The 110675-nt window shown below is 60.2% G+C and carries 118 protein-coding genes (2 of these 118 running past the window's edge); 64 read left to right on the top strand and 54 right to left on the bottom strand.

All coding sequences use genetic code 11. The features are described from left to right. From MUM_RS0117110 to MUM_RS0117045, 14 genes are all read left to right on the top strand, one after another. Positions 1 to 1168 carry the 3' portion of an oligosaccharide flippase family protein gene (locus MUM_RS0117110; protein WP_010171927.1) on the top strand. 293 nt of this gene lie to the left of the window's left edge, so 1168 of the gene's 1461 nt are visible here — the last part of the coding sequence; its start codon lies beyond the left edge, outside the window; its stop codon occupies positions 1166 to 1168. Beyond that, entirely contained in the window at positions 1165 to 2316 is a 1152-nt protein-coding gene (locus tag MUM_RS0117105) for a polysaccharide pyruvyl transferase family protein (protein ID WP_029615963.1), read from the top strand. Before MUM_RS0117110 ends, MUM_RS0117105 begins: the two co-directional genes overlap by 4 nt. Before the next feature lie 18 nt (positions 2317 to 2334). Further along, positions 2335 to 3180, top strand: coding sequence for a polysaccharide lyase (locus MUM_RS0117100; RefSeq protein WP_238535543.1), 846 nt, complete (start codon positions 2335 to 2337; stop codon positions 3178 to 3180). Continuing rightward, positions 3181 to 3723, top strand: a complete 543-nt coding sequence (locus MUM_RS0117095; protein ID WP_010171922.1) for an acyltransferase — start codon at positions 3181 to 3183, stop codon at positions 3721 to 3723. 54 nt (positions 3724 to 3777) lie between these two features. Further along, entirely contained in the window at positions 3778 to 4740 is a 963-nt protein-coding gene (locus MUM_RS0117090; RefSeq protein WP_010171920.1) for a glycosyltransferase family 1 protein, read from the top strand. Between the two features lie 35 nt (positions 4741 to 4775). Continuing rightward, entirely contained in the window at positions 4776 to 5231 is a 456-nt protein-coding gene (locus MUM_RS0117085; RefSeq protein ID WP_032881965.1) for a polysaccharide biosynthesis protein, read from the top strand. Beyond that, positions 5232 to 5708 carry a glycosyltransferase gene (locus MUM_RS0117080; RefSeq protein WP_010171917.1) on the top strand — a complete coding sequence of 159 codons (477 nt, stop codon included), beginning with the start codon at positions 5232 to 5234 and terminating at the stop codon, positions 5706 to 5708. Positions 5709 to 5762: 54 nt separating this feature from the next. Continuing rightward, positions 5763 to 7190 carry a mannose-1-phosphate guanylyltransferase/mannose-6-phosphate isomerase gene (locus MUM_RS0117075; RefSeq protein ID WP_029615960.1) on the top strand — a complete coding sequence of 476 codons (1428 nt, stop codon included), beginning with the start codon at positions 5763 to 5765 and terminating at the stop codon, positions 7188 to 7190. A 12-nt stretch (positions 7191 to 7202) separates the two neighbouring features. Further along, positions 7203 to 8546 carry a UDP-glucose dehydrogenase family protein gene (locus tag MUM_RS0117070; RefSeq protein ID WP_010171913.1) on the top strand — a complete coding sequence of 448 codons (1344 nt, stop codon included), beginning with the start codon at positions 7203 to 7205 and terminating at the stop codon, positions 8544 to 8546. Positions 8547 to 8726: 180 nt separating this feature from the next. Beyond that, positions 8727 to 9011, top strand: a complete 285-nt coding sequence (locus tag MUM_RS0117065; protein ID WP_010171911.1) for a hypothetical protein — start codon at positions 8727 to 8729, stop codon at positions 9009 to 9011. 87 nt (positions 9012 to 9098) lie between these two features. Further along, positions 9099 to 10211 (top strand): polysaccharide export protein, encoded by a 1113-nt coding sequence (locus MUM_RS0117060; RefSeq protein ID WP_141629517.1) that lies wholly within the window; start codon positions 9099 to 9101, stop codon positions 10209 to 10211. Between the two features lie 14 nt (positions 10212 to 10225). Beyond that, a complete protein-coding gene (locus MUM_RS0117055; RefSeq protein ID WP_032881964.1) occupies positions 10226 to 10885 on the top strand; it encodes a YjbF family lipoprotein in 660 nt (219 codons plus the stop codon). Beyond that, a complete protein-coding gene (locus MUM_RS0117050) occupies positions 10882 to 11649 on the top strand; it encodes a capsule biosynthesis GfcC family protein (protein ID WP_010171907.1) in 768 nt (255 codons plus the stop codon). The genes MUM_RS0117055 and MUM_RS0117050 overlap by 4 nt, the downstream gene beginning before the upstream one ends. After that, positions 11646 to 13736, top strand: a complete 2091-nt coding sequence (locus MUM_RS0117045) for a YjbH domain-containing protein (RefSeq protein ID WP_029615959.1) — start codon at positions 11646 to 11648, stop codon at positions 13734 to 13736. Before MUM_RS0117050 ends, MUM_RS0117045 begins: the two co-directional genes overlap by 4 nt. Before the next feature lie 282 nt (positions 13737 to 14018). Here MUM_RS0117045 and MUM_RS0117040 read toward each other — a convergent pair whose 3' ends face one another. From MUM_RS0117040 to MUM_RS0117020, 5 genes are all read right to left on the bottom strand, one after another. After that, positions 14019 to 15413, bottom strand: a complete 1395-nt coding sequence (locus MUM_RS0117040; RefSeq protein ID WP_029615958.1) for an undecaprenyl-phosphate glucose phosphotransferase — start codon at positions 15411 to 15413, stop codon at positions 14019 to 14021. Between the two features lie 220 nt (positions 15414 to 15633). Beyond that, positions 15634 to 16323 (bottom strand): winged helix-turn-helix domain-containing protein, encoded by a 690-nt coding sequence (locus tag MUM_RS0117035; protein ID WP_029615957.1) that lies wholly within the window; start codon positions 16321 to 16323, stop codon positions 15634 to 15636. Positions 16324 to 16355: 32 nt separating this feature from the next. Next, positions 16356 to 17111: a hypothetical protein gene (locus MUM_RS0117030; protein ID WP_010171903.1), complete on the bottom strand. Its 756-nt coding sequence runs from the start codon at positions 17109 to 17111 to the stop codon at positions 16356 to 16358. Continuing rightward, on the bottom strand, positions 17104 to 17832 hold the full coding sequence (locus MUM_RS0117025) for a winged helix-turn-helix domain-containing protein (RefSeq protein ID WP_010171902.1): 729 nt from the start codon (positions 17830 to 17832) through the stop codon (positions 17104 to 17106). The genes MUM_RS0117030 and MUM_RS0117025 overlap by 8 nt, the downstream gene beginning before the upstream one ends. Before the next feature lie 291 nt (positions 17833 to 18123). Next, positions 18124 to 18975 carry an AraC family transcriptional regulator gene (locus MUM_RS0117020; RefSeq protein WP_010171901.1) on the bottom strand — a complete coding sequence of 284 codons (852 nt, stop codon included), beginning with the start codon at positions 18973 to 18975 and terminating at the stop codon, positions 18124 to 18126. A gap of 109 nt (positions 18976 to 19084) precedes the next feature. Between MUM_RS0117020 and MUM_RS0117015 the strand changes: the two genes are divergently transcribed. Next, on the top strand, positions 19085 to 19495 hold the full coding sequence (locus MUM_RS0117015) for a hypothetical protein (protein ID WP_010171899.1): 411 nt from the start codon (positions 19085 to 19087) through the stop codon (positions 19493 to 19495). Here the strand turns inward: MUM_RS0117015 and MUM_RS0117010 are convergent. Beyond that, positions 19489 to 20484: a LacI family DNA-binding transcriptional regulator gene (locus tag MUM_RS0117010; RefSeq protein ID WP_010171898.1), complete on the bottom strand. Its 996-nt coding sequence runs from the start codon at positions 20482 to 20484 to the stop codon at positions 19489 to 19491. The two genes, MUM_RS0117015 and MUM_RS0117010, sit on opposite strands and share 7 nt — an antisense overlap. 167 nt (positions 20485 to 20651) lie before the next feature. Here MUM_RS0117010 and MUM_RS0117005 point away from each other — a divergent pair, with 167 nt between their 5' ends. The 6 genes from MUM_RS0117005 to MUM_RS1000000134205 all read left to right on the top strand — a co-directional run bounded on the left by MUM_RS0117005 (position 20652) and on the right by MUM_RS1000000134205 (position 26253). Then, positions 20652 to 21782 carry a Gfo/Idh/MocA family protein gene (locus MUM_RS0117005; RefSeq protein ID WP_010171895.1) on the top strand — a complete coding sequence of 377 codons (1131 nt, stop codon included), beginning with the start codon at positions 20652 to 20654 and terminating at the stop codon, positions 21780 to 21782. Between the two features lie 14 nt (positions 21783 to 21796). Continuing rightward, on the top strand, positions 21797 to 22849 hold the full coding sequence (locus MUM_RS0117000) for a sugar phosphate isomerase/epimerase family protein (RefSeq protein ID WP_010171893.1): 1053 nt from the start codon (positions 21797 to 21799) through the stop codon (positions 22847 to 22849). A gap of 43 nt (positions 22850 to 22892) precedes the next feature. Further along, complete coding sequence (locus MUM_RS0116995) at positions 22893 to 24101, top strand: nucleoside permease (RefSeq protein ID WP_010171891.1); 1209 nt, start codon at positions 22893 to 22895, stop codon at positions 24099 to 24101. A gap of 79 nt (positions 24102 to 24180) precedes the next feature. Then, positions 24181 to 24501 (top strand): hypothetical protein, encoded by a 321-nt coding sequence (locus tag MUM_RS0116990; RefSeq protein WP_010171889.1) that lies wholly within the window; start codon positions 24181 to 24183, stop codon positions 24499 to 24501. Positions 24502 to 24583: 82 nt separating this feature from the next. Further along, positions 24584 to 25492: a glutaminase B gene (gene glsB / locus MUM_RS0116985; RefSeq protein WP_010171887.1), complete on the top strand. Its 909-nt coding sequence runs from the start codon at positions 24584 to 24586 to the stop codon at positions 25490 to 25492. A gap of 200 nt (positions 25493 to 25692) precedes the next feature. Next, complete coding sequence (locus MUM_RS1000000134205; RefSeq protein WP_141629516.1) at positions 25693 to 26253, top strand: hypothetical protein; 561 nt, start codon at positions 25693 to 25695, stop codon at positions 26251 to 26253. Positions 26254 to 26313: 60 nt separating this feature from the next. Here the strand turns inward: MUM_RS1000000134205 and MUM_RS0116980 are convergent, their stop codons facing one another. Then, entirely contained in the window at positions 26314 to 26661 is a 348-nt protein-coding gene (locus MUM_RS0116980) for a DUF6124 family protein (protein ID WP_010171885.1), read from the bottom strand. 367 nt (positions 26662 to 27028) lie between these two features. On the opposite strand from MUM_RS0116980, the gene MUM_RS1000000132840 reads away from it, so the two are divergent. Further along, entirely contained in the window at positions 27029 to 27715 is a 687-nt protein-coding gene (locus MUM_RS1000000132840; protein ID WP_010171883.1) for a M24 family metallopeptidase, read from the top strand. 62 nt (positions 27716 to 27777) lie between these two features. On the opposite strand, the gene MUM_RS0116970 is transcribed toward MUM_RS1000000132840, so the two are convergent. Genes MUM_RS0116970 through MUM_RS0116955 form a run of 4 tightly spaced genes read right to left on the bottom strand, consistent with a single transcriptional unit; the run spans position 27778 to position 31236 of the window. Continuing rightward, a complete protein-coding gene (locus tag MUM_RS0116970) occupies positions 27778 to 29043 on the bottom strand; it encodes an NAD(P)/FAD-dependent oxidoreductase (protein WP_010171881.1) in 1266 nt (421 codons plus the stop codon). Continuing rightward, positions 29040 to 29792, bottom strand: coding sequence for an amino acid ABC transporter ATP-binding protein (locus MUM_RS0116965; protein ID WP_010171879.1), 753 nt, complete (start codon positions 29790 to 29792; stop codon positions 29040 to 29042). The genes MUM_RS0116970 and MUM_RS0116965 overlap by 4 nt, the downstream gene beginning before the upstream one ends. After that, the gene (ehuD, locus tag MUM_RS0116960) at positions 29789 to 30457 is read right to left on the bottom strand and encodes an ectoine/hydroxyectoine ABC transporter permease subunit EhuD (protein ID WP_010171877.1); all 669 of its coding nucleotides are present in this window, start codon (positions 30455 to 30457) and stop codon (positions 29789 to 29791) included. Before ehuD ends, MUM_RS0116965 begins: the two co-directional genes overlap by 4 nt. Further along, on the bottom strand, positions 30454 to 31236 hold the full coding sequence (locus MUM_RS0116955) for an ABC transporter substrate-binding protein (RefSeq protein ID WP_010171875.1): 783 nt from the start codon (positions 31234 to 31236) through the stop codon (positions 30454 to 30456). The genes ehuD and MUM_RS0116955 overlap by 4 nt, the downstream gene beginning before the upstream one ends. A gap of 215 nt (positions 31237 to 31451) precedes the next feature. Here MUM_RS0116955 and MUM_RS0116950 point away from each other — a divergent pair, with 215 nt between their 5' ends. Beyond that, complete coding sequence (locus tag MUM_RS0116950; protein WP_008435411.1) at positions 31452 to 32231, top strand: IclR family transcriptional regulator; 780 nt, start codon at positions 31452 to 31454, stop codon at positions 32229 to 32231. A gap of 208 nt (positions 32232 to 32439) precedes the next feature. On the opposite strand, the gene MUM_RS0116945 is transcribed toward MUM_RS0116950, so the two are convergent. After that, the gene (locus tag MUM_RS0116945) at positions 32440 to 33684 is read right to left on the bottom strand and encodes a saccharopine dehydrogenase family protein (protein WP_003211412.1); all 1245 of its coding nucleotides are present in this window, start codon (positions 33682 to 33684) and stop codon (positions 32440 to 32442) included. A gap of 29 nt (positions 33685 to 33713) precedes the next feature. Beyond that, on the bottom strand, positions 33714 to 34811 hold the full coding sequence (locus MUM_RS0116940; RefSeq protein WP_010171870.1) for a carboxynorspermidine decarboxylase: 1098 nt from the start codon (positions 34809 to 34811) through the stop codon (positions 33714 to 33716). Positions 34812 to 34995: 184 nt separating this feature from the next. Between MUM_RS0116940 and MUM_RS0116935 the strand changes: the two genes are divergently transcribed. The 7 genes from MUM_RS0116935 (at position 34996) to MUM_RS0116905 (ending at position 41415) form a co-directional block, all read left to right on the top strand. Continuing rightward, entirely contained in the window at positions 34996 to 35658 is a 663-nt protein-coding gene (locus MUM_RS0116935; RefSeq protein WP_010171868.1) for a DUF2268 domain-containing putative Zn-dependent protease, read from the top strand. 257 nt (positions 35659 to 35915) lie between these two features. Continuing rightward, positions 35916 to 36920: a LacI family DNA-binding transcriptional regulator gene (locus tag MUM_RS0116930; protein WP_010171866.1), complete on the top strand. Its 1005-nt coding sequence runs from the start codon at positions 35916 to 35918 to the stop codon at positions 36918 to 36920. Beyond that, the gene (locus tag MUM_RS0116925; RefSeq protein ID WP_010171864.1) at positions 36920 to 37924 is read left to right on the top strand and encodes an ABC transporter substrate-binding protein; all 1005 of its coding nucleotides are present in this window, start codon (positions 36920 to 36922) and stop codon (positions 37922 to 37924) included. Before MUM_RS0116930 ends, MUM_RS0116925 begins: the two co-directional genes overlap by 1 nt. Next, positions 37925 to 38746 carry an ABC transporter permease gene (locus MUM_RS0116920; protein WP_010171861.1) on the top strand — a complete coding sequence of 274 codons (822 nt, stop codon included), beginning with the start codon at positions 37925 to 37927 and terminating at the stop codon, positions 38744 to 38746. After that, positions 38743 to 39537, top strand: a complete 795-nt coding sequence (locus tag MUM_RS0116915; protein ID WP_010171859.1) for an ABC transporter permease — start codon at positions 38743 to 38745, stop codon at positions 39535 to 39537. Before MUM_RS0116920 ends, MUM_RS0116915 begins: the two co-directional genes overlap by 4 nt. Further along, a complete protein-coding gene (locus tag MUM_RS0116910) occupies positions 39534 to 40565 on the top strand; it encodes an ABC transporter ATP-binding protein (RefSeq protein WP_010171857.1) in 1032 nt (343 codons plus the stop codon). The genes MUM_RS0116915 and MUM_RS0116910 overlap by 4 nt, the downstream gene beginning before the upstream one ends. A 16-nt stretch (positions 40566 to 40581) precedes the next feature. After that, positions 40582 to 41415: a phosphodiesterase gene (locus tag MUM_RS0116905; RefSeq protein ID WP_010171855.1), complete on the top strand. Its 834-nt coding sequence runs from the start codon at positions 40582 to 40584 to the stop codon at positions 41413 to 41415. Between the two features lie 6 nt (positions 41416 to 41421). Here the strand turns inward: MUM_RS0116905 and MUM_RS0116900 are convergent, their stop codons facing one another. The 4 genes from MUM_RS0116900 to MUM_RS0116890 all read right to left on the bottom strand — a co-directional run bounded on the left by MUM_RS0116900 (position 41422) and on the right by MUM_RS0116890 (position 44759). Next, complete coding sequence (locus MUM_RS0116900; protein ID WP_010171854.1) at positions 41422 to 41886, bottom strand: GNAT family N-acetyltransferase; 465 nt, start codon at positions 41884 to 41886, stop codon at positions 41422 to 41424. Further along, positions 41879 to 42271 carry a GFA family protein gene (locus MUM_RS1000000133300; protein WP_010171851.1) on the bottom strand — a complete coding sequence of 131 codons (393 nt, stop codon included), beginning with the start codon at positions 42269 to 42271 and terminating at the stop codon, positions 41879 to 41881. Before MUM_RS1000000133300 ends, MUM_RS0116900 begins: the two co-directional genes overlap by 8 nt. A gap of 68 nt (positions 42272 to 42339) precedes the next feature. Continuing rightward, on the bottom strand, positions 42340 to 43428 hold the full coding sequence (locus MUM_RS0116895; protein ID WP_010171850.1) for a polyamine ABC transporter substrate-binding protein: 1089 nt from the start codon (positions 43426 to 43428) through the stop codon (positions 42340 to 42342). A 29-nt stretch (positions 43429 to 43457) separates the two neighbouring features. Continuing rightward, positions 43458 to 44759, bottom strand: a complete 1302-nt coding sequence (locus MUM_RS0116890) for an NAD(P)/FAD-dependent oxidoreductase (RefSeq protein WP_010171849.1) — start codon at positions 44757 to 44759, stop codon at positions 43458 to 43460. A 117-nt stretch (positions 44760 to 44876) separates the two neighbouring features. On the opposite strand from MUM_RS0116890, the gene MUM_RS0116885 reads away from it, so the two are divergent. The 6 genes from MUM_RS0116885 to MUM_RS0116855 all read left to right on the top strand — a co-directional run bounded on the left by MUM_RS0116885 (position 44877) and on the right by MUM_RS0116855 (position 53477). Further along, on the top strand, positions 44877 to 45767 hold the full coding sequence (locus MUM_RS0116885; protein WP_010171848.1) for a LysR substrate-binding domain-containing protein: 891 nt from the start codon (positions 44877 to 44879) through the stop codon (positions 45765 to 45767). 21 nt (positions 45768 to 45788) lie between these two features. Next, entirely contained in the window at positions 45789 to 46634 is an 846-nt protein-coding gene (locus MUM_RS0116880; RefSeq protein WP_029615953.1) for a LysR family transcriptional regulator, read from the top strand. Between the two features lie 334 nt (positions 46635 to 46968). Then, positions 46969 to 49257 carry a 5-methyltetrahydropteroyltriglutamate--homocysteine S-methyltransferase gene (gene metE, locus MUM_RS0116870; RefSeq protein WP_010171846.1) on the top strand — a complete coding sequence of 763 codons (2289 nt, stop codon included), beginning with the start codon at positions 46969 to 46971 and terminating at the stop codon, positions 49255 to 49257. Positions 49258 to 49504: 247 nt separating this feature from the next. Beyond that, the gene (locus MUM_RS0116865; protein WP_010171845.1) at positions 49505 to 50002 is read left to right on the top strand and encodes a sigma-70 family RNA polymerase sigma factor; all 498 of its coding nucleotides are present in this window, start codon (positions 49505 to 49507) and stop codon (positions 50000 to 50002) included. Beyond that, complete coding sequence (locus MUM_RS0116860; RefSeq protein WP_010171843.1) at positions 49999 to 50946, top strand: FecR domain-containing protein; 948 nt, start codon at positions 49999 to 50001, stop codon at positions 50944 to 50946. The genes MUM_RS0116865 and MUM_RS0116860 overlap by 4 nt, the downstream gene beginning before the upstream one ends. A gap of 89 nt (positions 50947 to 51035) precedes the next feature. Next, on the top strand, positions 51036 to 53477 hold the full coding sequence (locus MUM_RS0116855; protein WP_010171841.1) for a TonB-dependent receptor: 2442 nt from the start codon (positions 51036 to 51038) through the stop codon (positions 53475 to 53477). A 227-nt stretch (positions 53478 to 53704) separates the two neighbouring features. On the opposite strand, the gene MUM_RS0116850 is transcribed toward MUM_RS0116855, so the two are convergent. Next, positions 53705 to 54763 carry a HoxN/HupN/NixA family nickel/cobalt transporter gene (locus MUM_RS0116850; RefSeq protein WP_010171840.1) on the bottom strand — a complete coding sequence of 353 codons (1059 nt, stop codon included), beginning with the start codon at positions 54761 to 54763 and terminating at the stop codon, positions 53705 to 53707. 112 nt (positions 54764 to 54875) lie between these two features. On the opposite strand from MUM_RS0116850, the gene MUM_RS0116845 reads away from it, so the two are divergent. After that, positions 54876 to 55415, top strand: coding sequence for a DUF924 family protein (locus tag MUM_RS0116845; protein WP_010171838.1), 540 nt, complete (start codon positions 54876 to 54878; stop codon positions 55413 to 55415). Here the strand turns inward: MUM_RS0116845 and MUM_RS0116840 are convergent. After that, a complete protein-coding gene (locus tag MUM_RS0116840) occupies positions 55412 to 56842 on the bottom strand; it encodes a hypothetical protein (RefSeq protein WP_010171836.1) in 1431 nt (476 codons plus the stop codon). The genes MUM_RS0116845 and MUM_RS0116840 overlap by 4 nt on opposite strands. Before the next feature lie 170 nt (positions 56843 to 57012). On the opposite strand from MUM_RS0116840, the gene yfcF reads away from it, so the two are divergent. Both yfcF and MUM_RS0116830 read left to right on the top strand, forming a co-directional pair. Continuing rightward, complete coding sequence (yfcF, locus tag MUM_RS0116835; protein WP_010171834.1) at positions 57013 to 57645, top strand: glutathione transferase; 633 nt, start codon at positions 57013 to 57015, stop codon at positions 57643 to 57645. A gap of 33 nt (positions 57646 to 57678) precedes the next feature. After that, positions 57679 to 58410, top strand: coding sequence for a GntR family transcriptional regulator (locus tag MUM_RS0116830; RefSeq protein WP_010171832.1), 732 nt, complete (start codon positions 57679 to 57681; stop codon positions 58408 to 58410). Between the two features lie 15 nt (positions 58411 to 58425). On the opposite strand, the gene MUM_RS0116825 is transcribed toward MUM_RS0116830, so the two are convergent. Next, positions 58426 to 58689, bottom strand: a complete 264-nt coding sequence (locus MUM_RS0116825; RefSeq protein ID WP_010171830.1) for a hypothetical protein — start codon at positions 58687 to 58689, stop codon at positions 58426 to 58428. A gap of 143 nt (positions 58690 to 58832) precedes the next feature. On the opposite strand from MUM_RS0116825, the gene MUM_RS0116820 reads away from it, so the two are divergent. Continuing rightward, entirely contained in the window at positions 58833 to 59477 is a 645-nt protein-coding gene (locus MUM_RS0116820; protein WP_029615951.1) for a hypothetical protein, read from the top strand. A gap of 29 nt (positions 59478 to 59506) precedes the next feature. Then, positions 59507 to 59848, top strand: coding sequence for a hypothetical protein (locus MUM_RS0116815; RefSeq protein ID WP_010171827.1), 342 nt, complete (start codon positions 59507 to 59509; stop codon positions 59846 to 59848). A 106-nt stretch (positions 59849 to 59954) separates the two neighbouring features. On the opposite strand, the gene MUM_RS0116810 is transcribed toward MUM_RS0116815, so the two are convergent. Both MUM_RS0116810 and MUM_RS0116805 read right to left on the bottom strand, forming a co-directional pair. Continuing rightward, positions 59955 to 60704, bottom strand: coding sequence for a creatininase family protein (locus MUM_RS0116810; protein ID WP_010171826.1), 750 nt, complete (start codon positions 60702 to 60704; stop codon positions 59955 to 59957). 86 nt (positions 60705 to 60790) lie between these two features. Further along, a complete protein-coding gene (locus MUM_RS0116805) occupies positions 60791 to 61504 on the bottom strand; it encodes a murein L,D-transpeptidase catalytic domain family protein (RefSeq protein WP_010171825.1) in 714 nt (237 codons plus the stop codon). 37 nt (positions 61505 to 61541) lie between these two features. Between MUM_RS0116805 and MUM_RS0116800 the strand changes: the two genes are divergently transcribed. Further along, complete coding sequence (locus MUM_RS0116800; RefSeq protein WP_010171824.1) at positions 61542 to 63107, top strand: L,D-transpeptidase family protein; 1566 nt, start codon at positions 61542 to 61544, stop codon at positions 63105 to 63107. Here the strand turns inward: MUM_RS0116800 and MUM_RS0116795 are convergent. Both MUM_RS0116795 and MUM_RS0116790 read right to left on the bottom strand, forming a co-directional pair. Continuing rightward, positions 63104 to 63604, bottom strand: a complete 501-nt coding sequence (locus tag MUM_RS0116795; RefSeq protein ID WP_010171823.1) for an AAA family ATPase — start codon at positions 63602 to 63604, stop codon at positions 63104 to 63106. The two genes, MUM_RS0116800 and MUM_RS0116795, sit on opposite strands and share 4 nt — an antisense overlap. Positions 63605 to 63649: 45 nt before the next feature. Further along, positions 63650 to 64708, bottom strand: coding sequence for an alginate lyase family protein (locus MUM_RS0116790; RefSeq protein WP_010171822.1), 1059 nt, complete (start codon positions 64706 to 64708; stop codon positions 63650 to 63652). A 129-nt stretch (positions 64709 to 64837) separates the two neighbouring features. Between MUM_RS0116790 and dapF the strand changes: the two genes are divergently transcribed. Continuing rightward, a complete protein-coding gene (gene dapF, locus MUM_RS0116785) occupies positions 64838 to 65671 on the top strand; it encodes a diaminopimelate epimerase (RefSeq protein WP_010171821.1) in 834 nt (277 codons plus the stop codon). Here the strand turns inward: dapF and MUM_RS0116780 are convergent. Next, positions 65640 to 66815 carry a PAS domain-containing sensor histidine kinase gene (locus tag MUM_RS0116780; protein WP_010171819.1) on the bottom strand — a complete coding sequence of 392 codons (1176 nt, stop codon included), beginning with the start codon at positions 66813 to 66815 and terminating at the stop codon, positions 65640 to 65642. The two genes, dapF and MUM_RS0116780, sit on opposite strands and share 32 nt — an antisense overlap. Next, positions 66802 to 67620, bottom strand: coding sequence for an alpha/beta fold hydrolase (locus MUM_RS0116775; RefSeq protein WP_010171818.1), 819 nt, complete (start codon positions 67618 to 67620; stop codon positions 66802 to 66804). The genes MUM_RS0116780 and MUM_RS0116775 overlap by 14 nt, the downstream gene beginning before the upstream one ends. Positions 67621 to 67743: 123 nt before the next feature. On the opposite strand from MUM_RS0116775, the gene MUM_RS0116770 reads away from it, so the two are divergent. Further along, a complete protein-coding gene (locus tag MUM_RS0116770; RefSeq protein WP_010171815.1) occupies positions 67744 to 68955 on the top strand; it encodes a TPM domain-containing protein in 1212 nt (403 codons plus the stop codon). Between the two features lie 15 nt (positions 68956 to 68970). Here the strand turns inward: MUM_RS0116770 and MUM_RS0116765 are convergent, their stop codons facing one another. Next, complete coding sequence (locus tag MUM_RS0116765; protein ID WP_010171813.1) at positions 68971 to 69651, bottom strand: class I SAM-dependent methyltransferase; 681 nt, start codon at positions 69649 to 69651, stop codon at positions 68971 to 68973. Positions 69652 to 69770: 119 nt separating this feature from the next. Here MUM_RS0116765 and MUM_RS0116760 point away from each other — a divergent pair, with 119 nt between their 5' ends. Continuing rightward, on the top strand, positions 69771 to 70298 hold the full coding sequence (locus tag MUM_RS0116760; RefSeq protein ID WP_010171811.1) for a GNAT family N-acetyltransferase: 528 nt from the start codon (positions 69771 to 69773) through the stop codon (positions 70296 to 70298). A 3-nt stretch (positions 70299 to 70301) separates the two neighbouring features. Here the strand turns inward: MUM_RS0116760 and MUM_RS0116755 are convergent, their stop codons facing one another. The 3 genes from MUM_RS0116755 to MUM_RS0116745 form a co-directional block, all read right to left on the bottom strand. After that, positions 70302 to 70727 carry a GNAT family N-acetyltransferase gene (locus tag MUM_RS0116755; protein WP_010171808.1) on the bottom strand — a complete coding sequence of 142 codons (426 nt, stop codon included), beginning with the start codon at positions 70725 to 70727 and terminating at the stop codon, positions 70302 to 70304. Then, positions 70724 to 71215, bottom strand: a complete 492-nt coding sequence (locus MUM_RS0116750; RefSeq protein ID WP_010171807.1) for a GNAT family N-acetyltransferase — start codon at positions 71213 to 71215, stop codon at positions 70724 to 70726. Before MUM_RS0116750 ends, MUM_RS0116755 begins: the two co-directional genes overlap by 4 nt. A 219-nt stretch (positions 71216 to 71434) precedes the next feature. After that, complete coding sequence (locus MUM_RS0116745) at positions 71435 to 71728, bottom strand: hypothetical protein (RefSeq protein ID WP_010171805.1); 294 nt, start codon at positions 71726 to 71728, stop codon at positions 71435 to 71437. A 315-nt stretch (positions 71729 to 72043) separates the two neighbouring features. Here MUM_RS0116745 and MUM_RS1000000132835 point away from each other — a divergent pair, with 315 nt between their 5' ends. Next, a complete protein-coding gene (locus tag MUM_RS1000000132835; RefSeq protein WP_010171802.1) occupies positions 72044 to 73513 on the top strand; it encodes an AAA family ATPase in 1470 nt (489 codons plus the stop codon). Positions 73514 to 73522: 9 nt separating this feature from the next. Continuing rightward, complete coding sequence (locus MUM_RS1000000134200; RefSeq protein ID WP_141629515.1) at positions 73523 to 74614, top strand: hypothetical protein; 1092 nt, start codon at positions 73523 to 73525, stop codon at positions 74612 to 74614. A 346-nt stretch (positions 74615 to 74960) separates the two neighbouring features. Here MUM_RS1000000134200 and MUM_RS0116735 read toward each other — a convergent pair whose 3' ends face one another. Next, positions 74961 to 76376, bottom strand: a complete 1416-nt coding sequence (locus MUM_RS0116735) for a purine-cytosine permease family protein (protein WP_010171800.1) — start codon at positions 76374 to 76376, stop codon at positions 74961 to 74963. A gap of 251 nt (positions 76377 to 76627) precedes the next feature. On the opposite strand from MUM_RS0116735, the gene MUM_RS0116730 reads away from it, so the two are divergent. Next, positions 76628 to 77539, top strand: coding sequence for a LysR substrate-binding domain-containing protein (locus MUM_RS0116730; RefSeq protein ID WP_010171799.1), 912 nt, complete (start codon positions 76628 to 76630; stop codon positions 77537 to 77539). Between the two features lie 130 nt (positions 77540 to 77669). Here MUM_RS0116730 and argE read toward each other — a convergent pair whose 3' ends face one another. From argE to MUM_RS0116705, 5 genes are all read right to left on the bottom strand, one after another. Continuing rightward, positions 77670 to 78815, bottom strand: a complete 1146-nt coding sequence (argE, locus tag MUM_RS0116725; protein WP_010171797.1) for an acetylornithine deacetylase — start codon at positions 78813 to 78815, stop codon at positions 77670 to 77672. Continuing rightward, a complete protein-coding gene (locus MUM_RS0116720; RefSeq protein ID WP_010171795.1) occupies positions 78812 to 79489 on the bottom strand; it encodes a DUF1028 domain-containing protein in 678 nt (225 codons plus the stop codon). The genes argE and MUM_RS0116720 overlap by 4 nt, the downstream gene beginning before the upstream one ends. 10 nt (positions 79490 to 79499) lie before the next feature. Next, on the bottom strand, positions 79500 to 79910 hold the full coding sequence (locus tag MUM_RS0116715; RefSeq protein ID WP_010171793.1) for a RidA family protein: 411 nt from the start codon (positions 79908 to 79910) through the stop codon (positions 79500 to 79502). A 24-nt stretch (positions 79911 to 79934) separates the two neighbouring features. After that, complete coding sequence (locus MUM_RS0116710; protein WP_443216239.1) at positions 79935 to 81266, bottom strand: flavin-containing monooxygenase; 1332 nt, start codon at positions 81264 to 81266, stop codon at positions 79935 to 79937. A 163-nt stretch (positions 81267 to 81429) separates the two neighbouring features. Next, positions 81430 to 82323, bottom strand: coding sequence for a hypothetical protein (locus tag MUM_RS0116705; RefSeq protein WP_010171789.1), 894 nt, complete (start codon positions 82321 to 82323; stop codon positions 81430 to 81432). Between the two features lie 167 nt (positions 82324 to 82490). On the opposite strand from MUM_RS0116705, the gene MUM_RS0116700 reads away from it, so the two are divergent. Together MUM_RS0116700 and MUM_RS0116695 are read left to right on the top strand one after the other, a co-directional pair. Beyond that, positions 82491 to 82925 carry a GNAT family N-acetyltransferase gene (locus MUM_RS0116700; RefSeq protein WP_010171787.1) on the top strand — a complete coding sequence of 145 codons (435 nt, stop codon included), beginning with the start codon at positions 82491 to 82493 and terminating at the stop codon, positions 82923 to 82925. Positions 82926 to 82942: 17 nt separating this feature from the next. Continuing rightward, positions 82943 to 83419, top strand: a complete 477-nt coding sequence (locus tag MUM_RS0116695; RefSeq protein ID WP_010171785.1) for a GNAT family N-acetyltransferase — start codon at positions 82943 to 82945, stop codon at positions 83417 to 83419. Positions 83420 to 83587: 168 nt separating this feature from the next. On the opposite strand, the gene MUM_RS0116690 is transcribed toward MUM_RS0116695, so the two are convergent. Continuing rightward, the gene (locus tag MUM_RS0116690; RefSeq protein ID WP_010171783.1) at positions 83588 to 84064 is read right to left on the bottom strand and encodes an HIT family protein; all 477 of its coding nucleotides are present in this window, start codon (positions 84062 to 84064) and stop codon (positions 83588 to 83590) included. Positions 84065 to 84189: 125 nt separating this feature from the next. Between MUM_RS0116690 and MUM_RS0116685 the strand changes: the two genes are divergently transcribed. Next, entirely contained in the window at positions 84190 to 84519 is a 330-nt protein-coding gene (locus MUM_RS0116685; RefSeq protein ID WP_010171782.1) for a DHCW motif cupin fold protein, read from the top strand. A gap of 14 nt (positions 84520 to 84533) precedes the next feature. On the opposite strand, the gene MUM_RS0116680 is transcribed toward MUM_RS0116685, so the two are convergent. Continuing rightward, positions 84534 to 85448, bottom strand: coding sequence for a LysR family transcriptional regulator (locus MUM_RS0116680; protein ID WP_010171780.1), 915 nt, complete (start codon positions 85446 to 85448; stop codon positions 84534 to 84536). 117 nt (positions 85449 to 85565) lie between these two features. Between MUM_RS0116680 and MUM_RS0116675 the strand changes: the two genes are divergently transcribed. After that, a complete protein-coding gene (locus tag MUM_RS0116675) occupies positions 85566 to 86798 on the top strand; it encodes a cation:dicarboxylate symporter family transporter (protein ID WP_010171778.1) in 1233 nt (410 codons plus the stop codon). Positions 86799 to 86866: 68 nt separating this feature from the next. Here MUM_RS0116675 and MUM_RS0116670 read toward each other — a convergent pair whose 3' ends face one another. The 4 genes from MUM_RS0116670 to MUM_RS0116655 form a co-directional block, all read right to left on the bottom strand. Next, positions 86867 to 88477, bottom strand: coding sequence for an argininosuccinate lyase (locus MUM_RS0116670; protein ID WP_010171776.1), 1611 nt, complete (start codon positions 88475 to 88477; stop codon positions 86867 to 86869). Positions 88478 to 88497: 20 nt separating this feature from the next. Beyond that, positions 88498 to 89745, bottom strand: a complete 1248-nt coding sequence (locus tag MUM_RS0116665; RefSeq protein ID WP_010171774.1) for an OprD family porin — start codon at positions 89743 to 89745, stop codon at positions 88498 to 88500. Positions 89746 to 90029: 284 nt separating this feature from the next. Continuing rightward, positions 90030 to 90506 (bottom strand): copper chaperone PCu(A)C, encoded by a 477-nt coding sequence (locus MUM_RS0116660; RefSeq protein WP_010171772.1) that lies wholly within the window; start codon positions 90504 to 90506, stop codon positions 90030 to 90032. Continuing rightward, positions 90506 to 91111, bottom strand: a complete 606-nt coding sequence (locus MUM_RS0116655; protein WP_010171770.1) for an SCO family protein — start codon at positions 91109 to 91111, stop codon at positions 90506 to 90508. The genes MUM_RS0116660 and MUM_RS0116655 overlap by 1 nt, the downstream gene beginning before the upstream one ends. A 265-nt stretch (positions 91112 to 91376) precedes the next feature. Here MUM_RS0116655 and MUM_RS0116650 point away from each other — a divergent pair, with 265 nt between their 5' ends. Both MUM_RS0116650 and MUM_RS0116645 read left to right on the top strand, forming a co-directional pair. Then, the gene (locus MUM_RS0116650) at positions 91377 to 91760 is read left to right on the top strand and encodes a DUF2946 domain-containing protein (RefSeq protein ID WP_010171768.1); all 384 of its coding nucleotides are present in this window, start codon (positions 91377 to 91379) and stop codon (positions 91758 to 91760) included. A 62-nt stretch (positions 91761 to 91822) separates the two neighbouring features. Beyond that, positions 91823 to 92377 carry a putative natural product biosynthesis protein gene (locus MUM_RS0116645; RefSeq protein ID WP_010171766.1) on the top strand — a complete coding sequence of 185 codons (555 nt, stop codon included), beginning with the start codon at positions 91823 to 91825 and terminating at the stop codon, positions 92375 to 92377. Here the strand turns inward: MUM_RS0116645 and MUM_RS0116640 are convergent. Then, on the bottom strand, positions 92352 to 93281 hold the full coding sequence (locus MUM_RS0116640; RefSeq protein WP_010171764.1) for an aromatic alcohol reductase: 930 nt from the start codon (positions 93279 to 93281) through the stop codon (positions 92352 to 92354). The two genes, MUM_RS0116645 and MUM_RS0116640, sit on opposite strands and share 26 nt — an antisense overlap. 90 nt (positions 93282 to 93371) lie before the next feature. Between MUM_RS0116640 and MUM_RS0116635 the strand changes: the two genes are divergently transcribed. Then, the gene (locus MUM_RS0116635) at positions 93372 to 93776 is read left to right on the top strand and encodes a winged helix-turn-helix transcriptional regulator (RefSeq protein ID WP_010171762.1); all 405 of its coding nucleotides are present in this window, start codon (positions 93372 to 93374) and stop codon (positions 93774 to 93776) included. Here the strand turns inward: MUM_RS0116635 and MUM_RS0116630 are convergent, their stop codons facing one another. Beyond that, the gene (locus MUM_RS0116630; protein WP_010171760.1) at positions 93777 to 94703 is read right to left on the bottom strand and encodes a LysR family transcriptional regulator; all 927 of its coding nucleotides are present in this window, start codon (positions 94701 to 94703) and stop codon (positions 93777 to 93779) included. Between the two features lie 149 nt (positions 94704 to 94852). Between MUM_RS0116630 and MUM_RS0116625 the strand changes: the two genes are divergently transcribed. From MUM_RS0116625 to MUM_RS0116610, 4 genes are all read left to right on the top strand, one after another. Next, on the top strand, positions 94853 to 95875 hold the full coding sequence (locus MUM_RS0116625; RefSeq protein WP_010171758.1) for a zinc-dependent alcohol dehydrogenase family protein: 1023 nt from the start codon (positions 94853 to 94855) through the stop codon (positions 95873 to 95875). Positions 95876 to 96031: 156 nt separating this feature from the next. Continuing rightward, on the top strand, positions 96032 to 96937 hold the full coding sequence (locus tag MUM_RS0116620) for a LysR family transcriptional regulator (RefSeq protein ID WP_010171756.1): 906 nt from the start codon (positions 96032 to 96034) through the stop codon (positions 96935 to 96937). A 93-nt stretch (positions 96938 to 97030) separates the two neighbouring features. Further along, the gene (locus MUM_RS0116615; RefSeq protein WP_010171754.1) at positions 97031 to 98047 is read left to right on the top strand and encodes a hypothetical protein; all 1017 of its coding nucleotides are present in this window, start codon (positions 97031 to 97033) and stop codon (positions 98045 to 98047) included. Between the two features lie 126 nt (positions 98048 to 98173). Further along, positions 98174 to 98674 carry a DUF2165 family protein gene (locus MUM_RS0116610; RefSeq protein ID WP_010171752.1) on the top strand — a complete coding sequence of 167 codons (501 nt, stop codon included), beginning with the start codon at positions 98174 to 98176 and terminating at the stop codon, positions 98672 to 98674. 123 nt (positions 98675 to 98797) lie between these two features. Here MUM_RS0116610 and MUM_RS0116605 read toward each other — a convergent pair whose 3' ends face one another. Next, complete coding sequence (locus tag MUM_RS0116605) at positions 98798 to 99451, bottom strand: helix-turn-helix transcriptional regulator (protein ID WP_010171750.1); 654 nt, start codon at positions 99449 to 99451, stop codon at positions 98798 to 98800. A 190-nt stretch (positions 99452 to 99641) separates the two neighbouring features. On the opposite strand from MUM_RS0116605, the gene MUM_RS0116600 reads away from it, so the two are divergent. Continuing rightward, positions 99642 to 100679 carry a PDDEXK nuclease domain-containing protein gene (locus MUM_RS0116600; RefSeq protein WP_010171748.1) on the top strand — a complete coding sequence of 346 codons (1038 nt, stop codon included), beginning with the start codon at positions 99642 to 99644 and terminating at the stop codon, positions 100677 to 100679. Between the two features lie 78 nt (positions 100680 to 100757). Further along, positions 100758 to 101957 carry a lysozyme inhibitor LprI family protein gene (locus MUM_RS0116595; RefSeq protein WP_010171746.1) on the top strand — a complete coding sequence of 400 codons (1200 nt, stop codon included), beginning with the start codon at positions 100758 to 100760 and terminating at the stop codon, positions 101955 to 101957. 4 nt (positions 101958 to 101961) lie between these two features. On the opposite strand, the gene MUM_RS0116590 is transcribed toward MUM_RS0116595, so the two are convergent. The 3 genes from MUM_RS0116590 to MUM_RS0116580 form a co-directional block, all read right to left on the bottom strand. Next, on the bottom strand, positions 101962 to 102282 hold the full coding sequence (locus MUM_RS0116590; RefSeq protein WP_010171744.1) for a hypothetical protein: 321 nt from the start codon (positions 102280 to 102282) through the stop codon (positions 101962 to 101964). A gap of 217 nt (positions 102283 to 102499) precedes the next feature. Next, complete coding sequence (locus MUM_RS0116585; RefSeq protein WP_010171742.1) at positions 102500 to 102976, bottom strand: hemerythrin domain-containing protein; 477 nt, start codon at positions 102974 to 102976, stop codon at positions 102500 to 102502. Positions 102977 to 103166: 190 nt separating this feature from the next. Continuing rightward, positions 103167 to 103346 carry a peptidase gene (locus MUM_RS0116580; protein WP_141629514.1) on the bottom strand — a complete coding sequence of 60 codons (180 nt, stop codon included), beginning with the start codon at positions 103344 to 103346 and terminating at the stop codon, positions 103167 to 103169. Between the two features lie 123 nt (positions 103347 to 103469). On the opposite strand from MUM_RS0116580, the gene MUM_RS0116575 reads away from it, so the two are divergent. After that, positions 103470 to 103691, top strand: a complete 222-nt coding sequence (locus MUM_RS0116575) for a PLD nuclease N-terminal domain-containing protein (protein WP_010171737.1) — start codon at positions 103470 to 103472, stop codon at positions 103689 to 103691. 55 nt (positions 103692 to 103746) lie between these two features. Here MUM_RS0116575 and MUM_RS0116570 read toward each other — a convergent pair whose 3' ends face one another. Then, positions 103747 to 104307, bottom strand: coding sequence for a type 1 glutamine amidotransferase domain-containing protein (locus MUM_RS0116570; protein WP_010171735.1), 561 nt, complete (start codon positions 104305 to 104307; stop codon positions 103747 to 103749). A 202-nt stretch (positions 104308 to 104509) separates the two neighbouring features. On the opposite strand from MUM_RS0116570, the gene MUM_RS0116565 reads away from it, so the two are divergent. Next, on the top strand, positions 104510 to 104734 hold the full coding sequence (locus tag MUM_RS0116565) for a hypothetical protein (RefSeq protein ID WP_010171734.1): 225 nt from the start codon (positions 104510 to 104512) through the stop codon (positions 104732 to 104734). Positions 104735 to 104763: 29 nt separating this feature from the next. Here the strand turns inward: MUM_RS0116565 and MUM_RS0116560 are convergent, their stop codons facing one another. From MUM_RS0116560 to MUM_RS0116545, 4 genes are all read right to left on the bottom strand, one after another. Beyond that, positions 104764 to 105819: an NAD(P)-dependent oxidoreductase gene (locus tag MUM_RS0116560; protein ID WP_010171731.1), complete on the bottom strand. Its 1056-nt coding sequence runs from the start codon at positions 105817 to 105819 to the stop codon at positions 104764 to 104766. Positions 105820 to 105858: 39 nt separating this feature from the next. Then, complete coding sequence (locus MUM_RS0116555) at positions 105859 to 106647, bottom strand: DeoR/GlpR family DNA-binding transcription regulator (protein WP_010171729.1); 789 nt, start codon at positions 106645 to 106647, stop codon at positions 105859 to 105861. A gap of 348 nt (positions 106648 to 106995) precedes the next feature. Beyond that, a complete protein-coding gene (locus MUM_RS0116550; RefSeq protein WP_029615946.1) occupies positions 106996 to 107937 on the bottom strand; it encodes an alpha/beta hydrolase in 942 nt (313 codons plus the stop codon). Positions 107938 to 108035: 98 nt separating this feature from the next. Beyond that, a complete protein-coding gene (locus MUM_RS0116545; RefSeq protein WP_010171725.1) occupies positions 108036 to 108923 on the bottom strand; it encodes a LysR substrate-binding domain-containing protein in 888 nt (295 codons plus the stop codon). Positions 108924 to 109044: 121 nt separating this feature from the next. Here MUM_RS0116545 and MUM_RS0116540 point away from each other — a divergent pair, with 121 nt between their 5' ends. After that, entirely contained in the window at positions 109045 to 109890 is an 846-nt protein-coding gene (locus MUM_RS0116540) for an SDR family NAD(P)-dependent oxidoreductase (protein ID WP_010171723.1), read from the top strand. Here the strand turns inward: MUM_RS0116540 and MUM_RS0116535 are convergent. Next, positions 109877 to 110675 carry the final stretch of an efflux RND transporter permease subunit gene (locus tag MUM_RS0116535; protein ID WP_010171721.1) on the bottom strand. 2261 nt of this gene lie beyond the right edge of the window, so only the last 799 of its 3060 coding nucleotides appear in the window; its start codon lies beyond the right edge, outside the window; it ends in the stop codon at positions 109877 to 109879. The genes MUM_RS0116540 and MUM_RS0116535 overlap by 14 nt on opposite strands.

Genomic DNA, 110675 nt, shown 5'->3' with positions numbered 1-110675 from the left:
CGCGATGATCATCGGGACAGCGCTGTTTTTCCCGGATTTCTTCTCCAGCGTCATCCTGGGGACAGACAGCCTGAACGCGGCGTCGCTGATCGTGTTGTGCACCATCACGCTGATTATTTTGTCGGGCTGGACCCAGGGCTGCCTGACCGGCTGGGGGCAATACCGCTCGATTGCGACGATCAACGGAATCATCGCCATCGTTGCGATCCCGGCCACGTACGGCCTGACCATCCAGTTCAGGCTCAACGGCGCGCTGCTGGGGTTGGCCGGCTCTCAATTGCTGATTGTGTTTTTCAGCGCGCTGGCGTGCTGGAAAATACTGAAGGCGCAGAACACCACGCTGAGTTTCAAGGGCGCGATTGCTGAAAAGCACGCGGTGCTTTCGGTTGGCCTGCCGGTGTTGTTGACCGGGTTGATGGTCGCGCCGATGAACTGGTTCGCGAACAAGTTATTGGCGCAAACCACTAACGGACTTGCCGCCCTCGGCATGTACGCCGCCGCCATGCAATGGAACGCGATCTTTTCCCATGTTTCCGTGGTACTGGGCTCGGTACTGGTGCCGATGCTGGCCGCCGCGCTGGGCGGCAAGAATCGCAAGTTGGACGCCTTGAACTTTCTGTCGGGCTGGTTAGTGGTGTTGGTGATTATCCAGCCGGTGATCATGTTTCCCGAGTTATTGGCGAAGCTCTACGGGAGCAGTTTCCTGGGCCGTGATTTTGAAGTGACGTTGGTGCTGGTGATTCTTGGCTCGCTGCTCAGTGCCTTCAAGTCCGGCATTTCAAGAAAGATGATCGTGATGAACCTCGCCTGGTTCAGCGTCATGAGCAACGTGCTGTGGGGCCTGTTATTCATCGCCGGGGCCTTCTGGCTGCGGGAAGAGGGCGCCGTCGGGATTGCCAAGGCATTCATTGGTTCCCAGTTCATCCACTTCCTGCTCGGCCTGCCTTATTTCGTCTACAAGAAAATACTCCCTTTGGAGTTGCTGGTTTCTCCCAGGATATTGATCTTGTGGACATTGCCTTTTGTCAGTTTTATCTCAAGTGCCTACGTTGAAAGTATGGTCTATCGATTGATGATACTGGCGTTGATATTTATCTACATTCTCGCAACAACGTTCGCTTTGAATACCGTGTTTAACGACCCCGTGGAAAATGGAAGCCCAGCATGAATGTCAGCAAAGTATATATCCGGGGGGCATACGGTCCTGGTAATTTGGGTGATGACGTATTAATGCTCTGCGTTATCAATATTCTGAAAAAACGCTTTAAAGAATCGGATATTGCCGTGGGTGTCGATCATCCGGAGATCGCCCGGAACTTCAACCCGCGTATCAAGTGGCTGCACATCAAGGAGCCGGTCAAGGCCGACCTGGTGGTGTTGGGGGGCGGGGGCCAGTTCTTCTCGTTCATCCCGCCGGCCAAAGCCGCCACCGCCCGTCAGGGCATCGTGGCGAAGCTGCACAAGAGCCTCAAGGCGCAAACCGACCTGAAGTCCACGCTTCTGCGTTTGTATGTAGGCATGCGCGGTGGGGTCGACAGGATCTATTTCCACCGTCGTCTGGCGGCGTTCTGTATCGGCCTGGGCCCGTTTGATGGTGGTGGCAAGTTGCTCGACCGCGCGGTCAGCGTGATCAATCGCTGCGACTACATCTCCGTGCGGGACGGCACCAGCCAGCAGCATTGCAACACCTTCGGCAAGACCGACGTCGAGGTGTACACCGACCCGAGCCTGCTTTCCGAGCTGTGGATCTCCAGCAAAGACCTGGAGATCGGCAGCCTGAAGAAGGGCAAGTACCTGTCCTTTATCCTGCGCGACTGGCCCCACGACGCGAACGGGCAGCAGTTCATCAAGGCGATGGTGCAAGCCGCTGAAGAGCTGGCCAAGCGCGGCGAGCAGGTGCGCCTGGTCTCGCTCTACAAAGAGCGGGACCAGCACCTGATCGACAAGTACCACCGGTTCGAATGGTTGTGCTGGGACGCGGCTGGCGACACCCCGGAAACGTTCATGGCGAAATTGATTGTCGAGTCCGACGTGATCATCAGCGCCCGTGCACACGGCGTGCTGCTGCCAGCTTCCCTCGGGTTTCCCACCATCGCCGTTGCCATCGAGAACAAGCTGAAGAAAGTCCATGAAATGTTGCCTCAAGGCACCCGGTTGGTCAGCACCCCGGACGCTGAGGTGATCATGTCGACCATCAGCGAGTTCAGGCAATCCAAAACGCAGATGGCCGAGCACCTCAAGCAGGAGATCGCGCAGCGGTCGTCCCTGGCACAAAAAGCGGTCGACAACTTTTTGAAGTGGGTCGATGAAAAATAGAGTTGAGGGGCAACCGACGTGAAAAAGACAGCCTCGACGCTACTCACTTTGGCGTTCGCTTTGCAGATGGCTGCGAGCGGCGCATCAGAGACTAACGACCGTTGTGAGCAACCCATCAAAAACATCTATCCGTCACTGCCGGATGTGTCGCAGATGCTCAAAGGTCCGCAGGCGCAGAACAGCATTAAGGGCAGCGCCAATCTGACGAACAAGGCCTATAGCCAGAAGATCAAGGACATCGCCGTGCACTTTCCGGCCGGCTCGTACGACCCGGGTTCGATGGTGCGCCTGGGTTTGCCCTATGGCGGCATTGAGTTCAAGTCGCCGCTCCCGCAACCCGGCCGCGAATGCCTGGTGCTGACCTATGAGTTGAAGTTCGACAAGAATTTCAACTTTGTAAAAGGCGGGAAGCTTCCGGGCCTCTACGGCGGTACAGCCAATACCGGCGGGAAAATACCTAACGGCCATGATGGTTTTTCCACGCGCTACATATGGAAAGAAAAGGGCGCCGGCGCCATTTATGCCTATCTGCCCACCAGTAAAACCTGGGGAACGGCTGTAGGCCTGGGTTCCTGGATCTTTACGGTCGGGCAATGGCATACGTTGGAGCAACTGGTGAAGTTGAATACGCCGGGGGAGGCCGACGGCGTGATCTCCATTTGGTACGACAAAAAACTGGTGCACACCGAAACCGGGCTGACGTTTAGAGACACCCGGGATATCACCATCGATGGTTTGCTGTTTTCGACGTTCTTCGGTGGGAATAACCCGTCGTTCGCCACGCCGGTCAGTACCAATATCCGCTTCCGGAATTTTGTGATGAGTTCGCAGCGCGTGACGGATACAGCAGGGCAGGGTGAGTAGATGAAGAACCTGAAACTGAATATCAAGAAGGCCGCCCTTGCCTTGTTCAACACGCTGCTCAGCCTCGCCTTGTTTTTCAACCTGCGACGTTCACTCCTGCGGGCCACCGGGTGCCAGGTGGGCGCAAACACCACGGTTCACCGCAAGGTGGTTTTCTTCTCGTTCGGCAACTGCGTGATCGGCAAGAACTGCACGATCAATTACGGCTGCTACCTGGATAACCGCGCGGGTATCCGCATTGGCGACAACGTCAATATTTCCCACAACACCCGGATTTATACCCTGGGCCACGACATCGATGACCCGATGAGTTGCCTGGTGGGAAAACCCGTGGTGATCGAAGACGACGCCTGGATCTTTCCCAATGTGATGGTGATGCCCGGCGTCACCATCGGGAAAGGCGCGGTGGTGTATCCCGGCAGTGTGGTGACGCGCAGCGTTGAAGCCTATTCGATCGTGGGCGGCAACCCGGCCAAACCGATTCGCTTTCGAAATAAAAACATTCTGTACCGCGCCGACTTTCCTGTCTGGTTTGCCTTGTAAAGCACCCCCGCGTGCCCACCCTTATTTATGCAGGATTCTTAAGTGAAATCATTAATGATTGCATGGATTGGCTATCAACGACGCGCCGATACCATGAAGCAATATTGGGCGTATGACATTCTGCATCTGCCCAACCGGTTCAAGAAAAAGTCTGCACGGCCACTGGACTATTTGATCAAGTCATTCAAAACCCTCAAGACGCTGTTGGTCGGTTCGCCCGAAGTGCTTTGGGTGCAACTGCCGCCGAGCCCGGTCTTGCATATAGCGCTGGCCTACAAGTGTGTATTTAACCGGCGCCTGAAGATTATTGCCGACGCCCACAACAGCCTGTTGCGCAAACAATGGATCGGCTTCCCGGGAACCGTGGCCCTGCTGAATCGCATTGATGCGGTGGTCGTGCACAACTTCAAAGTCAAAGAAGAATTGGCAAGCCTGGGTGTCAAGGAAGCCAGGCTTTTTATTCTGGAAGACTTGCCGTGCGACTTTCCGGTGCCGCCCGCCAGTGAGCGCGAAACGCCCTATGTGCTGTTTCCCTGTTCGTTTGATATCGATGAGCCGATCGAGGTTGTGATCAACGCCGCCAGGGAAATGCCCGGTGTCGACTTCCTGATCACCGGCAAGCACCAGGGCAAGCTCTCCGAGGAACTCGTGGCGTCACTGCCCGGCAACATCAAGCTGACCGGCTTCCTCAGCAAGGCGACCTTCGAGCAGTTGCTGTGCCACGCGAATGTGGTGCTCGGCCTGACCACCCGCGACAACGTGCAGTTGAGCGTGGCCAACGAAGCGGTCAGTGCCGGCAGGCCAATGGCGCTTTCAAATACCACGGTGCTGCGCTCGTTGTTTTCCGAGGCGGCGGTGTTCGTGGACACGATGGACCCACTGTCCATAAAGGCCGGTGTTTCACAACTCATCGCCCATCAAGAAACCTATAAAGAAAAGTCAGCCTTGCTGAAAGCCAAGCGGATAAGCCGTTGGGAAGGGCAGGCTCAATTGTTGAAAACTGCCGCAGCTATTTAATGATGTTTATTAGTTCTGACAGGAAGGGAACCGTCATGAGTCAATCAAGTGATGTTTTGTTGATTTGTTCTGGAGGTGGGCACTGGGTGCAAATGAGTAAGTTGCTCCCGGCCTTCGACGGTCAAAAAGTTACCATTGCCACCGTCGATATCAGCATTGGCTCGCAGTATCCATTGCATAAATTTGCGCAAGTCCCGGACTTTAACCGCAGTGAGCCCTTGAAGATCATCAAGGGGTTTTGCCAGATCTTCGCGATCGTCTACCGCAGTAAAGCCAAATACGTTATCTCCACCGGTGCCGCTCCCGGTCTGCTGGGGTTGATCGCCGGAAAACTCATGGGCAAAAAGACCCTGTGGATCGACAGCATCGCCAACCCCAAGAAACTCTCTTTGTCTGGCCGTATCGCTGTTTACTTTGTCGATGAGTTGCTGACCCAGTGGCCCACGCTTTCGCAAAACAGCCGGGCCCAATATAAAGGGAGGATTGTATAAATGATTTTTTGCAGCGTTGGCACTCAAGCACCGTTTGAAAGAATGCTCGGCTACTTGAATGAATGGAGCCATGCAAACCCCCAGGTCCCGATTGTGGCGCAGGTCGGCAACAACGAAAACGACCTGGGCCGCATTACAGCGTACAAGACCATTGCCGAGCCGCTCTTTTCCAAGAACTTCAACGCCTCGAAAGTGATTGTTTCCCATGCGGGCATGGGCAATATCATTCGTTCCCTCGAACTGGGCAAACCCATCGTTATCGTCCCGCGCGATAGCCGACGCGGTGAACATATCAATAATCATCAGTTCGACACCGCCGAGAATTTTTCAGACCTGCCGTCTGTGTTTATCGCCCACGATAAAGACGCTTTCTTTTCGGCGATTGATTCGGCCCTTAACTACAGCAGCGCAGAAAGTACATTGGACTTTACCGAAAGAGATCGTTTGATCAGTTATGTAAAGGCGTTCGCCTCTTAAGTTCCGACTGTTTGTCAATACGCTCTTATTGCCTTTAATCATCGAGTAATCGCTATGATCCCAGTTATATTGTCTGGCGGCTCAGGCACGCGCCTGTGGCCGCTTTCAAGAGCACTTAAGCCAAAGCAGTTTATTGCCCTGCACGGTGACTTGAGTTTGTTTCAGGCCACGTTGGAGCGAATCAAGAACCTGTGCATAGAGGGCGAGAACGTCCGCCCTCCAATCATTGTGTGTAACGAAGAACACCGGTTCATCGTGGCCGAACAAAGCCGATCGCTGGACGTGATTCCGCAGAAAATCCTCCTGGAACCCACCGCCCGAAATACCGCCCCGGCGATTGCGGCCGCGACGCTTTCGGCGCTGGCGGACGGGGACGATCCGATCCTGCTGGTGCTGGCGGCAGACCATGTCATCGGCGATACCGACGCCTTCAACGCAGCGTTGACGTCGGCCACGGCGGAAGTCAACAAGGGCAAGATCGTCACCTTCGGCGTGGTGCCCACCAAGCCGGAGACCGGCTACGGCTATATCCGTACTCAAGCGGCTGCGGTCGACGGCGCGGCGCACGTCGAGGCCTTTGTCGAAAAGCCTGACCTTGCGACCGCACAAGGCTACCTGGCCCAGGGTAACTACTTCTGGAACAGCGGCATGTTCATGTTCCGTGCCTCTGTCATGAAGGCTGAGCTGGAGCGCCTGAGCCCGGACATCGTGGTGGCCGCCGAACTGTCCCTCTCCAACGCGGCGCATGACCAGGATTTCACCCGGCTCAACCAGGTGGATTTCGTGAACGCGCCCAACGTGTCGATTGATTACGCGGTGATGGAAAAAACCGATATCGCCTCGGTGGTCATCCTCAACTCCCCGTGGAGTGACCTGGGCGCCTGGGATTCGGTGTGGGAAGCGGGCGCCAAGGATGTCCATCAGAACTGCACCCAGGGTGACGTGTTGCTGCAAGACGTCACCCACAGCTATGTGCACGCCAGCCACCGGCTGGTCACGGTGGCAGGGATCAGCGATGTGGTGGTGGTCGAGACCGCCGACGCGGTCCTCGTGACCACCAAGGACCATGCCCAGGACGTCAAGAAGATCGTCACCGAGCTGACTGAAAAGCACCGGATCGAAAGCGCGAGCCACCGCGAAGTCTATCGGCCGTGGGGCAAGTATGACTCGGTGGACCAGGGCTACCGCTACCAGGTGAAGCGCATCACGGTGAAGCCGGGGCACAAGCTGTCTGTGCAGCTTCACCACCATCGGGCCGAGCACTGGATCGTGGTCTCCGGCACGGCCAATGTGCAGATCGCCGACAAGCAGGTGCTGCTCACCGAGAACCAGTCCACCTACATCCCGATCGGCGTTGTGCACTCCCTCGAAAACCCGGGACGCATCCCGCTGGAGCTGATTGAAGTGCAATCAGGTTCCTACCTCGGCGAAGACGACATCATCCGCTTTGAAGACCGCTATGGCCGCCTCGAGCTTGTTTAAAGGAGTATTGAAATGAATGTAACTGTATTTGGAATCGGCTATGTGGGTCTGGTGCAGGCGGCGGTATTGGCTGACGCGGGGCATGAAGTCTGTTGTGTCGACATCGACGCCACGAAAGTCGAGAACCTCAAGAGCGGCATTATCCCGATCTACGAGCCTGGGTTAAGCGCGCTCGTCCAGAAGAACCATGATGCCGGCCGCCTGCATTTCACCACCGACGCCGCCCAGGGCGTGCGTCATGGCGAGGTGCAGTTCATCGCCGTGGGCACGCCGCCGGATGACGACGGCAGCGCCGACATCAAGTACGTGCTCTCCGTGGCGGCGACCATCGCCCTCAACATGACCGAGCCGAAGATCATCGTGAACAAGTCCACAGTGCCGGTGGGCACGGCGGACAAAGTCCGGGCGAAGGTGTCCGAGGTGCTGAAGTCCCGAGGGCTTGAGGTGGAGTTTCACGTCATCTCGAACCCTGAGTTCCTCAAGGAAGGTTCGGCGGTCGCGGACTGTACACGTCCCGACCGAATCATCATCGGCAGTGACAGCAGCTACGCCGTGGACCGCATGCGGGAGCTGTATGAGCCCTTCAACCGCAACCACGAAAAAATCATCACGATGGACATCCGCAGTGCGGAGCTGACCAAGTACGCAGCCAACTGCCTGTTGGCCACCAAGATTTCGTTCATGAACGAAATGGCCAACTTTGCCGAACGCCTGGGCGCCGACATTGAAGCCGTGCGTAAAGGCATTGGTTCCGACCCGCGGATCGGCTACGACTTTATCTACCCCGGCTGCGGCTATGGCGGCTCGTGCTTCCCGAAAGACGTGCAAGCCCTGGAGCGCACCGCGTCGTCGATCGGCTACCAGGCAACCCTGTTGTCGGCTGTCGAGGAAGTCAACAAGCGGCAGAAGCAGCACCTGTTCGGGCATATCCACCATCACTTCGGTGGGCAACTGGAAGGCAAGACCTTTGCGATCTGGGGCCTGGCCTTCAAGCCCAATACCGATGACATGCGCGAAGCCTCCAGCCGCGTATTGATCGAACAGTTGCGCAGCGTAGGGGCCAGGATTCAGGCGTTCGACCCGGAAGCCATGGCGGAAACCCAGCGCATCTACGGCATGAACGAAGACTTGCTGCTGATGGGCACCAAGGAAGCCGCGTTGCAGGGTGCCGATGCGTTGGTGATCGTGACCGAGTGGCGCGAGTTCAAAGCCCCGGACCTGGACTTTATAAAAGAAAAACTGAGTACACCGGTGATCTTTGATGGCCGGAATATATTTGATCCGCACCGCATGAAAGCCAATGGTTTCGAGTATTACGGTATCGGTCGCGGATTATCAGTGCGGCCAATCATTTGAACCTGACGATTATTAACATTGGTGGTTTGCCGTATCCACAAGTGAGATGATTCCTGAGAGGCTAATTGCATGATCCGGCAGGATCTATATGCAGTTTTCATGGCCTGTTTTATCTCCGTTCCATCACTACTCCCTTATTGCAAAGTTGTATAAGGGGTAAATATCGAGAAGGAGTCTGATATGAAGCAATTACTGTTGGCCGGCTTGCTGGCTTTCACAAGTACTGCGGCACTGGCGGCGGGTGAAGTCGCCGGCGCAGCGGTGAGCGATACGGCCAGCGCAGGCGAGTCCCTGTCGTTGAGCACCCCGGTCGTGGGCGGCGTGACGCTTGGTGAAACCGTGGGGGTCGGCACGGCTGTTGTCGGCGCTGCGGCGGCTGCTTCCAACTCGGGCGGCAGTTCCAATGGTGGTACTTCCGGCACCGGCGGCACAACCGGCACAGGTGGTACCACCGGTACCAACTAATTAACCCGCAATGTGTGTTGTTCAAGATCACTCAGAACTTTCTGGGTGATCTTTTTTAGACTCGCCCTCGACTAGCGTAGTGCCATTATGATTCGTAGGTTACCTGTTCTTTTGCTGGCAAGTATCAGCTTGCACGGCTGCATGTTTTCGCCTGGTCAACACATGGACACCGGTCAAATGTCCAGTGAGGGTTCTCTCGAAAGTACCCGGGTGGAGTTGATTCCCATCACCCCCAAATTGATCGCCATGAATGCCGCCACGCAAGTACGCGAATCGGTGCCCTCGGAATTATTGTCTTATGTTCCGGGTGGCTATCGCGTAGGCGCCAATGACCTGTTGTTTATTACGGTCTGGGATCACCCCGAGTTGACGGCGCCGTCGGGGCCGCAACAGCAGATTGATGCCAACGGGCGCCTGGTTCGCCCGGACGGCACGCTGTTTTATCCGTATATCGGTAACGTCCCGGTGGCCGGTAAAACCATCGAAGAGCTGCGCGCCTATATCTCCGGACGCCTGGCGCAATTTATTGAAAGCCCTCAGGTTGACGTCAGCGTGCTGCGGTTTGCCAGCCAGACGGTGGTGGTGACCGGTGCGGTGGTGAAAGCCGGCCAGCAGCCGATCACCACCACGCCACTGAGCGCCGTGGAGGCCATTGGCGCCGCGGGTGTCGACCCGACGAATGCCGACCTGTCGGGCCTGACCCTGACCCGCGACGGCCGCGAGTACAGGCTCGACCTGGACAGCCTCAATCGCCAGGGCTCGCAACTGCAGGGCATCTACCTCAAGGGCGGCGACCGGTTGTACTTGCCCTATAACGACCAGAAACGCGTGTACCTCATGGGTGAAGTCAATCAGCCCCGGGCGCTGAGTTTCAAGGGCAAGTCGATCAACCTGACCGATGCCCTGGGCACGGCTGGGGGCTTGAACCAGACCACTTCCAATGGCAATGCGGTGTACGTGATTCGCGGCGTGGACAACCTGGAAGCCGAACCGGCCAAGGTGTTCCAGCTCGATGCCCAGTCACCTTCGGCGCTGGTGCTCGCCACGCGCTTTGACTTGCAGCCCCAAGACATCGTGTACGTCGGGCCTGCCGGCGTGACGCGCTGGAACCGCTTGATCAGCCAACTGCTGCCTACCGCCACTGCCATTGGGCTGGGTGCCAGATCGGCCAATGACCTCAGTGAAGTCAACAGCAGATAAGGCGCTATCCCGTGGTGAAAATTTTGCCTAGCTGCGCCTGTCTGTCGATGGCGCTCTTGTTGTGCGGGTGTAACCCGTTGATGAGAGCGTCGTGGTACACCCTCGAAACGTCCGTCACCGGCCCGGCCTCCATCAACGTGACCCGCGCCCAGGTCGACGCGGTGCCGTATCCGCAAATCCTGGTCACCACCGCTGTCAGCGAAGGGGTGATGGCCATGCCCCGTCGTCGGGGCGACCTGGAGTTCTGGGTCGCCTCCGGCAAGCAAGTGCTGATGATGCGCAACGGCCTGGTGGTGCGCACCGTCGGGCTGGGAGTTTCCCTGGACGGCACCCGTTTCAGTGGCGAGTCGCCGTTCAAGCGCGGCCTCCAGCATCTGCCCGATGGCTATGCCAGCACCCGCTGGATCGACCTCTATGACGGCAACCGAATCGGTCTTGCGGTCAACAGCCGTTTCAGCCCCCACGGTATCGAGACCCTCCGCATTCTGGACAAGGATTACGCCTTGCTGCGCATCGACGAACAGGTGGAGGTGCCCACCTTGAATTTCCGCGCCACCAACCGTTACTGGGTCGATCCGCAGGATGGTTTCATCTGGCGCAGCGAGCAGCACCTGACGCCCCGGCTGGTGTTGAAAATCGTGCAGTTGCGCCCTGATCGGGGGGCCGTCCGGTGAAGTGTTCGAACCTTTTATGCCTTGGGCTGCTGTTGATCGGCCCAGGCGTTGGCCAAGCGGCCGTCACCGTCAGCGGTGATGTGCGCAGCCCCGGCCCCTTCGACATCAAGCCCGGTGCGCGCTTGCTGGACGTGATTCGCGAGGCCCAGCCCAATGCCGAAAGCTACTGGTTGGGCGCCGCATGGCTGCACCGGTCGCAGGTAGGCAAGCAGGCCCGTTTGAAGGCGGGCGTGTTGTTCGACCTGAAACTGCTGCAACGAGGGGCTTTGCTGGATAACAAGCACACGCGGGCGGACTTGAGTGCGCGTCTGTACCGGCAGGTCGAGCAGTTGCCCGTCACCGGCCGTCAGGTGGCCGTGCTGGACCCGATCGCCGTGGAGGCGGGGTTCGCCCGCAACGCGTTGCTCGATGAGGGCGACCAGCTTTTTTACCCCGCAAGACCCTCCACCGTTGAGGTACTGGGGGCGGTCGCGCAGCCCTGCAATGTGCCGTACCAGGCGATGAGGGAAATCCGGGATTACGTCCGCGACTGCACCGTGCTCGACGACGCCGAGCGCGATGACCTGTGGCTGATCCAGCCCGACGGCCAGGTACGGCGTGTGGGCGTGGCGGCCTGGAATCGGCAGGAGGGTGTTGTGGCCGCTCCCGGCAGCCGGATCCTGGTGCCGCTGCGCAGCGATGATCTTGAGACGCCGACCCCTGATCTCAACCAACAACTGGCCGAGTTTTTCGCCACTCAACCGTTGGCTGAGGTGAACCCTTGAATTTACGTTTTGCAGCTGTATTGCTTTTGCCCTGTGGGCTGGTTCACGGTGAGCCCCGTTACACCCAAAATGATTTTGGCGGCGTGGGCCTGTTACAGACCCCCACCGCACGCATGGCCCCGGCGGGCGAACTGAGCGCCAACGCCAACCGGACCGATCCTTACTCGCGCTACAGCTTTTCCTTGCAGCCGTTCGACTGGCTGGAGGGCTCGTTTCGCTACACCGCCATCAGCAACCGCAAGTACGGTGCCGAGGCGTTGAGCGGAAGCCAGAGCTTCAAAGACAAAGCCATCGACTTCAAGGCACGGCTCTGGGAAGAAAGCCACTGGGCGCCGCAAGTGGCCTTCGGCGCCCGGGACATCGGCGGTACCGGGTTGTTTTCCAGCGAATACTTCGTCGCCAACAAGCGCTATGCCAACCTGGATTTCAGCCTCGGCATTGCCTGGGGCTACCTGGGCAATCGCGGGGACTTCAGCAACCCGCTGTCGGTGTTCGGCAGCAAGTTCAACGACCGGCCCAAGAGCACCGCAGTCGTCGCCAGGGCAGGGGACGTGAACTCCAACGCCTACTTCAGGGGCCGTCCTTCGTTGTTTGGCGGGATCGCCTATCAAACGCCGTGGGAGCCCTTGAGCCTGAAGCTCGAATACGAGGGCAACGACTACAAGCACGAACCGTTGGACAACCCGATCAAGCAGGACTCGCCGGTCAATATCGGTGTGGTCTACAAGCTGGCCGACAGCGTTGACCTGAGTGCGGCCTGGGAGCGCGGAAACACCGCGATGTTCGGCATCACCCTGCACACCAACTTTGTCAGCCGCAAGGCACCGGTCAAGACCTATGACCCGCCCGCCGAACCGTTGCCCGCACGCATGCCGACCACGCCGCCCGACCAGGTCAACTGGGCCAGTGTCGCCGACCGGCTGCAGCAGAATGCCGGCTACAAGGTGGAGCGCATTGCCCAGCGCGGCTCGGAGTTGATGGTATATGGCGAGCAGCAGCGCTACTTCTACTCAGCCAAGGCCGTCGGGCGCGCCAGCCGTATTCTCGACAACAGCGCCAATCAGGACATCGATTGGTTCACCCTGGTGAACAAGCGTTATGACATGCCCATCGAAGAAACCAGCGTGCCCCGCGACACCTTCCGCGCGGTGGTGAACAACGAGCAGCCGTTGACGGATCTGCACCGTGCCACCGAGGTCAATCCGGCGATTGCCCATCGGGAAACCACGCTTTACACCGGCAAGCAGGCGCCGTTCAGCTACGGCCTGGGCCTGGGTTACAAACAGAACATCGGCGGCCCCAACGGCTTGCTGTATCAGTTCACCGCTGATGCCGACGCTGAGTACCGGTTTACCCGCAACACCTGGTGGAGCGGTTTGCTCAGCGCCAACCTGCTGAACAACTACGACAAGTTCACCTACGACGCACCCAGCGGGTTGCCGCGGGTGCGCACCGACCTGCGCCAGTACATGACGACGTCGGATGTGACGATGCCAAACTTCCAGTTCAACCATGCGGCGCGGCTGGACCGGGACCTGTATGGCATGGTCTACGGTGGTTATCTGGAGTCCATGTACGCCGGGGTGGGCGGCGAAGTGTTGTTTCGGCCGGCGGGCAAGCACTGGTCGGTGGGTGCAGACCTGAACGTCGTGCGCCAGCGTGATTTCAATCAGGGCTTCGGCCTGCGTGATTACCAGACCATCACCGGCCATGTCACCAGCTACACAGAGCTGCCCTATGACACCTTGGCGGCAGTCAGTGTGGGCCGTTATCTGGCGCGGGACTGGGGCACCACCGTCGACATCTCCCGGCAGTTCAAGAACGGCGTGAAATTTGGTGGCTGGGTGACACTGACCACCGCCTCGAAAGAAGAGTACGGCGAGGGCAGCTTCGACAAAGGGATCTACATTTCCGTCCCGTTCGACGAGTTGATGAGCACCTCGACGATGCGTCGGGCCAACGTCGTCTGGGCACCCCTGACCCGCGACGGCGGCGCGCGCCTGAACCGTGCCTACTCGCTGCAGACGATGACCGATGGGCGTGACAGCGAGCTGTTCTACAACAACTTCGAGAAGATCACTGAGTGACGGCGCGGCATTTGCCGACAAGGTTGCTCACTGCCTGGTGCTGAACGCGCCAGGCAGTGAGAAGGCCTTGGCAACACAACGCCAGGTGCAATGCCGGCGAGCAACACTTCCCTGACTTCCCCTCTGTGAACCCTCTACGAATGGCGTGAGCCTGGACGCCCAGGCGTCGCTGTGGGCGTTATCTTTACGGCCGATAGGGGAGAATGGCGGGGAGCGAAGACGACGCCCCTGAGGGCGTCTGGTGCCCCGCGTCGCCGTTGCAGCGACACGGGGAAGGGAGGGTCAATAGATGTCTTTGGACAGCAGGGTAAACGGGGTCTTGAAGAGGATCTTGATGTCGAGCCACAGCGACCAGTTGTTGATATAGCTCAGGTCGATATCGACGCGTTTTTGCATCTTCTCCAGGGTCTCGGTTTCGCCACGGCAGCCGTTGACTTGCGCCAGGCCGGTGATGCCGGGCTTGATGCGATGCCGCGCCATGTAGGCGCGAATCTTGCCCGAGTAGTAGTCATTGTGGGCCACGGCATGGGGGCGCGGACCCACCAGTGCCATATGCCCCTGCAACACGTTGAACAGCTGCGGCAACTCGTCGATGGAGGTGCGCCGGATAAAGCGCCCCACGCCGGTAATGCGCGAGTCGTTGCGGCTTGCCTGGCGCACTTCGTGGTCGTCATGCACGCGCATCGAGCGGAACTTCCAGACCTTGATCACCTCGCCATTCCAGCCGTGACGGTCCTGCTTGAAAATCACCGGGCCAGGGGAGGTGAGTTTGATCAGCAGGGCGAACAGCAGCAGCAACGGGCTGAGCAGCACAATCGCCAACAGCGCCAGGCTCTTGTCCAGCAGCGACTTGCTCAGTGCCGCGGTCGGGCGACTGGTCAGCGGGCTCTCATTGAGGAAGATTGCCGGCAAGCCATCCACCTCGGCCACGCTGTGGTTGAGCAGCAGCATGTTGTTGAGGTCGGGCACCCAGATCACGTCCACGCTGATCTCCAGCAGGTTGAGGTACAGCGCCTCGATATGCGTGGCTTCCTGGAGCGAATGAGTGATGTACAGCCGGCGAATTCCGTGTTGCCTGATCAGTGCGGGAAGGTCCGGCAAATCGCCGAGAATTTGAGGTTGAGCGCTGGTCTGGGGCACGGTACTGGCCGGACCTACGAGGCCAACTAACGGCGAACGTTTTTGCCTGGCAAGAGTGTTGGCCAAGTCGGTTGCAAGTTTTCCGGTGCCAATAATCAGCGATTTCTGACGTTCGTGAAGTTGTCGATGGTAGTGGCGGGAGAGACTGTGAATGGGGATGTAGCAAAGTGCTAGTAGTGGATAGCTGACGGCGGCCCAGAGTAGCAGGGTTTCCAGAGGAAACAGCGAGCTGGCATTACAGGCCATACCGACCACAGTCAATATCCCAAGGGTCAATAACCAGCCTGTAAATAATCGTCCCAGCCCTACAAAAAAATCATCCTTTTTGCTATAGACATCACATAACATGTAGGCCGGGATAGAGGCCAGTATTGTAATGGCTGCCAATATCCGGTAGTGGGCTTCCAATTGTCCGGTCTTGAACAGTACCAGTGAAAACAAAAGTACAACGACCACACTCAAGGCAATAGCCCACTGCCCCCAGAAGGTGAGACCTTTGGGTGTAAGGTTACGATGCATTCTTCTGTTGTTAAGCATACTTCTGCTCCCTGTGGTATCCACTCACGTGCTGGCAGGTTAAAGCGAGGCGTGGTTTTAATGACTATCAAATGGCAGGCGCACGCGTAGGCGTGCGTATTGATAGTAATAAATGGCAGGGAGCAATGGCTGACGACTTATAACGCGGGCATGTTGTTATAAAATGGCAGATAGAAAAGGATTTTAATAGGCAGGGTGAATTGTAATTTTTATGAAATAATTATTGTTCGGCGACGCTGCTGCGACTGCTCAAAGGGCTTTTTATTTTTTGTGTGAGGCAGTAGCCGCGGTTGCGTACCGCTCGGAACAGGCGCTCGCCATCATTGACGCGCTTGAACTTGTCCTGCAGTCGGCTGAGGCACATTTCGAGCCCGCGATAGAGATCGGGTTCGCGCCCGATGTTCCGGATAAGTTCTTCTTTGCTCACCACACGTTCTTCATGGTGCAACATCTTCTTGATCAGTGCCGACTCAATAGTCGTCAAGGAAATACGCAGTCCGCCTTTGACCAGTGCCCGGTCTTGTTGGGTCAATAACCACACATCCGGGGTGCGCAAGGCGGGGGTTGAATTAACAACTTCCGCGGGGGTGTTATTAAGATCGGGGCCGCCGGGTTCTGATTTGAGTACGGCAATTTTCGGGTTTTTGGAAGCGTCGTAAAGTTGTCGGGTTAGTCGGTTATTGGCCTCATAGAGTCTTTTGGCGGCCACATAATTGCTGAGCCATAGATTGAAATTCTGCTCACTGGTCACGGCGTAGGAACTGGCCGAGGACTCCGCTGTTTTCTCAGCGGTTTCGACCAGCGGGCCGCTGTCGACGTCGTAATGTAAAAATGCCACATTGGGCGTGAAATCATGCAGCGCAATTGACGGGTACGTGGATGTAAATGTGTGTTTCTTGAGAGAACTCATGGCATTCACCGATTCCAGGAAAGTACGGGGGTTCATAAACTATCCGCAGGGGAGAAGTAGGGGCCCTGAAAATAGTCAAAAGGCAAGCGTCTGGCGAGAAGTGCGCTGTCGGCATACTCGACGTTGTCGGCGATGAACGAGACCCGGGTGGTGCTCATCAGCCCCAGCATCTGGTCGTAAAGCCGGTCGAACAGGCCTGAGCGCGTGTTCAGACTGAGCCTGAGGGCCGAGTCTGGAAAGGGCATTTTTATATAGTCATAAAGACTCAAGTCGATCAGCAGGTCGGTGTTTTTTGTATGTAATGTGTAATTGTTATAGGCAAGCTTGATAGTGCTGCGGTCTTTCAGGCTATACAGTTGGCGGATCATGTTTCTACGCTCCACCGGGCCGGGGAGAGTATCCAGTGTATTTTCAACGCTGACAATAAGTTGTTGTTTGTGTTTTTCCAGTATGGCCGACGTATTGATGATTTCCTTGAGCAGGTCTTCATTCATCAACAAGGATTGCTCGACCCGGAAAAACTTGTGGAGCCCCGGGCTTTTGTCCACACGCAAACGTTTTCCTTCTCGGGCAAATGAGTTGGGCTTTGTGTGTTGCAGGGCTTCACTGTAGGCGTACTTAAGTTGCTCGGAATAAAAGGGGCGCACATCATCGGGCAAGGTGTCGAGAGCGTGCTCGGCATGAACTCGAATTTCACTGCCCCATAAGGTGCAACTTCGTTCAAGTATCGCCTGGCGCGAAAACTTGAAGTCGGCGGACGCTGCAAGCAATAGATTTCCGCTATTCACGGTTTGGCCGCTCCTTGACGGGTTGGACATGATTCACCGAAGCAAGGCCTCTGCTAAGTTTGTAGCCGTAACCCCGAATACTTTGAATTATATTGCTTCCATAGTGCGATTTTATTTTGCCGCGCAAACGGCTGATCGATTTTTCGAGCGCTCGCGAATCATAAAATCGGGCGTTAAGTCCCATGACAACTGCAATTTCATCGTGGCTGAGCAATCGATTATGAATGAGGGCTTCCAGTACTTTCATTTCGACGAAGGAGACTTCCAGCTTTTTGCCGCCGCCGTAGATGCACATGCGGTCCTGGTCGAGTAGCAAATCAGTATTACTTAGCCAGTATGTCTCGCTGAGAAACGCGGCGAAGAGCGCAAGTTTTTTTTCGGGCGAGCTCTCGACGACCTTTATGCAGTAGTCGGCGCCTGCGAGATAATATTTGGTTTTGCTTAGTGTGGTGGCGAAGGTGACAACCAGAAAAATGGTGCTGCCGGGGTTCTCGGATCTGGTTTTCTTTATGATGTCCAGCGTTTGGGTGCTGGCAGAGGGGGTGTCAATCTCTATGATGATGGCACGGTAATGTCCATGGCTTTCATAGGGACCAATTAGTTGGCCGTAGGAGCGTGTATCGACTTTTAGATTTTTCGGTACAGTACGAACTATAAGCTCGCTGAAGTCCTCGGATTTCGATGGGGTCCGTGCAATAGCGAGGACGTTGGAAAAATGCATCACGTTGCTCCCTTTTCCGGCATGCGAGGCCGTCAATTCAATCGCTGCAGGCGTTTAGATGTTAATCGAATTGAATACGCCAAAACGTGACAAATTTTAACATTCGGCACTTTATTTACGGGGGGTAAGGCGGTTTGCTGGCGGGTGTTGAAAGCGGATTTCTGGACGGGAGTACTCATATGCTAGTGCAAATTTTTTAGTGTGCGATAAGTATTTTAGGCTGGCTTGATTTTTTTGGCTGGAATGATTTAACCGTTCTAGTCCTTAAGCTCTAAAAATGCTTATACCTGACTATTTATAATAATCCAGCAAGGCGATAGCGGGCGTTGTGTGCTCGGATGTGCCCGCGCGGTCTGCCAGGTAGCGCGCCGGAGGTTTGCCGATGGCCTTGCGGAACATGGTGATAAAGCCGCTGGCGTTCTCATAGCCCAGGTCCAGCGCTACCCTCTGCACACTTTCGCCTTTGGCCATGCGCTGCAGCGACAGGATCACATGCAGCTGCCGGCGCCAGCGCCCGAAACTCAGGCCGATCTCCTCCAGCAACAGGCGCGTCATGCTGCGTTCGCTCATGCCGATACGCACCGCCCATTCGCCGAGGGTGGCCTTGTCGCCGGGGTTGGCCAACAAACTGTCGGCCAGGCGTCTCAACCTTGGGTCCTGGGGCATGGGCAGGTGCAGCGCCTCGACCGGGGCCAGTGCCAGTTCGTCCAGCAGCGTGGCCACCAACCGGCCTTGCGCGCCCTCGGTGTCATACAGCGGCGGAAAGCTCACGGCCTTGCTGATCAACTCGTGTAACAACGGCGACACGGCCAGCGTGCAGCATTGCCGGGGCAGGGCGCTGGCGGCATCGGGGTCTACCAGCAGGCAGTAGACATCCGCAGGTCCCGAACCGCGTGCCGCATGGGAGAGGCCACCCGGAATCCACAGCGCGCACTGGGGCGGCACGATCCAGATACCTTCTTCGATGACGCAATGAATCACCCCGCGCAACGTGTACATCAACTGACCCTTGCGGTGCTGGTGCGGCGTGTGTTCCCAGCTGGCGGAAGTGCTTGAGGCGCTCACCGCTACCACGGCTCGGGGAATCGCATCGGCCATGGCCGGGCGCAGCGGGTCACGGGTTTCGAGGCGGTGGGTATACATGGCGGAGGTACGTCTTGGCTGGAATGCGAAACATTCTGGCTATTCTGTGCAATGGCGTCCAGTGATGGCATGGCTATTATGAGAAACATTCTCGTTAAAGGAGCTTCCCATGCAACTCGACAGTGCAATGTTCCCCGTGGTGAAAATCGTCTTCGACGCCCCGAGCGACACGCCCCCGCAAGACACCTTTGTCGCGTTCGAGGCCTTGCTGCGGCGCGAGGAACCCTTCGTTTTGCTTCACGAAAAAGCCGTGGATGAAAGCGCTCACGAGCACTCCCACGAAGAGCGCAAACAAGCCTCGATCTGGATGAAGAAGAACAAGGTGGCCTTGCGCGCGTTCGTCAAAGGCATGATTCAGGTGGAGCCCAGCTCGGCCAAGCGCCTGGCGCTCAAGCCGTTTGCGGTGATGTTTGGCAAAGCGTGGGGCTACCCGCTGCTGGTGGTGGAATCCCGGGATCAAGCCTGGGCTTTGGCGCGGGACGTGCTGGACACCCAGGTGTCGGACGTGGCGCACTATTGAGTGTTGGGCGCTGCCGTACTGCCACGCAAGGTGAGTTCGAACGGCAACACCACCTGGCGTTCCGGCAGCGGGGTTTTCTCGATCAGGGCGATGAGCATCTCGACCGCCTTGCGCCCGAAGGTTTCGGCTGGCTGGGCGATGGTGGTCAGCGGCGGGTCGCAATAGGCGGCGAAGGGGATGTCATCAAAGCCCACCAGGGAAATATCCTGGGGCACGCGCAGGCCCTGTTGCTTGATGCGCTTCAAGGCGCCGATGGCCATTTCGTCGTTCTCGCAGAACAGCGCGGTGGGGCGCTCGGGCAAGGCAAGCATGCTGCCTGCGCCTTCGAAACCGGCGTGCAGGGTGAAGTCGCCGTGGCAGATAAGCGCCGGGTCGCGGGGGATGTCGGCCGCGAGCAAGGCATCTTCATAACCGGCCACGCGGTCACGGGTCAGCGGGCTGCTTTTCGGGCCTTTGATCAAGCCAATGCGGCGGTGGCCGAGGTCGATCAAGTGTTGGGTCATGGCCTGGGCTGCACCACGGTTGTCGAGGCTGATGGTGGGATGGCGACCGTCCTGGATCACCTCGCAGGCGTTCACCAGTGGCGGTGAGTCGCTGCAGTCGCTGAACGGGTCAGAGGCCCGCAACTGAATCACCCCATCGGCCTGATGGGCGTGGACCAGTTCGGCGAACTGCTTTTCGATTTCAGCCTGGCCCCGGGTGTCGCACAACAGCAACCGGTAACCCGACGCCTGCGCCGCCTGTTGTGCACCGCTGATGACCCGGGCGAAAAACGTGTTGGCAATCGCCGGTACCAGGATCACCAGGTTACCGGTGCGCCGCGAACGAAATTGCACCGCCATGCGGTTCGGCCGGTAGCCGGTCTGTTCCACGGCGGCGTTGACCTTGTCGCGGGTCTCGGGGAGCACGCGTTCAGGGCTGGCCAGGGTCCTGGACACGGTGGCCACCGAAACCCCGGCCAAGCGGGCGACTTCGCGAATATTGGACAAGACAACCTCGTTATCAGAGCAGCAGCCGCCAAGTTTACCGCAGTCGGGGTTTGACACCGCGAGCAACTGGGCCTAAATTTCCGGCACGATGTAACCGGTTACATCGTGATCCGTAATAGCCCATAAAGAGAAGACTTGCGATGACGGCTGCAGTGCAAAAAATAAGAATGGGCTTTGTTGGCGGCGGTGAGGGCGCCTTCATCGGCCAGGCCCACCGCCAGGCGGCGGGGCTGGATGGCGGTTATGAATTGGTGTGCGGGGCCTTCAGCCGCGAGCCCGAGAACAACCGGAACACTGGCAGCGCCCTGGGCTTGCCCGCGTCCCGTTGCTACAGCGACTGGCAGCAGATGCTGACGGCGGAACAGGCACTGCCGGCCGATCAGCGCATGCAACTGCTGGTGATCGTCACCCCCAATCATCTGCATGCTCCCATCGCGACCCAGGCCTTGCGGGCCGGCTTCCATGTGTTCAGCGAGAAGCCTGCCGCGTTGAATCTCGCCGAAGTGCAGGCGCTGGCAAACGTCGTCAACACCAGTCCCGGACGCTACGGGTTGGCACATACCTACCTGGGCTACCCGATGGTGTGGCAAGCACGTGAGATGGTGCGCAGCGGTGTCATCGGCACCCTGCGCAAGGTGATCGTCGAGTACCCGCAGGGTTGGCTCAGCCAGGACGTGGCCGGAGAGGGCAATAAGCAGGCGGACTGGCGGAGCCGACCCGAGCTGTCGGGGCTGGGCGGCTGCATCGGCGACATCGGCACCCACGCCTTTTCCCTCGCGGAGTTCGTCGCCGACCAACCGGTCGAACAGCTCTGCGCCAGCCTGGGCACCCACATACCCGGCCGCCAACTCGATGACGATGCCGCCATGCTGTTCAAGATGGCCTCCGGTGCCAGCGGTGTGTTGATCGCCAGCCAAGTGTGTGCCGGTGAAGAGAACCCGCTGAAGATCCGCCTCTATGGCGACAAGGGCGGCCTTGAATGGCGCCAGGAAGAACCCGCCAGCCTGATCCATCGCTCCCTCGATCAACCCCTGCGCATCCTGCGTTCCGGCGTCGGCCAGCCCTGGCTGTGCGACGCGGCCTTGCAACGCATGCGCCTGCCCGCCGGGCATCCCGAGGGTTACCTGGAGGCCATGGCCAACCTCTACCGCGACTTCGCCACAGCCATTCGCCAAGGCACTGAAGCCGTCGGCGTGCCCGGCATTGAAGTCGGCGTACGCGGCATGGCCTTTATCGAAGCCGTGATCGCCAACCATCGCGGCGACGCGAAGTGGACGACCCTGGCCAGCCACTTATGAAGGAGATCACACACATGCGCGGCCCCGGTATTTTTCTCGCCCAGTTCATCTCGGACGAAGCGCCTTTCGACACCCTGGCCAACATCGCCCAATGGGCGGCCTCCCAGGGCTACAAGGCAATCCAGTTGCCCACCCTTGGCACCCGCTACATCGACCTGGCCCGCGCCGCAGAAAGCCAGGCCTACTGCGATGAACTCAAGGCGACCTGCGCCCATGCCGGCGTCGAAATCAGCGAACTGTCGACCCACCTGCAAGGCCAGTTGGTGGCCGTGCATCCGGCCTTCGACACGCTCTTCGACGACTTCGCCCCGGCCCACCTGCGGGGCCAACCCCAGGCACGCACCGAGTGGGCCATCGAGCAATTGAAACTCGCCGCTCGCGCCAGCCAACGCCTTGGCTTAAGCGCACACGCGACCTTCTCCGGCGCGCTGCTCTGGCCCTACCTCTACCCGTGGCCACAACGCCCCGGCGGCCTGGTGGAGCAAGGCTTCGCCGAGTTGGCCAAGCGCTGGCTGCCGATCCTCGATTGCTTCGAAGCGGCCGGTGTCGACCTGTGCTACGAAATCCACCCCGGTGAAGACCTGCACGACGGCGCCTCTTTCGAGCGCTTCCTCGACGCCGTCGACCACCATCCCCGGGCCAACATCCTCTACGACCCCAGCCACCTGCTGTTGCAGCAAATGGACTACCTGGGCTTCATCGACCGCTACCACGCACGCATCCGCATGTTCCACGTCAAGGACGCCGAGTTCCGCCCCGATGCACGCTCCGGCGTGTATGGCGGCTATCAAGGCTGGGTCGACCGCCCCGGGCGTTTCCGCTCGTTGGGTGATGGCCAGATCGACTTCAAGTCAATCTTCAGCAAGCTCACCCAATACGACTTCAACGGCTGGGCCGTGCTGGAGTGGGAGTGCTGCCTGAAGGATGCGCAACAAGGCGCGGCAGAAGGGGCGGCGTTCATCCAGCAGCACATGATCCGCAAGACCACCAAGGCGTTCGATGACTTTGCCGGCGTGACGTCCAACGAACACTCCAACCGACGGCTGCTGGGCCTGCCCGACGCCTGAACACCGCTTCGCTTACCAAAATAACAATAAACCGGTGACCACAATGAAAGCGCGACTGAGCGTCATGATGTTCCTGCAGTTCTTTATCTGGGGCGGCTGGTTCGTCACCCTGGGCACCTTCCTCGCCAGCAACCTGGGGGCCAGTGGCGGGCAAATCGGCATGGCGTTTTCCACCCAGTCCTGGGGGGCGATCATCGCGCCGTTTATCATCGGCCTGATCGCCGACCGCTACTTCAACGCCGAGCGCATCCTGGCGGTGCTGCACCTGATCGGCGCAGTACTGCTGTACCAGTTGTACCGCGCGCCGGACTTCGTCGGCTTTTATCCCTACGTGCTGGCGTACATGGTCATCTACATGCCGACCCTGGCGCTGGTGAACTCGGTGGCGTTCCGGCAAATGAGCGACCCGGCCCAGGAATTTTCGCGCATCCGTGTGTGGGGCACCTTGGGCTGGATCGTCGCGGGGTTGGTGATCAGCTTTGTGTTCGCCTGGGATTCCCAGCAGTCGATCACCACCGGCGCGTTGCGCAACACCTTCCTGATGTCTGCCATCGCGTCACTGGTGCTGGGTTTCTACAGCTTCACCTTGCCGCCTACCGCTCCGTTGAAAGCCGAGGCGGGCAGTGGTGGTGTCAAGCAACTGCTGGGGCTGGATGCGCTGGGTTTGCTCAAGGATCGCAGCTACCTGGTGTTCTTCATCGCCTCGATCCTTATCTGTATTCCCCTGGCGTTCTACTACCAGAACGCCAACCCGTTTCTCGCGGAAATCGGCGTGACCAACCCCACGGCAAAAATGGCCATCGGGCAAGTGTCCGAGGTGCTGTTCATGCTGCTATTGCCGCTGTTCATCCAGCGCTTCGGCATCAAGGTCGCGCTGCTGGTGGGCATGCTGGCCTGGGCGCTGCGCTATGCGCTGTTCGCCTACGGCAACAACGGCGAACTGGCCTTCATGCTGTTTGCCGGGATCGCGCTGCATGGCATCTGCTACGACTTCTTCTTTGTCTCGGGGCAGATTTACACCGACGCCAAGGCCCCGGAGCGCTTCAGGAGTTCGGCCCAGGGGTTGATTACCCTGGCGACCTACGGCGTGGGAATGTTGATCGGGTTCTGGGTAGCGGGGCAGGTGACCGACCACTATGCGGCGGCGGGTGGCAGCCATGACTGGCGCAGCATCTGGCTGTTTCCGGCGGGTTTTGCGTTGCTGATCTTTTTTTGTTTTTCGGTGGCGTTCAAGGGGCGGGAGCGGGCGTGACAGGTACAGCATGGGCATCGGCCAAGCCAGCTTTCTGGTAACGTCGTTGCCCCAGTCCCCTGTTCCGGAGTAGATACCAATGGCTTATGAGATCCACATCGAGAGAGCCGAAAGCAGCACAATCGCGCCTGAAGAATGGCATTCGTTTTGCGCGAATGACCCCTCGATGAACCTCGAAAGCGAGACAGTCGGAGTCAATCCAAAGACTGGTGAAACCATCACCGTCAGCGGCAATGAAACCGCGTTCTGGACCTCTCCGGTGACGCACCAGCAGTACTACTTCGATTACCGCCGTGGCTCCATAGCGTTTGTCTACAGCGATGAGGCCCTTGCAAAAGCCAGGGAAATAGCCCGCGCCTTCTCTGCCAATATTCGGGGCGACGAAGGCGAGGCCTATTAACCCAAGGCCTGCCTGGGCCTGATGTTTCAGGTATCCTCCGCGCCCGCCAATCACTATTTTCCAAACCATGCCCGAACAAAACATGCAGGCCCTGTTGGAGTCGATCCTCGACGAAGTCCGTCCACTGATCGGCCTCGGCAAGGTCGCCGACTACATCCCCGCACTCGCCGATGTGCCGGCCCAGCAACTGGGCATTGCCGTGTACGGTAATGACGGCTCGTTCTACTGCGCGGGCGATGCCCACACCTTGTTCTCCGTACAGAGCATCTCCAAGGTATTCAGCCTGGTGCAGGCCATCGACCATGGTGGCGAAAGCATCTGGGAACGCCTGGGCCACGAACCCTCGGGGCAGCCGTTCAACTCCATGGTGCAGCTGGAGTTTGAGCGTGGGCGGCCACGCAACCCGTTTATCAACGCCGGTGCGCTGGTGATCTGCGACATCAACCAGTCGCGCTTTGCCGTGCCGATCCTGTCCATGCGCGACTTCGTGCGACGGCTGTCGGGCAACCCGCAGATCCTGGTCAACAGCGTGGTGGCCGAATCCGAAGCCCAGCACGGTGCGCGCAATGCGGCCATGGCGTACCTGATGAAGTCGTTCGGCAACTTCCACAACGACGTGGACGCGGTGCTGCACAGCTACTTCAACTACTGCGCGCTGCAGATGAGCTGCCTCGACTTGGCCAAGGCGTTTTGCTTCCTGGCGAATGAAGGCGTATGCACCCACAGCGGTGAGCAGATTCTGACCGCGCGCCAGACCAAGCAGGTGAACTCGATCATGGCCACCAGCGGGCTGTATGACGAGGCGGGGAATTTTGCGTATCGCGTCGGGTTGCCGGGCAAGAGCGGGGTAGGCGGCGGAATTCTCGCGGTGGTGCCGGGGCAGTTCACGGTGTGCGTATGGTCGCCGGAGTTGAATGCGGCAGGCAATTCGCTGGCGGGGATGAAGGCGCTGGAGTTGTTGAGTGAGCGGATTGGGTGGTCGGTGTTTTGACTGCGAAAATGAACAAAAACGAAGGCATGATTTTTCCACGTTATGGTAATAGACATTTATTGTCTATTTTAACTGAGTTAAGGTATGATGGCCTATTGCCTTTACTTGGGCGAGCCGCAGAATAACAATGCGCGCTGGGACGTAGATACACATCCCCCTATCTTTGATAATGGACTTTGTAGTCAAAAGGAGAGTTGGTTTTGAAAAACTATTTAAAGTGTGTGTCAGTCTTTGGTTTTATTTTGCTTGGCGGTTGCGCCGCACAGCAAGTACCTATCGTCGCAGTATCAAGCTTTAAAGATTCAAACGGGATTTTTCCTTCCGCTAATGTGACTCGGGAGCCACGGATCGCGACGGTGAAAGGCGCTGAGCAGGAAAGTTTCAAGTCTTCTGTTGCAAGTGTTCGCGTTTGTAATAAAGAAAGAACAGAGTGCGAAATTGGAAAAGCTAAGTTTGACAGTAATGTCACGGTTACTAGTCTCGGACAAAAAACTGCTATCGTAAATGTGGATTTTGATTACGATATTGGTGATAAGCAAGTAGTTGGCACAGCTAGCCCTCAAGGTGCAAGTGGTTATAAGACAGTTTGGACTGTTGATGGCGCTACACTGAATGGCCGAAAGGTTTTCTCAGAACGTGCGGAAATCGTCTACGGCACTTTCCATCACTTCAGCCTTCCCTATGGAGCTGAATTTGTTTTATGTGTTGCTAAACCGGGACCTAAAACTCTCAACCTTGATCCATGGGAATGCTTGCCTTAAGGCAAAGAGTTACTGCTAACCGTGCCCACGTTCGCGTGGGCACGGTTAGCGCAGTGAGTTTTATCTCGGCGCAGTTTCCGCGCATCGATCCAGCGCTTTGTCGACCAGCATCTGCACACCTTCCAGCATCCGGCAAATGCCCAGCGCCACATTGCGTTGGGTACCATCGACTTCGAACGCCAGGTGAGCGGCGATGACATTGATCGACGCCAGGTCTTGCGAGGCATTGGCCAGCAAGGTTTCTGTGTCCAGGTCCGTACGCACGGTAAACAATCCATCGAACGGTAGCTCGGCGGGTTCAGGCGGTTGGGGTTGGGCGTCAGGTTTCAGATAGTGATGAATGGCGCGGTAAGCGGCTTCTTGAAGCCGGTCGGCATGATTTGGGGGATTTGGACTGTCTTTAATCATGGTAAAGCTCCTTTGTGAATGGAGCTGCCACTATTCGCGGTCAAACGATTAGGGTGGCAGCTATACGCGGGTTGACCGACCGGCCCAAAGAACAAAACCGGCATACCCGAAGGTATCCCGCGTACAGCTGCCGCGACACAATACATCAGGCGTAAAAAAAACGCCCAAGATCGGTTTTGGCGCAGTTGTTCTATGGTTGCGGACGGTCAAATCCGGCCGCTGAATGGGCAGCGACTGCGGGAGGTTAGTCAGCCCGAGTCCGACCGACAACCTGAAACAGTTGTCGGAAAAATCCGCGCAGGCCTCCCTGTCATTGAGGAGGGTGCTGATACTATCGACGCAATCACCCATCAGTCAGAGACGGTCCATGTTGCCCAATCGTGTCGTCCAGGCCGCCGCCAAGTCGGTATTGCAGCAGCTCGTTACGCGTATCACCCCACAGTCAACCGAAGCCTCCATCGCCGAAATGGCGGCGAAGATGCTTGCGGGTTCCGGCTATCCGAAGACCTGGTATTACGACTGCCCCGCCTTCGTATTACTGGGTTCACGCAGTGCGCTTTCTGTGTCGGGCCGCGACTATCGTCCCAGTGACGAAGCGGTCGGTTTGCACAATCTGATCACCGTGGATTTGAGTCCACGCTCCGGCACTGTATGGGGCGATTGCGCGCGCTCTTTCTATGTGGAAGAGGGCGTGTGCAGGGCGGTGCCAACGGGTGCGGAGTTCAGCAAGGGCTATGAAGTAGAGCACCGGTTACACGCGATGATGCGCACCTTCGCCCGGCCCAGGACGACGTTCAACGACCTGCATGCATTCGCCAATGACCTGATCGCGTCCGAGGGTTTCGAGAACCTCGATTTCGCCGGCAACGTCGGCCACAGCATCTGCGAGCAGCGTGACCAAAGGCTCTACATCGAGGCGGGCAATCATCGGCGCCTGGAGGAGGTGACGTGCTTTACCTTCGAGCCGCATGTTCGCGAGCGGGGCGGTCGCTGGGGCTTCAAGCATGAAAATATCTATTTCTTCAGTGATGAGGGAGAGGTCTGCGAGCTTTGACGATGGCGCCGGTCTCCTGAGGAAACGCGGCGCCTTCGGGTTTTTCGCGAGCAAGCTCGCTCCTACAGGGATAGGCGGTCCAGCAGGCTGTACCACGCCACGCCTGCGCCGATGTAGAAGCGTTGCAAGCCATGCAGTGGCAACCGCTGCAAAGGCGTTACCGGGTACGCGAAGTCGGAGCGGCTGTCACACAGGCGTCCGGCCAGTTGCTGGCCGAGGCTGGTGCACAGGGCTATCCCGCGTCCGTTACAGCCCAATGCCAGGGTCAGGCCGGGTGCGGGTTCGTGGACGTGGGGCATAAAGTCCCGGGTGATCGCGATCCGTCCTGCCCAGCGGTACTCGAATTCCAGCTTGCCCAACTGCGGAAACAACAGTGCCAGCGAACGTTCCAGGTGCGCAAAATCTGCGGGCCCAGTGGGGTCGTTGAACAGTCCGCGCCCGCCCATCAGCAGGCGACCGTGGGCGTCCTTGCGAAAGTACAGCAGCAGCCGTTGGGCGGTTGAGACGGTTTCCTGCCCCGGCAAAATGCTCTCGGCCGCAGGCCCGCTCAAGGGCCGGGTAGCAACGATAAAGCTGTTGGCCGCCAGCACGCTCTGGGCCATGCCGGGCCACAAGTCGCCGCTGTAGCCGTTGGTAGCCAACACCACTTGGCCGGCCGACACCTGTGCGCCGCTGGCGGTCTGCAGCTTCCAGCCGGCGCCTGCCTGCTGCATCGCGGTCACTGTGCTTTGTCCGTGAATGCGCACGCCCGCCGCCTGCGCTGCCCGCACCAGGCCGCGCGCATAGGCCAGGGGTTGGATGGCGCCAGCGCGGCCATCCAGCCAGCCGCCGGCAAACGCCTGGCTGCCCATGCGAGCGGACACGGCGCCGGCATCCAGGCGCTGCACCGGTACCCCGCGTCGGGCCCACTGCTCGGCACGGGCATGCAGGCCCGCCACGCCTTTTTCAGAGTAGGACACCTGCATCCAGCCCTTGCGAGTGGGCGCACAGTCGATGCCATGGCGCTCGATCAGGTTGAACACCAGGTCGGCCGAGTTGGACACGGTATGGATCAGCGGCTCGGCGCGCTTGGCGCCGTACCTCTGCACCAGTTGATCCGGGTCGTATTTGAGTGTCGGGTTGACCTGCCCGCCATTGCGCCCGGACGCGCCCCAGCCGGGTTCGTTGGCTTCCAGCACGCACACGCTCACGCCGCGTTCCGCCAGGTGCAGGGCCGTGGACAAACCGGTGTAGCCGGCACCGACGATGGCCACGTCGACTTTGATGGATTCCGCCAGCGCGGGTGTCGGCGGTGCGGCGGGGGCTGTCGCTGCCCAGAGTGACTTCATGACAGGCTCCGGGTGTTGGCCGTCGGGTGCAGCACGCGGCGCAGGAAGTCCTGGGTGCGCGGCTGTTGCGGGTTGCCCAGCACTTGCTCGGCGGGCCCGCTTTCCACGATGTAGCCGCCGTGCAGGAAGCACACGCGGTCGGCCACTTCGCGGGCAAAGCCCATTTCGTGGGTCACCACAATCATGGTCATGCCTTCATCGGCGAGGGTGCGCATCACTTCCAGCACATCGCCCACCAGTTCCGGGTCGAGGGCCGAGGTCGGTTCGTCGAACAGCATCGCATCGGGCTTCATCGCGAGGGCGCGGGCGATGGCGACGCGTTGCTGCTGGCCGCCCGAGAGTTGTTCCGGGTAGGCATCGGCCTTGGCCGACAGGCCGACTTTATCCAGCAGCGCCAGGGCTTCTTCCCGGGCCTGTTGCAGCGGTTCGCGTTTGACGTACACCGGGCCTTCCATCACGTTTTCCAGCACGGTGCGATGGGGGAACAGGTTGAAGCGCTGGAACACCATGCCCATGCGGCTGCGCAGGGCGTGTACGGTCTTGCTGCCACGTTGCACGGTTTCGCCGAACACGTTGATGGTACCGCCGTCGTAGGCTTCCAGGGCGTTGATGCAGCGCAGCAAGGTGGATTTGCCCGAGCCGGACGGGCCGATCAGGCACACCACTTCGCCCTTGGCCACGTCCAGGTCGACGCCGTGCAGCACACGATGGGTGCCGTAGTGTTTTTGCAGTTGGCGAATCTCGATCATGCTTTTTTCCTCCGGCCCAGGTGCTGTTCCATGCGGCGCAGGCCATACACCAGCGGCAGGCTCATCAGCAGGTAGAGCAGGGCGACCAGGGTGTAGACGGTCATGTTCTGGAAGGTCGACGAGGCGATAAGCTGGCCCTGGCGCGTCATCTCGGCCACGGTGATGGTCGACACCAGCGAGGAGTCCTTGAGCATCATCACTAGGGTGTTGCCGTAAGGCGGCAGGGCGATGCGAAAGGCCTGGGGCAGGATCACCCGGCGCATCATCAGCACCGAGCGCATCCCCAGTGCTTCGGCGGCTTCACGCTGGCCTTGTTCGACCGCGATGATGCCGGTACGAAAGTTCTCCGCCTGGTACGCCGAATAGGCGATGCCCATGCCGATCACACCCGCCTGGAACGCGCTGAGGTGCACGCCCATGTCCGGCAGCACGAAGTAGATGTAGAACAGTTGCACGATGATCGGCAGGCCGCGAATCACGTTGATCACCGTGCTCGCCGCCCACGACAGCGCCTTGATCGGCGACAGCTTGAGCAACGCCAGCACCAGGCCGATGGCGCTACTGAGCAGGAACGACAGCACGGTGATCTGGATCGTCACCCAGGCGCCCTGAAGCAGGATCGGCAGGAAGTCCCGGGCGTTCCGCAGGAATTCAGCCGGGTTCATGGCTGCACCTGGGCATCAAGCCCCCACTTCTTCAGGATCGCCTCCAGGGTACCGTCAGCCTTGATGCTGGCGATGGCCTGGTTCAGGCGTGCGAGGGTTTCGCTGTCGCCCTTGCGCACCACCAGGCACACCTCGCCGACGTTGACCGGCTTGTAGTCGGCGGCGAGTTTCACGCCTTTGAACAGCTTCTGGCGGATCTGGTACGCCACCACCGGCTGGTCGCCCACGGCGGCCTTGATGCGGCCCAGGCTCAGGTCCCGGACCATTTCACCGATGGAGTCGTAGGTGCGGATTTCCTTGAAGATGCCCAGCTTGTTGAGCATGTCGTAGAAGATCGTGCCGGCCTGCACGCCCACTACTTGGTCCTTAAGCGAACTGAGGTCGGTATAGGTTGCGTTGTCGTCGGCACTCACGATCAGGCCTTCGCCGTAGGCGTACACCGGCGCGCTGAAGTCCACCACCTGGGCGCGCTCCGGGGTCTTGAGCATGCCGGCGGCGATGAAGTCGAGCTTGCCGGAGGTCAGGGAAGGAATCAGCGCGGCAAAGTTGGTCTGCTCGATTTCGCTGGTGAAACCACCGGCCTTGCCCACGGCATTGGCCACGTCGACCATCACGCCCTGGATGCTGTTGCTCTTGATGTCGAGGAAGGTAAACGGCGAGCCGCTGGCCGTTGCACCGACTTTGTACGAGGCTGCACCGGCGGCGTGCACGGTGGCCACGCAAAGGGTGGCGCAAAGACCGAAGGCGAGGCGGCGAAACAAGGGCGAAAGACTGTTCATCGGGTTACTCCAGAAGGAAAACGGATCGTCAGTACCGCAAGCGGCTGGAGAGGAAACCGCAAGCTCTGTGCCATTTCGATTCAATAAAATCGTTTTGTGGTACAGAAAATCGACAAAATGAACCTTTCGTATCGGTATGCGATTTTAAGTGGTCGAATTTCGCAGTTTGGTGTAGAAATATCGCCACGCTTGATCGACCTGACCGCGAGTTCGCCATGTCTGAAGAACGCAACAGCTTGCACAACCAATCCCTGGAAAAAGGCCTGTCGGTGCTCAAGGCATTCAGCGCCCAGCGCCGCAGCATGAGCCTTGCAGAGGTGGCCGAGGCCGCCGGCATGACCAAAAGCTCGGCCCAGCGCATGGTGTTTACCCTGGAGAGCCTGGGTTACCTTCGGAAACACTCGCGCACCCGCCATTACCAACTCACACCCCGGGTGCTGGAGTTGGGCTTCAGTTATCTGGATGCGCATTCGTTGATTGAAGTGGCCAACCCGTTCCTCTCGGAGCTGACCCGCCTGACGGGAGAAACCTCGTGCCTGACGGAGCCTGCGGGTTACGACATGACGTACATCGCGCGCTTCGTCAGCTCGGGCTTTGTGCCGGTGCACATGCCGATTGGCTCGCGGGTGCCGATGTACTGCACGGCGTCGGGCCGGGCGTATTTGAGTGCGTTGCCGCAGGATGAGGCGTTGGCGTTGATCGAGCACAGCCAGCGGGTGGCGCACACCAGCCAGACGCTGACGGAGGTCGACAGGATCATGGAGTCGTTGCAGCAAGTGCGCGAACAAGGCTATGCGGTGAATGGCCAGGAACTGTTCCTGGGCGACATGACCATCGGCGCGCCGGTGCTGGGGGCAAATGGCCGGCCGGTAGCGGCGGTGCATGTGGTGGCGCCCACCAGTCGGTGGAGCCGGGCGGATGCGGAGAAGCAGCTGGCGCCGGCGTTGTTGCAGTGTTCAAGGGCGTTGAGCAATTCGGCGCGCAATCTTGAATAGAAATGCTATCGAGCAGACAACGCGATCAGTGTGGGAGCTGGCTTGCCTGCGATAGCGGAGTGTCAGCTCGCCCATTCGGTTCTGACCCACCGCTATCGCAGGCAAGCCAGCTCCCACATTTGATCTTCATTGTGTTTGAGGTTGGTAATCGCCCCAACAAAAAATGCGCCCCTTCGGGCGCATTTTTTTGTTCAGTCAGCTATCACCCTCAGGCAATCGCATCCCAGGCACGGTCACCGTTCTCGTCTTTAATACGAGTCGGCAAGCCCATCACGTCCAGCGCTTTCAGGAACGGCTCAGCCGGCAGTTCCTCGACGTTGGCCATGTGCTTCACATCCCACTCGCCACGGGCAACCAGCAGCGCTGCAGCCACCGGTGGTACGCCGGCGGTGTAGGAGATGCCCTGGCTGTCGGTTTCGGCGAAGGCTTCTTCGTGGCAGGCCACGTTGTAGATGAACAGCTCGCGCGGCTGGCCATCCTTGGTGCCCTTGACCAGGTCGCCGATGCAGGTCTTGCCGGTGTAGCCCGGTGCCAGCGACGACGGGTCAGGCAGCACGGCCTTGACCAGTTTCAGCGGCACGACTTCCAGGCCTTCGGCGGTAGTGACCGGTTTTTCGGAGAGCAGGCCGAGGTTTTTCAGCACGGTGAACACGTTGATGTAGTGTTCGCCGAAGCTCATCCAGAAACGCACGTTGGGCACGTCGAGGTTTTTCGACAGCGAGTGCACTTCATCGTGGCCGGTCAGGTACAGGTTCTGCGAACCGACCACAGGCAGGTCGTCGGTGCGTTTGACTTCGAACATGGTGTTGCTGGTCCACTGGCTGTTCTGCCAGCTCCACACCTGTCCGGTGAATTCGCGGAAGTTGATTTCCGGGTCGAAATTGGTGGCGAAATATTTGCCATGAGAGCCGGCATTGACGTCGAGAATGTCGATCGAATCAATGCGGTCAAAATGCTTTTGCTGCGCCAGCGCTGCATAAGCGTTGACGACACCCGGGTCGAAGCCCACGCCAAGGATGGCCGTGATGTTCTTCTGTTTGCACTCTTCCAGGTGGTTCCATTCGTAGTTGCCGTACCACGGCGGGGTCTCGCAGACCTTGCCCGGCTCTTCGTGGATGGCGGTGTCGAGGTAAGCCACGCCCGTGTCGATGCAGGCACGCAGTACCGACATGTTGAGGAACGCAGAACCTACGTTGATGACGATCTGCGATTCAGTCTCGCGGATCAGTGCCTTGGTCGCTTCCACGTCCAGAGCGTTCAGCGCGAAGGCCTGGATATCGGCGGGTACCTTGAGGCTACCCTTGGCCTTGACGCTGTCGATGATGGCCTGGCATTTGGAGATGTTGCGCGACGCGATAGCAATACGACCGAGTTCGTCGTTGTGCTGCGCGCACTTGTGGGCCACCACCTTGGCGACACCTCCTGCACCAATGATAAGAACGTTCTTTTTCAATTGCTTTATCTCTCCTTTATCTGTCCGCTTTACGAAAGGCTGGACAGGTAGTCGTCGTAACCAAATTCACGAACCACTTCGACTGTACCGTCGAGTTGTTTCACTACGATGGACGGCATTTTCAGGCCGTTGAACCAGTTTTTCTTGACCATGGTGTAGCCTGCCGTGTCGATGAACGACAGTCGATCGCCGATGGCCAGCGGCTGATCAAATTGGTATTCACCGAAGATGTCCCCGGCCAGGCACGACTTGCCGCACACCATGTAGGTGTGTTCACCGTCGCTCGGTGCCAGCTTGGCGTTGAGGCGATAGATCAGCAGGTCCAGCAGGTGGGCTTCGATGGAGCTGTCTACCACGGCGAGGTTTTTGCCGTTGTAGAGGGTGTCGAGTACGGTCACTTCCAGGGAGGCGCTGTTGGTGATCGCCGCTTCGCCGGGTTCCAGGTACACCTGCACGTCGTACTTCTGCGAGAACGCCTTGAGGCGCTGGCAGAAGGCGTCGATGGCATAGCCTTCACCGGTGAAGTGGATGCCGCCGCCGAGGCTGACCCAGTTGACCTTGTGCAGCAGCGCGCCGAAGCGTTCTTCGATGGTGTTGAGCATCTGGTCGAACAGGTTGAAGTCACCGTTCTCGCAGTTGTTGTGGAACATGAAGCCTGTGATCTGCTCGATCACGCCTTCGATCTTCACCGGGTCCCACTCGCCCAGACGGCTGAACGGGCGCGCCGGGTCGGCCAGCAGGTAGTCGGAGCTGCTCACCTGCGGGTTGACGCGCAGGCCGCGGGTCTTGCCTTCGCTGCGTTCGGCAAAGCGCTGCAGCTGGCTGATGGAGTTGAAGATGATCTTGTCGCAGTTATCCAGCATCTCTTCGATTTCATCGTCGGCCCAGGCCACGCTGTAGGCGTGGGCTTCACCTTCGAACTTCTGGCGACCCAGCTTGAGCTCGTACAACGACGACGAAGTGGTGCCGTCCATGTATTCCTGCATCAGGTCGAACACCGACCAGGTGGCGAAGCATTTAAGGGCCAGAAGAGCCTTGGCGCCGGACTGTTCGCGCACGTAGGCGATCTTCTGCATGTTGACCAGAAGCTTCTGTTTGTCGATGAGGTAGTACGGCGTTTTGATCATTTTCAGAGCCTGCGGCGGTGCCTGCCAAAAAAGGACACGCATTGTGCCCGCACTTGGGACAGATCGAAAGGTTAGTCAGCGGAATTTGCTGGCCCGGTTATAAGCTGGCCTGTGAATATGACAGCCTGTGGGTATGATGAGCCGCATTGCAAACGGATCCCGGCTTTGGCGACGAGAGGTGAGAATGGACGCATGGACACTGCATTGGCTGGAAGCTTCGGGGAGCCTGGCGGAGTTTCGCCCTGAGCTGATCCGTGAATTTGAGGCCGCCTACGGGGCAATTGCCGAGCTGATGCCGCCGCCGTGCCTGGATGTCCTGATCCAGCGATTGCCTGGGGAAACCCTCCCGGAGCTGGGCCTGGTCGGCCGCGCTTATCGCAGCACGATGTTCAGCATGACCCTTGACCCCGACAACCCGAATTTCCTGGCCAGTTTGCGCAGTGGCTCGCTGCGTCGGCATGTGGTGCATGAGGTGCATCATTGCCTGCGCATGGCGGGGCCGGGTTATGGCTGGACGCTGGGTGAGGCGATGATCAGCGAAGGGCTGGCCGGGCAGTTTGTGCGGCGGGTGCTGGGCAGTGAGCCGGAGCTGTGGGAGAGGGCGCTTACACCCGAGGCGTTGCTGGGTTCGCCGGTAGAGCTCCAGCTTCTGGAGGCCACGTATTACGACCACAGTGAATGGTTCTTCGGCACCGGGGCAAGGCCCAGGTGGTTGGGGTACACGCTGGGTTATCAGATGGTGGGTGACTGGCTGGCGAAGCAAGGCGAGGTGGACGCCGCCACATGGGTCAACGTGCCCGCAAAAGACATACTCGCCAACGCCGCCAAAGAGGGGCAGGTGGCCTGACCATCCAGCAACATCGGTCCCCTGTGGGAGCCGTCGAGCTTTAGCGAGGCCGCGAAGGCGGCGGCACAGCCGATAAACAGGCTGCCTGACACACCGCTATCGCAGCCTCGCTAAAGCTCGACAGCTCCCACATAAGACTTTCAGCGGATGACAAAAACCCATCCACGCTGACATCAAACCGTCATCTCCCCATCGCCTGACTGCCACATTCCCCCGTTACTGTCCTCGCCAATGAGATCGATCTCAAGCGAGTGACAATGACAGATTTGAAAGACGTAGCCCGGCTCGCTGGCGTATCCCGCGCCACCGCCGCGCGCACCTTCGCTTCCCCGGAACAAGTGCGCCCGGCCACCCGCGAGCAGGTATTCGCCGCCGCCCGCGAGCTGGGTTTCAGGCCCAACCTGCTGGGCCGCCAACTGCGCCTGCAAACCACCCAGCTGATTGGCGTGGTGGTGCCCAACCTGCTGAACCCGGTGTTCGCCGAGCAGTTCCAGGCCATGGAGCGCGCCGCACGCCAGCGGGGCTATAACCTGCTGCTGGCGACCACCGACTACAGCGCCGAGCGCGAAAGCAGCGTGGTGGAAGAACTGCTGCGTCAGCGCGTCGATGGCCTCGTGCTGACCGTTACCGACGCTGAAAGCAACAGCGTGCTCCACAGCCTGGCCACGGAAGAAACCCCGTTCGTGTTGGCCTACCACCAACCCGACAACTCCAACTACAGCGCCGTCTCGGTGGACAACCGCGCCGGCATGGCGCTGGCCACCGGTTATCTGCTGGACGCCGGCCATCGCCGCATCGCCATGGTCGCCGGCCCCGCGTTGCAGTCCGACCGGGCGCGCCTGCGTTACGCCGGGTATTGCGATGCCATGGGCGAGTACGGCCTCGACAGCCGACCGGTGATCGAAATGCCGGCCCACACCCAAGCCGAATTCGCCGCCATCGAGCCCTTCCTGCAAGGCTCGCAGGCGCCCACCGCACTGGTGTGTTCCAACGATTTTCTCGCCATCAGCCTGATCGCCGAACTGCGCCGCCATGCCTGGAACGTACCCGAACAACTCTCGGTGATGGGCTTTGACGGCATTTCCCTGGGCACCCAGATGCACCCGACGCTGTGCAGCGTGGTGCAGCCCATCGCGCTGTTGGCCAGCACCGTGATCGACCAACTGCTGGCGCAAATCGCCGGCAACGCCCCGGTTTCCCATTGCCTGCCGTGCCATATCCGGCCGGGCGAAAGCACCCAACCCCATAAAGGAGACGCTTGATGAGCATGCTCAGTAAAACCCTGGCGGCATTGCTGCTGTGCGGCGCGGCCAGCCTGGCCCAGGCCGCCGACACCGCGATTTGCTACAACTGCCCGCCAGACTGGGCAGACTGGGGCACGCAACTCAAGGCCATCGCCACGAGCACCGGCGTGCAGGTGCCGCTGGACAACAAGAACTCCGGCCAGTCCCTGGCGCAGTTGGTGGCCGAGAAAGCCGCGCCGGTGGCGGATGTCGTCTACTACGGCGTGACGTTCGGCCTGCAAGCGCAAAAGGCGGCGGTGGTGGAGGGCTATAAGCCCAAAGGTTGGGAACAGATTCCCGCCGGCCTGAAAGACCCGGACGGCCAGTGGTTCGCGATTCACTCCGGCACCCTGGGCATCATGGTCAACGTCGACGCATTGGGAGGCCTGCCAGTGCCGCAAAGCTGGGCTGACCTGCTCAAGCCCGAATACAAAGGCATGGTCGGCTACCTCGACCCATCCAGCGCCTTCGTCGGCTACGTCTCGGCGGTGGCGATCAACCGCGCCATGGGCGGCGACCTCGACAACTTCGCCCCGGCCATCGACTACTTCCAGAAGCTCTCGAAAAACGCCCCCATCGTGCCCAAGCAAACCGCCTATGCACGGGTGCTTTCCGGTGAGTTGCCGATCCTGGTGGACTACGACTTCAACGCCTACCGCGCCCGCTACAAGGACAACGCCAACGTCGCCTTCGTGATTCCCAGGGAAGGCAGCATCAGCGTGCCTTATGTGATGAGCCTAGTGGCGAACGCACCGCACCGCGCCAACGGTGAAAAGGTCCTGGATTTCGTGCTGTCCGATGAAGGCCAGGCACTCTGGGCCAAGGCCTACCTGCGCCCGGTGCGGCCGGTGAAGATGCCAGCGGACGTTGCCGCGCAGTTCCTGCCAGACGGCGACTACGCCCGCGCCGGTGTGGTGGACTACCAGAAAATGGCCGCCGTGCAGGAAGCTTTCGCCGCGCGTTATTTGAGTGAGGTCAAGTAAGTGAAGGCACTCTTGCGGCCAAACCCCGCCTGGGCCCTGGCCCCGGCGTTTGCGGTGCTGCTCGCCTTCTGGCTGTTGCCGCTGGCGCACTTGATCGTGCTGGGTGGCGAAAGCCGCGACAGCCACGGCAGCGGTTACTGGCAAGTGCTGAGCAGCGCGCAATACCTGGGCAGCCTGGCGCAAACCTGCGTGCTTGCGGTGCTGGTGACGTTGGCGGCGCTGCTGGTGGGCGGCATCACCGGTGTGTTTCTCGCGCGCCAGCAATTTTTCGGGCGTTCGGCGCTGGTGGCGTTGCTGACATTTCCCCTGGCGTTTCCCGGCGTGGTGGTGGGCTTCCTGGTGATCCTGCTGGCGGGCCGCCAAGGCTTGTTCGCCTCACTCGGGCTTCAGCTGGCCGGTGAGCGCTGGATCTTTGCCTATTCGCTGGCGGGGCTGTTTGTCGGCTACCTGTACTTTTCGATTCCACGGGTCATCCTCACGGTAATGGCGGCGTGTGAAAGCCTCGACCGTAGCCTGGAGGAAGCCGCCCACTCACTGGGGGCCGGGCATTGGCGGGTGGTGTGCGATGTGATCGTGCCGGGCCTGGCACCGGCGTTGGCCTCCTGTGGGGCGATCTGTTTTGCCACGTCCATGGGCGCCTTCGGCACAGCGTTCACCCTGGGCACGCGGCTGAACGTGACGCCGGTCGCCATCTACAACGTGTTCACCAATTACGCCAATTTTGCGGTGGCGGCGGCGCTCTCGGTGGTGCTCGGCGCGGTGACCTGGGCCGTGTTGCTGCTGACGCGGCGCCTGGTGAAAAACGCGGGGACGGTCCTGTGAAGCGCTCATCGCTGTTTGTCATCCAGCTGCTGTTTACCTTGCTGGTCTGCGCCTTCATGTTGGTGCCGGTATTGATGTCATTGCTGGCGGGGCTGACGCGCAATTTCTTCGTCGGCCTGTCCAGCGGGCTGACCTTCGACTGGTTGATCCAGGTGTGGCAGGCCTACTCACCGACGGTCTGGCTCTCGCTGCAACTGGCCCTGGCCTGCGCGGTGTGCGTCTGCGTGATCGGCGTGCCGGCGGCATACGCCCTGGTGCGCATGAACAACCGCTTCAGCCGCGCCTTCGAGGAGTTGATGGTGCTGCCGGTGGCGATGCCTGGCCTGGCCAGTGCGCTGGCGTTGTTGCTGACCTACGGCCAGTTCGGGCAGTTTCGCAGTAGCTGGCTGTTCATCCTGGTGGGGCATGTGTTGTTCACCTTGCCGTTCCTGGTGCGCCCGGTGATGGCGGTGATGCAACGCCAGCAGTTGCCGGTGCTGGAAGAGGCGGCGGCCAGTCTGGGAGCGGGGCCGATCAAGCGCTTTTTCAGCGTGGTGGTGCCCAACTGCCGGGCGGGGATTCTCGCCGGAGTGTTGATGGTCGTCACCCTGTCCCTGGGGGAGTTCAACCTGACCTGGATGCTGCACACGCCGATGACCAAGACCCTGCCGGTCGGCCTCGCTGACAGCTATGCGTCGGCGCGCCTGGAAATCGCCAGTGCCTACACCCTTATCTTTTTGCTGATGATCGTGCCGCTGCTGATTGCGTTGCAGGCCATCAGCGCTCGACTGTCCCGTGGAGAGCGTCGATGACCGCTATCACCCTTCGCCTGAAGGGATGCCGCAAGGCATTCGCCGACGGCACCGTTGCCGTGCAGAACCTGGACCTGACCATCGAGGGCGGCGAAACCCTGGCCATTCTCGGCCCGTCCGGTTGCGGCAAAACCACCACCTTGCGCTTGATTGCCGGCCTTGAGCGTCCCGATGTGGGCCAAGTGTTTTTCGGTGACCACGACGTCACCCGCCTGCCCATCGAACGGCGTGACGTGGGCATGGTGTTCCAGAACTACGCGTTGTTTCCCAACCTGGATGTGGCTGGCAACATCGTCTACGGCTTGAAGATTCGCGGCATCGCGCCGGCGCAGCGCAACAAGCGCTGTGACGAACTGCTGGAGTTGGTGGGCCTGCAGAATCACGGCAAGCGCAGCATCCATGAACTGTCCGGCGGCCAGCGCCAGCGTGTGGCACTGGCCCGCGCGTTGGCGCCACGGCCCAAAGTGCTGTTGCTGGATGAGCCGTTGGCCGCCCTCGACGCACAGTTGCGTGAGCGCCTGCGCAGCGAACTGGACCAGCTGTTGCGCGGCCTGGGCATCACCTCGGTGTTTGTTACCCACGACCAGGGCGAAGCCATGGCCCTGGGGGATCGCATCCTGGTAATGGAGCAGGGGCGTATCGCGCAACTGGCCAGCCCCCGGGAGATCTACCAGCAACCGGCCAACGCGTTTGTCGCAGGCTTTGTGGGCAACCTGAATGCCTTTTCGGTGCTGGATCGCACGGCCCATGGCTTGACCGTGTGCGGCGGTGAGCTGCCGTGGCACGAGCCCCATCAGCCGGCCACCGTGTACTGCCGCCCCGAACACCTGCGGGTGATGGAGCGCGAAGGGCACCTGCACGGGCACCTGCTGGCGCAGTTTTTCCAGGGCGCGCAAAGCCGTCTGCTGGTGGACGTCGGCGCCCCGCAACCGCTGCTGGTGGACAGCAACGACAACCTGCTTCATGCCGTCGGCGCCCCGATTGCCCTGTCTATCGCCCCACACAAGCTGTTCACCCTGCATGCCTGAATTCAGAGAGCCTATGTTGAACCGTCCGTTTCTTGTTGCGCAGATCAGCGATCTGCACCTTAAAGCCGGCCAGCGCCTGACCTACGGAGTGGTCGACACCCTCGGTGCATTGCGCCGAGCGGTGGACCATTTGAATGCCAGCTACCCACGGCCCGATATCGTGGTGGTCAGCGGTGACCTGGTGGACTTCGGTCGCGCCGATGAATACGCCGTGCTGCACCCCGAACTGGCCCGTTTGCAGATGCCTTGTTACCTGGTACCGGGCAATCACGACCACCGCCAGCATTTGCTTGATGCCTTCCGCGATCACGCTTACTTGCCGCATGGCGCCGACGGCCCGCTGGACTGGGTGGTGGATGACTACCCGGTGCGCTTGATTGGCCTGGACTCGACGATTCCCGGTGCCCATGGCGGCCAGTTACTGGACAGCCAATTGCACTGGCTTGATGAGCAACTGGCGCTGTGCCCGAACGTGCCGACCCTGGTGGTCTTGCACCACCCGCCGTTTATCAGCGGCATTGGCCATATGGACCGCGAGCCGTTCCGTAACGCCGCCGCGCTGGAAACGGTCATCGCCCGTCACCCCCAGGTGGAGCGCCTGCTGTGCGGGCATTTGCACCGGCCGATGCAGCGACGTTTCGGCGGCAGTGTGAGCTGTGTATGCCCGGGCACGTCCCATCAAATCGTGCTGGATCTGCAGGAGGCCGCACCGGCCCATTTCAACCTGGAGCCGGCGGGTTATCTCTTGCACCGTTGGGATGAACAGCAAGGGCTGGTCAGCCACAACGGCGTATTCGGGGACTACCCGGGGCCGTATCCGTTTTATGACGCGGATGGGTTGATTGACTGAAGTCTGTTAATGCTTCTGGGCACTTAATGGTTTGGCATGAGTTGCGTGCTCATCCATTACCGGCTCAAACCCGCAGCGCAGGTAAAAGGCGGCGCCTTCTCGGGTGTCGGTAGACAAGCGCACAACACTGAACCGCTGCGCAGCGTGTTCCAGAAGCCGACTGACCAGGGCCTTGCCCACATTGCGCCCCCTGGAAGCCCGGGCGACGTACACCCGGCGTAGTCTGCCGACGTCCGGCCCGGCGTAAGGGTCATGGGACAGCCCGCCAATGGCGATCAACTGCCTGTTGCTGAATACGCCCAACAGACATTCGCCGGGTCGAGCGAAACGGTTGGTGCCGCTATGCCACTCTGCAATCAGGCGCGTTAGAAACCTGAAACCTTCAGCTATCGCCTCTGTTTCCAGTGCCTGGATTTGTTCGGGCAATACCGAGATTGCGCGTATCGACAACCCATTCGTTGGTTCACCCATTGCTATTTTCCAGCTCAAACCACCCCGCCTTGGATTCAACGCAGGAGTGCTTCTGCTTGCCAGGAAGGAAGGGTGTATCGAGTGTGGAGATCGCTATCGAAATCCAGTCGGGGTAAGCGCCGTTGGCATCAGACCAGAACAGCGACGAGCCGCAGTGTGAACAAAATTCACGAAACACACCCTCGGAAGATTCGTAAGCCTTGAGCGTTTGCAGCGAAGACGTGATGTGCACCGACGATTTCGGGGCGCTCGCGTACGTCGCAAACGCGGCGCCATGAACCTTCTGGCACTTTTTGCAGTGGCAATGAGTCACGGCTTTCAGCGGTGTGGATACTCTGTAGCTGACTGCGCCACACAGGCAGCTACCTTGGTGAAGTCCTTCCATGTTGATTCAATCCCAAGCTCAATGGAGTGACTATAACGCTCTCCCATGAGCCTGGAGCAAGTCCGGTCTCACGTATTGGTCTTCAACTTCGTCCACAACCGCGTCGCCAACCGCGCAATCGCCGGCGGCAGGTCCTCGACGATAAACAGCTTGTCCATCACGCTTTTCGGCGGGTAGATCGCCAGGTCTTCTTTTACCTCCGGGGTCACAAACTCATCCGCCGCGCTGTTGGGGTTGGCGTAGTGAATGCTGTTGCTGATGTTGGCAATCACCTTCGGTTCCAGCAGGTAGTTCATGTAGGCGTAGCCGTTCTTCTCGTGGGGCGCGCCCTTGGGCATCACCACCATGTCCAGCCACAACGTCGAGCCTTCATCCGGGATCGAGTAAGCGATGTTGATACCGTTTTTCGCCTCCTTGGCGCTGGCGGCGGCTTGCACCACGTCACCGTTGAAACCGATCACCGCGCAGATATTGCCGTTCGCCAGGTCGCTGATGTACTTGGAGGCGTGGAAGTACTGGATGTAAGGTCGGATCTTCAACAGTGCCTGCTCGGCCTTTTTGTAGTCGGCCGGTTCGTGGCTGTGGTGCGGCAAGCCCAGGTAGTTGAGGGTGATCGGCAGGATCTGCGTGGGGTTGTCGATGATTGCCACGCCGCAGGCGCTGAGTTTTTTGATGTTGTTTTCATCAAAAAACAGGCTCCAGGAATGGGTGACGTCGGTGTTGCCGAAGATCGCCTTGATCTTCTCGACGTTGTAGCCAATCCCCGCCGTGCCCCACATATAGGGGAAGCCGTACTGGTTGCCGGGGTCGTTGGTCTCCAGCTTCTTCATCAGCAGCGGGTCGAGGTTTTTCCAGTTGGGCAACTGGCTTCGGTCGAGTTTCTGGATGGCCCCGGCCTTGATCAGCCGCGACAGGAAATGGTTGGACGGGCTGACCACGTCATAACCGGTGTTGCCGGTCATCAGCTTGGACTCCAGCACCTCGTTGCTGTCGTGAATGTCGTAGGTCGCCTTGATCCCGGTCGCCTGGGTGAAACGGGTCAAGGTGTCGTCGGCGATGTAGCCGTTCCAGTTGGAAATGTTCACCTCTTCGGCGGCGTAACTGGCTGCCGGGAGCGCGCTGAGGATGACTGCCAGGGACAGACTGTTGATGTGCATGTGAATCACCTTTGTTGAGGTTTTTTGTTCTAGATTTCGGTCCGCGCTCGCACCGTTTCCACGCCCATACGCAGCAGGGCACCGATGTCGAACAGCGGGCGGGGAGGCAGCCAGCCGGGTTGCGCCCGGTGCATCACGGATTGCAGCAGCGAGGAAGCCTGGCCCGACGCCCATTCGGCGAGCAGCCGGCCCCACAGCGTGCCGCGGGCAACGCCCGAACCATTGCAGCCCGCGACGGCGTACAGGTTGTTTTCGACCTTCGCGAAATACGGTTGCCCGCTGCGGGATGCGCTCAGGTGGCCGGTCCATGTGTGGTGGATGTCTTGTTCGGTGAGCCACGGGAAGCGCCGTTGCAAGCCCTTCACATGGTGTTGGCGCCGCTGCAGCAGCTCGCCGTTGGACAGGTCGCGGGTGCGGTATTCCGCCGTATTGCGGATCATCACCCGGCGGTCCGGTGTCAGGCGCACGGTAGCGCCCAGTGGCCGGGTGGACAGCACGCCCCACGGTTCTACCGCGCCGATACGGCGGTATTCCTCGTCGCTCAGAGGGCGGGTGAGGCTGGCGCTGAGTTCCATCGGGAACGTCGCGCTGGCCTCAAGGCCCACCCGTGGAATAAAGGCGTTGAGGCACACTAGCACCTGGCCGGCTTCAATGCAGGCATCCAGGCCGTTGGCACGAATGCCGCCATTGGCCATGCGCTCAAGGCTGGTGATGTCGGTGTTCTCAAAAAGCGTGACGTTGTCGGGCAGGGCTTCCAGCAAACCCTTCACGTACTTCGCCGGTTGCAGCAGGGCGTTGCCGTTGCCGCACCAGATGGCGGCCTGGTAATGCTCGGTGCCAAGTGTTTGCGCGAGCGCCTCACCTTCCAGGAAGTGCGCTGAAGCGCCGACTGCCCGCAAGGTCGCCAGCTTGGCCTCCACATGATTGAGCTTGTCGGGATCATGCACGGCGAAGAAGTAGCCGCTGTCCCGGAAATCGCAGTCGATGGCATGGCGGGCGATGCGCTGGCGCACCTCGTCGCTGGCGGCGCGGGAGATCGAGGTGTCGACTTCGAAATCCGTGAAGCCTGCGTTGCCCATCAGTTCACTTTCAGCAGGGTGCTCATGGGCCACCACAAAACCCGAATTACGCGCCGAGGCGCCTTGGGCTGCACGCTGGCGGTCGACAATCACGATGCGGGCCTCGGGGTGCATCTCCGCCAGGTGATGGGCTGCACATAAACCGGTGATCCCGGCGCCGATCACCAGCCAGTCGGCTTTCTGCACGCCGGTCAGTCGGTCCCGGGCGGGGAGGCTTTCAGTCTGGGCAATCCAGCCACAGGTGTTTTCCATGATGATCCTCGGCTGTATGCGTGGTTCGCATGACTAAGTTCGGGCGATAGCTGGAATCTATAGGGCCTGTGGTGATACAACCAACGTTATAAAATCATCCAGCCATTCGGAAAACGCATGGAAAACATCCGTCATGTGCTCTCGTTGCAAGGCTTGCAGGCGTTGGTGGAAGTCAGCGACTGCGCCAGCTTCACCGTGGCGGCACAGAAGCTGTGCCTGACCCAAAGCGCGGTGAGCCGCAAGATCCAGCAACTGGAAAGCCACTTCGGCGTACCGATGTTCACCCGGACCAGTCGCAGCCTGCGCCTGACCGCCGAGGGTGAACAGGTGCTGGCCAGCGCGCGGAGCATTCTGGCGCAACTGAAGGGTCTGGAGGACCGGCTTTCGCCGCACAAACGCCCGTTTCGCATCCGCCTGCATGTGTCGCTGGCGGTGCGCTGGCTGCTGCCCAAGCTCAGCGACTTCTATCGCAACCATCCCGATATTTCCCTGGCGATTGAGACCGTCGCCACAGAGGTGGTTGAGCCGGCCAGTGACAGCGACGCCTATATTCTTTACCTGCCCAAACCCGACAACGAGCCTGCGCGCCTGACCTTGTTCCACGAGTCGCTGGTGCCGGTCTGCGCGCCGGGGTTGGGACCATTGGTTGCAATGGAACAGCTGGCGAACTTTGCGCTGCTGCATCGCTCGGCCGACAAACAGGACTGGATGACCTGGCTGGCGGCCAACGGTGCGCGGTCGCTGGATGATTACCGGCACATCCCGTTCAACCTCGACGAGCTGGCACTGGACGCCGCCGCGCGCGGGCTTGGGGTGGCGATGACCGACATGACGCTGGCGGCGGAGTCGATCGAGCGCGGTGTGCTGGTGGTGCCGTTTGGAGAGCCACTGACGACTGGCGGGGTGTATGCGTTGTGCTTGCAGCCATCGGCCGCCTCGCACCCGGGCTGCGGGCTGATCATGCAGTGGTTTGGGCAGCAGGCGCGGCATGCTAACGTCACCTCTTAACTTTCCAGCGTCAGCCTATCCATGAAAATGCCCGATATCGACGCCATCCAGGCGTTCGTCCTGGTCGCCGAACTCCAGAGTTTCACCCGCGCCGCCGATGCCATTGGCGGCACCCAGGCCGCCATCAGCCTGAAGATCAAGCGCCTCGAAGATAACCTCGGCCGCAAGCTGCTGGAGCGCACGCCGCGGCGGGTCACGCTGTCGGCCCATGGCCAGATGTTCCTGGCCAGCGCCCGGCGTTTGCTCGACAACTACCAGGATGCAATGAACTGTTTTGGCCCGCAGAAACGCACCTTGCGCGTGGGCGTCAGCCATCACATTGTCGGCGCCGACCTCAGCCTGTGGCTGCGACGGTTGGCCACCACCGACCCGGACGTCATCGTCGCGTTCAGCCTCGGCACCTCGCGGGACATGCTGATGAGCTACGAGCAAGGCAAGCTGGATGTGGCGATGATCCTGCGCCACGACAACCGTCGCCAGGACGGTGAAGTGGTGGGCGTCGAACGCTTTGGCTGGATGGCTTCACGGGATTTCGAATTGCGCCAGGGCGGGGCGTTGCCCCTGGCGATCCAGCCGGAACCCTGCGGCATGCGCAGCATGGTGATGGCGGCCTTGGCCGAGCAGAACCGTGCCTGGGAAGAGGCGTTTGTGGGCAGCGGCATCCTCGCGATCGGTGCTGCGGTGGTGGCGGGGATTGGCATCGGTGCGATGGTGGGGCGGATGGCGCCCAGTGGCTGCGTCGACGTGGAGCAGCGTTTCGACCTGCCGCCGCTGCCCAGTCGCGAAGTGGTGCTCTATACCGCGCAGCGGGACGCTCAGGCGCAGGCGCTGATCCGCACCTTGAGCGCTGATATTGCGGCCGACTGACCTAGAAAATCAGGCGCCCGGCCCAGGCCATCAACACGGCCAGGCTGCCGATGCCGAGGATGGCCACGCCTAGGGCGGCGAGGTGAACGAGGAGGGTGGTCAGCGGCGGATGCTGTTCCATGTGAGGGCTTCCTGGGGTGTTCGGGAAGCAAAAGTATGCTGAGCGCGTAGGCGTCAAAACAGACGCTGCCGGCTATTTCAGTGATAAGCAAAACCGAAGACTCATCCGGTCATCATGAGTGGAACTTGTGATCATCTGGAATAAAATGAGTTTGTCTCACTATCACCTCGTCCCGACAATGGCTCCCATACTTACACATTGGAGCTTTACGTCATGGCCGTTGCCCATTCCCTTGGATTCCCGCGCATTGGTCGCGATCGTGAACTGAAAAAAGCGCAGGAAGCGTTTTGGAAGGGTGAACTCGATGAAGCCGGTCTGCGCGCCGTAGGCCGCGAGCTGCGCAAGGCGCACTGGGACCTGCAAAAGAAAGCCGGCATCGAGTTGCTGCCTGCCGGTGACTTCGCGTGGTACGACCAGGTGCTGACGCACTCGCTGATGTTTGGTGTGATCCCTGAGCGCTTCCGCCCGGTCGACGGCAAAGCCACCCTGCACATGTTGTTCGGCATGGCCCGTGGCGTCAGCGACAACCGCTGCGGCGGTGCCCACGCCCAGGAGATGACCAAGTGGTTCGACACCAACTACCACTACCTGGTCCCTGAGTTCAGCGCCGACCAGCAGTTCCAGCTGGGTTGGGATCAACTGTTCGAAGAGGTCAAGGAAGCCCGCGACTTGGGCCACACTGTCAAGCCGATGGTCATCGGCCCGCTGACGTACCTGTGGCTGGGCAAGGCCAAAGGCGGCGATTTCGACAAGCTCGACCTGCTGGACCGCCTGCTGCCGCTGTACGGCCAGATCTTCCAGCGCCTGGCGGACCTGGGCGTGGAGTGGGTGCAGATCGACGAGCCGATCCTGGTCCTGGACCTGCCACAGGACTGGAAAAATGCGTTTGAACGCGCCTACAACCTGATCCAGCGCGACCCGCTGAAGAAGCTGGTGGCCACCTACTTTGGCGGCCTGGAAGAGAACCTCGGCCTGGCCGCCAACCTGCCGGTGGACGGCCTGCACATAGACCTGGTGCGCGCTCCGGATCAGTACCCGGTCATCCTCGATCGCCTGCCGGCTTATAAGGTGCTGTCCCTGGGCGTGGTCAATGGCCGTAACGTGTGGCGCTGCGACCTGGAAAAAGCCCTGGCCACCTTGCAGCACGCTCATCAGCGATTGGGTGATCGCCTGTGGGTGGCGCCGTCCTGCTCCTTGCTGCACAGCCCGGTGGACCTGGGCCGTGAAGACAAACTGGATGCCGAGCTGAAAAGCTGGCTGGCGTTTGCGGTGCAAAAGTGTGAAGAAGTCTCCGTACTGGCCCAAGCCGTGAATCAGCCTGACGCGCCAAGCGTGGTGGCCGCCCTGGCCGAAAGCCGCGCCGTACAAGCGGCCCGTGCCGCTTCCCCGCGCATCCACAAGCCGGCTGTGCAAGCGCGTGTGGCGGCGATCACCGCCAAAGACAGCCAGCGTCACTCGCCGTTTACCCAGCGTATCGAGAAACAACGTGCCGGCCTGAACCTGCCGCTGTTCCCGACCACCACCATCGGCTCGTTCCCGCAGACCGCCTCGATCCGCCTGGCGCGCCAGTCGTACAAGGCCGGCAAGTTGAGCGAAGCCGAATACGTCGAAGCCATGCACAGCGAGATTCGTCACGCGGTAGACGTGCAGGAAAACCTCGGCCTGGACGTGCTGGTGCACGGTGAAGCCGAGCGTAACGACATGGTCGAATACTTCGCCGAGCAGTTGGAGGGTTATGCCTTTACCCGCTTCGGCTGGGTGCAGAGCTACGGTTCGCGTTGCGTGAAACCGGCGGTGATTTTCGGTGACCTGAGTCGCCCGAACGCCATGACCGTGGCATGGATCCGCTATGCCCAGGGCCTGACCAACAAGGTGATGAAGGGCATGCTGACCGGCCCGGTGACCATGCTGATGTGGTCGTTCCCGCGCGAAGACGTGAGCCGCGAAGAGCAGGCCCGCCAACTGGCGCTGGCGATTCGTGACGAAGTGCTGGACCTGGAAGCGGCCGGCATCAGGATCGTGCAGATCGACGAAGCCGCGTTCCGCGAAGGCTTGCCGTTGCGTCGGGCGCAGTGGCAGCACTACCTCGACTGGGCCACCGAAGTCTTCCGCCTGTGCGCCTGCGGTGTGCGTGACGAAACCCAGATCCACACCCACATGTGCTACAGCGAGTTCAACGATGTGATCGAGTCCATCGCAGCCATGGATGCCGACGTGATCACCATCGAAACCTCGCGCTCGGACATGGAGCTGTTGGACGCGTTCGAAGCCTTCGCTTACCCGAATGACATTGGCCCGGGCGTGTACGACATCCACTCGCCCCGGGTGCCGGACGCCTCGGAAATGGCCAACCTGCTGCGCAAGGCGGCCAAACGTATTCCGGCTGAACGCCTGTGGGTCAACCCGGATTGCGGCTTGAAAACCCGTGGCTGGCCGGAGACGGAAGCGGCGTTGATTCACATGGTGACGGCGGCGCGTCAACTGCGGGCTGAACTGGCGTGATCCAGGCACCCGGTATCACACGCCGGGTGAAGACCAAAAATGTGGGAGCTGGCTTGCCTGCGATAGCGGCGGACCCGCTTGCATCGTTGGCGACTGATACACCGCCATCGCAGGCAAGCCAGCTCCCACAGGAATCTCCAGCGCTCAACAAACCGTGAAATTGCCAGCACCGCCGATGCAGATTAGAATGCGATCAATTCTTAATTACGCTTGAGCCTCACCGCTCCGGCGCGCCCCGGTGATCGGCATGTCGTCTCCTCTCAATCTGCATATCCAGGACCTGTACTGCGAACACCATGGATGGTTGCACCGCTGGCTGGACCGCAAGCTGGGCAACGCCAGCGATGCCGCCGACCTGGCCCACGACACCTTTATGCGCCTGCTGACCCGCCAGGCCAGCAGCAACCTGGGCGCCGAACCACGGGCGTTGCTCACCCATATCGCCAAGGGTTTGATGATCGACAGTTGGCGCCGCCAGGAAGTGGAGCGCGCCTACCTGGAAACCATCGCGCACCTGCCCGAGCAGCATGTACCGTCGCCGGAAATCCGCTGGTTGATCCTCGAAGCTCTGTACCGCATTGAGGCGATGCTGCGGGACTTGCCGGAAAAGACCCGCCAGGCATTCCTGATGTCGCAGATCGACGGCCTGACCTATCAGCAGATCGCCGATGCGTTGGGCGTGTCGCTGATCTCGGTCAAACGCTACATGCGCGACGCCTTCCTGGCCTGCCTGAGCGTGGCATGAGCCAATCGATCGATCCGCTGATCCTCGGTGAAGCCGCCGACTGGATGGTGCAGTTGCAGTCCGGCAGCGCCACCGACGAAGACCGCCGCGCCATCGCCCAATGGCAGGGCCGCAGCGCCCAGCACGCGCAGGCCTGGCAACGGGCGCAGGCGATTCTGGGGGATTTCAACACAGTGCCGGCGGCGATTGCCGGCGATACCCTCAAGCGCATCGGGCGCAAGAAGCCCCTCGGCCGACGCCAGGCGCTCGGGCTGTTGCTGGCGGCAGGCCCGGCGACCTGGCTGGCGTATCGGCAGTTACCCTGGCAGCAATGGACCGCCGACCAGCACACGGCGATCGGCGAACAAAAAAACCTTACTTTGCCCGATGGCACGCGTTTGCTGATCAACACCGGCAGCTCGTTGAATATCGCGTTCTCCGAGCAGGTACGGCGCATCGAGTTGCTCAAGGGTGAAGTGTTGATCACCACCGCCAAGGACGCAGCCCACCGCCCGTTTATCGTCCAGACCCGCCACGGCACCGCCCGGGCTTTGGGCACGCGGTTCAGTGTGCGGGTGGGTGAGCAGCGCAGCCGAGTGGCGGTGACCGAAGGTGCGGTGGAGTTGCTGCCGGAGCATGCCAGCCAGGGCGTGATCGTCAAGGCGGGCGAGCAGGGCGCCTTCAGCGCAGACGGTGTGGCCGCTGTGGAGCCGTTGGACGTCAGCGCCCTGACCTGGGAAAACGGCATGCTCCTGGCCCAGCACATGCGCCTGGCGGACTTGCTGGATGAGTTGGGGCGCTATCGCGCCGGCGTGCTGCGCTGCCATGACTCGGTGGCCAACCTCACCGTGTCGGGGGCGTTTTCCCTGCGCGATACCGACGCCAGCCTGCACCTGTTGCAGGAAACCTTGCCGGTTAAGGTCAGCAGCGTCACCGGGTATTGGGTGACGGTCGAGCCGCGCTGAACTTTTTTCAACGTTCGCTGATACCTTTTTCGTTGTCGTTCGGTGTAGGGGAGAACCCTCAACTTTGCGCCGCGCCGACAGGAATGCCCATGACCGCCAGATCGCTCCCAAACTGCCCCCGCCCCCTGAAAGCACTGAGCCTGGCAGTCGCCCTGGCGGCCATCGTGCCGCTGCAAAGCGCCCAGGCAGAAGACGCGGCGCAAAGCAGTGCGGCGCGCAGCTATCACCTCGCGCCGGGGCCGCTGGGGAATGTGCTGGCGCAGTTTGCAGCGCTGTCCGGGGTGCCGTTGTCGTTCGATTCCACGCTGCTCAACGATCAACAAAGCCCGGGGTTGCAAGGCAGCTACAGCGCGCAATCGGGCTTTGCCCAGTTGCTGCAGGGCAGCGGTTATACCCTGCAGGGCACCGGCGCCAATGGCTACACCGTGGTGCCTCAGGCCAGCGGTGGCGCATTGGAGCTGGGCGCCACCACCATCAGCGGCGAGGCGAGCGGGGCGCAGGCGGACACGTACGGCGGCGGCCAGGTGGCACGTTCGGCACGCCTGGGCGTACTGGGCAACCGGTCCATCAGCGACGTGCCCTTCAGTGTGGTCAGCTACACCTCGAAAACCATCGCCGATCAGCAGGCGCGAACAGTCGGCGACGTGCTGCTCAACGACGCCTCGGTGCGCCAGTCGGCGGGGTTCGGTAACTTCTCCCAGGTGTTCACCATTCGCGGCCTGCCGCTGAGCACCGATGACATCGCCTTCAACGGCCTATACGGCGTGCTGCCCCGGCAGATCATCACCACCGAAGCCCTGGAGCGGGTGGAGCTGTTCAAGGGCCCCAACGCGTTTGTCAACGGCGTGTCGCCCTCGGGCAGCGGGATCGGCGGCAGCGTCAACCTGGTGCCCAAGCGCGCCGAAGACACGCCAACCCGCAGCGTCACCCTCGATTACGCCAGCGACAGCCAGGCCGGCGGCCACCTGGACCTCGGCCAGCGCTTTGGCGAAGACAACCGCTTCGGCGCCCGGGTCAACCTGGCCAGGCACGGTGGCGACACCGCCGTGGATGACGAAAACAAAAGCTCGCAGTTGATTGCCGTCGCGCTGGATTACCGCGGCGAGCGCCTGCGGGTTTCCACCGATTTTGGCTATCAGAAAGAGCGCATCAATAATGGTCGTGCGGTGGTGTACCCGACCGGTACCCAGGTGCCCCATGCGCCGTCGGCCAACGATAATTACGCCCAAAACTGGAGCTGGTCGGAGCTGGAAGACACTTACGGCATGGTGAATGCCGAATATGATTTGAACGATAACTGGACGGCCTACGCCGCAGGCGGCGCCAAGCACACCCGGGAGAACGGCCAGTATTCATCGTTGTATGTCGGCAACGATGGCAGCGCCAAGGTGGGCTTCCTGTATTCGCCCCACGACGAAGACAACAAAAGCGCAATGGCCGGCTTGAACGGCCACTTCGCTACCGGGCCGGTGACCCATCAGATGAACCTCGGGCTGTCGGGGATCTGGGGCGAGCAACGCTCGGCGTATGAGGCGATCCTGGTGGCGAACCGTCAACCCGGCAACCTGTACAACCCGACGCAAACACCGCGGCCGACCAACACCTATTTCGGCAGTGATATTCACGACCCGCGTGTTGTGGGCAAGAACCGGATCAAGAGCGCGGCGGTGTCCGACACCCTGGGCTTTATTGATGATCGGGTACTGTTGACCCTGGGGGTGCGGCGCCAGACGATCGAGGTGGACAGCTGGAACACCGCCTCCGGTGTGCGGGGCACGCCGTATTCGGAGTCCATCACCACGCCGGTCTATGGCCTGGTGATCAAACCGTGGGAGCACGTGTCGTTCTACGCCAACCGCATTGAAGGCCTGGCGCAGGGCCCGACGGCACCGCTCACGAACGTCACCAACCCCGGCGAAGTATTCCCGCCCAAGCGCAGTAAGCAGACGGAAGCCGGGGTCAAGCTGGACTGGGAAAACTACGGCGCCACCCTGGGCGTGTATCGCATCGAACAGCCGAACAATGCCACCACCCGCTTCCCGGGGCAGCGGCTCGACACCTTTACTGTCGACGGTGAGCAGATCAACAAAGGCGTAGAACTCAACGTGTTCGGTGAGCCCATCGACGGCCTGCGTCTGCTGGCCGGCGCTACCTGGATGGACACCGAACAGAAGAACACCTCCAACGGCGCCACCGACGGCAACCGCGCCGCCGGCGTGCCGCGCTTCCAGTACAACGTCGGTGCGGATTGGGACGTGCCGGGCCTCCAGGGCGCGGCGGTCAGCGCACGGATGCTGCGCACCGGTGGCGAATACGTCAACGCCGCCAACAGCCTGAGCATTCCGGCCTGGACCCGCGTCGACCTGGGCGCGCGGTATGGCTTCAAGGCCGACGACAAGTACATCACCTTGCGCGCCAACGTGGAGAACGTGGCGAACAAGGCGTATTGGTCGTCGGCGTCGACGGCCAATAACTACCTGACCCAGGGCGAGCCGCGGACCGTGAAGTTATCGGCGACGGTGGATTTCTAAGCCGCCCAAACCTATGAATACCTTGTGGCGAGGGGAGCTTGTTGTGGTGAGGGGGCTAGTTGTGGCGAGGGAGCTTGCTGTGGCGAGGGAGCTTGCTCCCGCTGGGCTGCGAAGCAGCCCCCAAAAGGCCCCGGTGTTATTCCAGGTGGATCGCAGTTTACCTTATTGGGGCCGCTTCGCAGCCCAGCGGGAGCAAGCTCCCTCGCCACAACAACAGCGCCAAAAGGTCAACCCGCCTTCACTTCAATCCGGTCAAACCCCTTGAGGCGATACAGCATTACCGAGATCGCCCAACTGGCCACAAAGATCCCGATGATCATGTAGCCCAGCATCCCGAAGCTGTCGTTCAGCGCGCCGATAAAGCCCCAGAACGCCCCCTTCAAATCCAGCTGGTCACCAATCAACCCCAACGCTTCGATACTGCCGATCACCACCGCGACCACTACCGACACCAGCGTAATGGTCATGTTGTAGTAGATCTTGCGGATCGGCTTCATGTACGCCCACCCATATGCCCCCAGCATCAGATGACCGTCGAGGGTGTCCACCAGGGACATGCCCGCACTGAACAGCAGCGGGAACACCATGATCGCCCATGGCGACAGACCTTGAGAGGCCTGTGTCGCAGAGATCCCCAGCAGCCCGATCTCGGTGGCGGTGTCGAAACCCAGGCCGAACAGGAAACCCAGCGGGTACAGGTGCCAGCTGCGGCTGATCAGGCGAAACACCGGGCGGAACAGCCGCGCCATAAAGCCACGGTCTGCCAGCAACAGGTCAAAGTCATCCTCCACGTACGCGCCGCCCTGGCGCACATGACGCCAGGCCTTGTAGATCGCGTGCAGGATCACCAGGTTCATCAAGGCGATCACCAACAGGAACGAGGCCGAGACCGAGGTGCCGATCACTCCGCCTATGGCTTTGAACCCTTCAAACCGGTCCTGCATCGCCGACGCCGCAAACGCGACGCCAATGGACGCCAGCACCACCACAGAAGAGTGCCCCAGGGAGAAAAAGAACCCGACCGCCACCGGGCGTTTGTTTTCCTGCATCAGCTTGCGGGTGACGTTGTCGATGGCAGCAATATGGTCAGCATCCACCGCATGCCGCAGCCCGAAACCGTAGGCCAGCAGCGCGGTGCCGAGCAGCACCGGATGATCATGGAACGCCACCAGCGCCCAAACCCAGGCGGCCACGTTAATGCCGATCAATACCCCGTAGATGCCAAACAGCTTGGCGCGAACCTGGGTGTTGGAGTCACTGAAAATCTGGGCGAGGCGTAGGATCATCAACAATACCTTTGTGCAGTAGAAACATTCAGACACATTCCGAAACTTTAAAGGTTTTGTTTAGAGTGATGATGAAATTTGGGGCGTGAGTGAGGAGAGGGGTGTGACGACGATGGAAAATGGATCGCGGGCGGTTATTGAGTTCTGGAAGCAAGCGGGGCCCAAGCTTTGGTTTGCCAAGGATGAGGCGTTTGACCAGCGCTTTCGGGAGGCTTTTTACACGTTGCATTTACAGGCGGCCCGGCGTGAGCTGGAGGGCTGGATGCAATCACCTGAAGGCGCGCTGGCGTTGCTGTTGCTGCTGGACCAGTTCCCGCGCAATACCTTTCGTGGCACGGCGCATATGTTCGCCACCGACCCGCTGGCGCGCCTGTATGCACGGCAAATGGTCGAGGCGGGGATGGACACGTTGATTGAAACCCCGTTGCGGGCGTTTTGTTATTTGCCGTTCGAGCATTCTGAAGACCCCGAGGATCAGCAATTGTCGGTGGCGCTGAACAAGGAACTCGATGCCAATACCTATCACTGGGCAAAAGAGCATGCCCGCATCATCGAGCGGTTCGGGCGCTTTCCCCATCGTAATGAGGTGCTGGCCAGGGTCACGACAGAAGAGGAGCGGGTGTTTCTGGAGAGCGGTGGCTTTTCGGGCTAGGCCTCTGATTCGGCCACGATGTCCCTGGCGCCCGCCTGGCGAAAACGCCGAACACCTTTGAGATCGATCGCCCAACGCAACGCTTGCGTCGCCGACGGGCGTTCGCCGTGGGTGATTGCCGCCTCATCGGTGGCCAGTTTACCGAGGTAGCCCTGCTGGCCGCCGCGTTCGCTCCAGTAGTGGGTGTGGCTGAGCCAGGACCTGGCCAGCCAGCCTTTCCACTTGCCCACGGTGACCGGCAGGTCCAGCACGCCGGCGCCCATCACCGGGCTGACCGGGCCGCCGACGATGTCGCCAAACAGGCCCATTGGCGCAGGGAAATAGAGGTTGGTCCAGCGGGTCACGGCGAACGCGGCGGCGTGGTGCAGGTACAGCGGTGAAAAGGGGCGCTGGCCCACCGTGAGGGAAAGCCGGCCGCTGTAGCCATAGCCCTTTTCGTCGAGTGTGGGCGGGCAGGCGGGCGCTTCGCGGCGTTCGATGCGGCGCTGGAAGTCGCTCACGCTGCGGCCCAGCAGCAGGCTGGCGTGGGCCATGGGGCTGCCGACGGTGACGAGGTCGGTGATGCGCCACGGGTTGCCGAGGTTGCGTTGTTCGATAAAGGCTTCGGCCTGTTGCTCGCGAAACCGGAGCAGGCTTTGCAGGCGACCGTCGAGGGCGTTTCCGGCCTTGGGCAGCGTGTCCTGGACCACCGGTTGCAGGCGCTCGTGGTTGGCGTAGCGGTCGGCGAGTTCCGGGCTGTTGGGGTGCAACTGGTCGTGATGTTCGTGCCACAGGTAGCCGACGATGTCGTAGGCAATCACGCTGCCCAGGCTGTGGCCGACGACGATGATGCGGTCGTAGTCGCCCTTGTCGTGCAGGGCCCGCAGCAGGTCGACGCCATCGGCGCGGATCTGTTCGCGCACCGCCACGTTCTGCGGGTTGGGGCTCAGGTAGCGGGCGGCGTCGCCGAGGTACGACAGCGCCGAGTACTTCAAGCCCAGGCCGATCACCGCCAGCAGCACCGGGATCAAGGCAAAGGGATTGTCACTGTGGGGGAACCGGCCATACAGCGTCGCCAGGGTGCCGCTGACCAGCAGCACGAGCAGGGCCAGCACGGTCCAGCGGGTGGCGCGCCAGATCGGCACGATAGCGGTGGGAATATCCCGGCGCGGGCGCTTGAAAATATCCCACAGCCAACTCAGCAGGTGGCCGACCTTGGTGCCCTGCATCTTGTGGGCCCAGTAGTACTCGTAGAAATCCGTGGTGTTGCGGCCCGCCGACTTCAACACGCGCAAATCGAAATTGCGCGAAAAACGGTCGGGTTTGCTCCAGTAGAACGGCGTGGCCTCGGGGGTGTCCGCCGGGATCATCGCTTCCACGAAGCTGCGCAGGGTGTCCATCGGGCGCTGCTCGCCGATGCCGTGGATGACGACTACCGCTTGTTTCATCTATTGATCGTTCCTTGATCTGTTTTTGGGTGTAAAGGGCAGGGTGGCTAGACGCCATAGTATTGCCATTATCGCTGGTATTCCAGACAGGAATGCCCCCATAAAAACCCTGCATTTCATTTGCGTCCCGGGATCTCGTAGTGTGGCGTTCCAGCCAAGGAGATCCCGTCGTGAACAATCGCTCGCTACGCCTGTACGTTGACGCCCACTTCACCAGCCCCTACGCGATGTCGGCGTTCGTGACCCTGCGGGAAAAAGGCCTGGAGTTCGAGCTGGTCACCCTGAACCTCGACACGGGCGAGAACCATTCCGAGGCGTTCGCCCAGTTGTCGTTGACCGGGCGTGTACCGACCCTGGTGCAGGGTGAGTTTGCGTTGTCCGAGTCGTCGGCGATTACCGAGTACCTGGAAGAAGTGTTCCCACAGGTCCCGGTGTACCCGGCAGAACCTCGCCAGCGGGCGAGGGCGCGCCAGGTGCAGGCATGGTTGCGCAGTGACCTGATGCCGATCCGGCAGGAACGTTCGACCCTGGTGGTGTTTTACGGGCTCAAGGGCGAGCCGCTGTCGGCGGCAGCGCAATCGGCAGCGCAAAAGCTGATCAGCGCGGCACAGGCGCTGCTGGCTGACGGGCGCGACTACCTGTTCGGCGAGTGGTCGATTGCCGACGTGGACCTGGCCGTGATGCTCAACCGGCTGATCCTCAACGGTGACAGCGTGCCCGCCAACCTGGTGGCGTACGCCCGGCGCCAATGGCAACGGCCTTCGGTCCAGGAATGGGTCAAGCAGGCACGACCGTCGCTGTAGTCACCTTCTCAATTACAAAGTGAATCCTGGTCCATGAATATACTGTCGAGTGACTCCCGCCTGCCGCTGTACCAACGCTTTCGGGATCATCTGATTGAGCAGATTGCCAATAACCACTGGCGAGCCGGGGCGGCGATTCCCCCTGAGGCGGTGCTGTCCACCCAATACCAGCTGTCCACCGGCACCGTGCGTAAAGCCATCGAGGCGCTGGTCGGTGAAGGCATCCTGGAACGCCAACAAGGTCGGGGTACGTTTGTGCGCCGCCCGAAGTTTCAATCGTCGTTGTTCCGGTGTTTCCGCTTCCAGGGCCCGGGCGGCGAATGCCAGCTGCCACAGAGCCGGATCCTGTCGGTCAAGCCGGTGAAGGCGCCGTTGTCGGTAAGCGAGGTGTTGGGGCTGGAGCCGGATGCGCCGGTGATTTGCATCGTGCGGGTGCACGTGCTGGACACCGGGCCGGTACTGGCCGAGGAAATCTGGCTGCCGCGTGCACGCTTCCAGGCGCTGTTGGACGTCGACCTGACGCGTCAGGGCTTGTTGTTGTACCCGACCTACGAAGAGGTCTGCGGGCAGGTCGTGGCGTCCGCCGAGGAAGCCCTTACCGCCGAGTCCATCGATGAGGTGTGGGCGCGCTGGCTGCAGGTGCCGGTGGGCAGCCCGGTGATGGTGATCGAGCGGCTGGCCCGGGATTACGCCGGCCAACCCCTGGAGTTGCGACGCGGCCGTGGCCATGCCGAACACTTCCGTTATCGCGTGGATATCCGCTGAGCCCGTTGCGCGCGGCTATTCGGCTTCCAGCAACACCAGCCATGTCTGTACCACCCGGCGGTCAAGGTCTTCCCAGTCGGCCATGCCCAGCACCCGGGTGGTGTTCAAACCGCGCAAGTAACCGCGCAGTTGCTGGGCGATGGCGTAGACCACTTCCGGTTCTGCGGCGTTGTGCAGCAGCACGTCCTCATAATCGACGAGGTACTCGGCAACCCGGTCGCGAAATTCCGGCAGCACGGCTTCACGGATGCGGTCGAAGGTTTTCTGATGGGGGTTCATAGGCATTCCTTATCATTTTGTGTGGGGCGGCCTGCACGACACTATTGCTCCAGATAATAGTCACCATCAAGTATTGCGAGTTCTGTTTTTCTGGAAAAGGAGGACAATTGCCCTCATCGGAAATGATGTGCAAGGACCCTGCGATGAGGACTTTTACTGGATTGGCCCTGGTGGCGTTGCTGATGAGCGGGATTGGCGCAGCTGCGTCGGCGGTGGCCGGGGGCCTGCAAGCCAGTCATTTATCGCCCATCGCCGCCAGCCCGCTGAGTTTGCAACACTCGCAATCGGTCGGCGTGCTCTACAGCGACAACACCCTCGATAACCTGCAGTACCTGGCGCGCTACCACGACATGGCGGTCAATGGTGCCAAGGGCCAATTGGACGAGGAGATTCGCCAGGCGTTTGTCGACAGCTCCGATCCGGACCTGGCGATTGACTGGCTGATGACGTCCCTGCGGCACACCTTTGCCTCGGTCACCCGTTACGACACCCTTGATGAGCTTTTGCAGGCGCATCCGGATGTGGTGGTGCTGCTCGACACCTACAACCAGTTGTTGACCCAGCGCAATGACGTGGTGGAGGCGCGGTTTGTGGCCAAATTCTATGACATTGACCTGCAATACATCGCCAAAGCCGAAGGTTCGATGCAAATGCACTTGCCTTCTGTATGGGTACATGACAAAACGGCGCCCCAGATCGCTGCACAGATTGGGCAGCAGCGCGACGTTCAGTCGAATGCATTGAAACAGTTCGATGCCTCGCTCAAGGCGTTGGTCGCCGCCGGTTAGCCCACTTCTTCTATTTTTCAGGATTTTTTATGCGCGTGTTGTTAGTGCCTGCGATGGCTTTTGCTTCTGTTTTGATGGCGGGCTGTGCGTCCGCCCCCAATGCTCCAACCCTCACCCTGCAAACCGCCAAGGAACCCGAGGCCTATGTGCAGTGCGTGGTGCCCAAGTTCGAGAAATACGAGATGACCGCCACCGTGACGCGGAACTCGCGGCACGCCCGGATCGTGGTGAGCAGCAAGATTGCCGCAGACAACATTCTGGAGGTCTACAAGGCGCAGGACGGCGGCAAGGTGTTCCTGTACGAGCGCAAGCCGGTGGCGTCGCCGTTCAAGCCGTCGCGTTTCGAGCATGCGGCGCGGGATTGCCTGTAAACACATGACCCTGTAGGAGCTGGCTTGCCAGCGATCGCATCGCCTCGGTGTATCTGATGCACCGAGGTGTCTGCATCTGGCAAGCCAGCGCCTACACTCGAGTGATTCAGCTCGGCTTTGGCTCGCTGCTGAACGTATCGACCGCCTTCACCAGGCCTTTGGCCGCCAATGCCACCAACTCACCGCCTTTTTGCGGGGTGGCCAGCGCCGGGTCCGAACCCATGCGGCCATCCGGGAAGCGGGCGCGGAAGTCGCGGGCTTCGCGGATCGGGCCCGTGTTGGCGATTTGCGGCGAGTAGTCAGCCGATTTGATCGCGTGCGGGTAGGCCCATTGGGTCACCGCGATCTCCGACGGCGTGGCATGGCTGCCGTGGCCGACCGGAAATTGCTGGTGCGCCAGTTCGTTCACGCCTTCCAGGTCCCACCAGTTGCACAGCTTCAGCGCATAACCCGACGGGCGCCCGGTGAAGCTCGCTTCAGCGTACAACTCGGAGAACGCCGCTTCGATCGACGCGATATTGCCGCCATGGCCATTGAGGAACAGGATCTTTTCGAAACCGTGGCCCGCCAGCGAGCGCACCCAGTCACCAATCGCCGCGATAAAGGTCGAAGGGCGCAGGGATATGGTGCCGGGAAAGCCCAGGTGGTGTTGCGCCATGCCGATATTGAAGGTCGGGCCGATCAGGATGTCGGCGTTTTTTTGCGCTTCATGGGCGATGATTTCCGGGCACATCCAGTCGGTGCCCAGCAGGCCGGTGGGGCCGTGTTGCTCGTTGGAACCGATGGGAATCACGATGCTGCGGCTGCGTTCCAGAAACTGACCAATCTCGATCCAGGTGGATTGATGTAAAAGCATCTAGGGGTCTCTCTCTCATCAAGCCCAGGAACACGGTGAAGTTCCTGGTGGCGTGAGCCGCATGGTGCACGGCAACGGCGAGACCATCAACCGCCTTTGACGGTGCCGGCACTCGCCATCTGGCGTGGTTTGCAGTTGAGGTAGGCCGAGGACTTCAGCCAGCGCTGGTCGGGGTACCAGGAAAACATGAACTGGCCGTCCTTGAGCTTATCCACCACCTGGCGCGCCACTTGCGGGCGCACGGCCGGGCAACCCTGGCTGCGGCCGATGCGGCCTTCGCGCTTGCTCCACAAGGGGCTGACGTACTCGGCGGCATGAATCACGATGGCGCGGTCCCGCGCACGGTCATTGAACCCCGGCTCCAGGCCGTCCATGCGCAATGAGTAGCCATGGGCGCCTTCGTAGCTCTCCTGAGTGCGGAACAAGCCAATGCTGGACTGGTAGCTGCCCTCGCGGTTGGAGAACTGCGTGGCAAAGTTTTCCCCGGATTTTTGCCCGTGGGCCACCAGGTCCCGCAGCACTAACGTCTTTTTGCGCAGGTCGAAGATCCATAGGCGACGGGCGGTCGATGGTTGGGAATAGTCGATGACGGCCAGTCGATCGGACTGTTCAAGGCCGTTTCCTACCGCGCACTGCATTGCCGTGAGGGCACTTTTAAGCACCGCGGGGTTGAGTTCTGGAGCCGCGTGGGCGAGGCTGCTATACAGAGTATGAGGTTTACCCGTGTCTGCGAGCGCAACGGTGCTCAGCGAGGCAAAGGTCGAGATGATCAGGCCGAGTCGGCAGCAAAAGGTCAGCATGTATAGAGCATCTCCGCCGTGGATGGGAGCTAAGCGATTGTTCAAAAAACACGCATGTTACTTGAGCATTTGCCTGCTCGTTGCACCGCTGGTCGCGACAGCCGAAGACCTGTTGGTGGTGTCGCCGGCCCCGGTGCAGCTGGCGCTCTCCCAATTGTCGACGGTTTGCCCCGGCCTGGCCGGGCAAGTCGACGCCCCTTCACTGGCGCGCTTGCAGGCTTTTTATCAGCAGCAGGGCGACGTGGTGCTCTGGTCGGAGGGTGAGCGTCGCACCGCGTTGCAAGCCCAACTGCTGATGCTGGCCGATGACGGCCTGGATCCGACTCACTATAGACTGCCTCCGCTGGATGCCACCGGGAACGTGCTGTGCATCGACATCGGCAGCAGCCAGCAATACCTGCAAGCCCTGCAGGACCTGCATTTCGGCCGCCTGCAGCAGTCGCGCTTCGAACCCCTCTGGCACTCGCAACCACCGGCCCAGGACCCCGACACCCAGGTGCTGGCGATGGCCGAGGCCGGCCTGCAGAACATTCCCCAAGCCTTCGATCAGGCGCGCCCCAGCGCGCCGTTATACCTCAGCCTGCGCAGTGCCTACGCCGCACTGCGCCAGCAACCGTTGCCCCATTGGGATGCGGTTGCCAGCGGCCCGCTGTTGCGTCCGGGCATGGACGATGCGCGGGTGCCGCAACTGGCGCGGCGAATGGTCAATGGCGGCTACCTGAGCAGCACCTCGTCCGGTACGCAGTACCGGGGTGAACTGGTGAACGCGGTCAAGACCTTCCAGCTGAGCCACTCCCTGCAAGCCGATGGCGTGATCGGGCCCGGTACCGTCACCGAGCTGAACATCAGCCCGGCGATTCGCCGCGAACAGTTGCGCATCAACCTTGAACGGTTTCGCTGGCTGTCCCGGGACTTTGAGCCCGAAGGCGTACTGGTCAACGTGGCAGCGGCGCAATTGAGCTTCTACCAGGGCGGCGTGCCGGTGTGGCAAACCCGCCTGCAAGTCGGCCGCGCCGACCGCCAGACGCCGCTGCTGAAGTCGCGCATCACCCGGCTGACCCTGAACCCCACCTGGACCATCCCGCCCACCATCATGCGCGAGGACAAGCTGCCGGCGATCCGCCTGAACCCCGAATACCTGCGTCAACAGAACCTGCAGGTGCTCGACAGCCAGGGCAACCCGCTGGCGCCGGAACAGGTCGACTGGTCGCGCCCCGGCAACATCCTGCTGCGCCAGGGCGCCGGCCCGCGCAACCCGTTGGGCCGGATCGTGCTGCGCTTTCCCAACCCGTATTCGGTGTACCTGCACGACACCCCGAGCCAGCCACTGTTCTCCAAGGGGCCACGGGCCTTCAGTTCCGGGTGTGTGAGGGTTGAACAGCCGCTGCAACTGCGGGACTTGCTGGTGAGCCCGGCAGAGAAGATCCGCACCGAAGAACTGCTGGCGACAGAAACCACCCACGAGTTCCGGCTCGCCACGCCGGTACCGGTGTTGTTGGGGTATTGGACGGTGCAGGTCGATGGCAAGGGCGCATTGCTGTACGCGCCGGATATCTACGGGCGGGACCCGGTGTTGATGAAGGCGATGGAAAGTGCGCTCTAAACCCTGAGCTGCGCGCTGATCACTGTCAGCGCCTCGTTGGGCGACACGTGCGCGGTGTCGACGGTAAACGGCGATGCCTGCCACGGCTCATATTCATGGGCCAATACGGATTGCCAGGTGGGCGGCGTGAGCCCGGGAATATCGCCGGTGCGTGTTTCCACCCGGCGTTGGTGTTCACGTGGGTCTGAGCAAACCACCTGGATATTCACCAGCGGCATACCCGCGCGCAGAGCGGTTTCGCGCCACGCCTGACGGCTTTCAGCCACCGGATTCACGCAATCAACCACCACCCTTTGGCCCAGAGCCAGATTGCTCAACGCCAGCGCATTGGCCACCTGATAACCGCTGCTGCCCACGCCCTGTACCAGGACCCCTGCGTCCCGGATGGCCTGCTCGATGGTGTCGATGCGCAGGTAAACAGCACCGGTCTGGACAGCAAGGGCCTTGGCAATTGTGGTCTTCCCGGTGCCGGGCAGGCCGCTGAATACGATAAGCATTGTCGATCCTTCGAATGAGTGAGTCGGCTCAGTCTAACGGACGGCTCACTTCAAATAACAAGCGCTGATCCAGTCCGAGGGTTTGGGCGCGAGCTGTTCGGCCACCGGCAAATACCGCGCGTCCAACTGCGCCGCCAGCCAGTACAGCGTATTGCTGCTTTTCGGGTTCCACTCGCCGCTGTAGCCCGGCTCGCCGACGCGGGCGCGGTCTTTGTCGAACTGCACGTGGGTGTGCACGAATTCTTCGTGGCTGCGCTGGCCCTTGGCATACGGGGCAAGCCAGTCCAGTGCTTCGCTCAGTGAGCCGCCGTGGGCGGCAGCATAGTCCAGCCAGTTGCCGCCAATGCCGTAGGGCTTGGCCGCCAACGCCGCCTGCACCAGCGGCTCCAGGTCGTAGACCACGTAGTGCAGGGCATCACGGTCCTGGAAGTCGGTGACCGAGCCGTCGGGCAGCACGTTGTCGGTGATCTGTTGTTGGAACAGCCGAAAGGCCTCTTCCAGCATCTCGCGGTCGCCCAATGCGGCGGCGGCCACGGTGACCAGCTTCACGCGGTGGCTTTGCCAGTTATTGGTGTTGGTGGCTTTCTTTTCGCCATGGAATTGCTTGATGCGCTCTATGTAGCCGTTGCCCAGGCTGGTCAGCAGCGCGCGGGTGGCGTCGCGGGTCTGGGGGCGAAGGTCGCTGGCGGTGAGCGCGTAGGCACCCATCAGCATGTCGAGGTTGGTCTCGTCGATCGGGTTGAAATCCGGCTGATAGGTGCTGGCCCAGGCGCTGAGGTAGTCGTCGACTTGCTTGAGGTAGCGCGTATCACGGCTCAGGCGCCAGGCCAGGGCCGCCTGGCGCATCACCGGCCAGTCCTTCTCGGCGGCAATGCTTTGCTCGCGGATGCCCTGGTTGGGCAGCGTGCCCTCGGTGTGCAGATGGGGCAGGGCGTCGGGCTGGTCGCCGAGGTGGCGCTGGGCGGCGGCGAGCAGCGATTTGGCGGTCGGGTTAGAAGTGGCGGGTTGGCAAGCGCTCAGCACTGAGGGCGCGGCCACCGCAGCGTGGGCGAACGAGGCGAGCAGCGCGGCCAGAACCACGGTTGTCAGGGGGCGTTGTAGCATGCTTTCTCTCGGGGATTGAGTGGCCATGGCGCAATCGCGCGACGTTAACATGAGCTTGCCGGGTATTTGATGAAATACCCATTACGTCCGTATGCTTGGGCGCAGAGACAGCTCTGGAACAGGACGCCCATGACCTTGCAGTTCGTAAAGATGCACGCCCACGGTGATGACTTCATCGTGATCGACCGGCGCGGCCAGCATGACCCGATAACGTCTGAAGTCGCCCGCCGCCTGGGGGATCGCCATCGCGGCATCGGCTTCAATCAACTGGCCGTGGTGCTCGATTGCGCTGACGCCGCCGCCCGCATTCTGTTCTGGAACCCCAATGGTACGCCGCTCGACACCTGCGGCAGCGCCACCCGTGGGGTGGCAGACATGCTGATGCGCGAAGCCGGCACCACGTCCGTGCTGCTGCGTACCAACCGGGGCCTGCTGACCTGCGTGCGCGAATCGGGGCAGCGGGTGTCGGTGGACATGGGGCCGCCGTCACTGGGCTGGGAAGCCATTCCGCTGGCGCAAGCAACGAACACCGAACACTTGCCGCTGGAGGGCGACCCGGCGGCGTGCAGCATGGGCAACCCGCACTGCACGTTCTTTGTCGACGATCTGGCGGCCCTCGACATTGCAGCCATCGGGCCGGTGCTCGAAACCCATCCGCTGTTTCCCGAAAAAACCAATGTGCACTTCGTGCAGGTGCTGGACCGTGGCCATATTCGCCTGCGCATCTGGGAACGTGGCGGCGGCATTCCGCAGGGCTCGGGCTCTTGCTGTTGTGGCGCAGTGGTCAACGGGATTCGTCGCGGGTTGCTGGATCACACCGTCGACGTGCAATGCGACGGCGGTACGTTGACGGTGCACTGGGCCGGGCACGGCGGGGTGGTATTGACGGGAGCCGTGCAAACCATTCTCCACGGCATTGTCGAGGATGCGGTTATGGGGTGCGCAATGGAAAGTGCACGCTGAAGGTTGTGCCCCGGCCCAGGCTTGAACTCACCGAAACATCACCCCCATGGGCCTGGGCGATTTCCCGCACGATGAACAGCCCCAGGCCTACGCTGCGCACCTCACTGTCCTGGTCGGCGCCACGGGTCATGGGTTCGAACAGTACGGCAATCAACGCTTCAGGAATGACCGCGCCCTGGTTATGCACCGACAACCTGCTTTCTTGCTCGTCCTGGTGCGAGGTGACCGTTATCGGGTGTTGCAGGTCGCCGTATGCCACGCTGTTCGCCACCAGGTTGCCGATGATTTGCTGGACGCGGTCGGCATCCAGGAAGGCATTGGCGCTGCCGGTGGCCTGATGGTTCAGGGTTGCCTGGGGGAAGGCCACCCGCAACTCATCGAGGCTGTCCCGGGTGACCGTGTGCAGGTCGATGACCACCGGGCTAATGCCGATGCCCTGGCCGACTCTGGCCAGGGTGAAGTCCAGCAGGTCGGCGATCATCCGCTGTGCCCGGTCGCTGGACTGGCCGATATGCCCCAGCAGTTGGCGCTCCTTGGGGCTGCGTTCGCCGCGGGCGAGGATTTCCGAGGCCATTTTGATCGCGGTGAGTGGGTTTTTCAGGTCATGGCTGACGATCGCCACCATCTGCTCGGCAAACAATGCCCGGCGCTGGGCAATTTCATAGGCGTTGTTCAGTTCGGCCTGAGCCTGCTGCAGCGCCATTTCGGCGGCGGTCTTTTCCAGCAGCAAGGCTTCGGCCAGTTTGCGGGCGTTGAGCAGTTCACGCTCATACTTGTCACGGTCGGTGGTACCGAACAGGGCCAACTCGTTGTAGACCGTGCCCGCCTGTTCATGCCGCACGCCGTTGAGCAGCACCGTGACGGTGTGCCGGTCGCGGTGCAGCAGGTCGAGTTTTACTTCGGCGATGGAACCTTGCATTTTCATCAGCGGGGCGAGATGGGTCTGATGGAAGATTCGCCCGCCCATCGTCAGCAAGTCCTGAAACCGCCGACCCTTCAATTCGCCGGCACTGAAGCCGGTCCAGTCGCTGAAGCACTGGTTGGCCTGCTCGATCGTGCCGTCTTCCCGGGTGACCACCAGTGCGCAGGGCGCGCCGTCGAACAGGCGCTGGGCGTCCGGCAGTGACAGGTCATCGGCTGGCATCGGCGCCCACCCATGGCAACAGGAAACTGTCCATGGCCGCCGAACAGGCGCCGGGTGCACTCATGTGCGGGCAGTGGCCCACGTTGTCCACCAGGCAGTAGGTGCTGGTAGGCATTGCGGTGTGCAGGTACTCGCCCACACAGACCGGTGCGATCAAGTCGTCGGTGGACTGCAAAATCAGTGTGGGGGTCATCAGGCCGGCGATGTCCTGGCGGTTGTCCGACAGGAAGGTCACTCGGGCGAAGCGCTTGGCGATTTCAGGCTCGGTGCGGCAGAAGCTGTTGGTCAGTTCTTCACCGAGGGCCGGTTGCCCGGGGGCGCCCATGATCACCGGCGCCATGGTGCTGGACCAGCCGAGGTAATTGCTGTCGAGGGTATCGAGCAACGAATGGATGTCGTCGAGGGTGAACCCGCCCGTATAGGCACCCGAGTCGATATAGCAGGGCGACGGGCCGATCATCACATGAGCGGCGACTTTCCCGGGGGACTGACGGTCGGCCAGCGCACCGATCATGGCGCTGACGGAGTGCCCCACCAGAATGACCGGGCCAATGGCGTATTCCTCAATGATTTCGCCCAGGTCGCGGGCGTAGCCGGCCAGCGAGCTGTATTTTTCCGCGTCGTACGCGCCCAGGTCGGACTGCCCCGCACCCACCAGGTCGTACAGCACGACCCGGAAGCGCCCGGTGAAGTGATGAAACAGATAACTCCACATGGTTTGATCACAGCCGAAGCCATGGGAGAACACCAGCGTCGATGGACCGTCGCCAAGTACCCTGACGTTGTTGCGTTGCTGAAGCTCCATGGGTTTCTCGTGTTGATACGGGCGGTGACGTGAGTCTAGATAGTCGATGGCGTCGGGTCACCTGTTTATCGCGTCGATAGGGTAAAGTCGGCCCATTCAGGATGAAACTTCAGGTAACAAAACATGATGGTGTTCCTACGGCAGTGTGTCCTGGGGTTGCTGGTGATTTTTTCCGGCACGCAGGTGTTGGCCGATACCGCGCCCCCTGGGCTGGTCACGGTCCCCCTGGACCAGCGGGTGATCGACCTGACCAACACCCTCGACGCCGCCAGCCAATCCCGCATGACCGGGCAACTCGCCGGCCTTGAGCAACGCAAGGGCGCCCAGGTGGCGGTGATGCTGTTGCCGAGCACCGGCGAGGCAAGCATCGAGGACTTCGCCAACCAACTGTTCCGCGCTTGGAAACTGGGGCGCAAGGACATCAACGACGGCATCCTGCTGCTGGTGGCGAAGGACGACCGCAAGGTGCGCATCGAAGTCGGCTACGGCCTGGAAGGCGTGGTCACCGACCTGCTGGCCCACCGCATTATCGAAGAACACATCACCCCGGCCTTTCGCCAGGGCGATTATGCGGGTGGCGTCCAGCAAGCCGTGGATGACCTGACGGTGTTGGTGGACGGCGGCAACTTGCCCGACGTGGCCAAGGCCGGTTTTCCTCCTGAAGCATATGCGGTGCTTCTGGCGTTTATGTTTGGCGGGGTGGTCGGCGTGCTGATGGGCGCTGAAAAACTCCCTTGGCGCCGGGCGCTGATGGCGGTGGTGATTGTCACCGTGGCGCTGGTCGCGGTGGCGGGCGGCAAAGACTGGCCGGTGTACCTGCTGTTGCTGCCCTTGTGCATGTTGATCGGCGGCGCCACGTTCGGCGCGTTGTGGCAGGCGCGGGCGGCGTTTTATGCGGTGCTGGCGCTGCTGGGCTATATCGCCGGCGTGCTGCTGACCGACCACTTTGTGCGCGACCTGTCCCTGATTCACTGGCTGGCCTATCCCATGGGCGGGCTGGTGATTCTGGGCCTGTACTTCGGCCTGTTCCTGGTGATGAAGGGCATGTGGCAAGAGAGCCAGGTTGGCTTTATCGCGCGGCTGGTGGCAGTGCTGGTGGTGTATGGGGTGGCCGGCACCTTGATCGACAAGGGCGCCACCGGATGGCTGCTGGCGTTCCCCTTTGCGTCGTTCGCCGCGCTGTTCATCTTTGCCCATGGCATTAGCGACGGGTCGGGTTCGGGCTCGGGTTCGGGCGGGAGTTCGAGTTCCTCCAGTTCAAGCTCCAGCTCCAGCAGCAGTTCATCGGGTGGTGGCGGTTCCAGCGGTGGGGGTGGGGCGTCGGGGAGTTGGTGAAACTCCCCCCGGAACCTAGGCGGGTTTGTAGGCAATCCACCCCTTGAAGCTGAAACCCGCATAGAACAGCTCGACACCTTCAAAACCTGCCGCCCGCAGCAGTGCCTCATCGTCCTCGGGCGACAGCACCGGCAAATGGCTGCTGATCGCGGTAATCGCCCGCTGGGCATCTTCGGCCGGTACGCCGGAATCCACCGCATAGGCCGCATACCGCTTCAGCCAGCGGGCTTTTTCCTCTGGCGAGGCCTGCGGGAAGCTGTGATGCGCTGCAATCAGCGGTGCCCCCGGCAGCAAGCGTCGCCATAGTGCTTTCAAGGTTTGCAGGCGCTCTTCGGCCGGGATGAAATGCAGGGTCAGCAGGCAGGTAGCAGCATCAAACGGACCTTCGGGTGCGGTATGAATATAACCCTCATGCAACTGCACCCGCGTCATCAACGGGCCCAACGTGGCTTCGGCCAGTTTCAGCATCTCGGCAGACGGGTCCACGCCCACAAACTGCCACTGGGGCTGGCTGTCGGCAAACGCCTTCAACTCCAGCCCGCCACCCGCACCCAGCACCAAGACATGGCCGGTGGCCGGGACGCTTTCGCGCAGCAGCAGGGTGGTCATGCGTTGCAGCGACTCGAAACCCGGCACCAGCCTCACCGGGCCTTCGGCGTAGCGGGCAACAGCGTCGGGGTCTGAAAACCAGGTCATGGTGGCTCCTGTTGGCGGGGGAAGCGATAACCCTACTGGGGCGAATTCCGGCTGGCAATTGCAGAGATGTGCAGTTGTGTTAAAACGTTGCCCTACCTGAATTAAAGAGCGCCTATCGAATGCTCCCTGACATGCTTATCCGCGCTGCGCGGCCTGAAGACGCGTTATGCCTTGGCGTGCTGGGCATGCAGGTGTTTCTCGACACCTACGCCACCGAAGGCATTCGCGATTCAATCGCCGCCGAGGCGCTGCAAGCGTTTTCGCCCCAGGCGATCGCCGCGCTGATTGCCCAGCCGGGCACGGCGATTATCGTCGCTGAGTCCAACGCGCATCTGGTGGGGTTTGCCCAGGTGGCGATGGATACGGGCCATGCGCTGATCTCGACTCCGAACGCCGCCGAGTTGCAGCGGCTGTACATCCAGGAACGGTTTACCGGCCTGGGCCTCGGCTACCGCTTGCTGCAAGCGGCGGAACAGCGTGCCGGGGAGGGCGGTGCGTCGTTGTTATGGGCGACGGTGTGGATTGGCAACGAGCGGGCCCTGGGGTTTTATCCGCGCCGAGGTTATGAACTGCTGGGTGCGCCGATTTACACGTTCCAGAATGAGAGCCATGAAAATCGGCTGTTTGGCAAAAGGCTTGGGGTTTAGCCGTCAGAGGGTTTTGCTCAGGAACACCCGGCTGCTGCCTTCCGGATCGCAGGGGAATTCACCAAAACGCACCCAGCCCTTCTTTTCGTAAAACGCCGGGGCCTGGAAACTGAGGGTGTACAGCACCGCCGAACGGCAACCACGGTGACGGGCTTCGTCTTCGAATGCCTTCAACAGGGTTGTGCCCAGGCCTGAACCACGCAACGTATCGGGCAGGTGAAACAGGTCGAGGAACGCCATCCCAAGCGTAGTTTTGCCGGTGATACCGCCGAGGATTTCACCGGTATCCGGATCCTTGATCAGCACCGTCAACGGGCGCCGATCATTGGAGCCGGTGATGTGTTCGTTGAAGGCGGCGAGGCTGCTGCCAAGGCGTTGCACGGCTTCGGCGTTTGGCTGATCGCCGACCTCAATCCGATGCGGCTTCATAGATCCATCACCATCTCATGCCACGCCATCCCGCCATGGTCAGACGCCGACGGCTGCACATAGCGATAGCCCATGCGTTTATACAAGTCCACATGCCGGTCCTTGCACATCAGGTGAATGGTCTTCTTGCCCATCGCCTGCATGCGCTGCACGAACTCCGTCATCAAGCGCGTGGAGTAGCCCTTGCCTTGCCGGGCGGGGTCCACCACCACCGACATGATCACCACATTCGGCGCGTCGGCAGAATGCCCCACCAACTCCTTGAAGGCCTCATCCGACATCACCACTTCGTTGGCGCAACCGCAGTTGATGAAACCGACCACAACGCCATCCGCCTCCAGGATCAGAAAGCCTTGCGGGTACAGGGCAATGCGCGTGGCGATCTTTTCCAGGGTGGCGGCTTCATCGCCTTCGTAGGCCGAGATTTCGATCTCGTAGCAACGGTTGGCGTCTGCGGGGGTGGCGTTACGGAAGGCGAGGGTGGGCATTGTGTTTCCTGAGGGAAAATGGAACGACAGCCCCATGATAAAGAAAGAACGCCCCGACAGCACCGCCGAACACAAACCCCCACCAACACCCCGATCCCCTGTGGGAGCCGTCGAGCTTTAGCGAGGCCGCGATGGCGGCGGTCCTGACACTATCAATATTCGCAATGCCCCATAACTAGAAAACCCGCAAATGCGGGTTTTCTCAACGCTGGAAATAAATCAGTTGGCTACAGGCGTATGCATCCCACGCTGCTCAATCACCCCAAACACATCCGCCACATCCTGGACCAGGATTCGTGCGGTTTCGGCGACAGTGTTGGTGTCTTGTTCACCGTAATCAGACACGTTGGAACAGGCCATCAGGTGCAGGTATTTGAGGGCTGCGTTGAGGCGCTCACTGATACAGGCGTGGAGATCGCAGAGAGGTGCGTCGCTATCGATGAGCAGGACGGGGGATTCAGTGGCGGTTTGGGACATGGGGGTGAAGCGGTGGGGCGGATGTTGAGTAGTCATGGTGTAAATCCTCAAGAAAGAAGAAATACCACCGTTCTGCTGCGAAACAGATTGGGTGGTAGCTGTGCGCGGGTTCGCAGACCGGACGATTTACACCAAACAACCTACGAGATTTTACTTACCGGGATAGCTGCTTTTTCCGTACATAGTGAAAGGTTATGAGGGCAAGACATAAAATCCACTCGACAAAGTGATGGCAATTCGATAGCTTTCTAATGCGGTTCGCTACTACGTATATCTTTAAAGTTTGTGGTTTTCGGGAATTATAAATAATTCGTATTTATATGTGTGGCAAATAAGAAAAGGGACTTTAGTGTGGATGAGATTCGAATCGAAAACTTGAGAAGTCTCAAGGATACAGGATATATAAAACTAAAGAGTATAAATGTTTTTCTAGGTCAAAATAGCTCTGGGAAAAGTACCTTTGTTAGGGCGTTTCCACTGTTGAAGCAAAGTTTTCAAGAAAAAACTAAGTCAGGTGTGTTGTGGTACGGAAAGTATGTTGACTTTGGTTCTTTCAAAGAAGCTACTTGTAATTCGGCAGGTGCGGGTCAGAAGACGATAAATTTCACGTTCGTCATAAACGACTTGCAGGTTAAAAAAGAGAGTCCTTTCTTTTTTAATCATAAGTCTTTAAGTAAGAAGTCGGCTTTAATAAGGCCGGGCAGGGTAGAGATAACTGCGAAAATTTCCAAAGATAATCAGCGGCATTCGGAATATAGTCTAAAAATACAGAAGCATGCTATTTCTATCGCTATTGCTGGTGGCATTAATCTCGAAAAATTTGAGGTTGATGGACTCGATTTGTTAAGCAAGGCGAATTTTGGTTATGCATTCTATCTGCACTATGGGCTTCTACCTATTTTACTGCCACAACATTCTCCTGAATCTTCTATTCTTGACGAAGATTTGCAAAGCGAACTTCTGAAAGAGTTTGGTTATTTTGAAGGCGTCAGTGAAAAGACTCTTGATGGATTGGGCTATGAGGATTGTGCTGATGTGTTGGTGCTATCAAAAGCACTAGGAGTGCCATCTGAATTAATTACACAGGATACGCTTCTCCAGTTTAGTCGATATGTCACGATACGGAACTTGCCATTCATATGGGACTCGTTGCGGGATTATATAAATGACTTTACCAGAAAGGTTCAGTACGTTACCCCAATTAGGGCGTCCGCTGAACGCTACTATAGAATTCAGGGGCTTTCGGTAGAAGAGTTGGACCCACAAGGCGCCAATCTTGCTATGTTTTTACATAGCCTTTCAGCAAGCCAGGCGAAAGCGTTCTCAGAGTGGACGCAAAAGTATATGGGGTTCGCCGTGAACTCAAAAAGCACGGAAGGTCATGTTTCTATACTGATTTCTGACAGAGATAATAAAAAAATTAATATGGCAGATACGGGCTTCGGATTTTCTCAAGTGGTTCCAATCTTGGCACAAATCTGGAAGTCAATTACGAGTGAAAGAAGGTTGGGGCCGGCTTACTATGTTATCGAACAGCCGGAGTTGCATCTGCATCCTAAAATGCAGGCGCGGTTAGCAGATATTTTAATTGCGGCAGTTACTGCAAAAAACTCTCAAATTAAGTTGATTATAGAGACGCACAGTGAGACGTTTATTAATCAGCTAGGCAAGGCAGTAGATAAAAAAGCAATTAGTCCAAATGATGTTGGGGTTTACTTGTTTGATAAGCATGAGTCGGATGGTACCACATCCATCACGGAATCTTCGTTCGATGAAAATGGATTTTTAACGAAGTGGCCTTATGGCTTTTTTGACTCATAAGGATTCCCTATGATTTTTTATCTAGATTCCAGCTTAGCTTCTATTACAGATGAAAACGTAAAGTCACACTTTATTGACTTTATGGAGAATTTGTGCGTCGCAAGAAAAAACGGCCGACATATTATATGTTCTGAGATTAGCACCCTCGAAAGCTTGATGTCGTTGACCTCTCTAGGGGAGCGTACACGTGCGACTCTAGCCAAGGTAGCAAGAAGAGTTAGAGGTAAATTGACATTATTTGAAGCGTGCAGTATCTACATAAAAGTGGTTTCAGCCCCAGGTGTTTTTAGAAAAATTCAACTCTCTAATGGAAAGGAGGAAATTCAGATTTCATCTGATTGCATTGACTCGGACGAGTTGTTTATTAAACCTCGGTTTTTGGTGGAGAACAGAACCGATGGGGTTTTTTATGGTGCGCTTGCCAAGCTTACATTGAACCGCGAGCAGCAATTGCAAAATGTTATTCTGAATTATGAAATCGTTGCCGGTGGAGGAAGCCAAACGCCAAGGGAATACGAAAACTTAAGGCGGAAAAAGCATCTTACTTTGTGTATGGTTGATAGTGATGTTGATTATCATGGTGCTCCGCTTGGTACTAATACTGCGGCACCTATATACGTTATGGATCAGACTACCCCGCCAGTCATTTCTAAGTCTGTAGTCTTGAATTGTTATTCAGCTGAAAATTTGATTCACCCAGCGATGCTAAAAGAGGTGTTTAATCTGACAGGAGGGGAGGCATGGTACGAAGAGTTATATCGGCATTTCAAAGCGGATTTTTGGATGTTTTTGGCACTCAAGCAAAAAAAGACATGTTTGGATTTTGCGCCGCTAAATATTAAGGCGACATACTGGTTTTCAAAGCGGGCTGAATTTTCGGCTGCTGATTGCCATCCGGTTTGTGATCCGAAAGTCTGTTCTATATTCAAGCCGCTACCATCTGCGACGTTAAACACGGTCGCAACGTACCTTGATGCCGGGGGCAGATTTTTTTTGCCAGAAATAGTTTTTGATGAACATGCAATATTCGGAGAGTGGGGGGCGATTACGAGAAATCTATTCTCGTGGACGTGTTCTGGAGATCGAATGAGTTCCATGTGATATCCGACACCGTCTTTGGAATTGGATAAGCGTAAGCTTTTTGTTAAGGGTAATAACCGGAGCCTTGGGCTCCGGTCAGTTTACTATGTTATTCGACTTTAGCCGGCACTATGCAGATTGGTTTTTAATAGTATATTGCCTATAGTGTGTGACACTATTCATTTTGTTGCTTTGACGTTCGAGGAGATTGATTTTTTATTGGTTTTCTCCCGCGTAGCTGCGGAGAAGCCATGATCCTGAGTCCATGACAGAGCAGCATTTCAGTACGCAGTCACCACTCGGAGTTAAATGATATATAAATCGGGTGATGGTATTTAGCTATATGTGAGTGGCTAAGGTCCTCACTTCAAACCCCACCCACCAACTTCCCTCCCTCCAACCGACGCTTATACGCACTGTCCCGACTCGCCAACCAGAAATACAGCGGCGACGTCACCACCAACCCCACCAGCCAGGACAAATCCGCCCCGTTGATGTGTGCCGAGATCGGCCCGACATACAGCGGCGTATTCATAAACGGAATCTGCACCACAATCCCCACCGCATACGCCAACAGCGCCTGAGGGTTGTACCGCCCGTAGATCCCGCCATCCACCCGAAAGATCGAACCGATGTCGTACTTGCCCTTATGGATCGCATAAAAGTCGATCAGGTTGATCGCCGTCCACGGCACCAGCACCACCAGCAGCACCAGCACCATGTCCACGAAGTGCCCGATGAAGTCTTTCGAGGCAAACACCGCTGCAATCGAGCACGCGGCCAATACCAGCACCGAGATCACGGCACGCGCCTTGGCCGTCGGGATCCAGCGGTAGGCGAAGGTTTGTACCAGGGTGATCAGCGACAGCACCGCGCCGTATAGGTTAAGTGCGTTGTGGCTGATCACGCTGAGCAGGAACAGCAACAGCATCAGCGGGCCAATGGAGCCGGTCGCGAGTTTGACCGCGTCCATGGTGTCCATGCCGACCGGCGTTGCCAGTACCGCCACGGCACCAAAGATGAACGACAGGCTGGAACCCAGCACGGTGCCCAGGTAAGTAGTCCAGAACGTCGACGCCACCGGCACGTCCGCCGGCAGGTAGCGGGAATAGTCCGAGACGTACGGCGCAAACGCGATTTGCCACAGCGCCGCCAGCGACACGGTGGCCAGCCAGCCGGAGATGTTGAAGTTACCGCGCGTCAGGAAGTCGGCCGTTTGCACGTGGGTGAAGATGTAGCCGAAACCCAGCACGATGCCCGCGCCCAGCACCCAGGTGCCAATGCGGTTGAGCACGTGGATGAAGCGGTAGCCGATGATGCCGATGATGCCCGAGCCAATGGCGCCGATGACGATGCCCACCGGCACCGGGATGACGTCCACCACGCCGTGCAGGGATTTGCCTGCCAGCACGATGTTGGAGGCGAAGAAGCCGATGTACATCACGCCGGCGATCACCACCACCAGCAGCGCACCGAGGGAGCCGAACTGGGCGCGGCTCTGGATCATTTGCGGGATGCCCATTTGCGGGCCCTGGGCCGAGTGCAGCGCCATCAGCACGCCGCCGACGAGGTGGCCGACGAGGATCGCGATGATGCCCCACACCAGGTTCAGGCCGAACAGTTGCACCGCCAGGGCGCCAGTGACGATGGGCAGCGGCGCGATGTTGCCGCCGAACCACAGGGTGAACAGGTCTCTTACCTTTCCGTGGCGATCTTCCGGGGGCACGTATCCAATCGTGTGTTTTTCGATAAGCGGGGCGGAGGATGTTGCAGTGGTGACCATGACGAGCTCCAAGGCAAGGTGAGTACGTTGACGTACTTCGCTGGGCGGCGCGTGTGCGTCGCTTTTGTTGTTGGAGTGATCATGTGCAATGGCCACGGGGAGGTAAATTAGTAAGTTTGTTGCTATAGACCTTAAAAAAAGTATCTCGCGTGATTTTTTGCTCCGGTATGTTGCATGTACTTGAATCAGTGTGAAAAAGCCGATTTTCACGCACTTGTTTGGGGCGAAATCCCACGTTTATGGAGGTCCCGATGGCGGCCTATAACCTGCGTCAGCTCAGATATTTTGTAACCACCGCCGAGTGCGGCAGCGTGGCAGAGGCCTCGCGCAAGCTCTATATCGCGCAACCGTCGGTGTCGACGGCCATCAAGCAACTGGAAGACAGCTTTGGCGTGCAGCTGTTTATCCGGCATCACGCGCAAGGGGTGTCGCTGACCCCCAGTGGTGCACGGTTTTATCGCAAGGCCCTGGAGCTGCTGCGGGTGGCCCATGAATTTGAGCAGAACGCCCTCGCCGACAACGACGTGGTGGCCGGGCAGATCGACATCGGCTGCTTTGAAACCGTGGCGCCGCTGTATTTGCCGCGTTTGATTGCCGGCTTCAAGGCGCTGTGGCCAGGGGTGGAAATCCGTATTCGCGACGGCGAGCAGCAGGAGCTGGTACAGGCGCTGACCGCGGGCAGTATCGATGTGGCGATGCTGTTCGAGCATGACTTGGGTGGCACCATCGAGACCACGCCGTTGATGCCGCCGCAGCAGCCGTATGCGTTGTTGCCGGCGGATCACCGCTTTGCGCAGCAGGCCAAGGTGTCGTTGGCGGACCTGGTGCTGGAGCCGATGATTTTGCTGGACGTGCTGCCGAGCCGGACGTACTTCGTGAGCATCTTTGAAGAGCGCGGGTTGACGCCGAATATTGTATTCAGCTCGCCGTCGATCGAGATGGTGCGCGGCATGGTGGGCAGGGGGTTCGGGTTTTCGATTCTGGTGACCAAGCCGTTTACCGAATACACCTATGACGGGCAGAAGGTGGTGTGTGTGCCGTTGGCGGAGACGGTGACGGGGTCGGGGCTGTCGGCGGTGTGGTTGCGGCGGGCACCGTTGACCAAGCCGGTGCAGTTGTTTGTGGACTACTGCCGCGAAGAGCTGGCGCGGTTACTGGGTTAGACACAAAACCAAAAATGTGGGAGCCGGGCTTGCCCGCGATGGCGGTGGATCAGTTTGCAAATCTGCTGGCTGATACACCGCCATCGCGGGCAAGCCCGGCTCCCACAGTTGATTTGAGTTGTTTGGGGAATCAGGTACGGATCGAGAGCAACATCCGCTGCAGCATATCGTCGCAACCCTTCAGTTGTTCAACGCTCACAAACTCATCCGGCTTATGCCCCTGGTCCATGCTCCCAGGCCCGCACACCACGGTCGGAATGCCCGCCGCATCAAACAGCCCACCCTCAGTCCCAAACGCCACGGTGCCAAATGCCCGCGAGCCGGAAAACGCCGCAATCAGCTCCGCCGCCTGGCTGCGCTGATCGGTGGCCAGCCCCGGATACGCCGACAACTCACTGAAGCGAATCGAACTCTGCCGGCTCACCGCCTGCATCCGCGGTAACACCTGCTGCATCGCATAGGCTTGCAGCTCCTCAGCCACTTCGCCCGGGTCCATCGAGGGCAGGGCGCGCACTTCAAAGTCGAAGCGGCAATCAGCCGGCACGATATTCAACGCCTTGCCGCCGGAAATCACCCCGGTTTGCACGGTGCTGAACGGCGGGTCGAAGCGCTCGTCCTGATGGGCCTTGAGGCGCTGGCCAATCCGGCCCAGCTCACCCATCAGCTCGGCCGCATACTCGATCGCATTCACCCCGGAAGGCGCATAGGCCGAGTGGCAGGCCTCGCCATGCACATCACAGCGCATCGCCAGCTTGCCCTTGTGACCGAGCACCGGTTTCAGCTCGGTGGGCTCGCCGATAATGCACAGCAGCGGTTTCACCGGCCATTGCTCCAGCACCTTGAGCAACGAACGCACCCCGAGGCAGCCGACTTCCTCATCGTAAGACAGGGCGATATGCACCGGCATGCGCAAGTTGGCCTCGACCAGTGCCGGCACCAGCGCCAGCACACAGGCGATGTACCCCTTCATGTCCGCTGTGCCCCGGCCAAACAGCTTGCCGTCGCGCTCGGTCAACTCAAACGGCGGCAACGTCCACGGCTGGCCATCCACCGGCACCACATCGGTGTGCCCCGACAGCACAATCCCGGGCACATTCGCCGAGCCGAGGGTGGCGAACAGATTGGCCTTGCTGCGTTCTTCGTTGTAGACCAACTCGCTGGCGACATCGAAGCCCGCCAGGTAGTCGCGCACAAACTCGATCAACATCAGGTTGGATTCGCGGCTGGTGGTATCGAACCCCACCAGCGTCTGCAGCAGTTCGCGGCTGGTGCTCATCGGTCGTCTCCGGCCACGCCGTAGCCCGGGGAACGGTCGGGGGCGAGGGCGCGGTCGATGTAGTCCTGCACTTGCGGGCGATACGCGTCCCAGAGCTTTTGCAGCTCGGCGATCGGCTGCTCATCGGCCCAGTCTACCCGCAGGTTGATGATCGGCCAGGTCAGCTCGCCCACCACCACCAACGCTGCCGAGTGCACCGGCCCGGCTTCACCGCCGGCGTCGATGGCCGCGTGCATCGCGGCCAGCAGTCGGTCTGCCAATTGGCCTTCGCCTTGCTCGAAAGCCTTGACCATCGCCTCGATCACCGCGCGGTCGGCGAGCATATTGCCGGCGGCCACGCACTGTTCGCCCGACACCGCGTTATGGGTGCCGAGGGTTTCGCTGCCGCTGAAATGCACGGTGCGGCCCAGGTGATCAATCGCCGTCAGTTGCCGGTATTGGCTGTAGCCGTTGCGGGTCAGGGCTTTATCGACAGCGTCGGCGGGGGCAAGGCCTTGCTCCAGCAAGTCGAGCACGTCCGGGCCCAGGGCCGGCAGGGTGATGTTCTGGGTCGAGACCGCACCCACGCCGGGCCGCAGCCATGGGCAACGGGCGCCCACGGCAATGCTCGATGAGCTGATGGCAATGCCCATCTGGCCGGTGTCCGCGCAACGGGCGACGATTGAAAAGGTCATGTGCAGCTCCTTATTCGGGAATAACGGCGATCACATCGATTTCCATCAGCCATTGTGGCTGGCCCAAAGCCGACACCACCAGCCCGGTGGAGATCGGGAACACACCCTTGAGCCACTTGCCGACTTCCTGGTACACCGGCTCGCGGTAGCGCGGGTCGATCAGGTAGGTGGTGGTCTTGACGATGTGGCTCAGGTCACTGCCGGCTTCTTCCAGCAATTGCTTGACGTTGCGCATGGCCTGCTCGGCCTGGGCGCGTGGGTCGCCGAGGCCCACCAGGTTGCCGTCGAAATCGGTGCCCACCTGGCCACGCACATACACCGTATTGCCGGCGCGTACGGCCTGGCACAGGTCGTTGTCCAGGCTCTGGTTAGGGTAGGTTTCCTTGGTGTTGAACATGCGGATGCGAGTGTGAGTAGGCATCAAAAAAACTCCAGAAATAAGTGATCAGGCGCTGACAGGTGAGGTGTGAACAACCGGCGCGGGTTCGCGGTACTCAAGGTATTGGCGCTGGATGGCGATATGGTCGGCCACGTATTTGGCGTCATGCCAAACGCCCCAGATAAACGACGAGCCCCGGCGCGACTGCCATGGCAAACCGAGGAAGTAGATGCCCGACTCGCTGGCCACGCCGCGCTGGTGCTGCGGCTTGCCGGCGGCGTCAAACGCATCGACTTTCAGCCAGCTGTAGTCCACGGCAAAACCGGTGGCCCAGATGATTGAGGTGATACCGGCCTTGGCCAGGTCCAGTTCAAGAATCGGGTGCTTGATGCACTCGGCATCGGGAAACACGCGGCGCGCTTCAGGCTCTACCGGCAGGTCGAGGCCGTTGCGTTCGATATAGGCATCCGCCGCATCCAGCAGGGCCAGGTAGTTCTCATCGCCGCGCGCCAGGTTGTCCACCAGATTGGGCTGGAAGCTCGCAACGCTGCCGTTGAAGGATTGGGTCAGGCCAACCAGGGTCATGCCTTGCTGGGCCAGCTCACGGAAGTCGATGGTCTTGCCGCCGTGGGCGCCGCTTACCGCAATGGTCACGTGCTCGCGGCCGGGTTTCATCGCCGCCTGGTCCCACTCGCCCAGCACCCCCAGCCACCAGCAGAAATCGCGGTTGCGATAGGCACGCGGTGGGCGGTCGTGGGCGCCGACCGACAGGTACACCTGGCGGCCGGAGCGTTGCAGTTCATCGGCAATCTGTACCCCGGAGGAACCCGCACCCACCACCAGCACGGCGCCAGTCGGCAGTTGGGCGGGGTTGCGGTAGTCCGCGGAGTGGATCTGGTGCAGCGCAGTGTCTTTAGGCGCAATCGCCGGAATCACCGGCTTCTGGAACGGCCCGGTCGCCGCCACCACACGGTTGGCTTCGATCACGCCTTCGCTGGTGTGGATAGTAAAGCCTGGGCGACCGACATTGCGCACCACGGATGTCACGTCCACGCCGGTGCGAATCGGCGCATTGAACTTGCGTGCATAGGCTTCGAAGTAATCCGCCACCCGCTCTTTTGGCGCAAAGCCATCGGGGGCGACGTTATCGAAGGCCAGGCCCGGAAAACGGTCGTGCCAGGCGGGGCCGTTGGCAACCAGCGAATCCCAACGGCCGGTGCGCCAGCGCTCGGCGATACGGCTGCGCTCCAGCACCAGGTGCGGCACGCCTTGCTTGCTCAGGTGCTCGCTCATGGCGACGCCAGCCTGACCGGCTCCCACCACCAGCGTGTCTGTTTTTGTTATTGCTTGAGTCATGTGTCTGTCCTTGCGTAATGCAGTTGGATTCAGCTTGGGCATGGCTTCAAGGCTAGGGGGAGGGCGGTTTTTAATAAAATATTATTAAGCTGGGAAGTGAGCATAAATATCGAATGCAGAACGTGCCTGCTTTTTGGGGGGAGGCTTGGATCGGTGCTGTCGCAAAGGCCGCGGTGCGGCCTTTGCGAGTGTGGGTGGGCGGGGGTCAGTCTTCTTTGTAATGCCGTGTGATTTCCGCTTCCAGCCCCGGTCCAATTGCGGCTGCAATGGCTTTGATTTCAGCTTGCGCGGCGTCCGCATCACCTACGACATTTCCGGATTCGGTGATGGCCAGCGAAAGCTGAACCGCTACGTCTTGATCCGGAGCAGGCAGCAGTTCCGAGCTTCGTTGATCTATGGGAACGATGAATTTTGGCGGTGTGTGCAAGGGAACATCAGGTACGGTGATGGCCGCTGTTCCCAACGGGCGTAAATGCCAAACGCCTGCCGCGTCTTGCACCACCGCTGACTCCGCCATGGCCAGTGACATGGAAATGCTGCCTTTCCCTTTGTCGGCAGCCGAGTCATTGGATGGGTACTTCGTGAGTGACACACTGTTTTGTGCAATCACAAGCAGCGGCTTCATCACAAATGCCGAGGGGCCGGCCCATTCGAGTTGCGCGACAAAGGCAGCGCTAGGGTTCCAGTTCTTCCTTTCTTCCTCGCCTGCTGGAATCACGCCGCGATACATGACAATGCAATTGGTTTTGCGGAGCGTGGATGATAGAAACACGCCTTTGACCGAGTAACTTTTGTTTGATCGCTCCTTCGTCTCTTTGACATAGCTGCTCATTTTCTCTACGACGAGATCGAAGGCGAGCTTGCCCGCGATTGGTGCCCAGATCGCCGGCGCTAAATCAGCCTGCCGCGGTGTTGCACAAGTCTTAGTGATTTCTTTTGGGAGCCAGGGCGGGCTATCAGTGTTATCCGCCACCAACAGCTGGAGATAGACTTCATCTTTTGGATTGGCTTGCGGCTCGATTTTTTTGGTAGTTAAAACCTCAAAAAACTGACATCCCGCTAGCGTGCCCATTATTAAAAAAAGCAGTATTAAGCGCATGTTCAGCCTCTCTTCCTTGGGTTGTGTAGGTGAATGGCGTATTGAGAGTAGATCGATTTTTGACAGGTAATGGCGTTAAGCCATAATTTTTCGCTCTATTTCCGGACCCTGTCATGTTTGATTTGATACCTTGCTGACAGCCAACCCATACCCATAGGCACCGCGCTATGCCCGAGATCCGCACTATGACCCTCGACGACTACGACGCCGTCACCGACCTTATGCGCAACACCCCCGGCATCTCCCTGCGCGATGCCGACTCCCGCGAGGCCACCGAGCGTTACCTGGAGCGCAATCCCGGCATGAGTTTCGTGGCCGAGGTAGAGGGTCGGCTGGTGGCGTGCGTGATGTGCGGGCACGATGGCCGTCGGGGCTATTTGCAGCACCTGCTGGTGTTGCCGGAGTATCGGCGCCAGGGTATTGCGAATGCGCTGGTTGAGCGTTGCCTCAACAGCCTTGCGCAGCTCGGCATTCGCAAATGTCACCTGGATGTGTTCAAGACCAATGACAGCGCCGCTCGTTATTGGCAAGGCCAGGGCTGGCAGTTGAGGACCGATATTGACCGCTATTCGTTTACCCGACCGGGTGACGAGAACGCCTGATGTCCATGGAGGGACAGATGCTCGAGATAAGACGCGCCACGCAGGACGATGCACAGACCGCGTTTGATATTCGCTTGTTGGCCATACGCAGCCAATGCATCGGCGCCTATACGTCGGAACAGATGATGCTGTGGACCCGGGGCTGCGCCGAGGATGGTTATGACACGCTGATGGACAAGCATTTTTACCTGGGATGTATCAACGGTGAGCCGGTGGCTACCGGCATGCTGGACCTGGCGAATAACGAAATCGGAGCGCTGTTCGTGTTGCCCGGGTTTACCGGACGCGGGATTGGCAAGCAGATGGTGGCGTATCTGGAGGCGTTGGCGCGGGAATTGGAGGTCGAGGAAGTAATCCTGGACGCGACGTTGAACGCGGCGAATTTTTACCGGCGGCACGGCTATGTGGGCAGCGAACAGGCGATCTACCATTCGCCATCGGGGTTGCAGCTGGCGTGTATTCCGATGCGCAAATACCTGTACCGTTCGCACTGACACCCCAAAAAAACCTGTGGCGATGGGGCTTGCTGTGGTGAGGGGGCTTGTCCCCCGTTGGGCTGCGAAGCGGCCCCAATAAGGCGACTGCGGTCTTGCAGGCAGAACTCAGTGACTGTTTTGGGGCTGCTGCGCAGCCCAACGGGGGACAAGCCCCCTCGCCACAGGTTATGTCTTGAATGCCCCACGCAAACGCTTGATCACCTGGTCTACAGCGGGGCCTTGTACCGCCGGTGGAGTAGGGCTCTCACCAAACTCTCGCCAGATAAAAAATGTCAGTTCGGCTCCGTCGGTAGCCTGCTGCGGCACCCCGAAACTCTGCAACACCCGATAGCGCTCATCCCCCCAGAACAACGCTTCCACCCACTCGTAAACCGGAATGAAATGAAAGTGCAGCGGGAAGCCCGGCATATGCCCGAACCGGCTGATGTAAAGCCATTTGGGTTGCAGTTGCGCCTCCATGATTCGCTGGGTTTTGGCCAATAACCCACCCAGCTCTGCGAGCGCCGCCTCGGGCATGTCCGCCAGTGAGTGGGCCGGCGCCTTGGCACCCAGCATCAGGTAGCCCGGCAGTGCGGATGACAGGTGATGATTGAGCAGCCAATGCTCGGTCTCATGCACAACAAAGGATGGATCGATCTTCATCGACGGGCGTCCATGCGGAGGAGGGTGCAGGATACTGTATCCCGCAAATGCAGTGGATCTGTCTCTATCGCTGTGCGCACCTGTTCAGTAGGTTCTGACCATCTGCATTCACCGACGAGACCCTCATGAACCTGACCGCAATTCCCTTTGGCACCATCGACTGGTCGACCCTCGAACCGGTGCTGCATCCCGGCGAAACCGGCAGCGCGTATTGGCGCACCTGCCAGTTCGGTTCAACCCGCGTGCGCATGGTCGAATACAGCGCCGGTTACCTCGCCGATCACTGGTGTTGGCGCGGGCATATCCTGCTGTGCCTCGAGGGCGAGTTGCACACCGAACTGGAGGACGGCCGGCAGTTCACGCTGACGGCCGGGATGAGTTATCAGGTGGGCAATGACATGGAAGGGCATCGATCATCCACGGCCATCGGGGCGAAGTTGTTTGTGGTGGATTGACGTTTTATCGGCCCTCACCCCTTGCGGTAAACCCCCGCCAACTCCCGCGCCAATCCAATGAAGTTCTGCAACGGCGCCGACGGATTGAACGTGCGCCGCACCAGGGTGATCGGCGCCAGCAACCTTGGTCGCGCATCGCTGATCCGGCAGTACACCACGCTTTCGCGGTGCACATCGCGCATCGACGCCGGCACCACCGAGATGCCCTCACCGGCGGCCACCAGGCTGACGTTGGTCAGCATGCGCTCCACTTCAAAGGCAATCTTCGGCTCGAAGCCGGCGTTCTGGCAGGCCTTGATCAGGTTGGCGTACATCCCCGGTGCGCCGGGGCGGCGGACCAGGATGAAGCGTTCGTTTTTGAGGTCGGCCATGGTGATCTTGGGCTCGGCACCCTTGAGCAAAGGGTGCCCGACGGGCAGGGTCAGCAGCATTTCTTCGTTGAGCAGGCGGTGAAACGTCAGGCTCTGGTGGTCGCCCACCGGGGCGCGCAGGATGCCGATGTCGATGCGTTTTTCGATGGTGTCTTCGGTGACTTCCCGGGCGCTGCCTTCGTTGATCGAGAGTTCCACGCCGGGGTATTGCTCGCGGTAGGCGCGGATGATTCGCGGGATCAGCGGGTGAGCGGCGGCGGAGCTGGTGAAGGCGATGACCAGGGTGCCTTCGATGCCCTGGGCGGCGCGCGCAGCCTTGAGCGAGCCTTGCTCGACACGGGCGAGGATGGTCCGCGCTTCATCGAGAAACACCAGGCCGCCGGCGGTCAGGTCGACGCCCTTGGGGTGACGCTTGAACAGGTCGAACCCCAGCTCTTGCTCCAGGGCGCGAATCTGTTGGCTGAGGGGCGGTTGCTGCATGTTCAGGCGGGCGGCGGCGCGGGTGAAATGTCGCTCTTCGGCCACCATGATGAAATAACGTAAATGGCGAAGTTCCATGGTGGTATATCCCGTGACAAGACTTTATTATTTGTGGCCTGATGCGCCTTGGCGACCAATATGCCGAAAGTGGCCTGATCCGACAATAACAATAAATAAAAAGACCATGGAGCATTGATGTCGAGCCGATTTTTCAATAACGCCACCCTGCCTATTTTGATTGCCATTGCACTTGGCATGGTGTTAGGGCTGTTTTATCCGGGTGTCGCGGTTGAGATGAAACTGCTCAGTGACACCTTTATAAAAGTGGTTGGTTTATTGATGCCGTTTCTGTTGTTTGTGCTGGTATCGACCGGTGTCGCCGGGATCAAGCGCGAACCCCACCACCGGCATGTCGTGGGCCGAATTGTCCTGTATTTTCAGCTGATGTCCCTGGCCGCGTTGCTGCTGGGGATGGCGACGGGGTGGCTGTTCAATCTCGATCATGGGGCGGTGGCCAATCTGGATTTTGATCACCTGACACCGCCCGTCGCGCCGGAAACACTGCTGCACGAGCTGTCGATGACCTCGATTTCGTCCAGTCTCTACAAGGTGTTCACCCAAAGCCTGGTGCTGCAGGTGATGCTGGTGGCGGTGCTGTGCGGGCTGGTGCTGGGGCGTGGCGGCCAGGTCGGCAACCGCTGCCTGGGCTGGCTGGAAGCAGCCGTCGCCGGGTTGTTCTGGTTGCTGCGGGTTATCTTGAAATTCGCACCGTTGGCGGCGTTCGGTGCGATGGCATTTGTGGTGGGAAAGTACGGTTTAAGTTCGGTGTTGCCGCTCTTGAAGTTCATTGTGGTTATTTATCTGGCGTGCGCCGTTTTCGTTATTTTAGTGTTCGCCACGATTACACGCCTGCTCGGCGTTAAATTGACTCGGCTCATTGTTTACTTGAAAGAAGAGTTGTTGTTGGTGACGTTTACCGGCTCGTCAGTGGCTGCACTTCCCGGTTGTGTGAGCAAACTTGAGGCGTTGGGCTGTGATCGCCAATTAGTGCGCCTGGTGCTGACCACCGGTTATACCTTCAATTTGGCGGGCACCAATATTTACCTGACCACCGCCATCATGTTCCTGGCGCATCTGGCCGGTGTGGAGATTGCCGTGCCCGAGTTGCTGGCGGTGCTGGTGATCTGCCTGTTCACCTCGCTTGGGTCCACCAGCGTGGCGGGCTCGGCGTTGTTTACTTTGATTGCCACCTTGAACATCCTGCAACTGGTGCCGCTGGAAGGGGTGGGATTGTTGTTGGGAGTGGAGCGGCTGATGAAGTGTCGGTCGTTGACCAATGTGCTGGGCAATTGTGTGGCGTGCCTGGCGATTTGCGGGTGGCAGGGGGCGATTGATCGTGAGGTATTGAAGCGGGAGCTGAGGCACTGAGCCAAACACAATGTCCAGCCCCATACTCGGTCAAATGTGGGAGCGGGCTCCCACATTCAGATTGCATTTCAGCCCTTGGCGTTCAGCAACTTGTCGAAGGCCTTGTCCAGATTGCCTTCCGCACCTTTCAATTTCTCACGTCGTTCCTTCAACCAGCTCTGGTCTGCGTCGAGGTTCTTGCGCGCTTCCACCAACATCCGCTTGACCTCTTCCGGCTGCGGCCCACCCGTCCCTTTACGGGTCTTGACCATCGTCGTCGGCGACAGCGCCGCACGGAAACCCGCCTCATCCAGCGGCAAGGCATTCGGTGTCCATTTGTATTTGTCCGCTGCCTGGGTGTACAGCTTCTGCGCGTCTGCATACGGGAAGGTCTTCGGAGTGGTGCCGTTGCTGCGCGCCTCGGTGACGATCAACGAAGCGAAGCTGTGGCCAATGCGGAACGGCACCTTGAACTGACGCTCCAGGGTATCGGCCAGCTCCATCGACGTGGTCCACTCCGACTCCAGTTCATCCAGCGCACGCTGCGGGTTGATTTGCAGCGCATCCAGCACGGCATCCATGCTTTTGAACATCTCGTCGGTGGACTGGAACAGGCCCAGTGAATCAAACGCGAACTTGTAGTCGGTCATGCCGGTGGTGACGTTATGCGCGCGCAAGGTCACGGTTTGCGCCAGGCCCACCACATCCGAGGCCGATTCGCGGGTGCGCATCAACAAGCCCGGGTTGCGTTTTTGCGGCATTGCACTGCTGGTGTAGGTGGACTCTTCGTCCAGCAGCAGCCATGGGCGGATCTGATGGTATTGGGTATGGATATCGCCAATCATTGCGCCGATGCGGATCGCCGAAGACGCCGCCAGGTTGGCCGCTTCGATCGGGATGTCATAGGTCGACACCTGGCTCGAGTCCAGGGAGTTTTCCCGCACGCCGTCAAAGCCCAGCAACTCGGCCAGGCGTTCGCGGTTCAGCGGGTAGGCGGAGTTCGCCAGCACCGCGGTGCCCATCGGGCTCTGGTTGAGGCGGGTGTAGAGTTCCCGGATGCGCTGGCCGTCACGGTCAAACGCGGCTTCGAACGCCAGTAGGTAGTGCGCATAGCTGATGGGCATGGCCTGCACGCCGTTGGTGTAGGCGGGCACCAGGGTGTCGATGTTCTTGTCGGCGATGTTCAGGATGCGTTGGCGGGTGGCGTTCAGTGCGTCGCTGTAGGCCAATACCTGTGAGCGCAGTTTGGCCAGGCGGTAGGTGGCGAGCATGTCCTGGCGGCTGCGGCCGGAGTGGATCAGGGAGGCTTCCGGACCGATTTTGTCGGTCATGATTTTTTCCAGTTGCAGCACGTCTTCCGGGCGTTTGCCGTCGGGCTGGTCGGCCTGGTCGATGGCAAAACGTACACCGCCGGCGATCTTGTGGCCCATGTCCGGTTTCACGATGCCTTCTTCGGTGAGCATCACGATCGAGGCTTTGTTGATGCGGTTCAGCCAGGCGAACTGGGTTTGGGTCGGGTCACCCTTGGCCTTGTGGGCCGTTTGCGAAGAACCTGGCGTGGCGCCGACTTTGGCCGCCTGGGCCGCGCACTCTTCGGTGGTCTTGCAGGGCAACGCACCGGTGTCGGCGGCGTAGGCGCCGTAACTGCTGAACAGGGCAAAGGCGACGGCCAGGTGGATCAGGCTTTTTTTGGTATTCATGTGCAACGCTCCGGGAAAAATCACAGCAAGGGCAGGGTGTAGCTGACGATAAAGCGGTTCTGGTCGATATCGCTGCCGCTGCCATTGCTGCGATACGTGCCATTGCGCCATTTCACTTCAAGGTTCTTCAGGGCACCGCTCTGGAACACGTAGCCGATATCGGTATTGCGCTCCCACTCGGTGCCTTCCAGGGTGCGAGTCCGCACGAAGTTGTCGCCTTTGAGGTAGCGGGTCATGAAGGTCAGCCCGGGGATGCCGAGGGCGGCGAAGTCATAGTCGTAGCGGGCCTGCCAGGACTTTTCCTCGGGGTTGGCGAAGTCCGGCGAGATCATCACGTAGTTCACGAGGTAGGAGTCGGTGCCGTCCAGGTGGGGGAAGCCGGTGGTGCCTTTCATGCGCTGGTAGGCGGCGCCGAACGAGTGGCCATGGATGCTGTAGGTGAACTTGGCGCCGAAGGCCTGGTTGTCGATGTTGCTGTTGCCTTCCTTGCTGGAGTCGGCGTATCGCAGGTCGGTCTTGAACGACTGGGCGTCGCCCAACGGCAGGGTGTGGACCAGGTTGAAGATGTGTTGCTTGTAGTTGTTCTCAAGGTTGGCGTAGTGGTAGCCGGTGACGAGGGTTTTGGTCCAGGCGTAGCTGGCACTGGCGAAGTCGAATTTATCGCTGGGCACGGCGCCCTTGATGCCTTTGCCATCGACTTCGATGTCGGCATGGCCGCTGTCGTTGCGCAGGGTGTTGCTGGTCAGGCGCCCGGCGTCGAAGGTCAGGCCGGCGATGTCCTGGCTGGTCAGTTGGGTGCCGCGAAACGTCTGGGGCAGCAGCCTGCCGTCGTTGGGCAGCACAGTCGGCAGCTTGGGGATCAACGTGCCGAATTTCAGCACGCTTTTGGAGATGCGCGCCTTGGCCGTGGCGCCCATTCGGCTGTAGCTGTCCGGCGCGCCGTCCTCGCCCACGGGGAGCAGGCCGGTGTTTTGACGGTCGGGGCTGGAGTCCAGTTTCAGGCCCTGCAGGCCGATGGCATCGAGGCCAAAGCCCACCAGGCCTTCGGTATAACCCGACTGGTAATTGAGGATCAGCCCTTGGGCCCACTCATCGCGTTTGGACTGGCTCGCGTTGGGCTGGCGGTAATCGCTGTTGAAGTAGAAGTTGCGAAATTCGAGGTCGGCCTTGCTGTCTTTGAAAAAGTCAGCTTCGGCAAAGGTAGGGAAGGCAAGGGTCAAACCGAGGGTGGCCGAAGTCAGTCCCAGGGTAATGGGGGATTTGTTCATTGTTATTCCCGTTGTCTGCTGCTTGTTTTTAGAATTATTTGGCAGGACGGCGACAGGGAGACGCGTCCGGCTTGCGCAGGCTAACGAGTTGTTTTGCAGATTGAAAATATATAGAAAGTGTTGAAGCGAGAGGTTTTAAATATGAGGGTGTTTCGCTGTGGTGAGGGGGCTTGTCCTGTAGCGAGGGGGCTTGTCCCCCGTTGGAGTGCGCAGCGCTCCCGCTTTTTTTGGGGCCGCTACGCAGCCCAACGGGGGACAAGCCCCCTCACCACAAGTAACGGCGATCAATGCATCTTGCTGTGATCCATCGTTTCCATCGCATTCAACGCACGGGCTTCGGCCTTGACTTCAATCAGCTGCTTTTCACCCTTGGCATTTTCCACGGTGACGGTCAGCGGCACCTGGTCGCCTTCCTTGATCTGGGCAGTGAGGTCGATCAGCATCACGTGATAACCGTCCGGGTCGAGCTTCACGGCCTTGCCGGCCGGCAACGGCACCGACTCCACCGGGCCCATGCGCATCACGTCGTCCTTCATGGTCATCTCATGAATCTGCACGGTCTTGGCGACCGGCGACGCCACACTGAGCAGTTTGCTGTCGGTGTCGGCCGTCACGGTCATGAAGGCGCCGCTGGACGGTTGGCCCGGTACCGAGGCGCGTACCCAGGCGTCGGTGACCACTGCCTGTGCACTGGCGTGTGCCGCGAGGCCCAGCAGGGAGAGACCGAGGGCGATGCGCTTGAAGTGTTGAACGGCAGTCATTAGCAGACCTCCATGACGGTGAGCAGGTCTTCTGCGCACTCTTTGGCGTTAAGCGAAGCGGACAGGCCCAGGCGCAGGGTGCCCCGGGTGTCGAACACAAAGCTGGTGGCGGTGTGGGAGAGGGTGTAGCTGTCGCCGGCGGGGATCTTTTCATAAAAGATCCCGAATTCCTTGGCGGCCACGGCGATTTCTTCCGGGGTGCCGTACAGCGCCTTGAAGCTCGGGTCGAAGGCCTTGACGTAGGCGTCGAGAATCTCGGGAGTGTCGCGCTCGGGATCGAGGGTGATAAACACCACCTGCATGATCTTGCCGTCGCGGCCCATCAGTTTTTTCGCCTGGGCCATGCGCGCCAGGGTGGTCGGGCACACGGCCGGGCACTGGGTGAAGCCGAAGAACACCACTGGCATCAAGCCGCGGAAGGAACTCAAGGTGACGGTTTCACCGTCGGTGTTCTTGAGCTTGAAGGTACGGCCCATGATCTTGTCGCTCAGATCCTTGCCGTACTTGAAGTTCAGTTTCGGGCTGTTGTCACAGCCGGCCAGCAGGCCCAGGCCCAGCAATCCCATGCCGGTGAGGACCTTGCGGCGGGTGAATAACGTACTCATCAACTGTGCATCCTGTGAAGCGCCTGGGTACCACGAAGCGTTAAATCAGGCGAGGAGAGCGTGGCATTCTAACAACCCCTGCCTGCGGGCGTAATCTGCGACGTTCTGTCACAGGTGTGGCAGGGCAAGGCCAAATGTGAGCGTTGTCGAGCTTTAGCGAGGCTGCGAAGGGATCGCCTCGGTGCCTCTTCAAGGTCGTGGCGCCTGCATCCCAGCCTCGCTAAAGCTCGACAGCTCCTACAGGGGGAGTGGTAAAGTCGCCGCCATGAAACTGACCCGCCCGGACCGTTCACTCATTGCCTGGACCTTGTATTTTTGCGTCCTGTTCAATGTGTTCGTCTGCGGTTTGGGCCATGGGCAGATGATGGGCCTGGAGCTCAACGGCCTGGGTGGGCAATTCTGTTCAAGCCTGGGCACCAAGGCGCCGGCCTCGGACTCAGGCCTTGGCAACCCGACGGCCAGCAGTTGGTCGAACTTCTTCGCGTGCCCGGTGTGCTCCGCCGTGACCCTGGGCATCGTCTTCCTGTTTTGCCTGGCCTGGCTGTTGGGCCTTGGACAAAAGCCGCGCCCGGCCCATGAGCGGCGCAACAAGGCCCCTCCGCGTTACTCCTGGCCCTCGGCCAACCCTCGCGCTTCCCCTGCACTCTGACGTGTGCCCAGGGCTTCCTGTTACCAGGAGGCGTTCTATCGTCACGAGTGTGAGTGCGTTCCATGAGCTCTATCCTGCCTTCCGGCGCTGCCCGCCTGGTCAGCAAGGCGTCGCGCCGTCCGACACGCGGCGAAGTATTCTTGCCGTCTGTCGAATACCCAAGTAATGCCCGCTGTTTCGTCCACCTGGACGCACGGTTGCTGCCGTACTGGCACACCTTGTTCGACATCTGCCCCGGTTTGCTCAAGCTCGACCCGCCAGAGGGCCTGAACCTGTTTCGCAGTTTCATGACGTGGGCGTACCGCAACCGTCCGTCGCTGAACTGGACCTATCACGTGAGTGTGTGCCGCTGGTTGCTCGGTTCGGTGTATCGCACGCAGATCGATGAAGAACCCATCGAAGCGTTCATGACGGCGGCAGCGGCCCGCTGGGTCAGTGATGACTCCAGCCAGGCCCGGGGCGTGGTCGTGGCCTGGCAAGGTTCGCCCCTGCCGGTGGTGGACTGGAAGCCGGGCAGTGGCGGGCAACTGCCAACGTTGCCGCCGCCGCCCGGGGATTTCGCCTGGTGCGCGCTGGATAGCCAGGGGCGGTTCAGCGGGTGGTTGCCGGTGCCTTGAGGTTCTGCCCGATCCACTGGGCAACGCTGGTCACGGCGATTTGCCGTTGCGCGTTGAAGGTGATGGCGGGGTCCCAGGACACGCCGTCGCCTTGGGCGAAGGCCACCCGGTATTTCATCAGGTTGTCCCCGGGCACGGCGGCCAGTTCGGCCTCCAGGTACGGCACCGACCAGCGTTCGCGTTTCAGCGTGCGACCCAGTTGCGCATCCACCGTATCGGCCAGTTCGCCATAGGTCAGGGTGTCGCCGGCGGTGTACACCACCTGATTGGCGATCGGCGGTTCGCTGAACAGGATGCGCGCGGTCAGCAGCCCTATGTCTTCCGGGGTGGTGACGGTGACGGCGGTGTCCCAGTCCCCCAGTGCGTGCACGGTATTTTGCGCCAGGTCGACGACTCCGAAGGACGGTTCAAACAGGAAGCTGGTGAACATCCCGGTGGAGACGATTACCCACTGCGTGCCTTGCTGGGCGCGCAGCAAGTCGCGCACGTCGAGCTGTTCATCCCACAGGTCCTGGGCCGAGCCGCGGCCGATCACGTCGTAATCCACACCGAACTGCCACGGCACGTAGCGCTTCACACCGCCCGCGATGGCGGCGCGGGTCAGTTTGCGCTGGGTACCGGCGCCGGCGGCAAAACCGATGCAACTGACCACGGTGTGATAGTCGGCGAACACCGTTGCCAGTTCAGCCTCGGAGTCGTTGGCCAGGTCACCGGCCAGCAGCTCAATGCCCAGGGCGCGCAGCTCAGTGATGTCCTGTTGTTTGGCAGGATCGGAGGCGTTCAGTGTGGCGGGGCGCAGCAACACGGTTACCGACACATTTTTCGGGGCGGCCAGGCGTGACAATTGGCGCAATACCGCCAGGCCCAGTTCGCCGGCGCCCAGTACAAGAATCGAAGCAGTCATAGGGTTCTCGGTTCAGGTGAAAGTCGTGCCATGCTTGCAGAATTGCCGACCGCGCATAAGAAGGCACACCAGTGATACCGGGAGTAGAAGGTGGATAACGACGAGATCATCAGGCGATCACAAGCCGCTTGCGACGCCCTCAGCGCCGATGAAGACGGGCTCAAGCGCCAGGTGTTGACCCATGCGGGAAACCGCTGGTCACTGGGCATCGTGCACCTGTTGGGGGTGAACGGGCGACTGCGCCACGCCGAGATTGGCCGGCGCATGGAGGGCGTCACCCAGCGCATGCTCACGCGCACCTTGCGCCAACTGGAACGCGACGGCCTGGTGCTGCGCCATGACTTTCAGGAGGTGCCGCCCAAGGTCGAATACCAGCTGTCGGAGCTGGGCAAACAACTGCTGGTGCACATGATTCCGCTGTGGACCTGGGTGGTGGAAAACGCCGGTGAGTTCAGGCGTTCCCGGGAGCAGTTTGACGTTGAGCAAGCACCCTGATCAGGGCTTGGGCCGGCAGTCTGCACGGGTGCTGCCAGCTCCATCCTCGGGAAACAGGTGGGCATGCAGGAAGTCGATAAACACCCGCAGCTTGGGCGTTGGATGCCGGCCCGAGGGCCACATGATCCGGAAGTTCTCCGCTTCCGAACAGTCCTTGAGTACCGGCACCAACTGCCCGCTGTCGAGCCATTCACGGATGGCAAAATCCGCCAGGTAAGCGATGCCGATGCCCTGCACCGCAAAGCAGATGCGCGCTTCCAGGTTGTTGCAGACCATCGCGGCGGGCAGCGGGAAATCGGCTTCCACGCCATCCTGGCGCAGGGGCCAGCGTTGCATCTTGCCGGTGTTGGGATAGCGGAATTTGATGCATGCATGGTGGGCCAAATCTTCTGGCCGCTGCGGCGTACCGCGTTCGGCCAGGTAAGCCGGTGACGCCACCAGCAGCATCCGGTAGCCGCCCAGCAGGCGCGAGGTAAGGCGCGAGTCGGGCGCTTCGCCGCTGCGCAGTACGGCGTCGTAACCTTCCTCTACCACGTCCACGCGGCGGTCGGTGAAGCTCAGGTCCAGCTCGACCTCGGGGTAGGTCTTCTTGAACTGCGCGAGCACCGGCAGAAACGGGTGGCCCACCAGCGGCAGGCTGACTTTGAGCCGGCCACGGGGCGCCGACACGGTTTGCGAAAGCTCGGCTTCGGCCTCGTCGATCTCCGTCAGGATGCGCCGGCTGCGCTCCAGGAACAGCTCGCCCTCGGCAGTCAGCGTGACGCTGCGGGTGCTGCGGTTAAACAGGCGCACACCCAGGCGTTCCTCCAGGCGCACCACGCTCTTGCCGACCGCCGAGGCCGTTACGCCCAGCACGCGCCCGGCGGCGACAAAGCTGCGGGTTTCGGCGACCTGCACAAAAACATTCAGGGTGTTGAGGCTGTCCATCGAGGCTCCGGTTTGGCTGAGACGAGGCCTGGCTACCTTATCCCGATTGCGGAACAAAAGCTCCGTAGACAGTGGAGCCGGCCCCCCCTTAATCCCGTGAAGCCAGGCTCATATCCTTGTGGCATCGCCCATTCACGAGGAATACCAAGATGACCGACACCATGAAACGCTGGGAAATACCTGCACTGGGACTGCACACACTGCGCCTTGCCGACGTGCCACGCCCCACCGCGAAGGCGGGGGAAGTGCTGGTGCGCGTCGAGGCCGTCTCGCTCAATTATCGCGACGGTGAAGTGGTGGATAACAGCATGGGGGCGGAACTCACTTTTCCGTTCACGCCTGCCTCCGACATGGCGGGGACGGTGGTCGCCGTGGGCGAGGGCGTTACGCGTTTCAAGGTGGGCGACAAGCTGCTGTCGACGTTTTTTGCCGGATGGGTCGATGGCGCTCCGCTGTCCTGGAGTGAAGCGCCGCCTCAGGGTGGCCCGCTCCCCGGCATGCTCGCCGAGTACGTGGCAACGCCAGCCGAATGGTGTGTGCATGCGCCCCTCAGCCTCACCGCAGGGCAGGCCAGCACCTTGCCAGTGGCCGCCTTGACGGCGTGGATGGCGCTGTTCGAACTGGGCCACCTGCACGCCGGACATACCGTGGTGGTGCAGGGCACCGGTGGCGTCTCGCTGTTTGCGGTGCAACTGGCAGCGGCCAATGGTGCCCGCGTTATCATCACCAGTAGCAGCGATGAAAAGATCGCGCGCGCCATCGAGCTGGGTGCCACCCATGGCATCAACCGCAGCCGGGTACCGGAATGGCACACGGCGGTGCAGGCGCTGACCGATGGGCGTGGCGCCGAACATATCCTGGAAATGGCCGGCGGTGACAACCTCACGCGTTCCCTGCACGCGGTAGCCAACGGCGGTCGCATCTCGGTGATCGGCTTGTTGGAGAGTGATCAATTGACTGCGCCGGTCATGGCCCTGCTGGGTAAGCGGGCTTCCATCATCGGCATCTCCGTGGGGCCGCGCCGGGCATTGGAAGACCTGATTGCCATGATCGACCGCCACGGCATCGAGCCGGTAATCGATCACACCTACGGTTTCGATCAAGTGCCCGAAGCCTTCGCTCATCTCGGGCACGGTGCCTTCGGCAAGATCGTGATCGAGGTCGGCCGGTGATCTACATCAGATAAGGCGGAATTTTGTGCCAGATCAAAAGGGCTGTAAAGCCGCAGGTTGGCCTACTGAAAAACCGTCGGATTGGCTAGGGCGCTTGGGTTTCCGGTTGGGTACTGTCGAGGCTTTTGGCGTGCGCCCTTCAAGGAAACCCCACCGATGTCCATCGGAAAAAACTTCGCCGGCGTCATCGCCTTCATGAAAGTCGCGGCCAGCGAAAGCTTCAGCGAGGCAGCACGCGACCTGGGCATTTCAGTGCCTTCGGTGAGTCGCAGCATTACGCGCCTGGAAACCCAACTGGCAATCAAGCTGCTGGAACGCACGACCCACAGCGTGGCGGTCACGCAGGAAGGGCGACGGTTTTTTGAAGAGTGCCTGCCCAGTGTCGAGCATCTGTTGCGCACGACCGAAGCGCTGAAACACGCGACCCAGTCGCCGTCCGGCGTAGTGCGCGTGAGCTCTACCGTGGGCTTTGGGCGCAAGTGCATTGCGCCGTTGCTGCCCGGGTTCTGTAAGGCTCACCCGGACATCACCCTCGAATTTGACCTGAACGATCGCCACGTGGATTTCTCCGAGGGCCGGGTGGATGTCGCGATCCGCAACGGTCGGCTTGAGGACGCCGATGTCATTGCCAAACAGCTGGCGCCGATGAGTTTCGTCACCTGTGCCGCGCCCGAGTATCTGCAGCGAGCCGGTTATCCGCAGACCCTTGAAGACCTGGCAGCGCACAAAACCATCGCCTTTCGCCTGGCGCAATCGGGCAAGCCGCATGTGTGGGAGTTTGAAGTCGATGGGCAGTTCATGCGCCTCCCGTTGCCTTACAGCCAGTTGTTCAATGACCCGGAGCTAGTGGCGCTCGCGGCCGTAGCCGGTGGTGGTGTGGCACAGCTGGCCGGCTATCAGGCGCAGCACTGGATCGCGCAACAGCGTTTGATCGTTTTGCTGCCGGGTTATGCGGCGCAGGCGCGGGGCAGGGGGCATTACATCTGCTATCGGCAGCGCGACAAGATACCGCTGCGGGTCAAGCTGTTCGTCGACTACATGGTGCAAGCCTTCCAGGCATGACCATTGGGTAAAAGGCTTTTGCCTGGGTGCCTAATTGTCGCGGGTGGCGATGGCTGGGCACTATCCGGTGATATTTATCACCGGGAAATCAATATGTTAAGCAAAGCTATCAAACCCTGGCTGGAGTGGCTATGGGTGCTGCCGTTCGCTGCGGCGCTGTACTATCCGTGGGCGCTGGCGTGGAGTAACCAGGCGCATGTGGCAGGCGCCGGCACCCCGGTCGTCCTGGCGTTGATCCTGAGTGCCTATGCCGTGCCGCTGCTGGCGTTTGCCTGTGTGTATGTGACCGGTGTCCAGCCGGTGATGAGCACGCGTCTGGTGCTGGCGCGGCGCTTGTCGTGCCTTGCGGTGGCGGCGCCTCCCGCGTACACGCTGATGGGCGTCGTGCTGTACCTGATGAAAATCTACGGCCACGACATCGCGGTATGGAGCAGCCTGTGGCTGGCACTGACGGGCTTTTTTGCGATGGTGTCGTCAACGGGCCCGAGCATCAGCCTGGTGACCTCCGACAAGACCTATATCAAGCTGCGTGTCGCCCACGGCATCGCCTCGGTGGCGATTCTGTTGGTGTTTCTCGCGCCGCACCTGTTCAACCACCTGCTGGGTGTACTGGGTACCGATATGCATAAGTCGGTGATGGAGGCGCTGCGAGTGGTGTATCGCAATGGCGTGTTGGAGCCGGTGATCATCGTCACGTTTTTCTTCCAGATTCTCAGCGGGCTGGTGTTGATTCGCCCGAAAACCGTCACCCGCGCCGATCTGCTGGATGCCTTGCAGACTGCGTCAGGTGCGTATTTGTCGCTGTTTATCGCGTCCCATATCAACTCGGTGTTTACCCTGGCGCGTTACTTCGGCACCGACACCGATTACGCCTGGGCCGTGGCTGAGCCGGTAGGGTTGCTGGCGGATCCGTGGAGCATTCGGCTGCTGCCGCATTACTCCCTGGCGGTGTTCTTGCTGATTGCGCACTTGGGTTGCGGTTTGCGTGGTGTGTTGCGTAACCACAATGTCAGCGAGTCGCGCAGTTTGCTGGCGACCTGGTGGGTTATTGGGGTGGGCAGCGTGGTCACAATCGTCATTACCAGCAGCATGCTCGGCGTACGGGTTTAGGCCGTTGGCGGTACATGCAAAAAGTAATGTCTTGTGTAAGTTAAAGCGCTCACCGTATTATCAAAGCAAGTTCTTGTGTATATGGCTGAAACCCGATTTGCCCTTTCAGCGAATATGGAGGTTTGGATGAGCGTGGACGCATTGCTGCCGGGTGGTTCCACCGGTCTGTTCCTGGGGACGCAGGCCCTGGGCTTGAGTGTCTGGCTGACCCTCGCGGTGCTTAACAACGGGCAGGCTTTTCGCAGCTCGGTGGGTGCCGTGGGCGCGACCATGGCCATGGCGCCGCTGCACCAAGCTCCGGCTATCGACACGCCCTTGTTGAGGCGTGCGGTGCGCTCGCCACGCCTCCATCAGTGGGCACTGCTGATCGTGCTGGCCCTGCAAGTTGTCGCGGCAGTGGCGGCGTGGGCCGGCAGCTACCAATTGGTCCTCGGTGACGGCCTGGCGGCGGCCCGGCCATGGCTCAACCTCGCCCTCAGCGGCTTCTCGGCGTTCGTTTTCGCGATGCTGCTGGGCGGCTTGTGGTTCGGCTACTGGATTCGCCAGGAGGGCTTGCAGCTGACGCATTTGGTGCTGCTGGTCTGGGCGCTGTTGGCATTTGCATTGTTCAATCTGCAAGGGGCCTGACCTTGGCTTGAGGCCGAGGCTGCGATGGACTGCGCAGCTTTCGTGAAGCCTGAACCGTTGGTGTATCCGGGACACTGCGGTGATGGAATTACGGTTGCTGCGCAGCCCACCGCAGCCTCTTTTTTACTTGCGGGGCTGGATGCTGTAGGCGCAGCGCCGGTCCCCGGAAATCAAATGCTCGCACCGCTCCACCACATTCTCGTCCCCCAGCGCCGCCTGGAAAATTTGCAGCTCCGAGCGGCAGAAGCCCTGGCACTTGCGCGCAGCCACGCAGATGGGGCAGTGGTTTTCCACCAATAGCCAGCCATCGTCCAGCGGCTCCATCTGTGCCATGTACCCGGCGCGCTCGCGAATCTGCACCAGGATCTCGACTTTTTCCTGCAGGTTCGACGCGGCGGAGCAGGCCTGGATGTATTCGTGTTTGGCCGCCGCCTCCATGCTGGCGATGACTTTTTCCACGCCTTCGCTGCCAAAAATCCCTTCGATGGAGTCGATCAGGTGCAACGTCAGCACGCTGTGGGAATCCGGAAATTTGCTCTGGGCGGTTTCGGTCAGTGCCCACTTCAGCGATGGCCGACCGGCACCCGAGATGGGGGCCGATACGCCGACGATCAACTCCGCGACCTGTAGCTTCTGGATTTGCTGGCGGGCGGCTTCGGAGGTGATGTCCAACAGCGCAGCCAGGTCCGTGGTTTTCAGTGGGCCACGGGTCTTGAGCAGGAACAGGATGCGGTCCCCGGTGGATGCCTGGCTGTCGTCGGTGGGTGTGGCGTTCATAGATCGGGAATAACCATGGAAGTGACCGGTCCATTTGACCACAGGAGGCACGCCGGGGCACCTCTTGATCTGCATTAAGCCACGCTCATGGAGGGTTCCAGCTGATTTGTATCGAAAGCATTCTGCTGGCCCACTCTGCATTTTTCCCTCGCTACCATCGGCCGCCTGCCAAACCCACGAGGGAAAAGGAATGAGTGAGACCTGCGAAAGCCTGACCACACCGCCCGAGGGGTACAGCGACTGGCTGACTGACCTCAAGGGTCGAATCCACTCGGCCCAGCAACGCGCCACGTTGGCGGTAAACCGCGAGCTGGTGCTGCTCTACTGGCAGATCGGCCAGGATATTTTGACCCGGCAAGCGCGGCAGGGCTGGGGGACCAAGGTGATTGGGCGACTGGCGCAGGACCTGCGTTCAGCCTTTCCGGAGATGAAGGGTTTTTCGCCGCGCAATCTGAAATATATGCGTGCATTTGCGCAAGCGTGGCCGGATCCCGAATTTGTGCAACAGGCTGCTGCACAATTGCCTTGGGGCCATAACCTGGTGCTGCTGGACCGGCTGCCCGGCCCTGAAACTCGCCGTTGGTACATTTCTCAGGCCATCGAACACAACTGGTCGCGCAACGTTCTCGTAATGCAAATCGAAGGTCGCCTGCTGGAGCGCAGTGGAAATGCCGTCAGCAACTTCGAGGGACTGCTGCCCAAAGCCCAGTCCGACCTGGCGCGCGAATCGCTCAAGGATCCGTACCGTTTCGACTTTCTCGGGCTGACGCTCGATGCGCAGGAGCGCGAAATCGAAAACGCGCTGGTCAAACATGTCACCGATTTTTTGCTGGAGCTGGGTGCAGGTTTTGCCTTCGTAGGGCGGCAAGTCTTGCTGGATGTGGGCGGCGAGGAGTTTTTCGTCGACCTGCTGTTTTATCACCTCAAGCTGAGGTGCTATGTGGTGATCGAACTCAAGGCTGGCAAGTTCAAGCCCGACCACCTGGGGCAGTTGGGTTTTTACCTCGCGGCGGTGGACGCCCAGCTCAAGCACCCGCAGGACAGTCCTACCATCGGCCTGCTGCTGTGCAAGAGCAAGAATGAAGTGGTGGCCGAATACGCCTTGCGTGACAGCTCCCGTCCGATTGGGGTTGCCGAGTATCAACTGGTGGAATCGCTGCCGGCAGAGTTGCAAACCAGTTTGCCCAGCATCGAACAGATTGAGCGTGAGCTGGCAGGCGATTCGTAACGCGGCGCCGCCAGGCTGGACATTGGCAATTGCCTCGGCACAATGGGCGCCTTGAAAGGAACTCATCCAAGGAAAGTCATGGCCCGCCGTATGAATACCGTCTACCCAACGTTGTTGCTCGCTGGCGTGCTGATGGGCGCAGGCATGCCCGCCAGTGGCGCTTCTTTCGAGTGTAAAAAAGCTTCCACACCGGTGGAAAAGGCCATTTGCGCCAGCCCCGAGTTGAGCGAACTCGACAGTTTCCTTGGCATTTACTACGGCCAGGCAATGGCCAAACTGGCCCCCGATCAGCGCGACGAATTGCGCCGTGGCCAGCGCACCTGGCTGCAGACTCGCAACGAGTGTGCCCGTGAGTCGGAGACACTGGTCGGCTGCCTGCAATCGCAACTGAGCCAGCGAGTGGTCGAGGTGGGTTCGATCACCCACAAGGATACGGCCGCTGTTGACGCAATCATTGCCAGCATTCCTTACCATCCGGCTCAGGCGGCAGAGGGGCTCAGGCGCTTTCCGATGAATGACCTGGCGGCCGCCTGGCTGGTCTACCTGCAGCGTTTTGAACCTGACAGTGGTGTCACGGCAAGCGAGGCCGAGGAGAATCGCAAGCAGGTCCTCGTAGCGCTCAAGGAAGACAACTTTCCCTGGTCGATCTGGCAGGACCTGCAAAACGATCCCGCCGTCAGCCGTGACCGGGTGATGTTGACGTTGCTGCGCATGATGATCGAGCGCGAACGGTATGAGCTGTTCGCTGACCAGCGTCCCTATGTGCACTGCTTTGTTTTCAGCCGTCAGGGCGAGGTCGCGTATGAGTCGTTCGGATCGCTGTACGGCTCCACCCGGGACAGCTTTGCACCGATTTGCGCGCCGCAGGGCGACCTGTTTGCGCAGCCGGCGTGGAAGCGGCTGGACGATAGTTTGACCGAGCCGTTGTCCACGGCATCGCAGAACGAAGGCACCATCCGCTTTGCCAGCTATGCCGACTGGAGCGCGCTTTCGCTCAAGGCTACCGCGTCGCCTCGGCTGTTTCTCCAACCGGGCACTGCCGGGCGGACCCAGGACCCTGAGCTAACCCTGCGCGACTGGGGTGTTGATAAGCAATGGCCTGCCCAGCAACGCCAGCAGACGCTGGCGGCCGTTGAGCCAGCGCGGCAAGCGACGAGCGACTGGTTGCAGCACGAGCGCGGCTTTTCTGCTGATGATGCCCGGCAAGCAGCTCGGGAAATCGTTCGGCAGTGGTTGAATCTGCGACTGGACTTTATCGGCGGCCCAAGCGAGCTCTAAGGGCTCAACTGCCCGATTCAGCAGCGGCTTTCTTGCCGGTCTTGCTGGCGGGATGCTGGGTCGAGGGGCTCTTGTGGCGCGTGCTCTTCACGCTTTTTGACGGCGCAGGCGCTTTGGTTTCAGCGTCCTTGCTGCCGCTACTGTCAGCTCCGGACGGGCTGCTGGGGTAGGTGCCCGGCGGGAGCGCCGAGCCAGGGGCGCTGTTGCCGCTCAAGGCGGGTGCCTCGGGGGCGGTGTTGTCGCCGAAGGCTGCATAGGCGGGGGCATACAGTACGAGCGTCAGGCTGGCGGCAAGTACAATCCTTTGGGAAATACAGGTCTTCATGACTCAATCCCTCTTGTTGACGGTAAGGACCGAAGCCCGGAGCATCTCCAGGCTTCGGCAACGCCTCAATCAAGACTTCCTGGAAGCAGGGGCGCGGCTTAGGGGCCCGCCATTTTGAAATCCCTGAGTGACGAGCGAATCAATGGTGTTGCCTGATTGGGAATCCGCCAGCCACGTCAAAGTTTGAAAAAGTTTGCCCGCAAGTGACGAATGGGCATCACGCAGCCAGTGGCTTGGCGCCGAGGGCCTTCTTGTGCGCGGCTTTCATCGCTTCCATCTCTGCACCAAGCTCCTCCAGCAGCGCCTTGCCCAGCAGCTTTTTCGCCTGCGGGAACATCTCGCTTTCTTCTTCCTCGATGTGGTGCTCCAACAGTTCCTTGACCACTTTGACGCGCCCGGAAAACTCGGTGGTGGACGGGGAGGTCTGTTTCAAGTCCGGCAATACCAGGGAGTCGACAGTGCGATGTTCCTCCTTGGCTTCGTGGTACATGATTTCCTGGTCCTTGCCCCCAGCCTTGCGGAAAGCCGGATAGAGGATTTCTTCCTCAAGCCGGGTATGAAGGCTGATTTCCATCTCCAGTTTGGCCAGCAGCTCCGTACGCTTCTTGACGCCGCGCTCGGTCGACTCACTCAGTTGGCTCAGGATGGCTTTGACGCGTTCGTGGTCGGCCTTGAGAAGATCAATGGCGTTCATGGGTGACACCTCACGGGTAGCGGAAGGGCGGGTCGAAATGCCCACCTGTCCAGAGCTCTACAGCATGAGTTGTACCAAGTTGAGCTGAATATTTATTTGTTTATAAAACAATGAGTTATTGATAGTCAAAGCGAGCTTGGATCGTGCAGCTTGCACGGACGGAGGGCGGCTTGCATGCATTAAACAATGTCTATCCTCCGCTGACTTTCCATTGCTGGATGTCTTCTGCGAACACAATCTGCTCAACCTCATCGGTAATTCCGTAGGCCAGCGACTCGTGGGCGGCAATCACTTTTTTCTCGGCCGACAAGCACTTGAAAATATCCAGGTGCGTCTCTGCCGTGGCGGCTTCCAGTTCGTAGGTTTTCACGTGGCGCGCCATTTCATCGGATGGACCTGTCGCAACCATTGGGCGAGAGCCATCCGCTGCAATTTTAATGAACCCTCAGGCGTGTTGATTGACCTAACCCATACGACCTCAGGAGGATGAATCATGCAAATCGAATATGTCTGGATTGGCTTGGCAGTGATTCTGGTACTGCTGGAACTGTGGGCGATCAACAGCGTTCTGCGCAGTGGCAGTGGCTGGGAAACCAAAGGGTTATGGCTGGTGGTGCTGATCTTCATGCCGCTGTTGGGGCTGATCCTCTGGGCGCTGTTTGGACCCAAGGGCGTCAACCGTGCAACCCATGCCACCGGGCATGGCAAAGGCTGATACAGAATTGGAAAAAAAACAGGCGCCCGAGGGCGCCTGTTTGCATGGGCTGGCGTTAAGCCGCCAGTGCTTTGGCAATTGCCTGGTTGAACGCTGGCAAGTCATCCGGTGTACGTGAAGTGATGAGTGTCCAGCCGTTGGCCGGGCATTCCTTCACCTCAGTATCCACCCAGTTTTCTGCCCCGGCGTTGACCAGGTCGGTGCGCACGCTTTTATAGGAAGTGAGGGTTTTGCCGCCGATCACCCCGGCATCGATCAGGGCCCACGGGCCGTGGCAGATGGCGGCGACGGTTTTCCCGGCCTTGACGAAGTCGTTGATCAGCCGCAAGGCGTCGGCGTCCTGGCGCAGGGTGTCGGCGTTGACGGTGCCGCCGGGGATGACCAGTGCATCGAAGTCGCTGCCGCTCAGCTCTGAGAGCTTGGCATCGGACTCCACGGTCCGGTCTTTCTCGGTGTCCTGAAGGAAGGTCTGCGTGCTGCCACCCTTGCTCGAACCGTGGGTTACCGTAGCACCGAAACCACGCAGGGCTTCCAGCGGCTTGAGCAGCTCGTCGCGCTCGATGCCGGTGTTGGAGGTGATGATCAGAATCTTCTTGCCGTGCAGTTGCGAACTCATGGTCGAGTGTCTCCTGAGTAGGGTGTGCGAATGCTGCTACCGGACTGTTGAGCGGATGCCTGAGCAAAAGGTTTAAATTAATTTGCGCTTATTTCCCGGGGCCCCACCCGGGACAATTTCCTTGAACTATCGAAAACCCAAGGGCTCTGCTGCATAACGGCTCCGTACTGGAGCGTTATGTTTTCAACAGGAGGAACACCCCATGGGCACCGCAAAAAACGCCGACAAAACTCCCGATGCCATCAGCTCAGAACAGGCGCAGAAAGGTCGCCAGGTTGATGAACAGGACAGCTCCCTGCAGCGCCCCAACCCCAAGACGGAAACCGTCGATAAGGTGATCACGCCGACGTCGATCAAGGACACACAACGGCAAACCGACCGGATCAATGAGAAGGCTGCTGAAGCCGAGCGCAAGCTGGGTCAGTGAGGGACGGAGGCAGTCATGGGCCGATGCACTTAACCTGCAAGCATTGCCTGGCGAAAGGCATGAATGTGGTCAACGATTTGCCTTGATGCCTCGCTGATTGCGGTGCGTGTGTTGCCGGCGATATGCGGCGTCAGGATCGCGTTGGCAACGCCAGTCAAAGGCGATTCGAACTGGTCTTTTTCCCGGGCGAAGGTATCGATGGCGACCCCCTTGATATGGCCGGGAAAGCGCTGCATGAACGTCGCCAACTGGCCCTCGTCGACGATGCCGCCACGGGCGGTGTTGATCAGGATCGACCCGGGTTTCATCCGTGTGAATGCGGCAGTGCCGAACAAGCCTTTGGTCTGCGCCGTGAGTGGTGTGTGAATGGACACCACGTCTGCCTCCTCCAGCAATTCGTCAAGCGAGGCGCGCCATTGCACGCCCAGGTTCGCAGCGGCCTGTTGGGTGAATCGCTCGGAGCCGGTGGCGATCACGTTCATGCCCAGGGCTCGCGCCTTATGGGCAAGCGATTGGGCGATTCTGCCGGTGCCCACCAGCCCCAGGGTCAACTCGGCAATTTGTGGCGCGGGTGCGAGCAGGCCTTTTGACCACTGGCCTTGATGGGTCTTGGCGTTGTAGAGATTCAGGTCACGAGACAGGAACAGCGTTTGTGCCAGCGCATATTCAGCCACGGCCGTCGCGTTGGAGCCTGGGGTATTGAGTACGGTCACGCCACGCTCGGCGGCGGCCTTCAAGTCGATATGGTTAAGCCCGACACCCGCCTGGGCGATCGCCTGTAACGGGCTGCCCAGATCCGGCGACGCGGCGGCGTTGATCAGCGCAGCCCCCAGGGGAATGTTCAAACGGGTCTTGAGTACGCTGTAGCCGCCGGCCTCTACCACGGCACCGATCAGTGAAGGCGTGTCGTGGCAATTGATATCCACGAACTGAACGCGCCCGGCGTAGTGCGTTTGGATACTGTCCTGGTCGGCGAAGTAGTGCAGGTTTAGGGTGATTTCCAGCCCGTATGCCAGGCATCGCTCGATTTCGTCATGCAGCAAGGGCGGGTTGGGTGCATCCAGAATCAGGACGGGAAACGCCATGGGTCTATTCCTTTGCAATGCTATCGGGCCAAGCCTGTGTCAGGCGTCCACTTGCATCACTTCCAGCCCCAGGCATTCATAAGCCTCGACACTGCCCGGCGGCACGTGCCACTCGGTAATCAGCGTGTGAATGCGGCTGCACGGCGCCACCACGAATGGCTCTACGGCCCCCAGCTTGTCGGCCAGGGTGACAGCCACCACGTGGGAAGCGCTGTCGAGCATAGCCTGTTTCACGGCAACTTCCTCGAAGTGCAACGAGCTGATGCCGACCTGTGGATGCAGTGCGCACACGCCCGTAAACAACAAGTCTGCCTTGATGCCCTGGATCAGCCGCAACGCCTCGTGCCCGCTGGCGGCCATGGTCACCGGGTTGAGCTGCCCGCCGGCAAGGATCACCGTCACATTGGGATGCTCGGACAACGCGATGGCAATCATCGGTGAGTGGGTGACGGCGGTCAGCTTGATGGCGTGCGGCAAGGACTGGGCGATTTGCAGGGTGGTGGTGCCGGAGTCGAACAGCACGATCTGGCCGTCTTCCACGCGATCGGCGGCGAGCTGCGCCAGGTGGCGTTTCGTCGCGGTGGTTTCGCCAAAACGGGTGAAGAAATCCTTGCCGGTGTCCTTGGGCCTTGGCAGCGCGCCGCCATGCACGCGTTGCAGCAAGCCGGCGGAGGCGAGTTCGCCGAGGTCGCGGCGTATGGTGTCCTGGGAAACGGCGAAATGCTCCACCAGGTCCGAGGCGGTGACTTTGCCATCGCGCTCCAGCAGCAACAGGATTTTCTGTTTGCGCAAGGAGGGCAGGTCGATGGCGGCATGGGTGTTGTGCATGTTTGTGCTCGTTATTGCGTGTTTATGCGAGATTAATCAGGCGAAGAACTAAACGCAATGGGTGGCCGCATGTGGGCGGCACCGGAGCAGTTGGCGAACCCGAGGTGACGCAGGAGATTTTGCTCCCGAGCGCCGTTCCAACAGGATGTTACTGAGCAAAAAAATCGTAAAAAAGTAAAAAGAGTTGTCCACGAAAACCGTGGGTATCTCTGTGGATAACTTCCCTTGAGCCCGGCGGGTATGGCGATTTAACCCGCGGTTAATATTTGATCAGCCGCTGTTTATGGCCAGTATGGGCAGGCTTTTCGTCTTGACAGGCACCGGCGAAACCGGTGCCGAAATGCACATTTACGAGTCGTTGGGGCGCACGGTGGAGGGGCCGGCGACCTGTGTCGGCCGCTTCGTTTGCATCAGGTTGTTGAGGGCCTGTCGATAGCTGCTGCCGCCCAGGCGCATGCTGTCATTGTGAGTAGCGCCGGGCACCAGCAACAGGTGTTTGGGTTCTTGTGCGGCATCAAACAATTGCTGGCTGAAGCGCGGTGGCACAAAGGCATCGGCTAACCCATGGACCACCAGCAGCGGCATGTGGATGTCAGCGATCTTGTCGATGGAGTCGAACTTCTGCGACAGCAGCCAGCGTACTGGCAGCGAGGTGTTGGCGACGGCCGTGGCCACATCCGCCAATGAGGTAAACGTGGATTCGATCACCAACCCGCGCACCGGCGGCGGCCTATTATTCTGCGCGGCCTGCTTGCCCAGTTCTGCCGCCAGGTCGATGGCCACCGCGCCACCCAGGGAGTGACCGTAGATCAGGCGCTTGGCAGGGTCGGGTTGCAGCACCTGGAAACGCTCCCAGGCAATGCGCGCGTCTTCGTAGACACTGGTTTCGGAAGGCAGGTCGCCCTGGCTCTGGCCGAAGCCGCGATAGTCGATGGCCAGCACCGAGAAACCCAGGGCCCGCAGTTGCTCAATGCGAAACAGCTGACCCGTGAGGTTCCAGCGTACGCCGTGCAAATAGAGGATCGCTGGCGCGTCCTTCTGCGCAGCCGGCCACCACCACCCATGAATGTTTTGCCCGGACTTGAAACTTGCGGGTTTCAGGTCGAATTCCTGCACATCCCGGGGCAACCCGCTGTACCAGCTGGCAGTGCCCGGTTCCACACGAAACAGCAGCTCGCGCTCCTTGTGCTGCAGCACGGCGCAACCCACTGGCAGGCCGATGATCACGGCAGCCATGCACAGCAGGGGAAACCAGCGCAGGCCGAGACGGGACATAAAACGTGAAAGCATGAAGGTTCCAGAACAGGAGCAAAGCACGGGTTTTAACAGATGCCCTGGCCGTGCAGGAAATATTTAGACAGTCGTCACCGGGCATTGCTTGCAAAGTATTACAGCGTGCCTTCCAGCAATGAGACGAAGTGCCCGGGCAACGGCGACGGATTGTCGGTGTTCCTATTGAGGTAGAGGCCGATGCTGGAAGACGCCGCGGTGAGGGGGCGAAACACCACCTTGTCGCTGGTCATCGAGCGCGCAATCGACTCCGGCACCAGCGCTACGCCAAACCCGCACGCGACCAGGCCGATCAGCGTGTGCAATTGATCGGCTTCCTGGACCACCCGTGGAGAGAACCCCGCGGCCTCGCACAACCCGATCAATTGATGGTGGTAGCCACTGCCCAATACCTGTGGCGTGAACACAAAGTCGGCGCCGGCCAAATGCTTCAGCTCGATAGCGGCGTCGTCGGCATTGGGATGGTCTACGGGAAGCGCCATCAGGATCGGTTCATCGAGCAGCAGCCGGGACTCGATGTTATCCGCCTGGCCCGGTAGATAGCGCAAAACGGCCAGATCGGCCTCGCCAGCCGAGAGTGCCTTGGCCTGGCTGGCGGAGGGCATTTCCTTGATCACCAACTGTACCTTGGGGAACGCGAGCCGAAATTGCCGCAGGGTTTCGAGCAGCCACGGGTAACCGGCAATCGACACCGACGTGATGGTAAGTGTGCCGGCGGTGCCTTGGGAGACTTGCCGGGCATTTTCGACACCGTGCTGCAGTTGCCCGAGGACCGCGTACGCCGTTTCAAGAAACGCCGTGCCCGCCGGCAGCAACTGCACCCCGCGCCGGTCACGCTCCAGCAGGGCAAACCCCAACTTCTCTTCCAGCCGATTGATCGCCTGGCTCAACGCGGGCTGTGCCATGTGCAGGCGCAGCGCAGCCTTGTGAAAGTGCAGCTCCTCGGCGACAGCAATGAACTGGCGCAGCAGGCGGGTTTCGATCATCGGGTCTGTTCCTTCAGAGAGAGGGGCTGATACGTCGTGGGTATCAACATCGCTGTTTTTCAGTATTAAACAGGGCGGTCGCGGGTTGTTAGGGTGGAGTGCCTATCAGGAGAACGCAACGATGGACTTTACAGGTAAAACCGCAATCGTGACCGGTGCCGCCCGGGGCTTGGGCTTCAGTTATGCGCGCGAGTTGGCGCGCCTCGGTGCGCGGGTGGTGATCAGCGACATCGGCACCGACGCGCTCGGCGAGGGCGCTGACCCCCAAGTGGTTCAGGCGGCCGCGCTGGCGCTTCAGAGCGAGGGGTTGCAGGTGGTCGGTCACGCAACCGATCTGTCGGGTGAAGCGGGTTGCCGAGCGCTGATCGAATGCGCCATCACCCATTTCGGGCAGCTCGATATCCTGATCCACAATGCTGGCTGGGTGGGCTATCAATCCATTGAGGCCGCCGACGCAGCGTTTATCCGGCGAGCGATGGACATCAACGTCTACGCGCCGATCTGGCTGGGCAAGCATGCCTGGCCCTACCTGAAGCGATCCGCCGCACCGCGCATCGTGCTGACCACCTCCGACCGTGCGATGTACACGCACTATGCCCAGCCGGGCCTGGTGGCCTACAGCGCCGGCAAGATGGCGCAACTGGGCATCATGAATGCGTTGAGCGGGGAAGGGGCCGAGGCGGGGATTCTGGTGAATGCCATCTCACCCGTGGCCAAGACCCGCATGTGGGGCGTGACCGGCGAGCCGGACAACCTCAAGCCGGAATGGGTAACTCCCGGCGTACTCTTCCTGGCCTCGGCGCAGTGCCAGGACAGCGGCTATATCCTGCGGGCCAGTAACGGTCAGTTCACCGCCACGCGTTTCGTTGAAAACCCGGGTGTCGAGTATCCGCTCGACCTGGCGCGGATCAACGCCGCCAGTGCCGAGCAGGTCGCTGCCCGCTGGCATGCCATCAAGCAGGGCTGACGCGCAGTCGTTCAAGCGCCAGGAACACCACCGGCGTGGTCAACAATGTCAGGGCCTGGCTCAGCAGCAAGCCGCCCACAATCACCACACCGAGCGGCTCACGCAACTCGGCGCCGGTACCGAATGCGAGCATCAGGGGGACGGCGCCGAGCAAGGCCGCCAGCGTGGTCATCATGATGGGTCGAAAGCGCGCAATACAGGCCTGATAGATCGCGTCATGTGCACTCAGGCCTTGTTTCCGCTGGGCTTGCAAGGCGAAATCCACCATCAGGATGCCGTTTTTCTTGACGATACCGATCAGCAGGATCAGCCCGATCAGCGCCATGATCGAGAAGTCCAGTTGCCAGGCCCATAGCAGCAGGATGGCGCCGACGCCTGCTGCTGGCAGCGTGGAGAGGATCGTCAGTGGATGCACCAGGCTTTCATACAGCACTCCCAAAATAATGTAGACCGCCACCAGTGCCGCCAGAATCAGGTAGGGCTGGCTGGCCAGGGACGCCTGGAATGCCTGCGCCGAACCTTGAAACGTTGCACTGATTGAGGCGGGCATTTCGATCTCTCGTTCCACTTGTTGCAGCGCCTCGACGGCCTGGCCCAGCGCGACACCGGGTGCCAGGTTGAACGACAGGTTGGCAGCAGGCTGCATACCATTGTGATTGATCAGCAGCGGCCCGCTGACCGGCGGCTCGATCCGGGCAAATGCCAGCAGGGGCACGGCCTCTCCGGTGAGAGGCGAGCGCAATTGCAGGTAGTTCAGGCTGTCGGCAGTGCCTCGCGCCGAAGGG

This window comes from Pseudomonas sp. PAMC 25886 (assembly GCF_000242655.1).
Lineage (GTDB): Bacteria > Pseudomonadota > Gammaproteobacteria > Pseudomonadales > Pseudomonadaceae > Aquipseudomonas.
This window is presented reverse-complemented; position numbering and strand designations above follow the sequence as displayed.

Bases quoted from the DNA above. Each gene is read 5' to 3' on its own strand.
- MUM_RS0117105 (WP_029615963.1), top strand. From the start codon at position 1,165: ATGAATGTCAGCAAAGTATATATCCGGGGGGCATACGGTCCTGGTAAT.
- MUM_RS0117095 (WP_010171922.1), top strand. From the start codon at position 3,181: ATGAAGAACCTGAAACTGAATATCAAGAAGGCCGCCCTTGCCTTGTTC.
- MUM_RS0117090 (WP_010171920.1), top strand. From the start codon at position 3,778: ATGATTGCATGGATTGGCTATCAACGACGCGCCGATACCATGAAGCAA.
- MUM_RS0117085 (WP_032881965.1), top strand. From the start codon at position 4,776: ATGAGTCAATCAAGTGATGTTTTGTTGATTTGTTCTGGAGGTGGGCAC.
- MUM_RS0117080 (WP_010171917.1), top strand. From the start codon at position 5,232: ATGATTTTTTGCAGCGTTGGCACTCAAGCACCGTTTGAAAGAATGCTC.
- MUM_RS0117075 (WP_029615960.1), top strand. From the start codon at position 5,763: ATGATCCCAGTTATATTGTCTGGCGGCTCAGGCACGCGCCTGTGGCCG.
- MUM_RS0117070 (WP_010171913.1), top strand. From the start codon at position 7,203: ATGAATGTAACTGTATTTGGAATCGGCTATGTGGGTCTGGTGCAGGCG.
- MUM_RS0117065 (WP_010171911.1), top strand. From the start codon at position 8,727: ATGAAGCAATTACTGTTGGCCGGCTTGCTGGCTTTCACAAGTACTGCG.
- MUM_RS0117060 (WP_141629517.1), top strand. From the start codon at position 9,099: ATGATTCGTAGGTTACCTGTTCTTTTGCTGGCAAGTATCAGCTTGCAC.
- MUM_RS0117040 (WP_029615958.1), bottom strand. From the start codon at position 15,413: ATGCTTAACAACAGAAGAATGCATCGTAACCTTACACCCAAAGGTCTC.
- MUM_RS0117035 (WP_029615957.1), bottom strand. From the start codon at position 16,323: ATGAGTTCTCTCAAGAAACACACATTTACATCCACGTACCCGTCAATT.
- MUM_RS0117025 (WP_010171902.1), bottom strand. From the start codon at position 17,832: ATGCATTTTTCCAACGTCCTCGCTATTGCACGGACCCCATCGAAATCC.
- MUM_RS0117020 (WP_010171901.1), bottom strand. From the start codon at position 18,975: ATGTATACCCACCGCCTCGAAACCCGTGACCCGCTGCGCCCGGCCATG.
- MUM_RS0117015 (WP_010171899.1), top strand. From the start codon at position 19,085: ATGCAACTCGACAGTGCAATGTTCCCCGTGGTGAAAATCGTCTTCGAC.
- MUM_RS0117005 (WP_010171895.1), top strand. From the start codon at position 20,652: ATGGGCTTTGTTGGCGGCGGTGAGGGCGCCTTCATCGGCCAGGCCCAC.
- MUM_RS0117000 (WP_010171893.1), top strand. From the start codon at position 21,797: ATGCGCGGCCCCGGTATTTTTCTCGCCCAGTTCATCTCGGACGAAGCG.
- MUM_RS0116995 (WP_010171891.1), top strand. From the start codon at position 22,893: ATGAAAGCGCGACTGAGCGTCATGATGTTCCTGCAGTTCTTTATCTGG.
- MUM_RS0116990 (WP_010171889.1), top strand. From the start codon at position 24,181: ATGGCTTATGAGATCCACATCGAGAGAGCCGAAAGCAGCACAATCGCG.
- glsB (WP_010171887.1), top strand. From the start codon at position 24,584: ATGCAGGCCCTGTTGGAGTCGATCCTCGACGAAGTCCGTCCACTGATC.
- MUM_RS0116980 (WP_010171885.1), bottom strand. From the start codon at position 26,661: ATGATTAAAGACAGTCCAAATCCCCCAAATCATGCCGACCGGCTTCAA.
- MUM_RS1000000132840 (WP_010171883.1), top strand. From the start codon at position 27,029: ATGTTGCCCAATCGTGTCGTCCAGGCCGCCGCCAAGTCGGTATTGCAG.
- MUM_RS0116970 (WP_010171881.1), bottom strand. From the start codon at position 29,043: ATGAAGTCACTCTGGGCAGCGACAGCCCCCGCCGCACCGCCGACACCC.
- MUM_RS0116965 (WP_010171879.1), bottom strand. From the start codon at position 29,792: ATGATCGAGATTCGCCAACTGCAAAAACACTACGGCACCCATCGTGTG.
- ehuD (WP_010171877.1), bottom strand. From the start codon at position 30,457: ATGAACCCGGCTGAATTCCTGCGGAACGCCCGGGACTTCCTGCCGATC.
- MUM_RS0116955 (WP_010171875.1), bottom strand. From the start codon at position 31,236: ATGAACAGTCTTTCGCCCTTGTTTCGCCGCCTCGCCTTCGGTCTTTGC.
- MUM_RS0116950 (WP_008435411.1), top strand. From the start codon at position 31,452: ATGTCTGAAGAACGCAACAGCTTGCACAACCAATCCCTGGAAAAAGGC.
- MUM_RS0116940 (WP_010171870.1), bottom strand. From the start codon at position 34,811: ATGATCAAAACGCCGTACTACCTCATCGACAAACAGAAGCTTCTGGTC.
- MUM_RS0116935 (WP_010171868.1), top strand. From the start codon at position 34,996: ATGGACGCATGGACACTGCATTGGCTGGAAGCTTCGGGGAGCCTGGCG.
- MUM_RS0116930 (WP_010171866.1), top strand. From the start codon at position 35,916: ATGACAGATTTGAAAGACGTAGCCCGGCTCGCTGGCGTATCCCGCGCC.
- MUM_RS0116925 (WP_010171864.1), top strand. From the start codon at position 36,920: ATGAGCATGCTCAGTAAAACCCTGGCGGCATTGCTGCTGTGCGGCGCG.
- MUM_RS0116910 (WP_010171857.1), top strand. From the start codon at position 39,534: ATGACCGCTATCACCCTTCGCCTGAAGGGATGCCGCAAGGCATTCGCC.
- MUM_RS0116900 (WP_010171854.1), bottom strand. From the start codon at position 41,886: ATGGGTGAACCAACGAATGGGTTGTCGATACGCGCAATCTCGGTATTG.
- MUM_RS1000000133300 (WP_010171851.1), bottom strand. From the start codon at position 42,271: ATGGAAGGACTTCACCAAGGTAGCTGCCTGTGTGGCGCAGTCAGCTAC.
- MUM_RS0116895 (WP_010171850.1), bottom strand. From the start codon at position 43,428: ATGCACATCAACAGTCTGTCCCTGGCAGTCATCCTCAGCGCGCTCCCG.
- MUM_RS0116890 (WP_010171849.1), bottom strand. From the start codon at position 44,759: ATGGAAAACACCTGTGGCTGGATTGCCCAGACTGAAAGCCTCCCCGCC.
- MUM_RS0116885 (WP_010171848.1), top strand. From the start codon at position 44,877: ATGGAAAACATCCGTCATGTGCTCTCGTTGCAAGGCTTGCAGGCGTTG.
- MUM_RS0116880 (WP_029615953.1), top strand. From the start codon at position 45,789: ATGAAAATGCCCGATATCGACGCCATCCAGGCGTTCGTCCTGGTCGCC.
- metE (WP_010171846.1), top strand. From the start codon at position 46,969: ATGGCCGTTGCCCATTCCCTTGGATTCCCGCGCATTGGTCGCGATCGT.
- MUM_RS0116865 (WP_010171845.1), top strand. From the start codon at position 49,505: ATGTCGTCTCCTCTCAATCTGCATATCCAGGACCTGTACTGCGAACAC.
- MUM_RS0116860 (WP_010171843.1), top strand. From the start codon at position 49,999: ATGAGCCAATCGATCGATCCGCTGATCCTCGGTGAAGCCGCCGACTGG.
- MUM_RS0116855 (WP_010171841.1), top strand. From the start codon at position 51,036: ATGACCGCCAGATCGCTCCCAAACTGCCCCCGCCCCCTGAAAGCACTG.
- MUM_RS0116850 (WP_010171840.1), bottom strand. From the start codon at position 54,763: ATGATCCTACGCCTCGCCCAGATTTTCAGTGACTCCAACACCCAGGTT.
- MUM_RS0116845 (WP_010171838.1), top strand. From the start codon at position 54,876: ATGGAAAATGGATCGCGGGCGGTTATTGAGTTCTGGAAGCAAGCGGGG.
- MUM_RS0116840 (WP_010171836.1), bottom strand. From the start codon at position 56,842: ATGAAACAAGCGGTAGTCGTCATCCACGGCATCGGCGAGCAGCGCCCG.
- MUM_RS0116830 (WP_010171832.1), top strand. From the start codon at position 57,679: ATGAATATACTGTCGAGTGACTCCCGCCTGCCGCTGTACCAACGCTTT.
- MUM_RS0116825 (WP_010171830.1), bottom strand. From the start codon at position 58,689: ATGAACCCCCATCAGAAAACCTTCGACCGCATCCGTGAAGCCGTGCTG.
- MUM_RS0116820 (WP_029615951.1), top strand. From the start codon at position 58,833: ATGAGGACTTTTACTGGATTGGCCCTGGTGGCGTTGCTGATGAGCGGG.
- MUM_RS0116815 (WP_010171827.1), top strand. From the start codon at position 59,507: ATGCGCGTGTTGTTAGTGCCTGCGATGGCTTTTGCTTCTGTTTTGATG.
- MUM_RS0116810 (WP_010171826.1), bottom strand. From the start codon at position 60,704: ATGCTTTTACATCAATCCACCTGGATCGAGATTGGTCAGTTTCTGGAA.
- MUM_RS0116805 (WP_010171825.1), bottom strand. From the start codon at position 61,504: ATGCTGACCTTTTGCTGCCGACTCGGCCTGATCATCTCGACCTTTGCC.
- MUM_RS0116795 (WP_010171823.1), bottom strand. From the start codon at position 63,604: ATGCTTATCGTATTCAGCGGCCTGCCCGGCACCGGGAAGACCACAATT.
- MUM_RS0116790 (WP_010171822.1), bottom strand. From the start codon at position 64,708: ATGCTACAACGCCCCCTGACAACCGTGGTTCTGGCCGCGCTGCTCGCC.
- dapF (WP_010171821.1), top strand. From the start codon at position 64,838: ATGACCTTGCAGTTCGTAAAGATGCACGCCCACGGTGATGACTTCATC.
- MUM_RS0116780 (WP_010171819.1), bottom strand. From the start codon at position 66,815: ATGCCAGCCGATGACCTGTCACTGCCGGACGCCCAGCGCCTGTTCGAC.
- MUM_RS0116775 (WP_010171818.1), bottom strand. From the start codon at position 67,620: ATGGAGCTTCAGCAACGCAACAACGTCAGGGTACTTGGCGACGGTCCA.
- MUM_RS0116770 (WP_010171815.1), top strand. From the start codon at position 67,744: ATGATGGTGTTCCTACGGCAGTGTGTCCTGGGGTTGCTGGTGATTTTT.
- MUM_RS0116765 (WP_010171813.1), bottom strand. From the start codon at position 69,651: ATGACCTGGTTTTCAGACCCCGACGCTGTTGCCCGCTACGCCGAAGGC.
- MUM_RS0116760 (WP_010171811.1), top strand. From the start codon at position 69,771: ATGCTCCCTGACATGCTTATCCGCGCTGCGCGGCCTGAAGACGCGTTA.
- MUM_RS0116755 (WP_010171808.1), bottom strand. From the start codon at position 70,727: ATGAAGCCGCATCGGATTGAGGTCGGCGATCAGCCAAACGCCGAAGCC.
- MUM_RS0116750 (WP_010171807.1), bottom strand. From the start codon at position 71,215: ATGCCCACCCTCGCCTTCCGTAACGCCACCCCCGCAGACGCCAACCGT.
- MUM_RS0116745 (WP_010171805.1), bottom strand. From the start codon at position 71,728: ATGACTACTCAACATCCGCCCCACCGCTTCACCCCCATGTCCCAAACC.
- MUM_RS1000000134200 (WP_141629515.1), top strand. From the start codon at position 73,523: ATGATTTTTTATCTAGATTCCAGCTTAGCTTCTATTACAGATGAAAAC.
- MUM_RS0116735 (WP_010171800.1), bottom strand. From the start codon at position 76,376: ATGGTCACCACTGCAACATCCTCCGCCCCGCTTATCGAAAAACACACG.
- MUM_RS0116730 (WP_010171799.1), top strand. From the start codon at position 76,628: ATGGCGGCCTATAACCTGCGTCAGCTCAGATATTTTGTAACCACCGCC.
- argE (WP_010171797.1), bottom strand. From the start codon at position 78,815: ATGAGCACCAGCCGCGAACTGCTGCAGACGCTGGTGGGGTTCGATACC.
- MUM_RS0116720 (WP_010171795.1), bottom strand. From the start codon at position 79,489: ATGACCTTTTCAATCGTCGCCCGTTGCGCGGACACCGGCCAGATGGGC.
- MUM_RS0116715 (WP_010171793.1), bottom strand. From the start codon at position 79,910: ATGCCTACTCACACTCGCATCCGCATGTTCAACACCAAGGAAACCTAC.
- MUM_RS0116710 (WP_443216239.1), bottom strand. From the start codon at position 81,266: ATGCCCAAGCTGAATCCAACTGCATTACGCAAGGACAGACACATGACT.
- MUM_RS0116705 (WP_010171789.1), bottom strand. From the start codon at position 82,323: ATGCGCTTAATACTGCTTTTTTTAATAATGGGCACGCTAGCGGGATGT.
- MUM_RS0116700 (WP_010171787.1), top strand. From the start codon at position 82,491: ATGCCCGAGATCCGCACTATGACCCTCGACGACTACGACGCCGTCACC.
- MUM_RS0116695 (WP_010171785.1), top strand. From the start codon at position 82,943: ATGCTCGAGATAAGACGCGCCACGCAGGACGATGCACAGACCGCGTTT.
- MUM_RS0116690 (WP_010171783.1), bottom strand. From the start codon at position 84,064: ATGAAGATCGATCCATCCTTTGTTGTGCATGAGACCGAGCATTGGCTG.
- MUM_RS0116685 (WP_010171782.1), top strand. From the start codon at position 84,190: ATGAACCTGACCGCAATTCCCTTTGGCACCATCGACTGGTCGACCCTC.
- MUM_RS0116680 (WP_010171780.1), bottom strand. From the start codon at position 85,448: ATGGAACTTCGCCATTTACGTTATTTCATCATGGTGGCCGAAGAGCGA.
- MUM_RS0116675 (WP_010171778.1), top strand. From the start codon at position 85,566: ATGTCGAGCCGATTTTTCAATAACGCCACCCTGCCTATTTTGATTGCC.
- MUM_RS0116670 (WP_010171776.1), bottom strand. From the start codon at position 88,477: ATGAATACCAAAAAAAGCCTGATCCACCTGGCCGTCGCCTTTGCCCTG.
- MUM_RS0116665 (WP_010171774.1), bottom strand. From the start codon at position 89,745: ATGAACAAATCCCCCATTACCCTGGGACTGACTTCGGCCACCCTCGGT.
- MUM_RS0116660 (WP_010171772.1), bottom strand. From the start codon at position 90,506: ATGACTGCCGTTCAACACTTCAAGCGCATCGCCCTCGGTCTCTCCCTG.
- MUM_RS0116655 (WP_010171770.1), bottom strand. From the start codon at position 91,111: ATGAGTACGTTATTCACCCGCCGCAAGGTCCTCACCGGCATGGGATTG.
- MUM_RS0116650 (WP_010171768.1), top strand. From the start codon at position 91,377: ATGAAACTGACCCGCCCGGACCGTTCACTCATTGCCTGGACCTTGTAT.
- MUM_RS0116645 (WP_010171766.1), top strand. From the start codon at position 91,823: ATGAGCTCTATCCTGCCTTCCGGCGCTGCCCGCCTGGTCAGCAAGGCG.
- MUM_RS0116640 (WP_010171764.1), bottom strand. From the start codon at position 93,281: ATGACTGCTTCGATTCTTGTACTGGGCGCCGGCGAACTGGGCCTGGCG.
- MUM_RS0116630 (WP_010171760.1), bottom strand. From the start codon at position 94,703: ATGGACAGCCTCAACACCCTGAATGTTTTTGTGCAGGTCGCCGAAACC.
- MUM_RS0116625 (WP_010171758.1), top strand. From the start codon at position 94,853: ATGACCGACACCATGAAACGCTGGGAAATACCTGCACTGGGACTGCAC.
- MUM_RS0116620 (WP_010171756.1), top strand. From the start codon at position 96,032: ATGTCCATCGGAAAAAACTTCGCCGGCGTCATCGCCTTCATGAAAGTC.
- MUM_RS0116615 (WP_010171754.1), top strand. From the start codon at position 97,031: ATGTTAAGCAAAGCTATCAAACCCTGGCTGGAGTGGCTATGGGTGCTG.
- MUM_RS0116610 (WP_010171752.1), top strand. From the start codon at position 98,174: ATGAGCGTGGACGCATTGCTGCCGGGTGGTTCCACCGGTCTGTTCCTG.
- MUM_RS0116605 (WP_010171750.1), bottom strand. From the start codon at position 99,451: ATGAACGCCACACCCACCGACGACAGCCAGGCATCCACCGGGGACCGC.
- MUM_RS0116600 (WP_010171748.1), top strand. From the start codon at position 99,642: ATGAGTGAGACCTGCGAAAGCCTGACCACACCGCCCGAGGGGTACAGC.
- MUM_RS0116595 (WP_010171746.1), top strand. From the start codon at position 100,758: ATGGCCCGCCGTATGAATACCGTCTACCCAACGTTGTTGCTCGCTGGC.
- MUM_RS0116590 (WP_010171744.1), bottom strand. From the start codon at position 102,282: ATGAAGACCTGTATTTCCCAAAGGATTGTACTTGCCGCCAGCCTGACG.
- MUM_RS0116585 (WP_010171742.1), bottom strand. From the start codon at position 102,976: ATGAACGCCATTGATCTTCTCAAGGCCGACCACGAACGCGTCAAAGCC.
- MUM_RS0116575 (WP_010171737.1), top strand. From the start codon at position 103,470: ATGCAAATCGAATATGTCTGGATTGGCTTGGCAGTGATTCTGGTACTG.
- MUM_RS0116570 (WP_010171735.1), bottom strand. From the start codon at position 104,307: ATGAGTTCGCAACTGCACGGCAAGAAGATTCTGATCATCACCTCCAAC.
- MUM_RS0116565 (WP_010171734.1), top strand. From the start codon at position 104,510: ATGGGCACCGCAAAAAACGCCGACAAAACTCCCGATGCCATCAGCTCA.
- MUM_RS0116560 (WP_010171731.1), bottom strand. From the start codon at position 105,819: ATGGCGTTTCCCGTCCTGATTCTGGATGCACCCAACCCGCCCTTGCTG.
- MUM_RS0116555 (WP_010171729.1), bottom strand. From the start codon at position 106,647: ATGCACAACACCCATGCCGCCATCGACCTGCCCTCCTTGCGCAAACAG.
- MUM_RS0116550 (WP_029615946.1), bottom strand. From the start codon at position 107,937: ATGCTTTCACGTTTTATGTCCCGTCTCGGCCTGCGCTGGTTTCCCCTG.
- MUM_RS0116545 (WP_010171725.1), bottom strand. From the start codon at position 108,923: ATGATCGAAACCCGCCTGCTGCGCCAGTTCATTGCTGTCGCCGAGGAG.
- MUM_RS0116540 (WP_010171723.1), top strand. From the start codon at position 109,045: ATGGACTTTACAGGTAAAACCGCAATCGTGACCGGTGCCGCCCGGGGC.